The organism is Mycoplana rhizolycopersici (genome assembly GCF_013378445.1).
Taxonomy (GTDB): Bacteria; Pseudomonadota; Alphaproteobacteria; order Rhizobiales; family Rhizobiaceae; genus Mycoplana; species Mycoplana rhizolycopersici.
In genome coordinates this window covers 1-115,343 of the sequence record NZ_JABXYK010000012.1, presented here as the reverse complement: position 1 = coordinate 115,343, position 115,343 = coordinate 1, and the positions used below count along the sequence as shown (strand labels likewise).

Annotated in this window: 100 protein-coding genes; 54 read left to right on the top strand and 46 right to left on the bottom strand. The window is 64.4% G+C overall.

Going from position 1 to position 115,343, the window contains the following annotated elements:
- Nucleotides 1-122: 122 nt before the first annotated feature.
- The gene (locus HV823_RS18855) at nt 123-806 is read right to left on the bottom strand and encodes a hypothetical protein (RefSeq protein WP_176951288.1); all 684 of its coding nucleotides are present in this window, start codon (nt 804-806) and stop codon (nt 123-125) included.
- Nucleotides 807-1,077: 271 nt separating this feature from the next.
- On the opposite strand from HV823_RS18855, the gene HV823_RS18850 reads away from it, so the two are divergent.
- The 6 genes from HV823_RS18850 to HV823_RS18825 all read left to right on the top strand — a co-directional run bounded on the left by HV823_RS18850 (nt 1,078) and on the right by HV823_RS18825 (nt 6,957).
- Nucleotides 1,078-1,974 (top strand): metal ABC transporter substrate-binding protein, encoded by an 897-nt coding sequence (locus HV823_RS18850; protein ID WP_176951287.1) that lies wholly within the window; start codon nt 1,078-1,080, stop codon nt 1,972-1,974.
- Complete coding sequence (locus HV823_RS18845; RefSeq protein WP_425487680.1) at nt 1,974-2,858, top strand: manganese/iron ABC transporter ATP-binding protein; 885 nt, start codon at nt 1,974-1,976, stop codon at nt 2,856-2,858. The genes HV823_RS18850 and HV823_RS18845 overlap by 1 nt, the downstream gene beginning before the upstream one ends.
- A gap of 32 nt (nt 2,859-2,890) precedes the next feature.
- On the top strand, nt 2,891-3,721 hold the full coding sequence (locus HV823_RS18840; RefSeq protein WP_210270861.1) for a metal ABC transporter permease: 831 nt from the start codon (nt 2,891-2,893) through the stop codon (nt 3,719-3,721).
- A complete protein-coding gene (locus HV823_RS18835) occupies nt 3,718-4,581 on the top strand; it encodes a metal ABC transporter permease (protein WP_176951285.1) in 864 nt (287 codons plus the stop codon). Before HV823_RS18840 ends, HV823_RS18835 begins: the two co-directional genes overlap by 4 nt.
- 164 nt (nt 4,582-4,745) lie before the next feature.
- Nucleotides 4,746-5,984, top strand: coding sequence for an NAD(P)/FAD-dependent oxidoreductase (locus HV823_RS18830; protein WP_176951284.1), 1,239 nt, complete (start codon nt 4,746-4,748; stop codon nt 5,982-5,984).
- Between the two features lie 19 nt (nt 5,985-6,003).
- Complete coding sequence (locus tag HV823_RS18825) at nt 6,004-6,957, top strand: nucleoside hydrolase (RefSeq protein WP_176951283.1); 954 nt, start codon at nt 6,004-6,006, stop codon at nt 6,955-6,957.
- 54 nt (nt 6,958-7,011) lie between these two features.
- Here the strand turns inward: HV823_RS18825 and ung are convergent, their stop codons facing one another.
- Nucleotides 7,012-7,707: a uracil-DNA glycosylase gene (ung, locus tag HV823_RS18820; RefSeq protein ID WP_176951282.1), complete on the bottom strand. Its 696-nt coding sequence runs from the start codon at nt 7,705-7,707 to the stop codon at nt 7,012-7,014.
- Nucleotides 7,708-7,878: 171 nt separating this feature from the next.
- Nucleotides 7,879-9,045, bottom strand: coding sequence for a dihydrodipicolinate synthase family protein (locus HV823_RS18815; RefSeq protein WP_176951281.1), 1,167 nt, complete (start codon nt 9,043-9,045; stop codon nt 7,879-7,881).
- A 538-nt stretch (nt 9,046-9,583) separates the two neighbouring features.
- On the opposite strand from HV823_RS18815, the gene HV823_RS18810 reads away from it, so the two are divergent.
- From HV823_RS18810 to HV823_RS18790, 5 genes are all read left to right on the top strand, one after another.
- Entirely contained in the window at nt 9,584-10,684 is a 1,101-nt protein-coding gene (locus HV823_RS18810) for a substrate-binding domain-containing protein (RefSeq protein ID WP_176951280.1), read from the top strand.
- Nucleotides 10,626-11,642, top strand: a complete 1,017-nt coding sequence (locus HV823_RS18805) for a Gfo/Idh/MocA family protein (protein WP_176951279.1) — start codon at nt 10,626-10,628, stop codon at nt 11,640-11,642. Before HV823_RS18810 ends, HV823_RS18805 begins: the two co-directional genes overlap by 59 nt.
- 230 nt (nt 11,643-11,872) lie before the next feature.
- Nucleotides 11,873-13,486, top strand: coding sequence for an acyl CoA:acetate/3-ketoacid CoA transferase (locus HV823_RS18800; protein WP_176951278.1), 1,614 nt, complete (start codon nt 11,873-11,875; stop codon nt 13,484-13,486).
- Nucleotides 13,479-14,258, top strand: coding sequence for an enoyl-CoA hydratase/isomerase family protein (locus tag HV823_RS18795; protein WP_176951277.1), 780 nt, complete (start codon nt 13,479-13,481; stop codon nt 14,256-14,258). Before HV823_RS18800 ends, HV823_RS18795 begins: the two co-directional genes overlap by 8 nt.
- A complete protein-coding gene (locus HV823_RS18790; protein WP_176951276.1) occupies nt 14,258-15,766 on the top strand; it encodes an aldehyde dehydrogenase family protein in 1,509 nt (502 codons plus the stop codon). Before HV823_RS18795 ends, HV823_RS18790 begins: the two co-directional genes overlap by 1 nt.
- 44 nt (nt 15,767-15,810) lie before the next feature.
- Here the strand turns inward: HV823_RS18790 and HV823_RS18785 are convergent, their stop codons facing one another.
- On the bottom strand, nt 15,811-16,830 hold the full coding sequence (locus tag HV823_RS18785; RefSeq protein ID WP_176951324.1) for a LacI family transcriptional regulator: 1,020 nt from the start codon (nt 16,828-16,830) through the stop codon (nt 15,811-15,813).
- Nucleotides 16,831-17,239: 409 nt separating this feature from the next.
- Between HV823_RS18785 and HV823_RS18780 the strand changes: the two genes are divergently transcribed.
- The 9 genes from HV823_RS18780 to HV823_RS18745 all read left to right on the top strand — a co-directional run bounded on the left by HV823_RS18780 (nt 17,240) and on the right by HV823_RS18745 (nt 27,311).
- A complete protein-coding gene (locus HV823_RS18780) occupies nt 17,240-18,454 on the top strand; it encodes an ABC transporter substrate-binding protein (RefSeq protein WP_246301773.1) in 1,215 nt (404 codons plus the stop codon).
- Between the two features lie 199 nt (nt 18,455-18,653).
- Entirely contained in the window at nt 18,654-19,535 is an 882-nt protein-coding gene (locus tag HV823_RS18775) for a carbohydrate ABC transporter permease (protein ID WP_176951274.1), read from the top strand.
- Entirely contained in the window at nt 19,532-20,413 is an 882-nt protein-coding gene (locus HV823_RS18770) for a carbohydrate ABC transporter permease (protein WP_176951273.1), read from the top strand. Before HV823_RS18775 ends, HV823_RS18770 begins: the two co-directional genes overlap by 4 nt.
- A 5-nt stretch (nt 20,414-20,418) precedes the next feature.
- Complete coding sequence (locus HV823_RS18765) at nt 20,419-21,534, top strand: ABC transporter ATP-binding protein (protein ID WP_176951272.1); 1,116 nt, start codon at nt 20,419-20,421, stop codon at nt 21,532-21,534.
- A gap of 9 nt (nt 21,535-21,543) precedes the next feature.
- A complete protein-coding gene (locus HV823_RS18760; RefSeq protein WP_176951271.1) occupies nt 21,544-23,052 on the top strand; it encodes a GMC oxidoreductase in 1,509 nt (502 codons plus the stop codon).
- Nucleotides 23,052-23,849 carry a 3-ketoacyl-ACP reductase gene (locus HV823_RS18755; protein WP_176951270.1) on the top strand — a complete coding sequence of 266 codons (798 nt, stop codon included), beginning with the start codon at nt 23,052-23,054 and terminating at the stop codon, nt 23,847-23,849. The genes HV823_RS18760 and HV823_RS18755 overlap by 1 nt, the downstream gene beginning before the upstream one ends.
- A gap of 204 nt (nt 23,850-24,053) precedes the next feature.
- Entirely contained in the window at nt 24,054-25,709 is a 1,656-nt protein-coding gene (locus tag HV823_RS18750; protein WP_176951269.1) for a GMC family oxidoreductase, read from the top strand.
- Nucleotides 25,710-25,718: 9 nt separating this feature from the next.
- Entirely contained in the window at nt 25,719-26,036 is a 318-nt protein-coding gene (locus tag HV823_RS26775; protein WP_246301707.1) for a Dabb family protein, read from the top strand.
- 6 nt (nt 26,037-26,042) lie between these two features.
- Nucleotides 26,043-27,311 (top strand): glycerate kinase type-2 family protein, encoded by a 1,269-nt coding sequence (locus HV823_RS18745; protein WP_246301696.1) that lies wholly within the window; start codon nt 26,043-26,045, stop codon nt 27,309-27,311.
- Nucleotides 27,312-27,349: 38 nt separating this feature from the next.
- On the opposite strand, the gene HV823_RS18740 is transcribed toward HV823_RS18745, so the two are convergent.
- The 6 genes from HV823_RS18740 to HV823_RS18715 all read right to left on the bottom strand — a co-directional run bounded on the left by HV823_RS18740 (nt 27,350) and on the right by HV823_RS18715 (nt 33,533).
- Complete coding sequence (locus HV823_RS18740) at nt 27,350-28,417, bottom strand: sn-glycerol-3-phosphate ABC transporter ATP-binding protein UgpC (protein WP_176951268.1); 1,068 nt, start codon at nt 28,415-28,417, stop codon at nt 27,350-27,352.
- Nucleotides 28,414-29,343, bottom strand: a complete 930-nt coding sequence (locus HV823_RS18735; protein WP_176951267.1) for a PfkB family carbohydrate kinase — start codon at nt 29,341-29,343, stop codon at nt 28,414-28,416. Before HV823_RS18735 ends, HV823_RS18740 begins: the two co-directional genes overlap by 4 nt.
- Nucleotides 29,343-30,365: an SIS domain-containing protein gene (locus HV823_RS18730; protein WP_176951266.1), complete on the bottom strand. Its 1,023-nt coding sequence runs from the start codon at nt 30,363-30,365 to the stop codon at nt 29,343-29,345. Before HV823_RS18730 ends, HV823_RS18735 begins: the two co-directional genes overlap by 1 nt.
- 19 nt (nt 30,366-30,384) lie before the next feature.
- Nucleotides 30,385-31,230, bottom strand: coding sequence for a carbohydrate ABC transporter permease (locus tag HV823_RS18725; protein ID WP_176951265.1), 846 nt, complete (start codon nt 31,228-31,230; stop codon nt 30,385-30,387).
- Nucleotides 31,230-32,114: a carbohydrate ABC transporter permease gene (locus HV823_RS18720; RefSeq protein WP_176951264.1), complete on the bottom strand. Its 885-nt coding sequence runs from the start codon at nt 32,112-32,114 to the stop codon at nt 31,230-31,232. The genes HV823_RS18725 and HV823_RS18720 overlap by 1 nt, the downstream gene beginning before the upstream one ends.
- A gap of 180 nt (nt 32,115-32,294) precedes the next feature.
- Nucleotides 32,295-33,533 (bottom strand): extracellular solute-binding protein, encoded by a 1,239-nt coding sequence (locus HV823_RS18715; protein WP_176951263.1) that lies wholly within the window; start codon nt 33,531-33,533, stop codon nt 32,295-32,297.
- A gap of 221 nt (nt 33,534-33,754) precedes the next feature.
- Between HV823_RS18715 and HV823_RS18710 the strand changes: the two genes are divergently transcribed.
- Nucleotides 33,755-34,981 (top strand): ROK family transcriptional regulator, encoded by a 1,227-nt coding sequence (locus HV823_RS18710; protein WP_176951262.1) that lies wholly within the window; start codon nt 33,755-33,757, stop codon nt 34,979-34,981.
- Between the two features lie 33 nt (nt 34,982-35,014).
- On the opposite strand, the gene HV823_RS18705 is transcribed toward HV823_RS18710, so the two are convergent.
- Entirely contained in the window at nt 35,015-35,806 is a 792-nt protein-coding gene (locus tag HV823_RS18705; protein WP_176951261.1) for a pseudouridine synthase, read from the bottom strand.
- A gap of 500 nt (nt 35,807-36,306) precedes the next feature.
- Between HV823_RS18705 and HV823_RS18700 the strand changes: the two genes are divergently transcribed.
- The 3 genes from HV823_RS18700 (at nt 36,307) to HV823_RS18690 (ending at nt 39,342) form a co-directional block, all read left to right on the top strand.
- On the top strand, nt 36,307-37,404 hold the full coding sequence (locus HV823_RS18700; RefSeq protein WP_176951260.1) for a carboxynorspermidine decarboxylase: 1,098 nt from the start codon (nt 36,307-36,309) through the stop codon (nt 37,402-37,404).
- Nucleotides 37,405-37,457: 53 nt separating this feature from the next.
- Nucleotides 37,458-38,696: a saccharopine dehydrogenase family protein gene (locus HV823_RS18695; RefSeq protein ID WP_176951259.1), complete on the top strand. Its 1,239-nt coding sequence runs from the start codon at nt 37,458-37,460 to the stop codon at nt 38,694-38,696.
- Between the two features lie 187 nt (nt 38,697-38,883).
- A complete protein-coding gene (locus HV823_RS18690; RefSeq protein ID WP_176951258.1) occupies nt 38,884-39,342 on the top strand; it encodes a hypothetical protein in 459 nt (152 codons plus the stop codon).
- Between the two features lie 297 nt (nt 39,343-39,639).
- On the opposite strand, the gene HV823_RS18685 is transcribed toward HV823_RS18690, so the two are convergent.
- The 3 genes from HV823_RS18685 to HV823_RS18675 form a co-directional block, all read right to left on the bottom strand.
- On the bottom strand, nt 39,640-39,864 hold the full coding sequence (locus tag HV823_RS18685) for an FAD-dependent monooxygenase (RefSeq protein ID WP_176951257.1): 225 nt from the start codon (nt 39,862-39,864) through the stop codon (nt 39,640-39,642).
- An 86-nt stretch (nt 39,865-39,950) separates the two neighbouring features.
- Entirely contained in the window at nt 39,951-41,066 is a 1,116-nt protein-coding gene (locus HV823_RS18680; RefSeq protein ID WP_176951256.1) for an NADH:flavin oxidoreductase/NADH oxidase, read from the bottom strand.
- Between the two features lie 182 nt (nt 41,067-41,248).
- Complete coding sequence (locus tag HV823_RS18675; protein WP_176951255.1) at nt 41,249-41,839, bottom strand: helix-turn-helix domain-containing protein; 591 nt, start codon at nt 41,837-41,839, stop codon at nt 41,249-41,251.
- Nucleotides 41,840-42,062: 223 nt separating this feature from the next.
- Here HV823_RS18675 and HV823_RS18670 point away from each other — a divergent pair, with 223 nt between their 5' ends.
- From HV823_RS18670 to HV823_RS18640, 7 genes are all read left to right on the top strand, one after another.
- Nucleotides 42,063-42,686: a response regulator transcription factor gene (locus HV823_RS18670; RefSeq protein ID WP_176951254.1), complete on the top strand. Its 624-nt coding sequence runs from the start codon at nt 42,063-42,065 to the stop codon at nt 42,684-42,686.
- A gap of 221 nt (nt 42,687-42,907) precedes the next feature.
- Entirely contained in the window at nt 42,908-43,273 is a 366-nt protein-coding gene (locus tag HV823_RS18665; RefSeq protein ID WP_176951253.1) for a response regulator, read from the top strand.
- A gap of 11 nt (nt 43,274-43,284) precedes the next feature.
- On the top strand, nt 43,285-43,587 hold the full coding sequence (locus HV823_RS18660) for a UBP-type zinc finger domain-containing protein (RefSeq protein WP_176951252.1): 303 nt from the start codon (nt 43,285-43,287) through the stop codon (nt 43,585-43,587).
- Nucleotides 43,588-43,718: 131 nt separating this feature from the next.
- On the top strand, nt 43,719-45,452 hold the full coding sequence (gene poxB, locus HV823_RS18655; protein ID WP_176951251.1) for a ubiquinone-dependent pyruvate dehydrogenase: 1,734 nt from the start codon (nt 43,719-43,721) through the stop codon (nt 45,450-45,452).
- A gap of 9 nt (nt 45,453-45,461) precedes the next feature.
- A complete protein-coding gene (locus HV823_RS18650) occupies nt 45,462-46,868 on the top strand; it encodes a cytochrome ubiquinol oxidase subunit I (protein WP_176951250.1) in 1,407 nt (468 codons plus the stop codon).
- A gap of 5 nt (nt 46,869-46,873) precedes the next feature.
- Nucleotides 46,874-47,857 (top strand): cytochrome d ubiquinol oxidase subunit II, encoded by a 984-nt coding sequence (cydB, locus tag HV823_RS18645; protein WP_176951249.1) that lies wholly within the window; start codon nt 46,874-46,876, stop codon nt 47,855-47,857.
- A 97-nt stretch (nt 47,858-47,954) separates the two neighbouring features.
- Nucleotides 47,955-48,860 carry a helix-turn-helix domain-containing protein gene (locus HV823_RS18640; protein WP_176951248.1) on the top strand — a complete coding sequence of 302 codons (906 nt, stop codon included), beginning with the start codon at nt 47,955-47,957 and terminating at the stop codon, nt 48,858-48,860.
- 9 nt (nt 48,861-48,869) lie between these two features.
- Here the strand turns inward: HV823_RS18640 and HV823_RS18635 are convergent, their stop codons facing one another.
- The 11 genes from HV823_RS18635 to HV823_RS18585 all read right to left on the bottom strand — a co-directional run bounded on the left by HV823_RS18635 (nt 48,870) and on the right by HV823_RS18585 (nt 60,760).
- On the bottom strand, nt 48,870-50,528 hold the full coding sequence (locus HV823_RS18635) for an FAD-dependent oxidoreductase (RefSeq protein ID WP_176951247.1): 1,659 nt from the start codon (nt 50,526-50,528) through the stop codon (nt 48,870-48,872).
- A 10-nt stretch (nt 50,529-50,538) separates the two neighbouring features.
- Nucleotides 50,539-51,660, bottom strand: a complete 1,122-nt coding sequence (locus HV823_RS18630; RefSeq protein WP_176951246.1) for an HlyD family secretion protein — start codon at nt 51,658-51,660, stop codon at nt 50,539-50,541.
- Nucleotides 51,657-53,363, bottom strand: a complete 1,707-nt coding sequence (locus HV823_RS18625; RefSeq protein WP_176951245.1) for an MFS transporter — start codon at nt 53,361-53,363, stop codon at nt 51,657-51,659. Before HV823_RS18625 ends, HV823_RS18630 begins: the two co-directional genes overlap by 4 nt.
- A gap of 66 nt (nt 53,364-53,429) precedes the next feature.
- Entirely contained in the window at nt 53,430-53,948 is a 519-nt protein-coding gene (locus HV823_RS18620; protein ID WP_176951244.1) for a Dps family protein, read from the bottom strand.
- 75 nt (nt 53,949-54,023) lie between these two features.
- On the bottom strand, nt 54,024-54,323 hold the full coding sequence (locus HV823_RS18615; protein ID WP_176951243.1) for a hypothetical protein: 300 nt from the start codon (nt 54,321-54,323) through the stop codon (nt 54,024-54,026).
- A gap of 95 nt (nt 54,324-54,418) precedes the next feature.
- Nucleotides 54,419-56,050 carry an MFS transporter gene (locus HV823_RS18610; protein ID WP_176951242.1) on the bottom strand — a complete coding sequence of 544 codons (1,632 nt, stop codon included), beginning with the start codon at nt 56,048-56,050 and terminating at the stop codon, nt 54,419-54,421.
- A 144-nt stretch (nt 56,051-56,194) separates the two neighbouring features.
- Nucleotides 56,195-57,184 carry an alpha/beta fold hydrolase gene (locus HV823_RS18605; RefSeq protein WP_176951241.1) on the bottom strand — a complete coding sequence of 330 codons (990 nt, stop codon included), beginning with the start codon at nt 57,182-57,184 and terminating at the stop codon, nt 56,195-56,197.
- Nucleotides 57,185-57,307: 123 nt separating this feature from the next.
- On the bottom strand, nt 57,308-57,748 hold the full coding sequence (locus HV823_RS18600) for a DoxX family protein (protein WP_176951240.1): 441 nt from the start codon (nt 57,746-57,748) through the stop codon (nt 57,308-57,310).
- Between the two features lie 11 nt (nt 57,749-57,759).
- Nucleotides 57,760-59,742, bottom strand: a complete 1,983-nt coding sequence (locus tag HV823_RS18595) for an amidohydrolase (RefSeq protein WP_176951239.1) — start codon at nt 59,740-59,742, stop codon at nt 57,760-57,762.
- Nucleotides 59,742-60,029: a XapX domain-containing protein gene (locus HV823_RS18590; RefSeq protein WP_176951238.1), complete on the bottom strand. Its 288-nt coding sequence runs from the start codon at nt 60,027-60,029 to the stop codon at nt 59,742-59,744. The genes HV823_RS18595 and HV823_RS18590 overlap by 1 nt, the downstream gene beginning before the upstream one ends.
- A gap of 74 nt (nt 60,030-60,103) precedes the next feature.
- A complete protein-coding gene (locus HV823_RS18585) occupies nt 60,104-60,760 on the bottom strand; it encodes a hydrolase (RefSeq protein WP_176951237.1) in 657 nt (218 codons plus the stop codon).
- A 298-nt stretch (nt 60,761-61,058) separates the two neighbouring features.
- Here HV823_RS18585 and HV823_RS27090 point away from each other — a divergent pair, with 298 nt between their 5' ends.
- Complete coding sequence (locus tag HV823_RS27090; protein ID WP_176951236.1) at nt 61,059-61,967, top strand: helix-turn-helix domain-containing protein; 909 nt, start codon at nt 61,059-61,061, stop codon at nt 61,965-61,967.
- Nucleotides 61,968-62,012: 45 nt separating this feature from the next.
- Here the strand turns inward: HV823_RS27090 and HV823_RS27085 are convergent, their stop codons facing one another.
- The 3 genes from HV823_RS27085 to HV823_RS18565 all read right to left on the bottom strand — a co-directional run bounded on the left by HV823_RS27085 (nt 62,013) and on the right by HV823_RS18565 (nt 65,720).
- On the bottom strand, nt 62,013-63,686 hold the full coding sequence (locus HV823_RS27085) for a calcium-binding protein (protein WP_176951235.1): 1,674 nt from the start codon (nt 63,684-63,686) through the stop codon (nt 62,013-62,015).
- A 183-nt stretch (nt 63,687-63,869) separates the two neighbouring features.
- Nucleotides 63,870-64,718 carry a helix-turn-helix domain-containing protein gene (locus HV823_RS18570; protein ID WP_176951234.1) on the bottom strand — a complete coding sequence of 283 codons (849 nt, stop codon included), beginning with the start codon at nt 64,716-64,718 and terminating at the stop codon, nt 63,870-63,872.
- 87 nt (nt 64,719-64,805) lie between these two features.
- Nucleotides 64,806-65,720, bottom strand: a complete 915-nt coding sequence (locus HV823_RS18565; RefSeq protein ID WP_176951233.1) for a helix-turn-helix transcriptional regulator — start codon at nt 65,718-65,720, stop codon at nt 64,806-64,808.
- Nucleotides 65,721-65,975: 255 nt separating this feature from the next.
- Here HV823_RS18565 and HV823_RS18560 point away from each other — a divergent pair, with 255 nt between their 5' ends.
- Both HV823_RS18560 and HV823_RS18555 read left to right on the top strand, forming a co-directional pair.
- The gene (locus HV823_RS18560; protein ID WP_176951232.1) at nt 65,976-67,952 is read left to right on the top strand and encodes a PAS domain-containing sensor histidine kinase; all 1,977 of its coding nucleotides are present in this window, start codon (nt 65,976-65,978) and stop codon (nt 67,950-67,952) included.
- Between the two features lie 93 nt (nt 67,953-68,045).
- Entirely contained in the window at nt 68,046-70,343 is a 2,298-nt protein-coding gene (locus tag HV823_RS18555) for an FdhF/YdeP family oxidoreductase (RefSeq protein ID WP_176951231.1), read from the top strand.
- 95 nt (nt 70,344-70,438) lie between these two features.
- Here HV823_RS18555 and HV823_RS18550 read toward each other — a convergent pair whose 3' ends face one another.
- The 3 genes from HV823_RS18550 to HV823_RS18540 form a co-directional block, all read right to left on the bottom strand.
- On the bottom strand, nt 70,439-70,735 hold the full coding sequence (locus HV823_RS18550) for a DUF1127 domain-containing protein (RefSeq protein WP_176951230.1): 297 nt from the start codon (nt 70,733-70,735) through the stop codon (nt 70,439-70,441).
- Nucleotides 70,736-70,832: 97 nt separating this feature from the next.
- The gene (locus HV823_RS18545) at nt 70,833-71,552 is read right to left on the bottom strand and encodes a response regulator (RefSeq protein WP_176951229.1); all 720 of its coding nucleotides are present in this window, start codon (nt 71,550-71,552) and stop codon (nt 70,833-70,835) included.
- A complete protein-coding gene (locus HV823_RS18540; protein WP_176951228.1) occupies nt 71,552-75,043 on the bottom strand; it encodes a PAS domain S-box protein in 3,492 nt (1,163 codons plus the stop codon). The genes HV823_RS18545 and HV823_RS18540 overlap by 1 nt, the downstream gene beginning before the upstream one ends.
- A 268-nt stretch (nt 75,044-75,311) precedes the next feature.
- On the opposite strand from HV823_RS18540, the gene HV823_RS18535 reads away from it, so the two are divergent.
- The 8 genes from HV823_RS18535 to HV823_RS18500 all read left to right on the top strand — a co-directional run bounded on the left by HV823_RS18535 (nt 75,312) and on the right by HV823_RS18500 (nt 82,576).
- Nucleotides 75,312-76,004, top strand: a complete 693-nt coding sequence (locus HV823_RS18535; protein ID WP_176951227.1) for a response regulator — start codon at nt 75,312-75,314, stop codon at nt 76,002-76,004.
- 93 nt (nt 76,005-76,097) lie between these two features.
- Entirely contained in the window at nt 76,098-76,748 is a 651-nt protein-coding gene (locus tag HV823_RS18530; RefSeq protein WP_425487678.1) for a helix-turn-helix domain-containing protein, read from the top strand.
- A 32-nt stretch (nt 76,749-76,780) separates the two neighbouring features.
- Nucleotides 76,781-77,851, top strand: coding sequence for an extracellular solute-binding protein (locus tag HV823_RS18525; protein WP_176951225.1), 1,071 nt, complete (start codon nt 76,781-76,783; stop codon nt 77,849-77,851).
- Between the two features lie 94 nt (nt 77,852-77,945).
- A complete protein-coding gene (locus tag HV823_RS18520; protein ID WP_210270858.1) occupies nt 77,946-78,833 on the top strand; it encodes an ABC transporter permease in 888 nt (295 codons plus the stop codon).
- The gene (locus tag HV823_RS18515; protein WP_176951224.1) at nt 78,830-79,621 is read left to right on the top strand and encodes an ABC transporter permease; all 792 of its coding nucleotides are present in this window, start codon (nt 78,830-78,832) and stop codon (nt 79,619-79,621) included. The genes HV823_RS18520 and HV823_RS18515 overlap by 4 nt, the downstream gene beginning before the upstream one ends.
- Nucleotide 79,622: 1 nt before the next feature.
- Complete coding sequence (locus HV823_RS18510; RefSeq protein WP_176951223.1) at nt 79,623-80,738, top strand: ABC transporter ATP-binding protein; 1,116 nt, start codon at nt 79,623-79,625, stop codon at nt 80,736-80,738.
- 16 nt (nt 80,739-80,754) lie between these two features.
- Nucleotides 80,755-82,140 carry an NAD(P)/FAD-dependent oxidoreductase gene (locus tag HV823_RS18505; protein WP_176951222.1) on the top strand — a complete coding sequence of 462 codons (1,386 nt, stop codon included), beginning with the start codon at nt 80,755-80,757 and terminating at the stop codon, nt 82,138-82,140.
- Nucleotides 82,141-82,216: 76 nt separating this feature from the next.
- Nucleotides 82,217-82,576 (top strand): cupin domain-containing protein, encoded by a 360-nt coding sequence (locus tag HV823_RS18500; RefSeq protein WP_176951221.1) that lies wholly within the window; start codon nt 82,217-82,219, stop codon nt 82,574-82,576.
- A 49-nt stretch (nt 82,577-82,625) separates the two neighbouring features.
- Here HV823_RS18500 and HV823_RS18495 read toward each other — a convergent pair whose 3' ends face one another.
- The 8 genes from HV823_RS18495 to HV823_RS18460 all read right to left on the bottom strand — a co-directional run bounded on the left by HV823_RS18495 (nt 82,626) and on the right by HV823_RS18460 (nt 92,074).
- Nucleotides 82,626-83,258: a cytochrome b gene (locus HV823_RS18495; protein ID WP_210270857.1), complete on the bottom strand. Its 633-nt coding sequence runs from the start codon at nt 83,256-83,258 to the stop codon at nt 82,626-82,628.
- Nucleotides 83,259-83,514: 256 nt separating this feature from the next.
- On the bottom strand, nt 83,515-85,188 hold the full coding sequence (locus HV823_RS18490; protein ID WP_246301694.1) for a glycerol-3-phosphate dehydrogenase/oxidase: 1,674 nt from the start codon (nt 85,186-85,188) through the stop codon (nt 83,515-83,517).
- Nucleotides 85,189-85,201: 13 nt separating this feature from the next.
- Nucleotides 85,202-86,725, bottom strand: a complete 1,524-nt coding sequence (locus HV823_RS18485) for an FGGY-family carbohydrate kinase (protein WP_176951219.1) — start codon at nt 86,723-86,725, stop codon at nt 85,202-85,204.
- A gap of 68 nt (nt 86,726-86,793) precedes the next feature.
- Nucleotides 86,794-87,648: a DeoR/GlpR family DNA-binding transcription regulator gene (locus HV823_RS18480; RefSeq protein ID WP_176951218.1), complete on the bottom strand. Its 855-nt coding sequence runs from the start codon at nt 87,646-87,648 to the stop codon at nt 86,794-86,796.
- Between the two features lie 118 nt (nt 87,649-87,766).
- On the bottom strand, nt 87,767-88,714 hold the full coding sequence (locus HV823_RS18475) for a D-ribose ABC transporter substrate-binding protein (protein ID WP_176951217.1): 948 nt from the start codon (nt 88,712-88,714) through the stop codon (nt 87,767-87,769).
- Nucleotides 88,715-88,832: 118 nt separating this feature from the next.
- The gene (locus HV823_RS18470) at nt 88,833-89,873 is read right to left on the bottom strand and encodes an ABC transporter permease (RefSeq protein ID WP_176951216.1); all 1,041 of its coding nucleotides are present in this window, start codon (nt 89,871-89,873) and stop codon (nt 88,833-88,835) included.
- A 12-nt stretch (nt 89,874-89,885) separates the two neighbouring features.
- Nucleotides 89,886-91,427 carry a sugar ABC transporter ATP-binding protein gene (locus tag HV823_RS18465; RefSeq protein WP_176951215.1) on the bottom strand — a complete coding sequence of 514 codons (1,542 nt, stop codon included), beginning with the start codon at nt 91,425-91,427 and terminating at the stop codon, nt 89,886-89,888.
- Nucleotides 91,424-92,074 carry a DUF2291 family protein gene (locus HV823_RS18460; RefSeq protein WP_176951214.1) on the bottom strand — a complete coding sequence of 217 codons (651 nt, stop codon included), beginning with the start codon at nt 92,072-92,074 and terminating at the stop codon, nt 91,424-91,426. Before HV823_RS18460 ends, HV823_RS18465 begins: the two co-directional genes overlap by 4 nt.
- Before the next feature lie 780 nt (nt 92,075-92,854).
- Here HV823_RS18460 and HV823_RS18455 point away from each other — a divergent pair.
- From HV823_RS18455 to derI, 7 genes are all read left to right on the top strand, one after another.
- Entirely contained in the window at nt 92,855-94,405 is a 1,551-nt protein-coding gene (locus HV823_RS18455; protein ID WP_176951213.1) for an FGGY-family carbohydrate kinase, read from the top strand.
- 46 nt (nt 94,406-94,451) lie between these two features.
- The gene (locus HV823_RS18450) at nt 94,452-95,963 is read left to right on the top strand and encodes a glycerol-3-phosphate dehydrogenase (protein ID WP_176951212.1); all 1,512 of its coding nucleotides are present in this window, start codon (nt 94,452-94,454) and stop codon (nt 95,961-95,963) included.
- Nucleotides 95,964-95,971: 8 nt separating this feature from the next.
- The gene (locus HV823_RS18445; RefSeq protein ID WP_176951211.1) at nt 95,972-96,907 is read left to right on the top strand and encodes a sugar phosphate isomerase/epimerase family protein; all 936 of its coding nucleotides are present in this window, start codon (nt 95,972-95,974) and stop codon (nt 96,905-96,907) included.
- A 168-nt stretch (nt 96,908-97,075) separates the two neighbouring features.
- Nucleotides 97,076-98,020, top strand: a complete 945-nt coding sequence (locus tag HV823_RS18440; protein WP_176951210.1) for a sugar-binding transcriptional regulator — start codon at nt 97,076-97,078, stop codon at nt 98,018-98,020.
- 84 nt (nt 98,021-98,104) lie between these two features.
- A complete protein-coding gene (locus tag HV823_RS18435; protein WP_176951209.1) occupies nt 98,105-98,878 on the top strand; it encodes a DeoR family transcriptional regulator in 774 nt (257 codons plus the stop codon).
- A complete protein-coding gene (locus HV823_RS18430; RefSeq protein WP_176951208.1) occupies nt 98,875-99,645 on the top strand; it encodes a triose-phosphate isomerase in 771 nt (256 codons plus the stop codon). The genes HV823_RS18435 and HV823_RS18430 overlap by 4 nt, the downstream gene beginning before the upstream one ends.
- A 13-nt stretch (nt 99,646-99,658) precedes the next feature.
- Nucleotides 99,659-100,120, top strand: a complete 462-nt coding sequence (derI, locus tag HV823_RS18425) for a D-erythrulose-4-phosphate isomerase (protein ID WP_176951207.1) — start codon at nt 99,659-99,661, stop codon at nt 100,118-100,120.
- 76 nt (nt 100,121-100,196) lie between these two features.
- Here the strand turns inward: derI and HV823_RS18420 are convergent, their stop codons facing one another.
- The 5 genes from HV823_RS18420 to HV823_RS18400 all read right to left on the bottom strand — a co-directional run bounded on the left by HV823_RS18420 (nt 100,197) and on the right by HV823_RS18400 (nt 107,608).
- Nucleotides 100,197-101,849 (bottom strand): OFA family MFS transporter, encoded by a 1,653-nt coding sequence (locus HV823_RS18420; RefSeq protein ID WP_176951206.1) that lies wholly within the window; start codon nt 101,847-101,849, stop codon nt 100,197-100,199.
- Nucleotides 101,850-102,086: 237 nt separating this feature from the next.
- A complete protein-coding gene (locus HV823_RS18415) occupies nt 102,087-104,102 on the bottom strand; it encodes a sensor histidine kinase (RefSeq protein WP_176951205.1) in 2,016 nt (671 codons plus the stop codon).
- On the bottom strand, nt 104,095-105,486 hold the full coding sequence (locus HV823_RS18410) for a sigma 54-interacting transcriptional regulator (protein ID WP_176951204.1): 1,392 nt from the start codon (nt 105,484-105,486) through the stop codon (nt 104,095-104,097). The genes HV823_RS18415 and HV823_RS18410 overlap by 8 nt, the downstream gene beginning before the upstream one ends.
- A 752-nt stretch (nt 105,487-106,238) precedes the next feature.
- A complete protein-coding gene (locus HV823_RS18405; RefSeq protein ID WP_176951203.1) occupies nt 106,239-106,451 on the bottom strand; it encodes a hypothetical protein in 213 nt (70 codons plus the stop codon).
- Nucleotides 106,448-107,608: a DUF2092 domain-containing protein gene (locus HV823_RS18400; RefSeq protein ID WP_425487679.1), complete on the bottom strand. Its 1,161-nt coding sequence runs from the start codon at nt 107,606-107,608 to the stop codon at nt 106,448-106,450. The genes HV823_RS18405 and HV823_RS18400 overlap by 4 nt, the downstream gene beginning before the upstream one ends.
- Before the next feature lie 480 nt (nt 107,609-108,088).
- Here HV823_RS18400 and HV823_RS18395 point away from each other — a divergent pair, with 480 nt between their 5' ends.
- The 4 genes from HV823_RS18395 to HV823_RS18380 all read left to right on the top strand — a co-directional run bounded on the left by HV823_RS18395 (nt 108,089) and on the right by HV823_RS18380 (nt 112,668).
- On the top strand, nt 108,089-109,528 hold the full coding sequence (locus HV823_RS18395) for a Ppx/GppA phosphatase family protein (RefSeq protein ID WP_210270855.1): 1,440 nt from the start codon (nt 108,089-108,091) through the stop codon (nt 109,526-109,528).
- 49 nt (nt 109,529-109,577) lie between these two features.
- Nucleotides 109,578-110,384 carry a CYTH domain-containing protein gene (locus tag HV823_RS18390; RefSeq protein ID WP_176951201.1) on the top strand — a complete coding sequence of 269 codons (807 nt, stop codon included), beginning with the start codon at nt 109,578-109,580 and terminating at the stop codon, nt 110,382-110,384.
- 162 nt (nt 110,385-110,546) lie between these two features.
- The gene (locus tag HV823_RS18385; protein ID WP_176951200.1) at nt 110,547-111,650 is read left to right on the top strand and encodes an HlyD family secretion protein; all 1,104 of its coding nucleotides are present in this window, start codon (nt 110,547-110,549) and stop codon (nt 111,648-111,650) included.
- Nucleotides 111,640-112,668 carry a DUF2955 domain-containing protein gene (locus tag HV823_RS18380; RefSeq protein ID WP_176951199.1) on the top strand — a complete coding sequence of 343 codons (1,029 nt, stop codon included), beginning with the start codon at nt 111,640-111,642 and terminating at the stop codon, nt 112,666-112,668. The genes HV823_RS18385 and HV823_RS18380 overlap by 11 nt, the downstream gene beginning before the upstream one ends.
- 55 nt (nt 112,669-112,723) lie before the next feature.
- Here HV823_RS18380 and HV823_RS18375 read toward each other — a convergent pair whose 3' ends face one another.
- Both HV823_RS18375 and HV823_RS18370 read right to left on the bottom strand, forming a co-directional pair.
- On the bottom strand, nt 112,724-113,812 hold the full coding sequence (locus HV823_RS18375) for an AI-2E family transporter (RefSeq protein WP_176951198.1): 1,089 nt from the start codon (nt 113,810-113,812) through the stop codon (nt 112,724-112,726).
- 123 nt (nt 113,813-113,935) lie between these two features.
- Nucleotides 113,936-114,379, bottom strand: coding sequence for a potassium channel family protein (locus HV823_RS18370; RefSeq protein WP_176951197.1), 444 nt, complete (start codon nt 114,377-114,379; stop codon nt 113,936-113,938).
- A gap of 693 nt (nt 114,380-115,072) precedes the next feature.
- On the opposite strand from HV823_RS18370, the gene HV823_RS18365 reads away from it, so the two are divergent.
- On the top strand, nt 115,073-115,222 hold the full coding sequence (locus tag HV823_RS18365) for a hypothetical protein (protein WP_176951196.1): 150 nt from the start codon (nt 115,073-115,075) through the stop codon (nt 115,220-115,222).
- Nucleotides 115,223-115,343 lie beyond the last annotated feature (121 nt).

The window sequence follows — 115,343 nt, the reverse complement described above, 5'->3', positions numbered from 1 at the left end:
CCTCGTGCGGGGCTTTTCGTTCGTGCTTGGTGGGGCTCTGGTTCAATGCCGCACGCAACCGTTCACGACGCGGCAAGCGGCGCCTGATCCGGCAGAATTGCTTCATCTGAAAGCAAAAGACGTCAGTGGCCCGTGGCGGCCGCGTGTTCCTGCGGTGCGGTTTCGCTTTCCGCCTGCGTTGCTGCCGTAGCATGGCCGCCACCGCCTTCGCCATGGTTTTCGGCGACCGCGGTTCCGTCGGGATCGTTCGGATCGAGACAGTCGGCCTTGTCCGTCATCGCTGTGACGATGGTCTTGATCTCCGCGAGGCTCAAGGCCTTTCGCTCGCCGTAGAATTCACCGTTTTCGGCGGCCGCTCCATCGACGACGCTTGCCTCGAACGGTGCAGTCATGCCCGAAATCTTGCCCGGCTCGCGGCTGAACAGCACTTCCGCGCCGATCGCCCGACCGCGCATGTCGGCCCTGAGCGAGGGACCGGCCTCGTCGAGGAGCACCACCTGATAGAGATCCGCCTCTTCCTTGTTGGAGAGCGCGGCTGCCACACGAAGCGCGGTCTTGATGCGCACGTCTCCGTCCTCGGCTGTCGAGCGGATATAGTGGCGGATCCATGCCTGCCCGTCGCGCTTCTGCCGCAGGGTCATCACCGTGGTGCAGGCCACGCCGGAAACACGCTCTTCCGACGGCCCCAGGATCGCTTCGCGCCCGACGAAAACCGCCACAGCACCCGATGCGCCTGTCAGGACGACGACGCCCGCGACAAGGACCAGCACCTTCTTCGGCAATTGCAGCTTGGAGAGAAATTTCACCGGGACGCACTACTCTTGGACGTGAAAGTTGCCGCCCCGAACGTACGTGCGGGAACTGCAGTCACCGTATTTCTGCGGCCGTTTCCGAAAACTTAAGAGACGGCAGAACGCGCGGGCCGAGCAGGATTCCCTCTGGCGATGGTTAATAAAGTCCCTCCGCGCGGATAGGTGAGGCGACAAATTTGCGAATGATTTGCAATTGCATTGACACTTCAATTTTGCCGCCTATATTTTATTGCAACTCATTTGCAAAAACGTATGGTCTCAATCAATGATCTCAGGAATTTTGAAATCCGCCCTCCTCGCAGCATTTGTCACGCTCGGCGGGGCGTCGTCTGCAGCGGCCCAGGAAAAGCCGAAGGTCATCACCACCTTCACCGTCATCGCCGACATCGCCCGCAATGTCGCCGGCGACGCCGCTGTCGTGGACTCGATTGCCAAGCCCGGAGCCGAGATCCACAACTACCAGCCGACGCCGCGCGACATCCTCAAGGCGCAGGACGCTTCGCTGGTGCTCTGGAACGGGCTGAACCTCGAGCGCTGGTTCGAAAAGTTCCTTGCCAATCTCAACGACGTCCCGAGCGCCGTCGTCTCCGATGGCGTCGAGCCGATGGGGATTAGCGAAGGTCCCTACAGCGGCAAGCCCAATCCGCATGCCTGGATGTCGCCGGACAACGCGCTGATCTATGTCGAGAACATCCGCAAGGCCCTGACGCAGATCGATCCGCAAAACGCCGCCGTCTACGAGGCGAACGCCAAGGCCTATGGCGAGAAGATCAAGGCGCTGTCGGAAGAGATCAAGGCCGAGCTCGGCAAACTGCCGGAAGATAAGCGCTGGCTCGTCACAAGCGAAGGCGCCTTCTCCTACCTCGCCCGGGATTTCGGGCTGAAGGAGCTGTTCCTCTGGCCGATCAATGCCGACCAGCAGGGCACGCCCAAGCAGGTCAAGGCGGTGATCGATGCCGTGCGCGAGCACAATATTCATGTCGTCTTCTCCGAAAGCACCGTCTCCGACAAGCCTGCCAGACAGGTCGCCGCCGAGACGGGAGCCGCCTATGGCGGCGTTCTCTACGTCGACAGCCTCAGCGAGGCCGACGGCCCGGTGCCCACCTACCTCGACCTGCTCCGCGTCACGTCGGAGACCATCGTGAAGGGACTTTCGCAATGATGATGGGGGGCCGCGGCAAGCCTGTCGACGGGATCGCGGCGGAGGACGTCACCGTCACCTATCGGACCGGGGTGACCGCGCTGAAGCATGCCAGTTTTTCGGTACCACGCGGCACAATCACCGCGCTCGTCGGCGTCAACGGCAGCGGCAAGTCCACCCTTTTCAAGGCGATCATGGGTTTCGTGCCGCTGGCCGGCGGCAAAGTCACCATCCTCGGCATGCCGGTGCGCGAGGCCCTGAAGAAAAACCTCGTCGCCTACGTCCCGCAGGCCGAAGAGGTGGACTGGACCTTCCCCGTCCTCGTCGAGGACGTGGTGATGATGGGACGCTACGGCCACATGAACTGGCTGCGCGTCCCTTCCCGGCACGACCACGAGATGGTCGCCGAGGCGCTGGCCCGCGTCAACATGAGCGATTTCCGCAAACGCCAGATCGGCGAACTCTCGGGCGGCCAGCGCAAACGCGTCTTCCTCGCAAGGGCGCTGGCGCAGGAAGGCCAGGTGATCCTGCTCGACGAGCCCTTCACCGGCGTCGACGTCACTACGGAGGAACAGATCATCGAGCTCCTCGGGACGCTGCGTGATGAAGGCCGGGTGATGCTGGTCTCGACGCACAATCTCGGCAGCGTGCCTGACTTCTGCGACCGCACCGTCTTCGTCAAGGGCACCGTGATCGCGTCCGGCCCGACCGCCGAGACGTTCAACGAGGCGAACCTGGAGCGCGCCTTCGGCGGCGTGCTGCGCCATTTCATCCTTTCCGGCCAGGACCTGCACGAGGATGCCGATCCCCGCCAGGTCAAGGTCATCAGCGACGACGAGCGCCCCTTCGTCATCTATGGCGCCAAGGGCAACCCCGCTGTGGAACCGGAGAAGACGGACCAGTGAGCACGCTCCTCGAACCCTTCGGCTACGACTACATGGTCAACGCCATGTGGGTCAGTGCTCTCGTCGGCTGCGTCTGCGGCTTTCTCTCCGCCTATCTCATGCTCAAGGGCTGGTCGCTGATCGGCGATGCGCTTTCCCACGCGATCGTTCCGGGCGTGGCCGGCGCCTACATGCTGGGCCTGCCCTTCGCCGCCGGCGCCTTCCTGTCCGGGGGTCTCGCCGCCGGCGCCATGCTCTTCCTCAATCACCGAACCAAGCTGAAGGAAGATGCGATCATCGGCATGATCTTCACGTCCTTCTTCGGCGTCGGCCTGTTCATGGTGTCGCTCTCGCCCACCTCCGTGAACATCCAGACGATCGTGCTCGGCAATATCCTGGCGATCACGCCGGCCGACACGCTGCAGCTCGCCATCATCGGCGGCGTGACGCTGGTCGTCCTGCTTTTGAAATGGAAGGACCTGATGGTCACCTTCTTCGACGAGAACCACGCCCGCTCGATCGGGCTGAAGCCGCTGGCACTGAAGCTCCTGTTCTTCACCCTGCTTGCGGCCTCCACCGTCGCAGCGCTGCAGACGGTCGGCGCGTTCCTGGTCATCGCCATGGTCGTCACACCCGGCGCCACCGCCTATCTGCTGACGGACCGCTTCCAGCGCCTCATCCTGATCGCAGCCCTGCTCGGTGCCGGCACCAGCTTTGTCGGCGCCTATGTCTCCTATTTTCTCGACGGCGCCACCGGCGGCATCATCGTCGTCCTGCAAACACTGATCTTCCTGGCAGCCTTCGTTTTCGCGCCCAAGCACGGGATGATTGCCATCCGCCGCAAGGGACGCCTGGCGCTGGAGCAGAAAGGCGGGGCGGCATGAGCGAATTCCTCGAACTGGCGCTCATGCCCTTCCGGCTGGGCTTCATGCAATACGCCTTCGCAGTCACGCTGATGATCGCCGTGCCGATGGCGCTGCTGTCCTGCTACCTCGTGCTCAAGGGCTGGTCGCTGATGGGCGATGCGGTTTCCCACGCGGTGCTGCCCGGCGTCGTCATCGCCTATGTGGTGGGCCTTCCCTTTGCGATCGGCGCCTTCGTCGCCGGGCTGTTCTGCGCACTGGCCGCCGGCTACGTGCGCAACAACAGCCGCGTGAAGGAGGACACGGTGCTCGGCATCGTCTTCTCCGGCATGTTCGGCCTCGGCATCGTCCTCTACGTCGCCGTCGAATCCGACGTCCATCTCGACCACATCCTGTTTGGCGACATGCTCGGCATCGCGCTTTCCGATCTCGTGGAAACGGGCCTGATCGCGCTCGCCTGCACCGCCTTCATCCTGTTCTTCCGCAAGGATCTTCTCGTCCAGGCGTTCGACCGGCAGCATGCCGCGGCCATTGGCCTGCCCGTCCGCCTGCTGCACTACGGCCTGCTCGCGGTGATCTCGCTGGTGGTCGTCGGCGCGCTCAAGGCGGTCGGCATCATCCTGTCGGTGTCGCTGATGGTCGCACCGGGCGCGATTGCCGCCCTGCTGACGCGGCAGTTCGGATCGATGCTGGTCACGGCGGTTGCGATTGCCGTTGGCGCATCGCTCGTCGGCATCTATGTCAGCTTCTTCCTCGACAGCGCCCCGGCTCCGACGATCGTCGTGACATTGACCGTCCTCTTCGTCGCAGCCTTCCTCCGCCAGACGGTCGCAAGCCGCTCTGCCGCCAACAGGTCTGTCCGCCCGCCCGCGGGCGGCTGACACCGGTCGCAGCCGGCGCCTCGACCGAGCGCCCGGCATCCGCCGCGCGTTGTCCCCGGCGCGTCCCCGCACGCGGTCGACAGCATTTTCTTTTCCGTCTATCGTCCGCCGCGGTCAGAAGGGCCGCTTCGCGTCGGACCACGCATTTACCGAGCAGGACAGGCATGGCACATATCGGCATCGTCGGCGGCGGCATCATCGGCTGCGCCACAGCGCTCCATCTCCTCGACCGAGGCCATCAGGTGACGATCATCGAGCGCGATGCGGGCGGCCTGCCGGCTTCGGTCGGCAATGCGGGCATCCTCGCCATTCCCGAGATCGACCCGATCGCAAGCCCCGGCATGCTGATGTCCGTTCCGCGCTGGCTGCTCGATCCCCTCGGCCCGCTGGCGCTGCGTTGGGGAGATCTGCCCGCGATGCTGCCCTGGCTGATGAAGCTTCTGCGCTCCTCCAGCCCGGCAACGGTCGAGCGCTCCCGGGCCGCGCTGGCTTTCCTGATGAAAACCGCCGCCGCCGACCATTCCGCCATGGCGCAAATGGCCGGCATCAGCGGTCATCTGCGCAAGACGGGCGCGCTGACCGTTTTCGACACGGAAGCGGCCCGCGACAAAGCCTTCGCGCATGCGACTGAAAACGCCCGTCTTCTCGGTGGCTTCGGCATCGACAAGCTCGATGCGGCCGAGGCGCGCCGGCGGGTGCCGGCATTGTCCGGCGCGTTCGCCGGCGCGATCTACAACGACGGATACCAGACCTTCGAGTATCCGCTGACGTTGCTGCGCCGCCTGCAGGCGGTCCTGCGCGAGCGGGCCACCTTCCTCGACGCGGCCGCCTCCATGCTGACCTGGGGCGAGCAGGGTATCACGGTGCGAACCGAGGCGCAGAACAACCATCTCTTCGACAAGGCGGTGGTCGCAGCCGGCATCTGGTCCAGGCCGCTGGTGGAGCGCATGGGTCTCCACGTCCTGCTCGAAACCGAGCGCGGCTACAACACCACCTTCGTCAATCCCGCCGTGACGCTGGAAATGCCGGTGTTCTTCTCCGAGCACGGCTTTGTCGCAACCCCCTTCGAAAACATGCTGCGCGTCGGCGGCGCCGTCGAACTGGCGCGTCCGGAAACGGCTGCCAACTACGCACGCGCCGCCGCCATGCGCCGGAAGATGCGCCGCTACGTGCCCGATCTGCCCGACGAGGGCGGCACCGAATGGATGGGCCGCCGCCCTTCCACGCCGGATTCGATCCCCGTGATCGGCCTGCACCCCGGCGACGCCCGCATCGCCTTTGCCTTCGGCCACGGCCATCTCGGCCTGACGCTTGCAGCCACCACCGGGCGGCATGTCGCCGACCTATTTTCAGGCGCGGCAAGGGCCGAACTCGAACCCTTCTCCATCCGGCGCTTCCAGTAACACCGAAAGTCCCCTACCCATGCACAAGGTCATATTCGACACCGATCCCGGCATCGACGACGCGATGGCGCTTCTGTTCCTGCATCATCATCCCGATATCGACCTAATCGGCATCACCACCGTCTTCGGCAATGCTTCCGTCGAGACGACGACGCGCAACGCGCTGTTTCTCAAGCGCGAATGGGATATCGCAGCCCCGGTCGCCAGGGGCGACGGCAAGGCGTTCAATCCCATGCGCAATCCGGTCGACTGGCCCGTCATGATCCATGGCCAGGACGGGCTCGGCAATATCGACGTTCCCGAAACGATCGACCTGCCGGTCGATCCGATGCCGGCGCACCGCTTCATCATCGACACCGTCAGGAAAAATCCGGGAGAAGTGACGCTGATCGCGGTCGGGCGCATGTCGAACCTCGCCTTCGCGCTCAAGGAGGACCCGGAGATTGCCACGCTCGTCAAGCAGGTCATCATCATGGGCGGCGCCTTCGATGTTCCCGGCAACATCACGCCTGCCGCCGAGGCCAACATCCATGGTGATCCGGAAGCCGCAGACGTGGTGATGACCGCGCCCTGGAAGGTGACCGTCGTCGGCCTCGACGTGACGATGAAGACCGTGATGACGCGCACGCTCTTGAACGAGATCGTCGCGAAGGGCGGCGTGCGTGCGCAACTCCTCTCCGACATCTCGCAGCTCTACATCGATTTCTACGGCCGCCACGTGAAGGACGGCATGGTCGTCCATGACAGCTGCGCCTGTGTCTATCTCGTGGCACCCGAATTCTTCACCACGCGCTCGGGCCCGATCCGTGTCGTCTCAGGCGGTATTGCCGAGGGGCAGACGATCCAGAAACCGGACGGTCGCGCCTTCCCGCCCGGCAATTGGGATGACTTCCCCAGCCAGCATGCCTGCACCGGGATCGATGCGGATGCCGTTCTGGACCTGATCGCAAGGACGCTTGCCCGGGCCGCATGAGGCCGGACGGCAGCGGATCGTGAGGGGCCTTGCCGCCCCTGAAGCGTGCCGAGCCTATTCCACCCGTTCCGGCAGTTGCCAGTCGATCGGGTTCCGGCCGCGGGTCTCAAGGAAGGCATTCGCCTTGGAGAAATGCCGACAGCCGAGGAAGCCGCTATGCGCTGACAACGGCGAAGGATGCGGCGCGCGCAGCACGAGATGCTTCGTCTGGTCCACGAAGGCCGCCTTCTTCTGGGCGTAGGAGCCCCAGAGCATGAAGACGACCGGCTGGTCGTTTTCGTTGACCGCCCGTATGACCGCGTCGGTGAAGCGTTCCCAGCCCCGCCCCTGATGCGAGGCCGCGCGCCCCATTTCCACCGTCAGCACGCTGTTGAGCAACAGGACGCCCTGCCGCGCCCAGTGCTCGAGAAAGCCGTGGCGTGCCGGGGGGATGCCGAGGTCGGCTGAGATTTCCTTGTAGATGTTGACGAGCGAAGGCGGGACGCGCACGCCCGGCCGCACGCTGAAGCAGAGCCCGTGCGCCTGCCCCTCGCCGTGATAGGGATCCTGCCCGAGGATCACCACCTTGACGTCTTCGAGTGGCGTCAGGTCCAGCGCGCGGAAGTACTCCGCCCCCTTGGGAAAGATGCGCTTTCCCTGCTCCTTCTCGCGGACCAGAAAGCCTCTCAGCGCCGCCATGTACGGGCTTTCGAACTCCGCCGCGAGCGGTCCCCTCCAGCTTTCCCCGATCCGGGCGTCCGCAGCCGTCATCCTCGCTCTCCTACCGTTTGCCGTGGGCTCTGGATAGCGCACCGGCCGGAAAAGCAAAATGCCCAGATTGCGACGAACCGCAACATGGCGGACGGCGATCGAGACGACCGCCCGCCCGATCGTGCGCAGGCCGGGCGAACGGCCAAAGGACCTGCGATGGTCGTGCTGCGCCTATTCGCCTACGCCCATCACCGCCATCAGGCTCTTCATCCGCACAGCCGCCAGCTCCGGCTTGTCCAGCACATCGGCGCGGTCGGCAAGCCGGAAGACGTCGGCATAGTGCAGCATCCCGCGCGCGGACTGCATGCCGGCCGGCATGGTGAAATGCGACTGGTGCCCGTTCAGCCAGGCGAGAAAGACGACGCCGGCCTTGTAATACTGCGTCGGCGCCTCGAAGATCTTCCGTGACAGCGGCACGGTCGGCTCGATCACGGCGCGGAACGTGCCGACATCGCCCGCCGCAAGCGAGGCGAGCGCCTTCGACGCCTGCGGTGCGACCGCGTCGAAGATGCCCAGCAGCGCATGGCTGTACTTCCGGCCGTCTCCCTCGATCAGCTCGGCATAATTGAAATCGTCGCCGGTAAAGCAGAGCACGCCGTCGGGCAGCCGCTCCCGCAGCGCCACCTCCTTGGCATTGTCGAGCAACGAGATCTTGATGCCCTCGACCTTGGCGCCGTTTTCCTCGATGATGGAAATCACCGTCGAAAGCGCGTCTTCGAAGTGGTCGCCGCCCCAGTAGCCTTTCAGCTGCGGATCGAACATGTCACCCAGCCAGTGCAGCACGACCTTCTCCTTGGCCTGACCGAGGATGCGGCCGTAGACCTTGCGGTAGTCGTCGGGCGAGCGCGCGACGCGCGCCAGCGCCCGGCTCGCCATCATGATGGCGCGGCCGCCATGCTTTTCGACGAAACCGACCTGTTCCTCATAGGCGGCGATCACGTCGTCCAGAGAGCGCGTGTCGGCCGGCGAGAGGTGGTCCGTGCCCGCACCGCAGGCAAGGTCGGCGCCGGGCAGCGTCCGGGCTTCCGCAAGCGAGCGGCGGATCAGCTCCTGCGCGCCGGCCCAGTCGAGCCCCATGCCGCGCTGGGCCGTGTCCATCGCCTCGGCGATGCGAAAGCCGAGCGACCAAAGGTGATGCCGGAATGCCAGCGTCGCCTCCCAGTCGATCGCAGGCGCCTCCCAGGGACGGGTCTCGCGCAACGGGTCCGAGACCACGTGGGCGGCCGCATACGCGATGCGATTGAAAGCAGGCGGGGCCTTCGGCCTCTCTGTCGGCGTTCCGGTCAGCGTGTACGGCGCGATGCTGCCATCCGCGCCCGGCAGGTTGACTGTCGGCATGGGAAACCTCCTCCTCGGTTTGGGGAGACGGCATAATTTAGATCGTTCCAAATTGCAAGAGGTGAGATGGCGAGACCGAGTTGCCAAGATGCGCGGCAAGCCGGCTGCGCCGATCCAATCGCAGCAACGCCCGACTTCAGGCAGTGAACCCGGCAGCAAAACAAAGGCATCCTCTCGGCATTGTAGCGGCCGCCTCCCCCACGTCATCCTTTGGCTTGCTCCGAGGATCTCGGTATTTTACCAATTCACATTACTTATCAAAAAGATAGTATGAGATGGACTGCGGAGAACCGAATGCTCCGGACAAGCCCGAGCATGATCTAGGGACGACAAAGGACGGACAGGCAGGGAAGATTGAGCCGTCGGTCATGGCCGGATCGATACCCACTCGACCACCAAGCACGCGGTGAAGGAAAGCAGCCAACCGGCGCGGCTTCCCCTTCCCAGCGCACACACAAATGGCCTTGACTTATTTGGAACGATCCAATAATCCTGCCCACCGAAAGCGGACGAGGAGGTCCGTAAGGGAGCATTTGCCGTGACGAAGAGCCGGGTGACCGTTGTCGATATTGCGCGAGCCGCCGGCGTGTCGAAGTCGACCGTCTCGCTCGTGCTGCAGGCAAGCCCGCTGGTCAACGAACAGACCCGCGCCCGGGTGAATGCCGCCATTCGCGATCTCGGCTATGTCTACAATCGCGGCGCTGCGAACCTGCGCCAGACGGCCTCTTCGAAGATCGTCGGCATCGTCGTCAACGATCTCACCAACTCCTTCTTCGCCGAACTCGCCGTCGGCATGGACATCGTCATGCAGTCGGCGGGCTTCGTCCAGTTCCTCGCCAACACCGGCGAAAGCCTGGACCGGCAGCGCGAGGTGATCGCCTCGATGCGCGAGCACGGCATTTCCGGCCTGATCATCTCGCCGGCCCGCGGCACGGATGCGAGCGATTTCAAACCGCTGATCGCAGCCGGTGTGCCCGTCGTGATCGTTGTCCGCAATATCGCCGGCGCCAAGGTATCGTCCCTGCTTTCGGACAACTATGCCGGCGCGCGCGCGGCAACCGAGCACCTGATCGCGCTCGGCCATCGCCGCATTGCCTTTCTCGGCGGCTTTTCCGACACCGCCGTTTCCGCCGACCGCATCGACGGCTACCGCGATGCCCTCGTGGCAGCCGGGCTGAGCGCCGACGCAGCGCTTGTCGTCAACTCCGCGCCCTCGCGCGCCGGCGGCGTGGCTGCGATCGAACGCGCCATGCTGATTGCAGACCGGCCGACGGCGGCGCTGTGCTTCAACGACGCGGTCGCCTTCGGCGTCTGCGACGGCCTGCGCACCCGCAGCCTGGAGCCGGGCCGCGATTTCGGCGTCGTCGGCTTCGACGACGTGATCGAGGCGCAGACGGCCGTGCCCGCCCTGACGACGGTTTCCGTCGATCCGCAGGGCATGGGCCGGCGCGCCGCGCAAATGCTTCTGAAACAGATCAATTCCGGCCGGGTGGAGGCCGAGGCGCAGGTTGCCTCGGTTCGGCTGGTGGTGCGCCAGAGCTGCGGCACTGGCGCGGGACAATGGGGTGGAGGAGCCTCGCATGACACAGTCGCAAAAGACACGATGGGGACTGATCGGCGCCAGCACGATCGCGCATGAGTGGGTCATCGGCGCGATCCGCGCCACCGGCGGCGAGATTGTCTCCGTGATGAGCACGAACGCCGAGCGCGGCCGCGCCTATGCCGCCGATCACGGCATCGCGAAGGCCGTCACGCGCCTGGAGGATCTCGTCGGCGATCCTGAGATCGACGCCGTCTACATTTCCACGACCAACGAACTGCACCGCGACCAGGCGATCGCAGCCGCCCGCGCCGGCAAGCATATCCTGTGCGAGAAGCCGCTGGCGACCTCGCTCGAAGATGCGCTCGCCATGGTGAGGGCTGCGAAGGAGGCGGGCGTCGTGATGGCGACGAACCATCACCTGCGCAATGCCGCCACCCATCGCGCCATGCGCGAAGCGATCGCTTCGGGCCGGATCGGTACGCCGCTTGCGGCGCGCGTCTTCCATGCCGTCTACCTTCCGCCGCATCTGCAGGGCTGGCGGCTGGAACGGCCGGAAGCAGGCGGCGGCGTCATCCTCGACATCACCGTCCACGACGCCGACACGCTGCGCTTCGTCCTCGACGACGATCCGGTCGAAGCCATCGCCATCAGCCATCAGGGCGGGATGGCCAAGGCAGGACTGGAGGACGCCGTGATGGGCGTGCTGCGTTTCCGCTCCGGCGTGATCGCCCAGTTCCACGACGGCTTCACCACGAAATACGCCGAGACGGGCCTGGAGGTGCATGGCAGCGAGGGCTCGCTGATCGGCCGCAACGTCATGAGCCAGCGCGCGGTCGGCACGGTGACGCTGCGCAATGCCGATGGCGAGCACGAACTGCCGCTCGATCACGCCAACCTCTATGAGACGGCACTTGCCGCCTTTCACGCAGCCATCGCCGGAAAGGGCCAGCCGTCCGCGAGCGGGCTGGACGGCATCTGGTCGCTGGCGACGGGGCTTGCCGTCGTCGAGGCCGCCCGCAGCGGTGCGGCCGTCAAGATCGAACCGCAACTGTGAGAGGCTGGTGATCTGATGCGAACTCTCTCTCGGACTGTGGCCATAGCGGAAGCGGCCTCGTCTCCAAATCGCGGAGAAGCGCCGCGCGCATGCGAGGCAACGGCGGGACTTGCCCCGCAATCGAACCAGGAAAGCGCCCATCGGCCGCCCCTGGCGCAGCCTCTCCCCGCCGACGAGAAGGCACAGCAAGCATCGACCTCGCCGGATCAATTCCAACTTCGGGCCGCATCATGACCAAGCACATTTCTCTTGCTGAAGCAGCCAGCCTGATCCCGGACGGCGCCGTCGTCTCGGTGTCGTCTTCCTCCGGCCTCGGCTGCCCCGACCTGATGCTAAAGGCGATCGGGGAGCGCTTCGAGGCGACCGGGCATCCGCAAAACATCACCACCCTGCATCCGATCGCGGCCGGCGACATGAGCGGCATCAAGGGCGTCGACCACATCGCCCGGAAAGGATTGCTGGCCAGGATCATCGGCGGCTCCTACCCTTCCGGCCCGTCCTCTTCCGAGCCGCCGCTGATCTGGCAGATGGTGACCGGCAACGAGATCCCCGCCTACAACATCCCCTCCGGCATCCTCTTCGACATGCACCGCGAAGCGGCCGCAAAGCGCCCGGGCGTGCTGACCAAGGTCGGTCTCGACACCTTCGTCGACCCGTCCCGCCAGGGCTGCGCGATGAACGACAAGGCTGCGGCCGAGCCGGTCGTGAAGAAGGTGGCGTTCGAGGGTGAAGACTGGCTCTACTTCCCGGCGATCGTGCCGCAGGTGGCGATCATCCGCGCCACCACCGCCGACGAGCGCGGCAATCTTACCTACGAGCACGAGGGCGCCTATCTCGGCGGTCTCGACCAGGCGCTGGCAGCCCGCAACAACGGCGGCATCGTCATCGCCCAGGTCAAGCGGATCACCAAGGACGGGTCGCTGCGGCCGCACGACGTGCGCGTGCCGGGCATGCTGGTTGACTACGTGATCGTCGATCCCGACCAGAAGCAGACAACGCAGACGCTCTACGATCCGGCAATCTCCGGCGAGATCATGCGCCCGCTCGACACGTTCCGCGTGCCGGGATTCAACATCCAGAAGGTGATCGCCCGCCGGGTTGCGCTGGAGCTTCAGGCCGGCAGTTGCGTTAATCTCGGCTTCGGCATCTCCGCCAACGTGCCGCGCATCCTGCTGGAGGAAGGTCTTCACGGCGACGTCACCTGGGTGATCGAGCAGGGAGCCGTCGGCGGGGTGCCGCTGCTCGACTTCGCCTTCGGCTGCGCCTCCAATGCCGACGCCTACATGCCCTCGCCCTACCAGTTCACCTATTTCCAGGGTGGCGGCTTCGATGCGTCGCTGCTGTCGTTCCTCGAGATCGGCCGCGACGGCTCGGTGAACGTCTCCAAGCTCTCCTTCCGGCCGCATGTGACGGCCGGCGCCGGCGGCTTCGTCGACATCACGGCGCGTGCCAGGAAGATCGTCTTCTCCGGCATGTTCAACGCGGGCGCGAAGCTCGGGATCGAGGACGGCAGGCTTGTGATCGAGAAGGAAGGCAAGCTGAAGAAGCTGGTCAACGCGGTCGAGCACGTCACCTTCTCCGGCAGCCGCGCCATCGAGCAGGGCCAGGACATCACCTACGTCACCGAACGCTGCGTGATGAAGCTGACGCCGAGGGGGGTAATGCTGACCGAGATCGCGCCGGGCGTCGACCTTGAGGCGCATATTCTCGACCAGTCGGAATTTCCGCTGATCGTTGCCGACGACCTGAAGGTGATGGATCCAGCCCTCTTCGCCGACGCGCCGCTTGGACTGGTGCTGCCGCGCAAGCCGCAACGAACCCTCGAGGGGGCGAGCCATGTCTGAGCCGCGCATCCGGGTGACCGTCGACGGTCCCATCGCCACCCTTACGATCGCGCGGCCGGAAAAGCTGAACGCCTTCGACATCGACATGCTCAAGGAACTTGCCGCCGCCTGCGAGGTGATCGAGGCAGATGCGACCGTCCGGGTCGCGATCCTGACCGGCGAAGGCAAGGCCTTTTCGGCCGGCGGCGACATCAAGGCCTGGGGCGGCATGGAGCCCAACGAGTTCGGCCACGCCTGGGTGCGCTTCGGCCACCGGGTGTTCGAGCGGCTGGCGACGCTGCGCATGCCGCTGGTCGCTGCCGTCAACGGCCACGCGCTGGGAGGCGGGCTGGAACTGGCCGCCGCAGCCGACATCCGCATCGCCGAGCGCCAGGTCAAGATCGGCCTGCCGGAAGCGGGCCTCGGCATGGTGCCCGGCTGGTCGGGCACGCAGCGGCTGGTGAAACGCTTCGGCGCGCAGGCAGTGCGGCGCATGCTGCTCGGCGGCGAGGTGCTGACGGCAGAAGCGGCCGAAACGCTGGGCATCGTCGACCATGTGGTGGATAGCGGCGTTTCGGTGCAGGCCGCACAGGACTATGCTGCGCGCATCGCCGCGCGCGGGCCGGCCGCGACCGAGATTTCGAAACTGATGATCGCCGTCGCCAACGGCGAGGACAACGGCAGCGCGGTGGAAGCCCTCGGCTCCATCCTCGTCGCCAAGACGGGCGACCTGAAGGAAGGCGTCGCCGCCTTCAGCGAAAAGCGCCCCGCAATCTTCAAGGGAGAATGGTGATGACGGTCACAGTGCAGCCGAAGGCACTTCAAAATCACAAGGCACGCGATTTCCGCATGCTGATCGACGGCGCATGGGTCGCCTCCGATAGCGGCGCGTCTCTCGAGCGTGTCGCCCCCGGCCATGGCGTTACCGTCAGCCGCTATCAGGCCGGCACGGCGAAGGATGCCGAGCGGGCGATCGCCGCCGCCCGCCGCGCCTTCGACGAAGGCCACTGGCCGAGGATGACGGCCGCGGAACGCTCCAACATCCTGCTCAAGGCGGCCGACCTGATCGCGGCGCGCGCCGACGAGCTTGCGTTTCTCGACGCGATCGAGAGCGGTAAGCCTATCAGCCAGGCGAAGGGCGAGCTCGGCGGCGCCGTCGACATCTGGCGCTATGCCGCAGCGCTTGCCCGCGACCTGCACGGCGAGAGCTACAACACGCTTGGCGACGGCACGCTCGGCGTCGTGCTCCGCGAGGCGATCGGTGTCGTCTCGATCATCACGCCGTGGAACTTCCCCTTCCTGATCGTCAGCCAGAAGCTGCCCTTTGCACTGGCCGCCGGCTGCACCGCCGTCGTCAAGCCGTCGGAGCTCACCTCGGGCTCGACGCTGGTGCTGGGCGAGATCCTGATCGAGGCCGGCGTGCCTGCCGGTGTGGTCAACATCGTCACCGGCACCGGGCCTGCAGTCGGCGCCCCGATGACGACGCATCCGGACGTCGACATGGTCTCCTTCACCGGTTCGACCGGCGTCGGCCGGCTGACGATGGCGAATGCGGCCCAGACGCTGAAGAAGGTGTCCCTCGAACTCGGCGGCAAGAACCCGCAGATAGTCTTCCCGGACGCTGACCTCGACGCGTTCGTCGATGCCGCCGTCTTCGGCGCCTATTTCAATGCCGGTGAATGCTGCAATGCCGGCTCGCGGCTGATCCTGCATCGCGACGTCGCCGACGAGGTGACGGCGCGTATCGCGGAGCTTTCGCAGAAGGTGCGCGTCGGTGATCCGCTCGATCCCTCGACCCAGGTCGGCGCGATCATCACGCCGCAGCACCTCGAAAAGATCGCGGGCTACGTCGCAGGCGCGCAGGACGCGGGCGCCGGCATCGCGCTGGGCGGCAGCCCGCTCGACCTCGGGCTCGGCCAGTTCATGGCGCCGACCATCCTCTCCGGGGTGAAGCCGGACATGGCGGTCGCCCGCGAAGAGGTGTTCGGCCCGGTTCTCTCCGTATTGACGTTCGAGTCGACCGAGGAGGCGATCCGCATCGCCAACGCCATCGACTACGGCCTGTCGGCCGGCGTCTGGAGCCGCGATTTCGACACCTGCCTGACGATCGGCCGTCGTGTCCGCGCCGGCACGGTCTGGATGAACACCTTCATGGACGGCGCCGCCGAATTGCCCTTCGGCGGCTATCGCCAGTCGGGGCTCGGGCGCGAACTCGGCCGCCATGCGGTCGAGGACTACACCGAGACGAAGACCCTCAACATGCACATCGGCGCACGTACGAACTGGTGGATGCCGCGATGAACGCAGCCGCTCCCTCCCCTATCGCAGGAGGCGCCTGCGCCCCCTCAGGGCGTCGGGAAGTTCAAATGCGGCGCCAGCAGCACGTGCAGGTCCGCCGCATCCTCGCCGGCGATGCGCCTCAGGAGAATGTCGCCCATTGCCTCGCCCGTCGCGGTCAGGTCCTCGTAGATCGTCTCCACCTTGGGCTGGATCTGCGTCAGAAGCTGGGACGTCTGCTTGGCGACGATGTCATATTCGATGCCCAGGGTGAGGCCGCAGTCACTCATGCCGGTGATCGAGGCCAGCGCCGAGACTTCGCCGGGACAGACGATCCCGTCCGGCGCATCCGCCTGCGCCATCCGCCGGCGCATGTGATCGCGGATCTGGTCGGGCGGGCAATCGAGGTCAACGGTCTCCGGCACCTCGAACGAGATGCCCGCCTCGCGCACCGCGGTCATGAAGCCGTGCAGCATGTGCTGGCAGAAGGTCAGCCGCTTCGGCGGGGGGATGAGCAGCAACTGGTGGCGGCCCTTGGTAATCAGGCGTCGCACCGCCTCATAGGCGAAGGTGTAGTTGTCGAAGTCGACATAGGCGTGCGGGGTGGTGAACTCCGTCCGACCATGCGTGACGAAGGGAAAGCCGTTCTCCAGCAGCAGGCGCACGCGCGGATCGAAGGGCTCGGTCCGCGAGAAGATCAGGCCGTCGGCCATGCCGTTGCGGATGATGTAGTTGACGGCGTCGACGTTGCTGCCGCTGATGAAATTCGGCGAGACGATCAGGTGATAGGACGTCGATTGCAGCGCCCGCGCCAGGCCGTGCATCAGCGACGTGCCGTAGCCGAGGATTTCCTCGTGCGGGTCGAGCAGCACGGATATGACATTGGTGCGGCCGGTTTTCAGGCGCTGAGCGGCGCGATCGGGCAGATAGCCGATCTCACTTGCCACCTCGTGCACCCGTTTGCGCGTGGCTTTCGAAATCTGCGGTGCGTTGCCGAGCGCACGGGACACGGTGGTAACCGCAAGCCCGGTCATGTCGGCAATGGTCCTCAGGGTCGGCTTGCCGGCGCGCGTGCCGGTCTTCGTCATCTCGGTTTCGGAAGGCGTTTGGCGGCGTGGCACGTCGATTTTCTTCAGCTTGGGGGCACAATTTCGGCGGCACCTTACAAACAGGCCGGGCCGGAGGCAATCCTGCGCTGCAAACGTTTTAAACGGGTTTGCACGCACTGCACAACTTCGCGACAACATCGACAGATGGCGATTAACCTTGGCAATTCACAGTGTTTTGAAGGATCGGTAGCAGTTGCGTGGCGCGCTTGACTTGACGGAACTTATAACGTTTTAAATTGTGCCGGCGGCTTGATGCCGTAGCTCCAAAGTCATCGTCGGAGGGCCGGCGGCGACTGGAACAGGCGGGAGGAGGATCCCGCCTTTGAAACTTGCAAACGGGAGGAAATCGATGCGCAAGTTTGTAACGACGACCGCGATCGCCGCGGTGATGATGAGCCTTGGCGGCGGCGTCTCCGCGCGCGCTGCGGAGAACGTGGAAGTGCTGCACTGGTGGACGTCCGGCGGCGAGGCTGCTGCGCTCGACGTCCTGAAGAAGGATCTCGAATCCAAGGGCATCACCTGGACCGACATGCCGGTGGCAGGCGGCGGCGGCACCGAGGCGATGACCGTGCTTCGCGCCCGCGTCACCGCCGGCAACGCACCGACCGCCGTGCAGATGCTCGGCTTCGACATTCTCGACTGGGCCAAGGAAGGCGCGCTCGGCAATCTTGACGAAGTCGCCGCCAAGGAAGGCTGGGACAAGGTCGTCCCCGGCGCCCTGCAGCAGTTCTCGAAGTATGACGGCCACTGGATCGCAGCCCCTGTGAATGTCCACTCCACCAACTGGATGTGGATCAACAAGGCGGCGCTCGACAAGGCCGGCGGCAAGGAGCCGCAGAACTGGGACGAACTGATCGCGCTGCTCGACAACTTCAAGGCGCAGGGCATCACGCCCGTCGCCCATGGCGGTCAGCCGTGGCAGGATGCGACGATCTTCGACGCCGTCGTGCTCTCGCTCGGAAACGATTTCTACAAGAAGGCCTTCATCGATCTCGATCCGGAAACGCTGGGCAGCGACCAGATGAAGGAAGCCTTCGACCGCATGACGAAGCTGCGCTCCTATGTGGACGACAACTTCTCCGGCCGCGACTGGAACCTCGCTTCCGCTATGGTCATCGAGGACAAGGCCGGCCTGCAGTTCATGGGCGACTGGGCCAAGGGTGAATTCCTGAAGGCCGGCAAGAAGCCGGGCACGGACTTCGTCTGCATGCGCTTCCCCGGCACTCAGGGGTCCGTCACCTTCAACTCCGACCAATTCGCAATGTTCAAGGTCGCCGCCGACAAGGTTCCCGCCCAGCTCGCCATGGCGTCTGCCATCGAAAGCCCGACCTTCCAGTCGGCCTTCAACGTGGTCAAGGGCTCGGTTCCGGCCCGTACCGACGTTCCGGACACAGACTTCGACGATTGCGGCAAGAAGGGCATCAAGGACTTGGCGGAAGCCAATGCCAGCGGCTCGCTCTACGGCTCCATGGCGCACGGCCATGCCAACCCGGCCGCAGTCAAGAACGCGATCTATGACGTGGTGACCCGCCAGTTCAACGGCGAGCTTTCCTCCGAGGAAGCCACCAAGGAACTGGTCGCCGCGGTCGAGGGCGCGAAGTAGGCGGATGAAGAGGGGCTGCTGGCCCCTCACCCTGACCCTCTCCCCGCAGGCGGGGAGAGGCAACGGAGACGCCGCGCCGTCGGCCTTTTCCCCGGCTGCGGGGAGAAGGTGCCGGCAGGCGGATGAGGGGGCATTCTTCCTCGAAGACGAGGCACTCGCCCCTTGACCAGAAGACCGCACAACAACGGTGGTAACGATCATGGATAGCCGCTCGCGGCTGCAGGAGCTTCTTCCCAAGCTCGTGCTCGCCCCCAGCTTCCTCATAGTCCTGGTATTCGTCTACGGCTTCATTGCCTATACGGGGATCCTGTCGCTGACGGACAGCAAGATGCTGCCGTCCTACAACTTCGTCGGCCTGCAGAACTATGTGCGGCTGTGGTCACTGCCGCACTGGTGGCGGGCGATCTCGAACCTTGCGATCTTCGCATCCCTCTACATCGTCATCTGCAGCGTGCTGGGCCTCGGGCTTGCGATCCTGCTTGACCAGCGCATCCGCATCGAGGGCCTGCTGCGGCCGATCTACCTCTACCCGATGGCGCTGTCCTTCATCGTCACCGGCACGGCGTGGAAATGGTTCCTCGACCCCGGCATCGGCCTTGAGAACACCATGCATCTCTGGGGCTGGGAGAGCTTCTCCTTCAACTGGATCAAGGACCGCAACTACGCGATCTACTGCGTCGTGATCGCCGCCGTCTGGCAGTCGTCCGGCTTCGTCATGGCGATGTTCCTGGCCGGCCTGCGCGGCGTCGACAACGAGATCATCAAGGCCGCCCAGATCGACGGTGCCTCCACGATGACCGTCTATCGCCGCATCATCATCCCGCTGATGCGCCCGATCTTCCTCTCCGCCTTCGTCGTGCTCGCGCACCTTGCGATCAAGGCCTACGACCTGGTCATCGCGCTCACCGGCGGCGGCCCGGGACAGGCGACCGAGCTGCCGGCGACCTTCATGTACTCCTACACGTTTACCCGAAACCAGATGGGCATCGGCGCGTCCTCGGCGATCATCATGCTGATCATGATCTTCTCGATCATCGTTCCCTATCTCTATTCCGAAATCCGTGGAGGCAAGGGCCGATGAGCGCTGCAACTTCCGACAACGTCATCAGCCACGGCCGCCTGACGCGCGCGCTGATCTACACGGCGCTGATCATCTTTGCCTTCTACTACCTGCTGCCGCTCTACGTGATGGTGGTCAATTCGCTGAAGCCCCTGGACGAGATCCGCCAGGGCGGCATGCTGAACCTGCCGCAAACCTGGACGATCGAGCCCTGGCTGTCGGCCTGGTCGACCGCGCAGATCGGCGTGCAGCCGACCGGCCTTCGTCCGTTCTTCATCAATTCGATCCTGATGGTGGTGCCGGCCGTGGCGATCTCCACCATCATCGGCGCGCTCAACGGCTATGTCCTGACGAAATGGCCGTTCCGCGGTTCGAACGTCTTCTTCGGGCTGCTGCTTCTGTCCTGCTTCATCCCCTTCCAGATCGTTCTGATCCCGATGGCGCGCATGCTCGGCATCTTCGGCATCGCCGGTTCGATCTGGGGCCTGATCATGGTGCACGTGATCTACGGCATCGGCTTCACCACGCTCTATTTCCGCAACTACTACGAAAACTTCCCGACCGAACTGGTCCGTGCCGCCCAGATCGACGGGGCGAGCTTCTTCCAGATCTTCCGCCGCATCCTCCTGCCGTCGTCGGGTCCGATCATCGTCGTCTCCGTCATCTGGCAGTTCACCAACATCTGGAACGACTTCCTGTTCGGCGCGTCCTTCTCCGGCCCCTATTCGACGCCGATGACGGTGGCACTGAACAACCTCGTCTCCTCGTCGACGGGCGTAAAGGAATACAACGTCCACTTCGCGGGCGCGATCCTCGCAGCCCTTCCCACCCTCATCGTCTACATCGTCTCCGGCCGCTACTTCGTGCGCGGCCTGATGTCCGGCGCCGTGAAAGGATGACCGCCATGTCGTTTCTCAAGATCAGCAATCTACGCAAGTCCTACGGCGCGCTGGAAATCCTGAAAGACATCAACCTGGAAATCGAACAGGGCGGCTTCCTCGTCCTCGTCGGTCCCTCCGGCTGCGGCAAGTCCACGCTGCTCAACACCATCGCCGGTCTGGAGCCGATCACCTCCGGCGACATCGCCATCGACGGCCGCTCCGTCGCAGGCCTGCATCCCTCCAAACGCGACATCGCCATGGTGTTCCAGTCCTATGCGCTCTATCCGAACATGACGGTGGCCGGAAACATCGCCTTCGGCATGGAAATCCGTGGCGTGCCGAAGGTTGAGCGCGACAAGGCGATCAAGCAGGTCGCCGACATGCTGCAGATCGGCCATCTGCTCGACCGCAAGCCCGGCCAGCTCTCCGGCGGCCAGCGCCAGCGCGTCGCCATGGGTCGGGCGCTCGTGCGCGATCCCAAGCTGTTCCTGTTCGACGAGCCGCTCTCCAACCTCGACGCCAAGCTGCGCGTCGACATGCGCACCGAGATCAAGCGCCTGCACCAGCGCATGAAGACGACCATCGTCTACGTCACCCACGACCAGATCGAGGCAATGACACTGGCAACGAAAATCGCCGTGCTGAAGGACGGCGTGCTGCAGCAGTTCGGAACCCCTGCCGAGATCTACAACAATCCCGCCAACATCTTCGTCGCCGACTTCATGGGCTCGCCGGCGATGAACCTTTTGAAAGCGAAAGTCGAAGGCGACGGCGGCGCGCTTTCGGTGTCGCTCGCCCGCCCCGAAACCGAGCCGCTGAAGCTCGTCGTCGACAACGCGCCGCAGGGCCTCGGCGCCTATCGCGGCAAGGAGGTGATCTTCGGCATCCGCCCCGAGGCGCTGACCGATCCGGAGGGCGCCGACCACAATGCCCGTGCGATCGCGGAGGGCGATTGCCTGATCGAGGTGGTGGAGCCCGCCGGTGCCGACACCTTCGCCGTGACCCATCTCGGCGGCAAGGAGATCGTGGCCCGGCTGCGCGCCGACGCGCGCATCTCCGCCGGACAGAAAGCGCGGCTTGCCTTCAATCTCGACAAGGCCGTGTTCTTCGACCCCGACAGCCAGCGGCGCATCGCCTGAGACGAGACGATGAGCGAGCAGCCAGACATCGTCATCATCGGCTCCGGCATCGGCGGAGCAACCGTCGCCGCCGGCCTTGCGTCGAGCGGTGCCCGCATCCTGATCCTCGAGGCCGGAGAACGGATCGCGGACCGGCCGGAGAACCGCGACCAGCGGGCGATCTTCCAGCGCGGCCACTTCCGCCCGAAGGAGACCTGGTACGAGGCCGGCGGCGCGGGCTTCAACCCCGGCAACTACTACAATGTCGGCGGCAACTCGAAGTTCTTCGGCGCGGTCCTCGTGCGCTATCGCCGGGAGGACTTTCTGGAAATGCGCCACCGCGAGGGCGTCTCGCCCGCATGGCCGTTCCCTTATGAGGAACTGGAGCCGTGGTATTCGGCTGCGGAAAAGCTCTACCAGGTCCGCGGAGCGCTGGACGAGGATCCGACCGAGCCTCCGCATTCGGCGGCCTATCCCTTTCCGCCGGTCCCGGACGAACCGGCGATCGCGCTGGTGCGCAAGCGGCTCAAGGCGGCCGGCATGCACCCCTATTCGCTGCCGCTGGGCATCGACATCGAACGTTGGCTGAAGAAGGCGAAAACGCCGTGGGACGCCCATCCGAACGCCGACGACGGCAAGATGGATGCGGAAACCGCAGCACTCGCGCAAGCCCTGCGGCACCCTCATGTGACGCTGCAAACAGGCAGCCGGGTGACGCGGCTTGTGACCGGCCCGGACGGACGTTCGATCGCCGAGATCCGCTACGTCAGGGGCGGGAGGGAAGAGAGCCTTTCGCCGAAACTCGTCATCCTCTCCGCCGGTGCCGTGCAGTCGGCGGCGCTTTTGCTGCGTTCCGCCAACGACGCCAACCCGCGCGGGCTCGCCAATTCGTCCGATCAGGTCGGGCGCAACTTCATGAACCACAATTCGAGTGCGGTGATCGCGCTCTCGCCGTCCTTCCGCAACACCTCGATCTACCAGAAGACCTTCGGCTTCAACGATTTCTATCTCTCCGACGGAGAAGGCGGGCCACCGCTCGGCAATGTCCAGCTTCTCGGCCGTGTCTCGGGCAAGATCCTCAAGGCCAACATGCCGCAGGTACCGGAATGGCTGCTGGAGCGGATCTCACGGCATGCGGTCGACTTCTATGCCATGAGCGAAGACCTGCCCCACCCCGAAAGCCGGATCACCGTCGACGGCGACCGGATCGTGCTGAAATGGACCCGCACCAACTGGGACGCCCATCTCGAGCTGGTGGCGAAGCTGAAGGCGGTATTGAAGAAGGCGGGCTTCCCGATCGTCCTGTCGCGCGCCTTCGACAAGCGTACCCCCTCCCATCAGTGCGGCACGGTCCGCCTCGGCAGCGACCCGGCAAGCGCACCGCTCGACGTCTACTGCCGCTCGTTCGACCATCCGAACCTCTTCGTCGTCGATGCGTCCTTCCTGCCGACCTCGGCGGCGGTCAACCCGGCACTGACGATTGCCGCGCAGGCGCTGCGCGTGGCCGAACACATCCGAGCCAGGGAGGCTGTCGCGTGATGACATCGTTTCGCTCGCTCCGCCATCGGAAAGCCCGCCCGCTCGCCATCGTCACCGGCGGCCGTCGCGGCATCGGGCTCGGCATTGCCCGGGCTCTTGCGGTGGACGGCTTCGACATCGCCATCACCGGCATCGGCGCCTCGGACGAGGGCACCGACACTGTGCTCGCAAAGCTCGGTGAAGCCGGAGCCAAGGCGGCCTATTTCCAGGCCGATCTCGCCGCAGTCGAGAGCCATCAGGAGACGGTCGAGGCCATTGTCGACGCTTTCGGCCACATCGATTGCCTGGTCAACAACGCTGGCATCGCCTCGGTGGTGCGTGGCGACTTTCTCGACCTCCAGCCTGAGAATTTCGACACGATCGTCGCCACCAACCTGCGCGGCACGGTGTTCTTCACGCAGGCCGTCCTGCGCGCGATGCTCGCGGCGCCCGCCACCGGTCCGCGGTCGATCGTCAACGTCACATCCGTCTCGGCCTCGCTGTCTTCGCCCGAGCGGCTCGACTATTGCATGACGAAGGCCGGGCTTGCAGCCTTCAGCCAGGGGCTGGCACTGCGGCTGGCCGAAACCGGTATCGCCGTCTTCGAGATCCGCCCCGGCATCATCCGCTCGGAAATGACCGCAGGCGTATCGGCCAAGTACGACGCGCTGATCGCGGGCGGACTGGTGCCGATGAAGCGATGGGGCGAACCGGAGGATATCGGCTCGGCCGTCGCTGCCCTTGCCACCGGCCGCTTCGCCTTCGCCACGGGCTCGGTGATCGATCTGGACGGAGGGCTCTCGATCGGGCGGCTGTAAGGATTGGCGGCGGCCGCAGCTCCGCGGTGCCCGCAGGCCCGTCCCGCCCAAGTGGTGAGTTCGCCGCTCACCCAGTCCCCTCTCCCCCGCCTGCGGGGAGAAGATGGCGGCAGCCGGGGTGCTCGGCGGATGAGTGCCAGACAGCATCGGCCGGCACATAAAATATTGAACACGCGAACAGCTTGAATCCTCGAGGAAACGTGCATGGCTTACGACTACATCATCACCGGCGCCGGGCCTGCGGGTTGCGTTCTCGCCAACCGCCTCTCGGAAGACCCCACGGTGCGTGTCCTGCTGCTGGAGGCCGGCGGCGGCGACTGGAACCCGCTGTTCCATATGCCGGCAGGCTTTGCCAAGATGACCAAGGGCGTCGCCAGCTGGGGCTGGGAGACGGTACCGCAGAAGCACATGAAGGGCCGCGTGCTGCGCTATACGCAGGCCAAGGTGATCGGCGGAGGCTCGTCGATCAACGCCCAGCTCTATACCCGCGGCAACGCCGCCGACTACGACCTCTGGGCCACCGAAGACGGTTGCGAGGGCTGGGACTACCGCTCGGTTCTGCCCTATTTCAAGCGTGCAGAGGACAACCAGCGCTTCGCCGACGACTACCATGCCTATGGCGGCCCGCTCGGCGTGTCGATGCCGGTTTCCGGCCTGCCGATCTGCGACGCCTACATCCGCGCCGGCCAGGAGCTCGGCATTCCGTATAACCACGACTTCAACGGCCGCCAGCAGGCCGGCGTCGGCTTCTACCAGCTGACGCAGCGCAACCGCCGCCGTTCCTCGGCCTCGCTGGCCTATCTCTCGCCGATCAAGGATCGGAAGAACCTGACCATCCGCACCGGCGCCCGCGTCACCCGGATCGTCCTTGAGGGCGCGCGCGCCGTCGGCGTCGAGATCGCAACCTCGCGCGGGCCGGAGACGTTGCGGGCGGAGCGCGAGGTTCTCGTCTCCTCCGGTGCCATCGGCTCGCCGAAGCTCCTGCTGCAGTCGGGAATCGGCCCGGCCGACCATCTCAAATCGGCCGGGGTGCCGGTGAAGCACGACCTGCCCGGCGTCGGCTCCAACCTGCAGGACCATCTCGACCTGTTCGTCATCTGCGAATGCACCGGCGACCACACTTACGACAATGTGGCCAAGCTCCACCGAACGCTCTGGGCAGGCTTGCAATACGTGCTGTTCCGTTCCGGCCCGGTCGCCTCCTCGCTCTTCGAGACTGGCGGCTTCTGGTATGCCGATCCGGACGCCCGCTCGCCCGACATCCAGTTCCACCTCGGACTCGGCTCGGGCATCGAGGCGGGCGTGGAGCGGCTGAAGAACGCCGGCGTGACGCTGAACTCCGCCTATCTGCATCCCCGTTCGCGCGGCACGGTACGGCTCGCCTCGGCCGATCCGGCAGCCGCGCCGCTGATTGATCCGAACTACTGGGCGGATCCGCACGATCGCAAGATGTCGATCGAAGGGCTGAAGATCGCCCGCGAGATCATGCAGCAGCCGGCGCTGAAGCCGTTCGTTCTTGCCGAGCGGCTGCCCGGCCCCAAATATCTCACCGACGAGGATCTGTTCGACTACGGCTGCGCCAATGCCAAGACCGACCACCATCCCGTCGGCACCTGCAAGATGGGCACGGGCGCGGATGCCGTCGTCGGGCTAGATCTCAGGGTGCACGGACTGGAAGGATTGCGCGTCTGCGATTCGTCCGTGATGCCGCGCGTGCCCTCGTGCAACACCAATGCGCCGACGATCATGGTGGGCGAGAAGGGCGCAGACATCATCCGTGACCTGCAGCCGCTGCCGCCGCAGATCTTCGCCCACGAGCGCAACGATACCCGGGCACGCGCCCGCACCGACATTCGATAGGAGCACCGCATGATCCGCCACTGCGTCTTCATCCGCTTCAAGCCGACGATCTCGGCGGCCGCCAAAAGCGAGATCTTCGAGGAGATCACAGCCCTGAAAGACCGCATTCCCGGCTTGCTGGCCGTCCATGTCGGCATCAATGTCAGCCCGGAAGCGGGCATGGACAAGGGCTTCTCCGACGGCTTCATCGTCGATTTCGACGACAGCTTCGCACGCGACAGCTATCTTGCCGACGAGGAACACAGAAAGACCGGGGCGAAAATCGTCGCCGCCGCCCTCGACGGTGTCGCCGGGGTACTTGTGTACGACCTCGAAACGATCGATTGATAAGGCATGATTGAAAATCCACGCGCCTTTCTCGCCTCGCTGTTCCATGAAGCCGTCAAGGCGGCCGATCCGCTGGCCGCGATCCTTGCCCACCTGCCAAAGCGACCGAAAGGACGCACGATCGTCGTCGGCGCGGGCAAGGCGGCGAGCCAGATGGCTGCAGCGCTCGAAAGCCTCTGGGAAGCACCGCTCGAAGGCGCAGTCGTCGCCCAGCACGGGCCGGTCGCCACCTGCCGGCAGATCAAGGTGCTTCAGGCTGCCCATCCCGTCCCCGACGCGGCCGGGCTTGCCGCCGCCAAGAGATTGCTCGGACTGGTGAACGGCCTCACCGCAGACGATCTCGTCATCGCGCTGGTATCGGGCGGAGGCTCGTCGCTGCTGCCGGCGCCAGCGGGCGATCTCACGCTCGAAGACGAGATCGCCGTCAATCGCGCCCTGCTTGCCTCCGGCGCGCCCATCTCCGCCATGAACGTGGTGCGCAAGCACGTCTCGTCCATCAAGGGCGGGCGGCTTGCCTATGCCGCTTATCCGGCGAAGGTGGTGAGCCTGATCGTTTCCGACATTCCCGGCGACAATCCCGCGCATGTCGCCTCGGGGCCTACCGTCCCGGACGCCTCGACGCCGTCGGACGCAATCGAGATCGTCCGCCAGTACCGCATGCAGCTGCCACAGCGCGTAATGTCGCATCTGGCCTCCGACGCAGCTGCCGCACCAGGCCCGGACCATCCGGCCTTCGCCAACCAGCAACATCACGTGATCGCTTCGGCGCGCGTCTCGCTGGAGGCGGCCGCATCCAAGGCGCGCGCGGCCGGCATCGACACCTTCATCCTCTCCGACGCGATAGAGGGAGAAGCGCGCGATATCGGTCTGATGCATGCGGCTATCGCGCGGGAGGTGCGCACGCGCAACCGCCCCTTCCCTGCCCCCTCCCTGATCCTCTCGGGCGGTGAAACGACCGTCTCGATCCGGGGCGAAAGCTTCGGCAAGGGCGGCCGCAACAGCGAACTTCTGCTCTCCTTCGCGATTGCCATTGACGGCCTCGCCGGCATCCATGCGCTTGCCGCCGATACCGATGGCCGCGATGGTTCGGAGCACAATGCCGGCGCCTTCGCCGACGGCGCATCCATCGCCCGCATGCGCGCCGCCGGACAGGATCCGCAGGCCCGCCTTCTCGGCCACGACGCCTATACCGCCTTCCAGGCTGCCGGCGATATCTTCGAGACGGGCCCGACCGGCACCAATGTCAACGACTTCCGCGCGATCCTGATCGGATAGAGGCCGATTTCGGCGCAAGCGGCGTGCGGGCAGCCTGTTCAGCCGATCCGCCGGCCGCTGTCCGCGTCGAAAAGGTGCATGGCGTCCGCATCAAAGGAAAGTTCGACCACCTGCCCCACCTCCACTCGGGTCCGCGGCGGCAGGCAGGCGGTCAGCCGCTGGGTGCCGACGCTTGCGGAGACGACCAGTTCCGGGCCGGTGAGCTCGACGACATCGACCTTGGCTGCGATTAAATGGTCGCCCCTCCCGCCGAAATGCAACGCCTCCGGCCGGATGCCGAGCACGAGGCGCTGGCCTTCGCGCACCGCGTCTTCCCACAGCCGAGGCACCGGCGCCACCAGCTCCCCGAAAGCGAGGGCGCCTCCATCCACGGCGACGTCCACCAGGTTCATCGGCGGCGCACCGACGAATGTGGCAACGTAGAGCGTCGCCGGCCGGTCATAGATCTCTTCCGGCGTGCCGAGCTGCTCGATCCGCCCATCGCGCATGACAGCGATCCGCGTCGCGAGCGTCATCGCCTCGATCTGGTCGTGGGTGACGTAGACCATCGTCGTTTTCAGCATCTGATGCAGGCGCTTCAGCTCGGTGCGCATCTCCATGCGCAGCTTGGCATCCAGGTTGGAGAGCGGCTCGTCGAACAGGAAAACCTGCGGCTTGCGCACCAGCGCACGGCCGATCGCCACGCGCTGGCGCTGGCCGCCCGAGAGCTGTGAAGGCTTGCGATCGAGCAGGTTTTCGATCTGCAGGAGCTTCGCCACCTCGCGCACGGCGCGGTCGCGTTCAGCCGCCGGCACCTTGCGCATCTCCAGCCCGAAGCCGATGTTGCGACGAACAGACAGGTTCGGATAGAGCGCGTAGGACTGGAACACCATGGCGATGTCGCGGTCCTTGGGGTGGACGCCGAGCACCGATCGTTTCCCAATGCGCACGTCGCCGCCGCTTGCCTCGGCCAGTCCGGCGATGATGTTGAGCAGCGTGGACTTGCCGCAGCCCGAAGAGCCGAGCAGCACGAGGAATTCCCCGCTCAGAAGCGCGATGTCGATGCCCTTCAGCGTCTCGACCTCGCCATAGGTCTTGCGGACCCCGATGATCTCAAGCGCGCTCACGCCATGCTCTCCCCGAAATGGACCGGCCCGCCATAACTGCGGGGAAGGGTTGAAATGGCCTTTGAGGCGAGATGTGTTCCGGCCCGCAGGCAGCTGGAAAGCGTCTCGCCGCCGGCAAGTGCTGCGAGGAACCCGGCGTTGAACACGTCGCCGGCGCCGATCGTGTCGATGACCGTCACCGCGGGCGCCGCCCGCAAGACGAGGACACCGTCGGCACCGATCGCGATCGCACCCTCCGGGCCACGCTTGACGACGACGATCGCATCCTCCCGCATCGACGCACGCACCGTCGCGGCCGCGGCCGCGGGGTCCGTGATGCCGGCAAGCGTCGTCGTCTCGACCTCGTTCAGCAAGGCGATGCGCGAGCGCGACAGCCAGCCGCGCGCGGCAGTGCAGTTCGCCTCCGTCCAGCCCGCGAGCGGCCAGCCCGTGTCGAGGGCCACGGCGATGCCGTGCCGGTCCGCCCAGTCGAAGAACTCCGGATAATCGGCGGACAGGTCGTCGGTGAGAAACGAACCGCACAGAAGCAGGTATCCGCCAGCAAGCGAGGGACCGTCCAGCGCTGAAAGCACATCGGCAAGACCGAGGCGGGCGAGATGGCCGCGGGTGGTGAAGAATGTGCGCTCGCCGTCGGGATGGGTGATGCCGACCGAAAGCGTCGTTCCTTCCGGGCAAACCTGCCAGCGATCCGCGCGTGCGCCGAATTCCTCGCGCAGCCAGCCCCCGAACCGGTCGGAGCCGACATTGGCGGCGATCGAGAAATCCACGCCGATGCCGATCCAGGCGAGCGCGGCATTGCCGGCCGCCCCGCCGACACGAAGCTCGTCATGGTCGACGATCACCTCCGTCCCGGCCTTCGGCCAGGGCGCGGCAGGCCCGAGGATCAGATCGACATTGACGTTGCCGACGACTGCAAGCGGCCGCATCATTCGCTCCGGGTGATCTTGGTGGTGCGCACCGGCGTGCCGACGTCGTCCACCCGCTCCCAGGCAAACGCGATCATCAGCCGCTGCGCCACAGACAGCATCCGGAAGATCGCCGCAACGCCGGTCGAGGGCGGGAAGGCGAGCGTGACGGCTCCCTTGACCGGCGGCTCACCGGAGGAGTCGAAGACGACGACCGGCGCGCCGGTCTCCACCGTCGACACCGCCATCGCCGTGACCAGCTGCCCCGTCGGGTCATCCCCGCGGAAGAGTACGACGCCCATGTCCGGCTGCAGCATTTCCATCGGCCCATGTCTAAGCTGCCCGCCTTCCAGCGAAAAACAGGGCCGGCGCGACAGTTCGGTGAGGCCGAGCGCCAGTGCCTCGGCGACCCCCTGCAGCCTGCGCCCCGACGTCACCACGGCTGAGACGCCGGAAAGGGCCGTGACGGCTGAACCTATGTCCGGTTCCTGCCTATCCTCGAGCGCGGCGAGCGCCGAAGCGGGGTCGTCGCCCAGCTCCGCCAGCACCGCCAGGTGCAGGGCGAGGCTGATCGTCAGGCTGCGGGTGGCGGCGAAGGCCAGTTCGGTTCCGCCCGCGCCGACGAGGCACGGCGCATTGCGGGCGAGGAAGGAGCCGTCCTCAAGTGTGAGCCCGAAGGTGTCCGGCGTGCCGCCGGTCTCGGCGAACCAGCGCAGCACCTCGGCGCTCTCGCCGGACTGCGACGTGACGAGAATGGTCCTGCCCTCGATTTTCAGCGGCTGCCCGAGCTGCTCGGAGAGCGGAACCGCGATCGCATCGATGCCAAGCGCCCGGTAGAGCGGCTCGACCGCCCGGCCGACAGCATGCGAGCCGCCCATGCCGAGCAGAAGCAACTGTCCGGTCCTGCGCAGCGAGGCCGCGACCTCTGCGGCGACGCCACCGGCCCCATGGAAGGAGGCGATCGCATCGGCGCGCTGGCGGGCCATCTCGCGGTCGATCGCGACGAGCCCGGGCGGGCGTGTTCTCTGTTCGCTCATGGTCATTCCTCTCGTCTCTTGCCCGTCATCCCTTGACGCCGCCGCTGGTCAGCCCGGAGATCAGGGCCCGTTGCATGATGAAACCGATCAGCACCGGCGGCAGGGCGGCGAGCACGCCGGCGGTCGCAATCAGTCCGTAGTCGGAAACACGGCCGCCGGCGAGATCGGCGATGGCGACCGTCAGGGTCTTGGCGCGCTGGTCGGAGGTGAACAGCAGCGCATAGAAAAATTCGTCCCAGGCGAGCAGGAAGGCGAACAGGGCAGCCGTGCCCATCACCGGGGCTGCGAGCGGCAGGGTGATGATGCGCAGCGTCTGCCACAGCCCGGCCCCGTCCATCATGGCAGCCGACTCGATCTCGCGCGGGATCGTGTCGAAGCCGGATTTCATCAGCCAGGTGGTGAAGGGCGCAAGGATGGTCAGATAGACGAGCGCCAGCCCGAACACGGTGTTCAGCAGGCCGAGTGCTGCAAGCCCCATGTAGAGCGGCACGGCGAGCGCCACCGGCGGCAGCATGTAGGTGGCGATGACGAGCGACAGCGACCAGCCCGTCGAAGGCGTGCGCGACACGGCCCATCCGGCGGGGATGGCAAGGGCGATCGCCGCCACGGTCGCCATGCCGGAAACCACGAGGCTGTTTCTGAGGGAGGCGGTGAAGGCTGCCCCGGCGCTGTTTGCCACGGTCGAGAGCAGGAGACCATACCGCGAGAAATCCACCGTCTGCGGCCACCAGCGCAACGGTTTTGCGGAGAGATCTGCCGCCGGCGAGATGCTCATGACGAACAACCAGACGAGCGGCGCCAGAATGACGACGGCGAGCAGCAGCGCGCACAGATGGATGAAGATCGAGAAGGCGGGGCTCCTGCGTTCCATCAGGCCGTCCTCCCGGCTGTCTTGCGCACCAGCGCCGCATAGGCGAGCGCCAGCAGCGTCACCAGCAGCGTCACGATCAGCGCCAGTGAGGCGCCGGAACCGGCACGCTGGAACGAGAACGCTTCCTGATAGACGAGGATCGACAGCGTACGGGTGCTGTTGGCCGGCCCGCCGCGGGTCATCACCCAGATGATGTCGAACACCTTGAAGGCCTCGATCGTGCGCAGCACCAGCGCCACCATGAGGGGACCTGCGAGATAAGGCAGGATGACGAAGCGGAAGCGATTGAGCGGACCGGCGCCGTCCACCAGCGAGGCGGCAGTGATGTCGCGCGGCACCGCCTGCAGGGCCGCGAGCGCGATCAGCGCCACCAGCGGAAAATTCTTCCAGCAGTCGGCGACGATCAGCGCGGTCAGCGCCGAGCCCGGCTCGCCAAGCCACGATCGATAGCCATCAATCAGGCCGATCTGCGTCAGCGCCGCGTTCAGGGCGCCGTATTCGGGATTGTAGATCAGCCGCCAGAGCGTGGCGTTGACAACGGTGGGCAACGCCCAGGGCAGGATCATCAGCGCCCGCAATGCGGTACGCCCGCGGAATTGCTGGTTGAGCAGCAACGCCGCGAGCACGCCGAGCACCATTTCGGCGGCCACCGAGACGATCGCGAACCACGCCGTCGTCACGAGCGTGCGCTGGAAGTTCGCGCTCGACAGCATCCGCACATAGTTGTCGATGCCGACGAAGGTGCCGGCGGTACCGACCAGCTTGGCATCCGTAAACGACAGGCCGACGGTATGGACGAGCGGCCAGCCGATCACGGCGATCATCACCGCAAGCAGCGGGGTCATCAAAAGCCAGGCTCTGGTCGTCATCCAGGTGCCGGACATCGGGCAGCCCTTCCATCTCTTCGATACAGCCCATCGCAGTCCGTCGGAACCATCGGCCCCGAAAGAGGAACACGCGCCGCACCTGTCTGTCAAAATCGCCTGCCGCTCCATTGAAGGGGAAGGCTCGGTTCGGATCGTCCGGGCGGCTGAAGGCGCCGCCCGGCGAAGCGCATATTCGGCTCAGAGACCGCTGTTTTCGGCCGCCGACTTCAGTGCATCCTCGGCGGAGGACTGCCCGAGCAGCGCCTCCTGGATCGCCTGCTGCAGCGCGGTCGACATTTCCTGATACTTCGGGGTCGTGGGACGCGGATACATGGCGGCCAGTCCGAGCTTGGCAGCGCCGATCAGCTCTTCCTGCCCGGTGGTCACAGCCGGGTCCTCGTAGGAAGACGCCCAGATCGGCAGGCTTAGCTTGGCATACTGGTTCTGCGTCTGCTGCGACGTCATAAACGCGATGTACTTCCAGGCCTCGTCCGGGTGCTGGCTGACGCTGGTGATGCCGAGCCCCATCGAGCCGTTCACGGCGGACACCTCGCTCTTGCCGGCAACACCGGGAGCAGGCACGACGCCGACCTTGCCGGCGACCTTGCTGTCGGCACCGGCGTTGGCGAGATTGTACATGTAGGTCCAGTTCAGCGCGAAGGCGGCCTCGCCGTTTTCGAACACCTTGCGCACATCCTCTTCCAGGAACTCCTTGGAGTTGGGGTTGGTCAGGCCGGAGGTGTAGCTCGTCACCATGTAGTTCAGCGCATCCAGCCCGCCGCCGCTCTGGAAGTCTGGCTTGCCATCCTTCAGGAAATCGCCGCCATAGGCGCTGACGAGCGTGGTGTAGTCGCAGATTGCCGCTTCCGCCTGCGCCCAGCTCCAGGCGATCGGCGTTGCCAAAAGCCCCTTGTCCTTGATGGTCTTCGCCTGTTCGGCCAATTCGTCCCAGGTCTTCGGCGGCGCGGTGATACCGGCCTTCTCCAGGATCTCCTTGTTGTAGAACAGGTACTTGGTGTCGAGGATCCACGGCATGCCATAGGACTTGCCGTCATACTGCACCGTGGTCCAGGCACCGGGCAGCACGCCCTTCTTCATCTCGTCGGTGATGCGCGAGGAGACGTCGACAAGCACGTTGTTGCTCGCATATTCGGCCGGCCAGATCACGTCGAACAGCACCACGTCGTAGCCGCCGCCCGAGCCCTGCGCCAGCACCGTCTTGTCGTGCAGGCCCTCGTAGGGGACGAATTCGAGATTGACCTTGATTTCCGGATTGGCCTTTGAGAAGGCTTCGGCCATGGCCCGCACGTCCGCCTCGCTATAGGCGGCCTGCGCCATGAAGAGCGCGTTCAGCGTGGTTTCGGCAAGCGCCTGGTGGGCGAAGGATGCGCTGAGAAGCGCTGCCCCGATCAGGGCTCTCGTAATGGAATTCGACATCTTTGCCTCCTGTTTTTCGGTCGCGATCGGCATGAAACGCCGCCGGCCGCATGTTCGGCCGCGACGCCCGTGGCACTCCCGGGAAGGAATGCCGGCATCCGCACTTTCACCAGCCGGTTCGACCGGCCCATGTTCCCTGGGTTCTTTCAGACCCTTATTAAGTCAATTGACTTGACTTAAGTCTTTCCCAGACTTCTATTGCTGTCAAGGGGGATTGCAGGATGAACCGTCCACAGCCGATCCGCGCGAAAAGCGGGACCAATCACGAAGGCACGAGCGCCCACAATCGGCGCGTCATCATCGAGGCGCTGCGGCTGAACGGCGCGCTGTCGCGGGCCGATCTGGCGCGTGCAACGCGGCTGACCAAGCAGACGGTTTCCAACATCATCGACGAACTCGAACGCGACGGTCTGGTCGTGCCGCAGGAGACCGTGAAGAAGGGGCGCGGCCAGCCGTCCACGCCCTATGCGCTCGTCCCCGGCGGAGCCTTTGCGATCGGGCTGCAGATCGACCGCCACGTGACGCGAGCGGTTGCCGTCGATCTCGTCGGCACCGTCCTGTTGCGGGCGGAAGCCGATCTGCCGGCCGACGGTCCCGCCACCGGCGTCAGGGTCGTGCTCGATCTGGTATCGGGCGTGCGCGAGAGGCTTATAGCCATGGCGTCAGACGCCGAGGCGCGGCTAGTCGGGCTGGGCGTCGCTATGCCCGGCCCCTTCGGCATCGATGGTGACGACAACGACCAGTGGATGATGGAGGCATGGCAGAAGTTTCCGCTGGTGGAAACGCTGGCAGCGGGAACGGGACTGGAAGTCGGCCTGCAGAACGACGCAGCCGCCTGCGCGACAGCCGAGCGCCTGGTCGGAGCGGCACATGGCCTCGAACACGCCGTCTGCCTCTATCTCGGTTACGGCATCGGCGCCGGGTTGATCCTCAATTCCGAACTCTACAGCGGCGCCAACGGCAATGGCGGCGAGATCGGCATGGCCCTGCTCTCCCCGCAGGATCCGAAGCGGACCTCGCTGGAGCACCGCGCCTCCCTTGCATCCCTCTACCAGCACCTGGAAATCGATCCCGCCGCGCACGGGGTCTATGACGATATCGGACGCCGGGCCGAAGCCGAAGATCCCCGCATCCTCGACTGGATCGGCTCGGCCGCCGCCGACCTGCGCTGGGGCGTCCACCTTGTCGAGACGATCTTCGATCCGCAGACCGTCATCCTCTGCGGCGGTGCGCCCGAACCGCTGGCACGCCGCTTGATGGCGGCGATGGAGCCCTTGATGCCCTCCATTGCCGACCGCCCGGGACGCACCCTGCCGCGGCTTCAGCTGGGCATGACAGACCCATGGTCGGTGGCGCTGGGTGCGGCGGCCGAACCGATCGGCCGCGCCTTCGATCCGCGCTTTTCGGCGATCCTCAAGGCCGCTGGCGAAGAGGCTGCCGGCGGCTGAACTGCGCAAGCGTGACTGCGTCAGGCATCCGCCTCAGCGCCGCTTTCGCCGCGCCACGGTGCCGGCGGATTTCGCTCCCGCCGCCGCATCCAGTCCCGCACCCCGCTGCAGGGAGCGAACTTCGGCATCGGTGAGGAAACGGGTCACGCCCTTGGCGAGGTCGCCAAGCGTGATGTCGCCGATGGCGACGCGGACGAGCCGGAGGCACTCGAGCCCCATGGCCTCCAGCATACGACGGATCTGGCGGTTCTTGCCCTCGGTGAGCTCCACTTCCAGCCAGGCGTTCTTTTCCCCCGCGCGCAGCAGCCGCACCGCCGCAGCCGTCAGCGTCTGGCCGTCCACCTCCATGCCTGTCGTCATGCGCGCGATCTCCGCCTCGCCCGGCTGGCCGGAGACCTGCACGTGATAGATCTTGCGAACGTCCTTGTCCGGGTCGAGCAGCCGCTGCGCCAGTTGCGTGTCGTTGGTGAAGAGCAAAAGCCCCTCGCTTGCCTTGTCGAGGCGGCCGACCGGCGCGACGAAGGGGAGGTTCAGCCCCTCGAGGCAATCGAAAACGGTGTTGCGCCCCTCGGGATCGTCCCGCGTCGTCACGAGACCGCGCGGCTTGTTCAGCGCCAGATAGACCTTGGCATGCGCCTTCAGCGGCTGGCCGTCGAGCTCGATCCGGTCGGACGCCATGTCCACCCAGGCCTCGACGTCGTTTACGACCCGCTTGTTGACCCGCACCCGCCCCTCGACGATCAGCGCTTCGGCCTGCTTGCGCGAACAGATGCCGAGCTTGGAAAAGGCCCGCGGCAGCGTGACCCTGTTGGCTTGGTTCTGCATGGGCTTTCTGGGCAAGGGAACGCTCCGATGGCGATGGGTGCGCCGGCCATGTCGAACTTGCAATGCCGCAAAGACCCGCAGGCGCGTCTCCGTCAGATACCATCCTGCCCTGTTTTCGCAAGAGCCGGACCAAGGGGCCGGATAGCGGCAAGATGCGGCTTGCCTTGACTTCCCCGGCCGTACGGCTAGATAGGCGCCATGCTGTCTTTGCTCTCTCAAACAGGTCAGGAGTTGTCGCGCTTCGGCGCGCGATTGTAGCCCGACCGTCACATTCGCGCTGTAAACGGTCGGGGTGACCCGCATGCCGGCACGCGAACGCCAAGAGAGACAGAACCGCCGCTGCCGGTGCCTTGCGCGAAATGGCAGGCCCTTGCGGATTGAAGATGACAGTTCCCTGAGCTGAAGACCGCGATGCCTGCGCGCATCAAGTAGACATGGGACTACCGGCTCCGAGCGCTCACATAAAGCTGCAATATCGGCTCCACGAAAGACCAGAATTGATGATCCAGACGCCCTACTACCTGATCGACAAGTCGAAGCTGCTTCTGAACATGGAAAAGATCGCCAGGCTCCGCGAGCTTTCCGGCGCGAAGGCCCTGTTGGCGCTGAAATGCTTCGCGACCTGGGGCGTGTTCGACTTCATGCGCGACTACATGGACGGCACGACGTCCTCGTCGCTGAACGAAGTGCGTCTCGGCCACGAGCGCTTCGGCAAGGAGACGCATGCCTATTCGGTCGCCTATGCCGACTACGAGATCGACGAGGTCGTCAGCCACGCCGACAAGATCATCTTCAACTCGATCGGCCAGTTGCAGCGCTTCGACAGGCAGTCCTCGGGCATCGTCCGCGGCCTCCGCCTCAACCCCGGCGTCTCCTCCTCAAGCTTCGATCTCGCCGATCCCGCCCGCCCCTTCTCCAGGCTCGGCGAGTGGGACGTGAAGAAGGTCGAGCCGGTCATGGACATGATCTCCGGCTTCATGATCCACAACAACTGCGAGAACGGCGACTTCGACCTTTTCGACCGCATGCTCGGCGCGATCGAGGAGAAGTTCGCACCACTCTTGCGCAGGGCGGAATGGGTCAGCCTCGGCGGCGGCATCCATTTCACCGGCGAGAGCTACCCGCTGGAGAAATTCGCCGAGCGTCTCAAGCGCTTTTCCGGCGAATACGACGTGCAGGTCTATCTGGAGCCCGGCGAGGCCTCGATCACCAAGTCCACGACGCTGGAGGTGACGGTGCTCGACACGCTCTACAACGGCAAGAACCTCGCGATCGTCGATTCATCGATCGAAGCCCACATGCTTGATCTTCTGATCTACCGCGAGAGCGCCAAGCTCGCCCCGAACAAGGGCCCGCACCGCTGGATGATCTGCGGCAAGTCGTGCCTGGCCGGCGACATCTTCGGCGAGTTCGACTTCGAAAACGAGATCAGCGTCGGCGACCGCATCTCGATCCAGGACGCCGCCGGTTATACAATGGTCAAGAAGAACTGGTTCAACGGCGTCAAGATGCCGGCCATCGCCATCCGCGAACTGGATGGCTCGATCAGGACGGTCCGCGACTTCACCTATGCGGACTACGAACAGAGCCTCTCCTGAGGCCAAAAATTCACAGCTACGACAGCTAAGGGTACAAGGAGATTTACCCCGAAATGAAAAAGAACGTTCTCATCATCGGCGCGGGTGGCGTTGCCCAGGTGGTGGCGCACAAGTGCGCTCAGAACAATGACGTCCTCGGCGACATTCACATCGCTTCGCGCACGAAGTCCAAGTGCGATGCGATCATCGCCTCCGTCCATGAAAAGAAGGCGATGAAGCAGCCGGGCGCCCTCGAAGCCCATGCCCTGGATGCCCTCGATATCGAAGCCACGAAGGCGCTCATCAAGAAGACGGGCTGCGAGATCGTCATCAATGTCGGCACCGCCTTCCTCAACATGTCGGTGCTGCGCGCCTGCATGGATACCGGCGTCGCCTATATCGACACGGCTATCCACGAAGAGCCGAACAAGATCTGCGAGACCCCGCCGTGGTACGGAAACTACGAATGGAAGCGCGCTGACGAATGCCGGGAGAAGGGCATCACCGCCATCCTCGGCGCCGGCTTCGACCCGGGCGTCGTCAACGCCTACGCCAGGCTCGCCAAGGACGAGTACCTCGACAAGGTGACGGACGTCGACATCGTCGACATCAACGCCGGCAGCCATGGCAAGTACTTCGCCACCAACTTCGACCCGGAAATCAACTTCCGCGAATTCACCGGCGTGGTCTATTCGTGGCAGAACGGCGAATGGAACGTCAACAAGATGTTCGAGATCGGCAAGGACTACGACCTGCCGGTCGTCGGCACCCGCCGCGCCTATCTCTGCGGCCATGACGAAGTGCATTCGCTGGCCAAGAACATGGACGGCGCCGACGTGCGCTTCTGGATGGGCTTCGGCGACCACTACATCAACGTCTTCACCGTCCTGAAGTCGATCGGCCTTCTCTCCGAGCAGCCGGTCAAGCTCGCCGACGGTTCCGAAGTCGTGCCGCTCAAGGTCGTCAAGGCCTGCCTGCCCGACCCGGCCTCGCTCGCACCGGAATATACCGGCAAGACCTGCATCGGCGACTTCGTCAAGGGCACCAAGGACGGCAAGGAACGCGAGGTCTTCATCTACAACGTGGCGGACCACAAGGAAGCCTACGAAGAGGTCGGCTCCCAGGGCATCTCCTACACTGCCGGCGTTCCCCCGGTCGCCGCCGCCATGCTGGTCGCGACCGGCGAGTGGGACGTCAAGCATATGGCGAACGTCGAGGAACTGGCGCCCAAGCCCTTCCTCTCCGTGCTCGCCAAGATCGGCCTGTCGACCTGGATCCGCGAGAATGGCCAGGAGCGCCCGCTGTTCGAATAGGCAACGGCTCCGAAACGAACGATCAAACCCGCGGCAGTCGCCGCGGGTTCTTTTTTTGCCGGCATGGCGGCAATGCTACACCAGCGATCCACCGAATGGACGAACCCCGGCGCGCGCCGCCGCCCATTGGCTTCGCCGACGCGGCAATCTAGGATGGAAACCGCTGTCCCTGACGCGGAGTTTTCCGATGTATTTCGTCGCTGTCGCCGCATTGATGTTCGTTCTTCCGGTCCTGTCCATCCTTGCGGAATGGATCGCGGGATCGGACGCCGGCCTGCTGTTTCTGGTGGGCAAGTGGTTCGTGTTCTGGGCCGCGGGCATCAGGCTGCTGCTTGCCGGCTTCAAGCAGGTGCTTCAGCCGTCCTTCACCGCCAAGAGCATTTTCGGGATCGACGACCCGGACGCCGAAAAGCTGGTCACCGAGATCGGCTGCGGCAACCTGGCGATGGGGCTGATCGGCACGCTGAGCCTGCTGATGCCCGGCTGGGTGGCTCCGGCGGGGCTGGCCGGCGGTCTCTATCTGGCGCTGGCAGGGGTCAAGCACGCCATGAATCGCGACCGGAGCGCAAAGGAAAGCTTCGCCATGGTGACGGATTTCGCCGGGGCTGCGATCCTCGCGGTTGGCGTGATAGCCCGGCTTGCATGATCCGCCCCATCACCCCATCCGCATGTATGATGCCGGGCAAACCCCGGTATAATTTCAAAGCCGCGCGCGCCATAGTAATCTCGTTTCAGCCTCAAAAGAGGCGGTAGCGCACTCCCCTCCCCGCTACCGAGCTTCGGATCCCCCCCTCGTCCAAAGCTCGCGGACCCAAACTCCGCCAGACCGCCCGGCTCCGCCGCCGGGCGGTCTTTCGCGTCGGCATCCGGTCTCAAGTGGCAGTTTCCATGCCATCGAACGCGAACGGGAGGAGAGCACGTGTCTTCCCTCCCGAAGCAGGCGTCAGAGCGCGGATGCGCCCAGTCGGCGACCGTAGCTTGAAATGTCTTCCCCGACGGGCATGCGCAACGCAGCATAACGCCGCAAGGCTTCGTCGACCGATTGCGAACGGGAGAGGCTGTCACCAAGCGCCATTGCGTCACCCGCAGCCTTCGAGGCGCCCATCGCCGTGTGGGGCCGCACGACGAACGCTGCGTCCCCGACGAGGGCAACGGTATTGCCTGCCATCCTGTCGGCACTGCCCTGCACAGCACGGCGCGCCCTTTCGACTCATGGATCGAAAGGGATGCGCCCCGCAAACGCGGCCGGGGCGGTCAGACGGCCGAAACGTGTTCGAACAGGTGCTTGAACTGGCGGGGCTGGCAGCGAAGATACTGGTCGGCAGCCCGCACCGTCTCGCCGAAATGCGCGGCCGCATGCCAGGGCCAGCGGGGATCGTAGAGGATCGCGCGTGCGATGGCGATCATGTCCGCATCGCCTGTGACGAGGATCGCCTCGGCCTGCTCGAATTCGGTGATAAGGCCGACGGCGATAACCGGAAGGCTGGTCGCCGCCTTGATCGCGCGGGCGAACGGCACCTGATAGTTCGGCCCGAGCGCGATCTTCTGGTGCTCGGAGAGCCCTCCGCTCGACACGTGGATAGCGCTGCAACCCCGGCGTTCGAGCTCCTGGGCAAACGCGATGGACTGATCGACGTCCCAGCCTCCGGCAACCCAGTCGGTGGCCGAAAGCCGCATCGTGACGGGACGCTCCGCCGGAAAGGCTTCGCGCACGGCCTCGAAAACCTCCAGCGGAAAACGCATGCGGTTTTCGAGCGAGCCGCCATAGGCGTCGGCCCGCGTGTTCGACAGCGGCGAAAGAAACTGGTGCAGCAGGTATCCGTGTGCGCCGTGAATCTGCACCGCGTCGATCCCCAGTTTCGCCGCGCGTCGGGCGGCGTCGGCGAACGCCTTGCGTATGCGGTTCATACCGCTGTCGTCGAGCGCGACGGGCGGGTCGTAGATCGTGCGGAACGGAACCCCGGCGGGCGCGACCGTTTTCCATCCGTTGGTCGATGACGGCGCGATCTGCCCGCCGCCAAGCCATGGCACCTCGCTCGAGGCCTTGCGCCCGGCATGGCCAAGCTGGATCGCGATCGGCATGTTCGACCACCGGCGGACGCCGGCAAGGACGCGCTCCATCGCCGCTTCGCATGCGTCGGAGTAGAGCCCGACGTCGCCATAGGAGATGCGGCCCTCAGGGGAGACCGCCGTCGCCTCGATCGTGAGCACGCCCGCACCGGAATTTGCCAGCATGCCGAGGTGCATCAGGTGCCAGTCGGTCATCCTGCCATCTTCCGCCGAATACTGGCACATGGGGGCGATGACGATGCGGTTGTCGAGCCGCAGGTTTCCCATCTGGATGGGCGAAAAAAGCTTCGTTCCGGTCATTCCTTCCCTCCTTGCCCTGATCAGGCCTGCGATGTCAGATCGCGCTCGATAGCGGATGGCTGGCAGGATAACCGCCGCGGGCGGACTATACAGCAGTTCCGTTTCGGATGAGTTTCGATAGGCAGGCCGGCATCTTCCGGCATCGCAGATGCGGACGGCCTCAAGCTCGCATGAACCGGCGATTACCGATCGCCAAGGGAAGCGGCCGCGACAAGGGGGCGGGCGCTGAAGCGGCGCCAGGCGCTGGGTGTCATGCCGGTTACCTTGCGAAAGACGCGGGAGAGGTGCGCCTGGTCTGACAGGCCGCAATCGAGCGCGATTTCGCAGAGCGGCGCCTCGCTGCTGGTCATCAGGTGCTTGGCGAAGGCGACCCGCTGGTGCACAATATAGGCGTGCGGCGGCATGCCGAAGGTCGCCTTGAAGGCGGCGGAGAAATAGCTCGTGCTCAGCTTTGCGACGCTGGCAAGCTCGGGAAGCGAGATCGAATGGGAGATGCGCTCGGCAATATAGGCCGTGGTACGCTTTGCCTGCCAGGGTGCGAGCCCCCCGACGACGATGCCCTGGTCAGCAGCCGGTGACGTCTTGGCACCGCTCGGCCTCAGGAGGCTGGACGCCTTCTTCATCAGGTCGATGGCAACGACCTCGTCCCGCTCGACGAGGCTGATCGCCCGCAGGAGCAGATCCGAGACCTCGCTCGAGGTCCTGTTGCTCAGGTCGCGAATATCGTTTCGGCGTTCAGAGCGCTCAAGGACTGCATCGGCATTGACAGACATCTTCGATCTCCTTGAAAAGATGGCAGTGCGATTTTGTGCCTCCATAATGAAATCGGTCCGCATGATGCGAAATCGTACTGTGATCGACTTCCGCTACACATGAGTGTTAGCGGAGCATACCCGGGTATAATTGCCCTCGCGCGGGCGCGTGTTTAGGTGTTCTTGGCGTCCGCCTTGCGAATGCGCAGGAACGAGGAACTGCAATCTGGAAGAAGCGCCTGCCATGTCGGAAAGCCCCCTTGTCCTGGTCGTTGATGACGAGCCGCTCATTCGCCATTCCTTGGACACCCTGCTCCGGTCCGTCGGATACAGCGTCAAGACGTTCGCAACGGCGCAGGAACTCTATGACGATGCTCGCCTGCCGGATGCGAACTGCCTGATCCTGGACGTGCGGCTGCCCTTCACCAGCGGGCTGGACTTTCACCAGAAGCTCGCCGAGCGGGGCGTGAACACGCCCGTGATATTCGTGACCGGCCATGGCGACATTCCGATGACGGTCAGGGCGATGAAGGCGGGCGCTGCCGACTTTCTGGCCAAGCCCTTCCGCGATCAGGACATCCTGGACGCCGTCGCAGCCGCAGTGGAGAAGGACAGGCTCGTCCGCGGCTCGGACCGGACGGAGATTGAGCTGCGCACCCGCTACCAGACGCTTTCCCCGCGCGAGCAGCAGATCATGGCCATGGCGACAGCCGGCCTGATGAACAAGCAGATCGCCGGGGAGCTCGGCCTGAGCGAGATCACCGTCAAGATTCACCGTGGCAAAATCAGCCGCAAGATGATGGCCAAAACATTTGCCGACCTGGTGCGGATGGCGGAAGTGCTGGGCCTGTCCAGATCGACCGCGTGAGGCCCCGGCCTGCCAGATTTTAATAGCGCTACGCCCCGCATCGATTTTCGCAGTATTCGTATCAAGACTTGTATTTTTTAACTTTGGCGGAACCAAAACCGGCCAATTCTCTCGAGATGTCTACCGAATAAACCCCTGTATAATTCAAATGGCGATGGTTCGGGGCCATACTGCCACCAATGACAGAAACCGGCTCCGGCCGGAGATTGGTATAATTCCCGGTGGAAACTCCCCACATCGTTTCGGTGATCGACGACGAAGAAGCCGTTCGTCGGGCGACCAGCAGCCTTCTCAGATCGCTTGGCTTTTCGGTAAGGGCCTTCGTTTCGGCGGAGGAGTTCCTGGACTCCGAATGCGTGTCTACCTGTTCCTGCATCGTCTCCGATGTTCAGATGGACGGCATGAGCGGCATCGACCTGTTCACCATGCTGCGCGAGCGGCAATGCACGACGCCGTTCGTCTTCATCACCGCGTCATCGGGAAAGGCGGTGCGCGCGCAGGTCGGACCGGAGGTCTGCGTCCTGCAGAAGCCCTTCCAGGCCGAGGCGCTCGCCACCTGCGTCGAAGACGCAATCGCAAGCAAATGACGGATCAGGCCATGGCCAATTGCTCTCATATCAGGCTGGTCCGGCGCGTCGGGCCGAAGACGCTCGGATGTGAGGAATGCCTGGGAGAAGGACTCGAGTGGTTTCATTTGAGGCTCTGCCGCATCTGCGGGCATGTCGGATGCTGCGACCAGTCGATCGGCCGGCACGCGACCGCGCATTTCCGCGAAACCGGCCATCAGATCATCGAGGGCTACGATCCGCCGGAAGGCTGGGGCTGGTGCTACGTCGACGAGGCGTTCGTCGACCTGCCTGACCAGACGCCGCAGAACGGTCCGATTCCCCGGTACTACTGAAAGCGCCGGCTACCAGCCGAAAACCTGCGGTTGTTCCGTCCAAACGCCCGCCGGATCTGTCTATCCGGAACGCTTTTCCCAAGGCACCATCTGTCCCGTACAGGTTCCCCCGCCCGACAAGGAGAAGCATCATGGCCGAAACCGTTGCCGATCAATTCGCCGCCACCCTCGCCGCCGCCGGCGTGAAGAGAATCTACGGGGTCGTCGGCGACAGCCTCAACGGCATAACCGATGCCATCCGCCGCCAGGGCAAGATCGAGTGGATCCATGTCCGCCACGAGGAAGCGGGAGCCTTCGCCGCAAGCGCCGAGGCGCATCTCACCGGCTCGCTCGCCGTTTGTGCAGGCAGTTGCGGCCCCGGCAACCTCCACCTGATCAACGGTCTCTTCGATGCGCATCGCTCGCGCGTGCCGGTGCTGGCAATTGCCGCCCACATCCCCTCCCAGGAAATCGGCAGCGGCTATTTTCAGGAGACCCGGCCGCAGGAGCTGTTTCGCGAATGCTCGGCCTATTGCGAGTTGGTCTCCGGCGCCAACCAGATGCCGCGCACACTCGAGATCGCGATCCGCGAAGCGGTCGGCCAGCGCGGCGTTTCCGTCGTCGTCATCCCCGGTGACATCGCTTTGCAGCAGGCCGCGGTGCCGACCGATCCGAAGCCGGCCGCCCTCCTTCCGCGCGCGCCCAGCGTCACCCCGCCGGCCGACGACCTGAAATCGCTGGCGGACATGCTCAATGACGGCGGCAAGGTGACGATCCTGTGCGGGTCGGGCTGCGCCGGTGCCCACGAAGAGATCGTGTCCCTCGCCGAAAAGCTGAAGGCCCCCGTCGTCCACGCGCTCAAGGGCAAGGAGCACGTCGAATATGACAACCCCTTCGACGTCGGCATGACCGGCCTGATCGGCTTTTCCTCCGGCTACTACGCCATGCTCGATTGCGACACGCTCCTGATGCTCGGCACCGACTTCCCCTATCGCCAGTTCTATCCGCAGGGCCGCGGCGTGCGGATCGCGCAGGTCGACCTTCGCCCGGGGCAGATCGGCAAGCGGGCCAAGGTCGATCTCGGCCTCGTCGGCGATGTGCGCACGACGGTCGGAGCGCTCCTGCCGCTGCTCGACACGCGCGATGACGATGCGCACCTGACCCAGGCGCTGGAACACTATCGGCGCACGCGGAAGGAACTGGACGGCCTGGCGGAAGCGCACCATGACACGGTGATTCATCCCCAGCAGGTGGCAAAGGCCCTCAGCGATCTTGCTGATGACGACGCCATCTTCACCTGCGACGTCGGGTTGCCGACGGTCTGGGCGGCCCGCTATCTCGCCATGAACGGCGTGCGCCGGCTCGTGGGCTCGTTCTGGCACGGCTCGATGGCCAACGCGATGGCCCAGTCGATCGGCGCGCAGGCGACCTATCCGGGCCGGCAGGTGATTTCGCTTTCCGGCGACGGCGGTTTCGCGATGCTGATGGGCGACTTCCTAAGCCTTGCCCAGCTGAAGCTGCCGGCGAAGATCATCGTCTTCAACAACGGCACGCTCGGCTTCGTCGAGGTGGAGCAGAAGTCGACCGGCTTCCTGCCCATGGGCACCGACCTCGCAAACCCCAACTTCGCCGCCATGGCGCAGGCGCTGGGCATCAAGGGCATCCGCCTGGAAAAACCTGGAGACGTCGAGGCCGGCATTCGCGAAGCGCTTGCCCACGACGGCCCGGTTCTGGTCGATGCCGTCGTCGCCCGCACGGAACTGCCGATCCCGCCGGCGATAACCGCCGAGATGGCGAAGGGCTTCACGCTCTATTCGCTGAAGGCGGTGTTCTCGGGGCGCGGCGACGAACTGCTGGACCTCGCCCGCGTCAACCTCTGGCACTAGGAGCCGGCCATGGACGTCAGCGCCCTGCTCCTGTCGCGAATCCAGTTCGCCTTCACGGTATCCTTTCACATCATCTTTCCGGCCTTCACGGTTGGACTGGCCGCGTGGCTGACGTTTCTGGAAGCGCTGCGGCTTGCGACCGGCAGGCCGCTCTATCGCCGTCTGTTCGATTTCTGGCTGCACATCTTCGCCATCGCCTTCGGGCTCGGCGTCGTCACCGGCATCGTGATGGCCTTCCAGTTCGGCACCAACTGGAGCGAGCTTTCGCTGCGCACCGGCCCGGTCCAGGGGCCGCTGCTCGGATACGAGAGCTTCACCGCCTTCGCGCTGGAAGCGAGCTTCTTCGGCGTGATGATGTTCGGGCGCAGGCGCGTGCCCACTTGGTTCTACCTGTTCGCCTGCGCGATGGTGACGCTCGGCACCAGCCTCTCGTCCTTCTGGATCATGGTGAACAACTCCTGGATGCAGTGGCCCGTAGGCTACGAAATGGATGCGAACGGCATCTTCGTACCGACCGACTGGTTCGCCATCATCTTCAGTCCCGTCGTCTGGGTACGCTTCCCGCACATGGTGCTCGCCGCCTATGTGACCACGGCTTTCTGCGTGGCAGCGACCGGTGCCTGGTACCTGATCGAAAAGCGCCTTCATGCCGAAGGCGTCGAGATGATCCGGATGGGTCTTGGGCTGGCCGCCGTTCTCGTCCCGCTGCAGATCCTGTTCGGCCACCTGACCGGCGACTACGTGCACGACAGGCAGCCGGCGAAATTCGCAGCGATCGAGGGCCGCTGGGAAAACGAGAAGCCGGCCGCCGAGGTGCTCTTTGCCATCCCCGACGAGGCGACGGAGGCGAACCGCTACGCCATTTCCATCCCCTATCTGGGCAGCGTCATCGGCTCGATGAGCCTGACCTCGGAGGAAGTGGGCCTCAAGAGCTTTCCGCCGGACCAGCGCCCGCCGGTCGCCATCCCGTTCTTCGCCTTCCGCATCATGGTCGGCTGCGGCCTCGTGATGCTGGCGCTCGCCTGGTTCGGCACATGGACAACGCACCGGCGCCTCCTGCCGCAGCGGCGCTGGTTGATCTGGTGCATCTTCCTCAGCTTCCCGCTCGGCTTAATCGCCACCCTCACCGGCTGGTTCACCGCCGAGGTCGGCCGGCAGCCCTGGGCCGTCTATGGCGTGCTCAGAACGGCGGAGGCGGCAACGCCTTCGCTGACAGCGCGTGAAGTCGGCGTCAGCCTCGTGATCTTCGCACTGATCTACGGGACGATCGCGGTCGCCGGGATCGCCTACGTCCACCGCCTTCTCCGCCGCGGTCCCGAACCGGACCCGCAGACGATGGATCCGCAACTCAATCCGAAACGCCCTCTCGGCTTGGCCGCAGGCGGTCCGGCCGCATCAAGCAACCCAGCGGAGTAACGATCATGATCGCGTTCTGGACTGCCGCTCTTTCCCTGACGCTCGCCCTCTACGTCGTTCTCGACGGCTTCGACCTGGGCGTCGGCATCCTTTTCGGCCTGAACCGCAACGAGGCGGACAGGAGGCAGATGCTACGGTCCATCTCCCCTGTATGGGACGGCAACGAAACCTGGCTCGTGCTGACGGGGACGATCCTCTTTGGCGCCTTTCCGCTCGTCTATTCGCTGCTGCTCAGCGCGTTCTACATTCCGATCGTGGTGATGCTTTCGGCGCTGATCTTTCGCGGCGTCGCCTTCGAGTTCCGGGAAAAAAGCATCTCCCGGAAGTGGTTCTGGGATGCGGGCTTCACGCTCGGCTCGCTTGTGGCGACGTTCGTCCAGGGCGCAGCGGTTGGCGCGATGGTCGGCGGCGTGCCGAACGAGGCGGGCCGTTTCACCGGCACGCCATTCGGCTGGCTGACGCCGTTCTCCGTCCTCTGCGGCGTGGGGCTGTGTCTCGGCTACAGCCTGCTCGGCGCAGGCTGGCTGGTGCGCAAGACCGAAGGCGAGGTGCGCGACCGCGCCTATCGCCAGCTGCCCCGCCTGCTGGCAGGCGTGCTCGCCTTTCTCGCCGCAGCCTTCGTCGCCTCCCTGGCAATGAACCTCCCCGTCATGGCGCGCTGGCTCGAGCGTCCCTTCCTGGTGCTCTTCCCGCTTGTCGGCGTCTCCGGATGTTTGCTGGTCTGGGCAGGCTGTAGGCGCCGCGACGACCGCCTCCCCTTCGCCGGCGCCGTCATTCTCTTCCTCTCCGCGTTCGGAACGCTCGCCGCATCCTTCCTGCCGTACATGGTTCCCTTCTCGGTCACGATCGCCGAAGCCGCGGCCCCGATGTCCAGCCTGTCCTTCATGCTGTGGGCGGGCCTGTTCGTGCTGCCGCTCAACGTCGCCTACACCGTGATCGTCTATCTTCTGTTCAAGGGGAAGGTCGAACTCGGGGAAGGCTACAGGTGACGGCACACCGTGGCGTTTTGACAAACCGGCTGCGAGAAGGCTTAATGCGGCCGATTCCCAAGATCGTCTTGCCGCTCAGAACGGGACTTCCCGCACGATGTCCAATGCTTTTGATCCGCGCCCAGCTCAGAAGACCGACAGCTTCGGCTGCTCCCTTCACAAGCTCGACTGCGACCAGCGCATCCAGGGCGCCAGCATCGACTTCTTCCGCAAGCATTCGCGCGCCGGTTCGCCCGGCCACGTCACGATGCCGGAAAGCGGTCGCGGTTTTCTCGTCGGCCTGTCGGCAGCGGGCGGGCACAGGCGGCGCATTTTCAAGGGCCCCGGTTCCTCGGTACACGATTTCGCGGAGAACACCGTCTATGTCCGCGACCTGTCCGATCCCTATGCCGCCTATCTGGAAGGCAGCTTCGACTTCATCCTCCTGGAGATTTCGAAGACGACGCTCAGCCAGCTGGCAGACGGCTCCGGCACCGCGGCCGTGACCCGGCTTTGCGAGACGGCCGGTCAGCACGATCCCGTGCTCGCCGGGCTATCGAAAGCGCTGTTTTCTTCGCTAGCCCCGGACCGCCAGCCGAGCGCCCTCTTCGTGGATCAGATGTCTGTCGCGATCGGCGTCCACCTGATCCGCCAATACGGCGATGGCCGGGAAACAGGATCGGACAGAAGACGAACCCTGTCGCGCAGGGCCGAAATCCGCGCCAAGGAACTTCTGCGCAGCCGCCCGCGGGCGGATATCTCGATGGCCGACATCGCAGCACAGTGCAACATGTCTCCGAGCGCGTTCCTGCGCGCCTTTCGCGAAACGGCGGGCGTGACCCCGCACCAGTGGCTGATGCAGCAGCGCCTCGATCAGGCGCGAACGCTGCTTTTGAACTCGGCTCTGTCGATATCGGAAATCTCGGCGGCGTGCGGTTTTGCCGACCAGGCCCATTTCACCCGGGCCTTCTCCGCCTCCATCGGGACGCCGCCCGCCACCTGGCGCAGGACGATGCGCAGCTGAGGGGATGCGTCATCTCAACGGGCGATGCCCCGCGAGATACCGGTGGATCGCAGCGACGACGACGGCGCCCTCCCCCACCGCCGAAGCGACGCGCTTGACCGACTCCGACCGGACATCGCCGACCGCAAAGATGCCGGCGCGGCTCGTCGCATGCGGGCTCGTCTCCTCCGCCGGGGCAAAGCCGGGTCCGGTCTGCACGAAGCCGCTGCGGTCCAGCGCGACGCAGCCTTTCAGCCACCCCGTGTTCGGCGACGCGCCGATCATGACGAAGAGGTGGGACGCAGGCGTCAGATTTTCCACGCCCGCCTTTCGGTCGATCCAGCTGACGCGTTCAAGTCTGTTTTCGCCTTGAAGCGCGGTCACCTCGCTATGTTCGTGCAGCGTGATGTGATGCGAGTTCCTGATCCGCTGGACGAGATAGTCCGACATGGTGGCGGCGATATCGCCGCGCACCAGCATGTGGACGTGCTGCGCGCTCTGCGCGAGGAACACTGCGGCCTGGCCTGCGGAATTGCCGCCGCCGACCACGAAGACCGGCTGTTGAACGCAAAGATCGGCCTCGAGCGCCGTTGCCGCGTAGTGGATCCCGTGCCCTTCGAAGCGATCGTACTCCGGCAGGTCGAGCTTGCGATAACGGGCGCCGCTGGAAATCACCACCGACCACGCCCTGATCGTTCGCCCGTCGCTGAGCGCAAGTCCGTAAGGTGCTATATCGCAGTCGAGCGCCTCGACGCTCCGCGACACGCAGATCCTGGCGCCGAACTTCTGCGCCTGCATGTGCGCCCGCCCGGCGAGCGCCTGGCCCGAAATGCCAGTGGGAAATCCCAGGTAGTTCTCGATCCGGGAGGAGGTCCCCGCCTGACCGCCCGGCGCCATGGTCTCGATGACGACCGTCTTCAATCCTTCCGAGGCGGCATAGACCGCTGCCGCCAGCCCGGCCGGTCCACCGCCGACGATGGCGACATCGTGAACCGTATCCGCCTGCGGCGGCTCGAACAGGCCCAGCCGATCGGCGAGAACCGCATTGGTGGCGCCCTTGATCGCCTCACGATCCTGCGTGACTGCGACCGGCAGATCCTCTTCAGTAATGTCCAGTGGCCCAAGAACCGCGGTAGCGCGCTCCCGATCCGTGGCATCGAGGACTTCCGCCGGATAGAGATTGCGGATGAGGAACCGTTCCAGGCCCAGCAACTCCGCGCTGTCGCGATGGCCGATCAGCAACACGCCGCCGCTCTGATGCCTGAGCAGACCGGCCCGGCGCAGCACGAAAGCACGCATGATCGTCTCGCCGATATCGCTTTCGCCTGTCAGCATCGCCCGGAAACGGCGGTGGGGGACGCGGATGAAGCGCGTACCCGCACTGCACTCCCCCGACAGAAGCGCCGGTCGATCGGTGAACAGGATCTGTTCGCCGCTGAACTGGCCCGCGCCGTAGTTGAAGAGATGCCGGCGCCCGACGAGCGGATGGTCGGCATAGACCCTCACCTCCCCCTCGATCACCACGAAGAAGTCGACGGCGCGGTCTCCACGCCGGAAGAGAAGCTGCCGCTCCGGGGCCGTCTCCTCGGTGCCGTAGGCGGCGAGGCGCGCGATCATGTCCTCGTTGAGGCGCGGAAAGGTCTGCGCCTTGCGCAGCCAGGGATCGGTCGGGTCGGCCGTCGAGATCATGGCGATTCCTTCAGCTGTCCGTATCGACATAGGCTTCCACCGACATGCCCGGCCGCAACCGGTCGATCGAAGGCTGGCCGGGATCGATGACGATCTTCACCGGAATGCGCTGGGGGATCTTGGTGAAGTTTCCGATGGCGTTGTCGGTCCGCAATACGGAGAACTCCGAGCCGGCGGCAGGCGATATCCTGTCGACACGCCCCTCGAAGCGCGCGCCGGCCAGTGCGTCCACGGTGAACCAGGCCCGCTGGCCCGGCCGCACGTCTGCCGCATCCGCTTCCTTCAGATTGGCGATGACCCAGTGCGCATCCGGAACAAGGAACATCAGCTCGGTGCCGTTGCTGACGTACTGTCCGGTTCTGGCGCCGACGTCGCTGAGCGTGCCGCCTTCCGGCGCCTTCACCTCGGTATAGCCGAGGTCGATCCTGGCAAGCTCCAGCTGGGCCGCGGCGTTCTCGACCTGCGAACGAAGCGCGGCATCGTTGACCTCTGCGGATTTCAGCGCCTGATCGGCGCTGTCGCGGTTTGCAAGAGCCTCACGAACCGCCGCCTTCATCGTATCGAGCGCGGCGGTCGCGGTGTCCACCTGACTTTGGGACATCGAGCCTTGCCGTACAAGCTCGTCGGCACGCTGCTTGTCGGCCGTGGCCTTGACCAGTTGCGCGTCGGCGCTGGCGATCTTGGCCTCTGCGGCGGCAATGTCGAGCCGGCGCTGCGCGATCGTCTGCTTGTTGTTTTCCAGGTTGGCGCGCGCGAGGTCGAGGCTTGCCTGCGCGGCGGCGACCTGCTGGCGATAGGTGCGGTCGTCGATGCGGACGAGAGTCTCGCCACCGGCAACCGCCTGGTAGTCATGAACCGGAATTTCAGCGACGTAGCCGCTGACCTGCGGGCTGACGATCGTCGTCCGGCCGCGAACATAGGCGTTGTCGGTACCGACCACCGCCGTTGCGAAGGGTGGCAGCCGCCACGCCGACAACACCGCCAGCATGCCGCCGCCGGCAAGTGCCGCAGCAAGGAAAATCGTGGCGAGCGTGGCTCCGGGCGGACGCCACTCGGTGGGTTTGGGCGGTGTTTCGACAGGCTTGACCGGTGTTGCGGTATCGGCCCGCGCGGTTTGATCGATACTGTTCATGACGCTTTCGCCTCGGCAGTGAATGGGCGCAACCAGGACCAGGCGAAGAAAAGCAGCATCGCAGCCGTGGTGGCGAGCGCCAGGAGAGCGACGGCGAGGAACACGTCGTCGTAGGCAGCGATGCGAGCATCCATCAGGATCTGCTGGGAGAATTGCGCAACGCCTTCCGCCGAGCGCAGCAGCGGATCCTGCAGCGTGGGCTGGTACCGTGCCGCGAGCGCGCGGGTCGTATCCGGCACCATCGGCGCGATTTTCTCCGCCTGTGCGGCTAGATCGGCCAGATGCCATTGCTGCGCAAAGTAGAGATAGGTCTGAATCAAGGCGGTGCCGATCAGCGAGCCGATAGATTGCGTCATGCCGAAGAGCGCGATGAAGCTGGTCATCCGCTTGCCCCCACCCGCAATCACCTCGTTGAGCCCGAACACGAAGGACGGCCCGATGAACATCGTGGTCGAAAATGCGATCATCGCCTGGGTGAGATAGAGCTGCGGCGCGCGCGTCGACAGGCTGGAGAAGGAATCGAGGAAGGCGGCGACGGCGACCAGCGAAATTGCCAGCATGACAAGACCTGCAAGGCGGTTGGGACCGACGGAGAGCGCGCCGACCACGAGCCCGGCGACCGCAGCCAGAAAGATCACCCACGACAGGGAACTGAAGTCCTCGTTGACCAGGCCGGCATCGCGCAGCATGCCGACGACGGCGATCGACTGCTCGGACAGAACGATGCGAGCCGCAATCGTTACGATCGTCCAGCGGACGATCGTGCCGGCGCTGAGCCATCGCACGTCGATGAGCGGATCGGCGCGGAAGTATTCAATGAGAAAGGCGACCCCAAGACAGGCGATCGACGCAGCAAGCGCCCAGCCGATCCAGCTTTCGTTCGTCCACCACAGATAGCCGCCAAGGCCGATTGCCGAGCCGAGAAGCCCTATGCCGGACGCATAGAAGACGAAGCTGAGCGCGTCCCAGCGGCTGAAGGCCTTGACGCGCTGGTTCGGCGGCAGCCGGACGAGCATGACAGCGGCGAGCGTCAGCAGCGAAAGCCCGAGCTCGAACAGATAGAGGCCGACCCAGTTTCCGAATGCCAGTGCATCGGTCGGCAGCAGGCGCGCCAGCAGCAGCGCCAGCGGCTGCAGCCCGATGCCGAGAGTGACTGCCTTCTGGCGGTGCGATGCGGGTAGTGCCTGGATCATGTAGAGCACGCCCAGCGACGTCAGCGCCGAACCGGAGATGCCGCTCGCCGCGCGCACGGCGATGGCGCTGTCGAGGCCCCGAACTGCAAGATGCGCTGCGATGAGCAGGACCTGAAGGGAGAGGAAGATCATGCAGAACGAGCGGATGCCGAACTGCTGGCGATACTTGACCAGCACGCAGCCCGTCACCGCATTGGTGACCAGATAGACGACGGGAAGCCAGGCGATCTCGCTCAAGTCGAGCCCCAGCGATCCCTCGAGATAGGGGAGGTTGGCAAGGACCACCGCATTCCCAAGCCCGCCTGTCAGCCCGGCGAGAAGCGAGGTGGCGGCATAGACGATCCGCCTTGCAGGAGGGTGCGCCGGTGTCGGCGGCGCCCCGGGAATGACACTGCGGACCGCGGGCGGGAAGTCGAAAGCCTCGTCCTCATAGAAATGCAGGCGCTTGCGCAGCGCCTGCGGCCCCGATGGCGTCCGGCCTGCAACGTCCGCTCGGGCAGGTTCAGCCATCTGCGTCATCGTCGGAAGCCTCGGGCTAATGGGGTTTGGCCTAACGCTGCAACAGCCTCGCGGGGCTCAGCCGTTGGTGCCGCGCGTTGTCTCGAAGAGGAACCACACGCGGCGCTCGCTCTCGTCGATCCAGTTCTCGATCAGGCTCGCGGTGGCGACGTCGCCAAAATCGTCGCAAAGCGTATGCAGCGCCCGCAGGCTCGCGATCAGCGCGCCGTTGTCCTCGCGAAGTTCCGCCAGCATTTCGTGCGGATGGACGAAATCGGCGTCGTTGTCCTGGATGCGCTGGCGCCGGGCGATGTCGCCGATCGACTTCAGCGTACCGCCGCCAAGCTTGCGCACGCGTTCGGCCAGCGGATCGGTCATCGCAAAGAGCTGGTCGCCATGCTCGTCGAGCAGGAGGTGATAGTCCCGGAAATTCGCGCCCGACATATGCCAGTGGAAGTTCTTGGTCTTGAGGTAGAGCGAAAAGACATCGGCGAGCACGCCGGTGGCCGCAGCCGAGATATCTGTGACGGCGTCCGCCGAAAGGCCGCTCGGCGTCCTGAGCGCCGCTGTGCGGCGCGATTTCACTTGCTGATCCATGTCAGTCTCCATTGGTCGTTGCGTTTGCATGACTGGATGAGAACGGCCCCCGGGAAGAAGCGGCCGTTCGCGCGGTCATCGTGTGGCAGGGCCCTCACAAGCGCCGTGCCGGCGCCCGCGCTCATCCTCATGCGCTCCCTTTTGGGGTTCGGCGTTCGGCAACTCGACCGGTTCGGGAAGCGTTTCCAGGCCATCACGCAGGGGAACGTCTTCGTCTCCCGTTTGCATCATCCCCGCCTCCTGAACGGTATCTTGTCGGACGCCCTGATGATGCGATGGATCGGCCACGGCTTCTTGCACGTTCGCGCTTCCGTTTGGACGAATGCCGGCTCGTTCGAAGGAGAAACCGGAATCGACGCCGGCATTGCTGCCCATGCGTCATCAAGGGCATGGCAGCACCAGGGGCCGATGATCCCTTCCATGCAAGAGCGCGCCCAAACGGGCTGGTGTTTGCGCGCGCTTGCCCGTTTTCAGAGCGCCGGCTGGATGGCGGCCTTGCCTCGCTTTGGATCGAGGCCCAGGAAATGCCGGACGACTGGCCGCTCCGGCCCGCGGTGATACTGCAGCAACTGCAACTGGATGTCGGCATCGGTGTTGGAAACCCGGGCATGCTGGCGCATGTGCTCGGCCCAGGATTCGGCGAAGAACCATTCGACGATCAGTTCGGGATTGGCGGCGTCTTCCGTCACCCCCCAGCTATAGGCGCCATCGCGCTGCCGCTCCCGCGACAGGTTGTCGAGGAGGTGCAGGAAGGCGGAGCGGTTGACCTTGTCCACGCGATACTCGATCAGGATCATCACCGGCCCCCTGTCATGAGCGACAGGCGTTGCGATCAGCGGCTCGGGCCAGTGGTTGGAGGGCACCAGATCCGCCTCGCCGAGCGGCAGCTTGACGCGATGCATGACGAGGCCGGCGACGACCAGCGCGATCGCGGAGACGACGAGCGTCTGCGGCACGCCGATCGCTTCTGCGACGAAGCCCCATCCGAGGCTTCCCGCTGCCATCGCGCCGTTGAACACGGTAAGATAGATCGCAAGCGCCCGGCCGCGCACCCAGTTTGGCAGGATCGACTGGGCCACGCCATTGAGCGTCGTCAGCGCTGTGATCCAGGCAGCCCCCAGCACCAGCAGGATGATGACGGCCAGCCATTGCGGTGGCGCCAGCGAGAGCAGCAGCATGACGCCGGCGGTACCGCCGACCGACACCAGCAGCAGCGCATCGGAACTCAGCCGCGTGCGCAGTTTCGGCAGCAGGATTGCGCCCCCGATCGCGCCTGCCCCGACGGCGCCCAGAAGGACGCCGTAGAAGCCGGCCGTTCCGCCCAGAAGATTGCGGGCGACGAGCGGAAGCAGCGCCCAGACCGAGCTGGCGAAGGCAAAGAAGATCGCTGCACGCAGCAGCACGACATGCAGTTCGCGGCTGGCGCGCGCATAGCGTAGCCCGGCCCGGAAGGCGCCCGCGAAATGCTCCGAGAGTTCACCCGGATCCTCCTTCGGACGCTTCCACCACAAAAGCGCGGCGATGACGAAGAGGTAGCTCGCAACGTCCGCGCCATAGGTCATGGCGGCTCCGAACGAGGCGAGGATCAGCCCGCCTGCCGCCGGCCCGATCGATCGGGCGATGTTGATGCCCAGCGAATTCAACGCGATCGCGCTCTTTAGGTCGCGCCGCGGCACCAGTTCCGGAACGATCGCCTGCCAGGCGGGCGCGACAAGTGCGGCACCGACGCCGCCGAGGAACGTCAGCCCGACAAGTGCCTCGACCGTCAGCATGCGGAAATAGGAAAGCCCCATCAGCGTGATGCTGACGCAGGCCAGCAGCACCTGCACGCCGATCAGAAGCTTGCGCCGGTCGACGATGTCGGAGAGGACGCCGGCGGGGATCGCGAGGAGAAATATCGGCAGGGTCCCCGCCGCCTGGATCATCGCGACCGCGGCAGGCGCCGACGAAAGATCGGTGACCAGCCAGGAGCTTGCCACGTCGCGCATGAAACTGCCCGTGTTGCCGAGGACGGTCGCGCCCCAGAGGACGGCGAAGACGGTTTGCCGCAGCGGCGCGAACCCTCCGCCCTGCGTTGGGGATTTAGCCTCGTTCTCGTTCATCGGTCCCTCCGGTCACAGGCAGGTCGGTTGCTGACATCACCGGCGGGCCGGTATCTGACGTGTCGTTCCGGCTTCGCCGACGACGGAATGCGGCGTGCCTTCCGGCGCGCCGCATCGGTTTTCGCAATGGTACGCCCCGTGCAATCAGCCCTTGATGAAGGCGAGCAGGTCGGGGTTGATCACGTCGGCATGGGTGGTCAGCATGCCGTGCGGGAAGCCCGGATAGATCTTGAGCGTGCTGCCCTTGATGAGCTTGTGCTGCAGGACGCTGGCGTCCTTGTAGGGCACGATCTGGTCGTCGTCGCCCTGCAGGATCAGCGTCGGCACGGTGATCGCCTTGAGATCTTCGGTCTGGTCGGTCTCGGAGAAGGCCTTGATGCCGTCATAGTGCGCCTTGGCGCTGCCTTCCATGCCCTGCCGCCACCAGTTCTGGATGATGCCCTGCGAGACCTTCGCGTCGGGCCGGTTGAAGCCGTAGAACGGGCCTGCGGCGACGTCGAGGAAGAACTGGGTGCGATTGGCGGCAAGCGCCTCGCGGAAACCGTCGAACACTTCGATCGGCGTGCCCTCGGGATTGGAAGCCGTCTTCAGCATCAGCGGCGGGACGGCGGCGACGAGCACGGCCTTGGCGACCCGGCCCTGCGGCTGGCCGAACTTGGCGACGTAACGGGCAACTTCACCGCCGCCGGTCGAGTGGCCGATATGAACGGCGTTGCGCAGGTCGAGATGCTCGAAGACCGCCGCAGCATCGGCTGCATAGTGATCCATGTCGTGGCCGTCGCTGACCTGGGCGGAACGACCATGGCCGCGCCGGTCATGGGCGACGACGCGATAGCCCTGGTTGACGAAGAACAACATCTGGGCGTCCCAATCGTCCGCGGATAGCGGCCAGCCATGATGGAACACAATCGGCTGGGCATCCTTCGGCCCCCAGTCCTTGTAGAAGATTTCGACGCCGTCTTTCGTCTTGACGAATTCTTGAGCCATGGGGGCTGCTCCTTTGGGTGCGTTTAGTTGCTTCTTTTCCGCCGCGAAGGCCGGCACGGCCATTGCGAACGAAGCCGTTGCTCCGGCGATCAGGGTTTGCCGCCGGGAAAGCGGAAACGAAAACTCGGTCGTCACGAATTGCTCCATCTCGATTGCATTCCGGCTTGCCGGATCGCGATCACCCTAGACAGAGGCGGACGCCGGTTATTGTCGTTTTCGCCCGTCCTTGAACAATCTGCGCGAGACCTGCCGGGCAACCGGCAGCTCTCTTCAATAAAAGGCGCGGCGGCGCAGTTCGTGCAGCGCAACGAGCACGAACGCGCCCGCCAGCCCGACATGCTCGAAGAAGGCATTCGTTGCCATGTTTCGCTCCATGCCGGGCGGAAGCTCCCAGAAGCGCAGCGCGATAAAGGTCGCCGCCAGCGTGAACAACGAAAGCGCGATCGCGGCCGGGGCGCGAAATCGCCCGACCAGGATCAGCGCGGACATTGCAAGCTCGAAGACGACGACCGCCACGGCAAACAACGGCGCCGGCAGAAGGCCGAAATGCGTCATTTCGGCCAGCGCGCCTTGAAAATCGAGGATCTTCGTCAGCGCCCCCTGGATGTAGGCGGCGCAAAGCGCAAGCAGTGCCAGAAAATGCGCGCCCCGCCACAAGCGGCCACCTTCCCCAGCAGCACCGGCGTCGAGGTTGCTGTTCAGAGAGGTCATCGTCCGCCTCCTCACACGGCCCAGCACGAGCAGCCGAGCGCGCCGAAAAAGCCCTTCAGGTCCGAGATCGGCAGCTTCGACGTCCAGGCGCTGGCATGGTCATGTCCGTGCATGCCGCAATTGCTGGTGCAGCCGCATGTGGTGATCGCAGCGCGACGCAGCGAGTTCTTGCCCGCTCCCTGCGGGTCGCCCCAGGCGGCATAGCCGCCGAAGACGCGCACCGGCGACCAGTCGGGCATCGCGGGCGGCACGGCGTTCTCGTCCAGCGAGGCGAAATCACCGGCCCCATAGACGACCTTGCCGCCGACCACGGTCAGCTCCGATGTCAGGAAGGAGATCTCATCTTCCGCGCAGGCGAAGAAATCCTTGTCCGGAACGATCAGATCGGCGAACTGCCCCTTCTCGATGCGGCCCTTCTTGCCCTCCTCGTTGGAGAACCAGGTGACGTTTTCGGTCCACATGCGCAGCGCCGTCTCGCGGTCGAGGCAGTTGTGGCGCGGATAGATCTGCATGCCGCCGACCGTCTTGCCGGTGATCATCCAGGCAAGCGAGACCCAGGGATTGTAGGAGGCGACGCGCGTGGCATCCGTGCCGGCAGAAACCTTGACGCCCTTGTCCAGCATCTTGGCGATCGGCGGTGTCGCTTCCGCAGCGCCATGACCATAGCGCTCGACGAAATATTCCCCCTGATAGGCCATCCGGTGCTGCACGGCGATACCGCCGCCTAGGGCCGCGATCCGGTCGATCGACTGGTCGGAGATCGTCTCGGCGTGGTCGAAGAACCAGTTCAGCCCTTCGAGCGGAATATCCTGGTTGACCCGTTCGAAGACGTCGAGCGCACGGCTGATCGTCTCGTCATAGGTCGCATGCAGGCGCCACGGCCAGCGGTTCTCGGCCAGGATCCGCACGACGCCCTCAAGCTCGCCTTCCATTTCCGGCGGCATGTCCGGGCGCGGCTGGCGGAAGTCCTCGAAGTCCGCGGCGGAAAACACCAGCATCTCGCCCGCACCATTATGGCGGAAGTAGTCGTCGCCCTGCTTGTATTTCACCGAAGCAGTCCAGTTGAGGAAGTCTTCCTTCTCTTCCTTGGGCTTCTGGGTGAAGAGGTTGTAGGCCAGCCGGACGGTCATCAGGTTCTCGTCGGCAAGCTTCTGGATGACGGCATAGTCGTCGGGATAGTTCTGGAAGCCGCCCCCGGCATCGATGACGCCGGTGACCCCGAGGCGATTGAGTTCGCGCATGAAATGACGCGTGGAATTGACCTGGTAGTCGAAGGGCAGTTTCGGCCCCTTCGCCAGCGTCGAATAGAGGATGCCTGCATTCGGCTTGGCAAGCAGGAGGCCGCTGGGATTGCCGTTCTCATCGCGCAGGATCTCGCCGCCGGGCGGATTCGGCGTGTCCTTCGTGTAGCCGACAGCCCTGAGCGCGGCCCCGTTCAGGAGCGCGCGATCGTAGAGATGCAGCAGGAAGACCGGCGTGTCCGGGGCGATCGCATTGATCTCATCCAGCGTCGGCAACCGCTTCTCGGCGAACTGGTGCTCGGTGAAACCGCCGACGACCCGGACCCATTGCGGAGCCGGCGTGCGTGCAACCTGGTCCTTCAGCATCGCGAGCGCATCCGCGAGCGAACGCACGCCGTCCCAGCGAAGTTCCATGTTGAAGTTGAGTCCGCCGCGCACGACGTGGGTGTGGTTGTCGATCAGCCCGGGCAGCGCCCGCCGCCCCTTCAGGTCGACGACCTTCGTATCCGGGCCAGCCAGCGCCATGATCTCCTGGTCGTGGCCGACGGCAAGGAATTTTCCGTCCCTGATGGCCACAGCACTTGCCGTCGGGTTGGACCGGTCGAGGGTGGTGAACAGACCATGGTGAAAAATGAGGTCGGCTTTCATGGAAGCGTCTCCGGTCGATGCGGGATCGCCGGCGCGCGCCGGCGAAAGAAGGGATGGCAGCGCGAGGCTGGAGGCCGCGCTCAGAAATGTCCGGCGCGTCGGCATTATACCGTACTGCCCTGGCGTCGGTCGGGCGAGCCCTCGACCTGTTGCGGCTTTCCGCCCTTCGGCATGTGGCCGAACACATGCGGCTTGACCTGGTGGAGCCAGGAAACCGCCGCCGGTTCACGGCTCCACAGGCTCCTTGCCAGCGGCAGGATCTGCTCGCCGACGAGGATGCCGAGCAACCCGATCAGCGCGACCACGGGCGGCGCCGGCGACCGGACGTTCAAGAGGCTGTAGACGATGCCCACCAGCACGCCGGCACCGAGCGAAAATAGATAGACCTTCAAGACAGCCTCCATCCTGTTCAAGAGATGCCTTCCGCCAGCCCCGGGACCGTCGGAAGGCAAAGTCAGGTGCGGGATCAGTGCCCTTCGGCAGCGTTGAACATAGTCTTCGCGTAGATGATGCCAAGCCCGTAGGCGCCGCCATACTGCTTGGCGATCCCTGTCGTCATGTCGTAGGTCTCTGTCCGCGCCCAATCGCGCTGAAGCTCCAGCATGTATTGCAGCGAGGTCATCGGCTGCGCGCCGGCCTGAACCATGCGGTCCATGGCGCGGTTGTGGGCCTCCTCGCTCACATCGCCGCAGGCGTCCGCGAGCACGTAGACCTCAAACCCCTGATCGATCGCTGACAGCGCCGGCCCAACGATGCACACGCTGGTCCACAGGCCGCTCAGAACGATGCGCCCCTTGCCGATCCGGTTGATCTCGTCGATCACCCCGGCATCCTCCCAGGTGTTCATCGAGGTGCGGTCGAGAAGCTTCTGCCCCGGGAAGGCATCGGTGATCTCGCTGAACATCGGACCGGAGAAGCTTTTTTCGGCAACCGTGGTCAGGATGGTCGAGACGCCGAAACCCTTCGCGGCATGCGCCACGAGCGCCGCATTGTTGCGCAGGTTGACGGCATCGATATTCTTGGTGGCGAAGGACATCTGCGACTGGAAGTCGATCATGATGAGCGTGTGGTCCCGCGGCGTCAGAAGCCTGGAGCCAGGGGTCGGCGTCGCTTGAACGGCCATGTCTTGTCCTCGATTGTTTTGAGTTGGAACGCGAATTGCGCATGAAACAATGGCAACGCGGCGCAGGCGGCTCTTGCGCAAATCGCTCGCAATTTGGACAAATCGACTGCCGTCTTGGCCAAATCACCTTTCAATGCGTGCATAGCGTTCAAACCCGTACAACGCATGCCAACCTAAGCGTGAATTCGGGTTCGAGAAGGTGTTCGCCCTGCGAACTCGCAACGTGGCAGGCAGATCGCACCCGTGATATCGGCGTCATTCGGGTCTGCTGGCCGGTAGTCTTATTGGAAAGGAACCCATGCAAAGGCGATCTGCCGGCAACAACCAGTACATGGAGTATCTCCGCGTCAGGCAGGCAACGACGCTACAGGCTTCCGTGCTCGACAGGAGCGTGGTCACCACCACGCGACTGACGCGAAATTCGCCCAACCACGGCTTTGTGGACCAGCATGTCGCCGAGGACGCCTTCCTGTTGTCGGTGCAGCTGCGCGACTATCGCGGCGACCTCTGGGTGGACGGGCGCAAGGTGGATTTTCCGTTCGCGCGGAAGGGCAATTTCACGCTCTACGACTACAACCGCCTCTGGCAGGCGGACATGAAGTCTGAATTCGACTGCGTGAATTTCCACCTGCCGCGCGCCGCGCTGACGTCGCTGGAGGAGGATATTGGACCGCGCCGCATCGAGACGCTGAACGTCAGACCGGGTGCGGATGTCGACGATCCGACGGTGCGGGGGCTGGTCGCGGCACTGCTGCCGGCGCTCGATGAGCCGAAGGCCGCCAGCCGCCTGTTTCTCGACCACATGGCGCTTGCCCTCGCGGCACACGTGGCCGTCACCTACGGCGAGGCGAAGGAGCCCGCAACCGTGCACGCCGGTGGACTTGCGCCCTGGCAACTGCAGCGCGCGACGGCGATGATCGAGGCAAATCTTGACGGCGACCTGCCGCTTGCGGCGATCGCAGCCGCGTGCGGCCTGACCCCGCTCTATTTCGTCAAGGCCTTTCGGATCACCGCCGGCATGACACCCAACCGCTGGATGCTGCAAAGGCGCATAGAGCGCTCCAAGGTGCTGATGCGGACGACGACGCTATCGCTGGCCGAAATCGCCACCGCCTGCGGCTTCGCCGGCCAGAGCCACTTCACGCGCAGCTTTTCAAGATCGGTGGGAGCGACGCCGGGGGAATGGCGGCGATTGATCCTGTCGTAGACGACGGTTATCGCCTGCGACCGCTGGGGGTCACAGGATTACTGATCACAAGACGAAGTCGCCCTTGTCCAGCGTTGCGATCTTGACGTCCGTCAAAAGGATCGTGTCGCCGTTATGCCCATCGATCAGGACATCCGCGCCCACCTGCTTCATGTGGTTCTTCGTCAGGTCCGCATAGCTCGTGATGCTGGCGAGGCTTGAGAGGTCCAGCACGTCATGCCTGGAGCCGGTTGCCGTAAAGTCGGTGATGGTGTCCTTGCCGTCGCCGCTCGCAAAAACGAAATGGTCGGAGCCCCCTCCCCCGGTCAGGATGTCGTTGCCGCCGTGGCCCCAGATCGTGTCGTTGCCGCCGCCGCCCTTGATGACGTTGTTGCCGGAATTGCCGTGCAACTGGTTGGCCAGCGAGTTGCCGGTGGCCTTGATGTTGGCCGAGCCGGTCAGCGTCAGGTTTTCGAAGTTGGCGCCAAGCGCAAGGCTGACGCTCGACTTGACGAGATCGGTGCCCTCGCCGGCGCGTTCGACGAGCTTCGTTGCGGCGTCGCTGATGACATAGACGTCGTTGCCCTTGCCGCCCTGCACGCTGCCCGTCACCTTGCCGCCGGTGCCGTCGAAATAGTCGTTGCCGACGCCGAGGATCACTGATCCCTTGATCGTTCCGCTGTTGAACACCGACTGCACACCGCTGCCGCCGAGGAAAGCGGTGCCGGTGCTCTGGACGAGGCCGTAATTGTGGAAGGTCGAGGCCGCTGCGTCGGTGAAATCGACCGCGGCCGTCTTTGCCTTCGTCGCATGGATCGTGCCGTAGTTGCTGACCGTCGCGGCACCGCCATCGATCTCGATGCCGCCCGCAGCCTTGATCGTCTTGTTGTTGGTCACAGTCGCCTTGTCCGCATCGACCGAGATGGCATAGGCGGACGAGGAGATGGAGCCGTTGTTCGTCACCTTCGAGCCGTCGCCGCTCACCACGACGGCATTCTTTGCGGCTTTCAGCGTGCCGTCGTTGTTCGTCACGATGGCCTTGGCGCCGGAGGCGATAATCGCCGACCCCTTCGTCGAGGCCACGAGCCCGTCGCTTGTGATCGTCACCGCCTTGCCGGTCGAGACGATCGCATCGGTGTGCCCCTTGAGCGTGCCGTGATTGGTGAGGACGGCGGAGGACGCCGACGACACGACCGCATGCGCTTTGGTCGAGACGACCTCGCCATTGTTGGTGAGGCTGGCGGAAGAACCCGACAGCATCAGCGCATCGCCAACCGCCTTCATCGAGCCATTGTTGATGACCATCTCACTCTTGCCGAGAGCCTTCAAGACGCTTCCTGCAAACGATGAGACAAGGCCGTTGTTGACGAGCTTGGTCGCAGCGCCCGAAATCGAAAGGGTCGTCTGCGCCGCCTCGATCGTGCCGTGATTGACAAGCTCCAGTCCGCCGCTGCGGATGTCCATGCCATTGGCCTTGCCGGAGACCTTGCCCGTCTTTCCGATGACGAACAGACTTTCACTGTCGTCCACGCCCTTTGCCCCGAACTCCACCGCATAGCCGGAGGCGGAGACAAGTGTGCCGTTGATGTAGAAGGCGCGATCGGTCGCCTTGCCGGTGGCAATCAGCGCCGTCGCGGCCGCATCAACGGTCACCTTCGCGTTGACCACCAATTCCGTGCCGCTGCCGGGCACCGACACGGCGGTCGTGCGATTGGCGGTGATCACAATCTTTTTCGTCATCTGCTCATCATGTGCAGGCGTCTATGGCAGCTTCCATAGACCAGTCTGCCGAAGAAAAGGGAAAACACTCCAACGAGCGCCGGAGATTAGCGGGCGATGGTAAACATATGCTTCGATCCTGCCGGTTTCGCAAGTCGATCGGACTGCCAGGTGTCTGCCGCCAGCCGGATAGCCCACGCACCGTCAGCCGGCACGCCCCCTGCGCCGCCAGTTGCCCGGCGTCTCCCCGGTCATCTCGGAAAAGACCCGCGTGAGATGGCTCTGGTCGGCAAAGCCGCATGCGGCCGCCACTTCGGCGATCGGCATGTCGGACTTCAAAAGGTCGCGGGCGCGCGCGACGCGATATTCCGTCAGCCACCGGTAGGGCGTCTTTCCGAACGTCTCGCGGAAGGCCTTGATGAAATAGCTGCGCGACAGCTCGCACGCCTGCGCAAGTTCGGCGATCGAGATCTGGCTGTTCGCCCGGCCGGCAAGCAGCTCCGTCGCCCGTTTCTCCTGCCAAGAAGCCAGCGTTCCCCTCTTGCGCGGCGGGAAATGCACGCCGCCATATCTCTGCGTGAGATGGGTCAGCAGAGCCATGCCGATGTGCTCCAGAAACAGCTGTCCGGCGTCCTGCGGGCTTTCCAGCGCCGGCAGCAATGCCTGCGCTATGCCGAGAACCACACCGTCCTTCTTCCCGGCGACGCTTTCCAGCCCGGAGTATTCCAGCCGTCCGGCCTCGGCGGCAAATTCACGCAATTGCGCAAATGGCAGGTGGAAGCGGATGTTGTCGAACGGAGAGAGGTGATGGCATTGCCAGCTTTCCCGCAGGTCCGTGACGGCAAGCGCGCCGCGCTCGTGCCCGCCGTCATGGACAAGCACCCCCTCCCGCCACAGCCGGTGCCGCCTGAAGTCGGCGAGCTGGATGATGGCGCTGAAGGCCTCCTGCCGGGCAGACGCAGGCATCGGCGCGAGATCGTCGCCGCCGTAGCGCAGACGCGTGATCTCGATTCCGGAAACCGTGATGCTCGATCTGGATAGTGAGTCCGGCATTTCATGCCCTTGTCGAATTTCGAAACCTGTGCCGCCAGGGCCCGTCCGGGCGTCACGCTGCGATCGGATCATAGCGGGATACGGCTGCTATTGCAGCCGCGTCATCCGCCAGACGGCCGGCGGCATGCCCGTCGCTTTGGCAAAAACCCTGTTGAACTGCGCCTGGTCGGAAAAACCGCATTCGCCGGCAATCGTCTTCAGCGACAGCGTGCGCTGCGCAAGAAGCTCTTTCGCGCGCGCCACCCGCGATCCGTTCACCCATTGCGCGAGCGTGCACCCGACCGCCTTCTGGAAGCTCTGCGCAAAGCAACTGGCCGGCAGCCCGGCCGCCGCTGCAATGGCCGACACCGGGATGGCCGAACGGCTCAGGTTTCTGGCGATATACGTCTTCGCAGCGACTTCCTGCCCCGCCGACAGAGAAGCGGCGAATGTTCCATCGCGTGACGTCCGGCCTGCGCCATAGCGGTGCAGGAGATGCCCGCAAAGCGCGATGGCCATGTGCTTGAACGTCACCGGCAGTGGCGCTTGCCCCCTGTCGAACATGGCGAGAAAGGCGGTTCCCAGATTTGCGATCACCGCGTCGCTCTCGCCGCGCCGGCATTCGAGCCTGCCGTCGCTCGTACCGGGCGCGATCTGGTCGAGCTCCTCGAACAGCGCCTTTGGAACAATGAAACCCAGCGAATCCAGAGTGCTGGAGAGACGGATGACGGCCCCATCCGCGAGATGCACGAGACAGATCGAGCCTTGAGGATAGCGCCTCGTTCCGGTGGACGAGCCGTCATGCAGGACGTCGCAATGCGCCACGTCTTCGAGGTACAACATCACGAAATAGGCGTCCTGGGGGGGGATGGTCAGTACCCTCGCCTCGCCCGGCGCGACCTCGCAATGCAGGCGGCTGACCGAGAAGCGGGCCTTCCCGATCGGGGCGGTCACGCAACGCGGCGCTTCGGCAAAGCCGAAATACGGCCCGTGACGTGCGGTATCGTGCAGGAATGAGGTCAACGCTTCCGCTTCTCCCGGCCGGCGCCTTGCTTGCAGATCACCGATCCGACTTTGTTGACGCGAACATAGTTCGACGATTTCGGGCTGGCAACGCATCAGGGGGTCGCAAGGACCCGAACTGCGGCCATCCGCGCAAGTTCGTGTCCATATCGTGCAAAACAGGCTCCCATCGTACAAGATGGGCGGAGCCGGTTGGACCAGTATCCAGACCCAATGCCCGAGATCGAGACCCGGGATGCATGAAGAGGTGATCGGATGGATCAGCAGGTCGTTGATCGCACACGGGACAGGATCGGCTTCGTCGGCTCGGGCTGGGGCGCCCACCGGTACCGCACGGCTGCGGCCATTGCGCTGGCCACAGTCATTTTCGCCATCGACAGTTTCACCTCGCTCGGCAGCGCTGTGGCAGTGCTCTACGTGCTGGTCATCGTCATTGCCGGCGACGTCGGCGACAGGCGCGCGATCAGGTTTTGCTCCGCCGTTTGCATCCTGCTGACGGTCATCAGCTTCATCGCCGTTCACGGCTTTCATTCCGACACCCAGGCGCTGCTGCGTCTTCTGTTCAGCTTGTCGGCCAACCTCGTGACGACAGCACTGCTTCTTCGCCGCCGCAACGATCTCATCGCCCTGAAGGGCCAGGCGCGCCTGCTCGAATTGACCAGCGATGCGATCTTTCTCAGGGATGCTGCCGGAAAGGTCATTTACTGGAACCGCGGCGCGGAAGCGCTCTATGGCTGGTCGGAGAAGGAAGCGATCGGCAGGGATGCCGACCAATTGCTTCCCGCAACCTTCCCCATCTCGCGCAACGAGGCGGAATTTTCGCTCCTTGCCAATGGCAGCTGGCAGGGCGAACTCGTCGTTCGCACAAAGAGCGGCCGCACCGTCGACATCTTCACGCGCTGGCAACTCGAGCGCAACACCAGCCGCGGCATCGAGACCGTGCTGGAAACGGCGATAGACATCTCCGAGAGGAAGGCGTCCGAAGCGGCCTTGAAGGCCAGTGAGCACAGGTACCGCACGATCTTCGAAACGCTGGCGGTGGCGGTCTGGGAGCACGACCTGCGGGACGTCAAGGCTGAACTGTCGGCCCTGCGCGCACGCGGCGTTACCGACGTCCGCAAATACCTCGCCGAGCACCCGGAATTCGTGAGGCGGATGCGAAGGCTTGTCCGCGTCACCGACGTCAACGAGACCGCCCTGAAACTGATGGATATCGAGCGCAAGCAGGATTTCTTTTCCCGTCTCGATGAGTTCCTGCCGGACAGCGACACGACCTTTGCGCAATGCCTCGTTGCGATCGACGAGGGGCATCCGACGTTTCAGGCCGAAACCACCGTCGTCAACCGCTCGGGCCGCATCATCCCCGTCATCGTCATGCTCAGCTTCCCGCCGGACGGCACGCCGCTGGACCGGATTCAGGCCAGCGTCATCGACATCACCGAGCGGCTCGACTTCCAGGAAGCACTGGAAACTTCGCGGCGGGAACTCGAGAGTGCGTCACGGGCGGCGATGATCGGCGAGATCTCGGCCTCGATCGCCCACGAGGTCAACCAGCCGCTGGCCGCCATCATGGCCTTCGTCCAGGCGGCGCAACGCTGGCTCAAGCGCGACCAGCCCGATCTGGAGGAAGCCCGCCTGGCGCTCAACGAGGCGATCGTCTCGACGGAGCACGCCTCCGAGGTCGTCAAGCGTGTGCGGATGCTGCTGGGCAAGGCCAAGCCGGACACGGGCGAAGTGGCGGTCGATGCCGCGGTTTTCGAGGCAATCAGCCTCAAGCGCAAGGAACTTGCAGCCCACGACGTCGACCTCGAGGTGGATCTGCGCGCCGGACCCGCGCTGATCCAGGCAGACCGGGTGCTGCTGCAGCAGACGTTCCTGAACGTCATCACCAATGCCATGCAGGCGATGGAAATGGCGGGGTCGCCGGAACGCAAGCTGACGATCCGCACGCAGGTCGACGACGAGGGCCTGCTGATCGGCTTTGCCGACACCGGCAGCGGAATCGATGCCGAGACCGGGGAAGCGCTGTTCAAGGCCTTCAACACGACGAAACCCAACGGCATGGGACTGGGCCTTGCCATGTGCCGCTCGATCGTCACCGCCCATGGCGGCACGATTTCGCTCTCCAACCGGGGCGACAGGAAGGGTGCGGTGGTGGAGATCCGTATTCCCGGCGGCATCTATTATCCCGCGGCGGAAGGTCCCGTTCACGCGGCAGCGCCCTCGGTCTGAACTATACCCGGGTTTGCCCCGGCAAACCCGGGTATGATTGAATGCCTGCCCTCTGCTTGCGATCCTGCCCGAAATGGCGATGGAGTGAGAGAGATGACAAACAAGCGTCCCGAAGGCATCGAACAGTATGACGCGCCGGCCGGTGGCTGGGGGGCGTTGAAGGCGGTCGCCAGCACCCTGGCACATCAGCAGATCGTGGCCCAGGGAACAGCCACGCTTCTCAAGGCCAACCAGCCGGAGGGGTTCGACTGCCCCGGCTGCGCCTGGCCCGACCCGAAGCACACCTCCTCCTTCGAATTCTGCGAGAACGGCGCGAAGGCGATCACATGGGAATCGACGGCCAAGCGTGTGCTGCCCGAATTCTTTGCGGAGAACACCGTCAGCTCGCTCTGGCACTGGACCGACCATCAACTGGAAGACCAGGGACGCCTGACACATCCGATGATCTTCGACCATGACAGCGATCGTTACCTGCCGATTTCCTGGGAGGATGCGTTTGCGATCATCGGGGCAGAGCTGGGCAAGCTGGAAAGCCCGAACGAGGCCGAGTTCTATACTTCCGGCCGCGCGTCAAACGAGGCCGCGTTCCTCTACCAGCTGTTCGTGCGCGCCTTCGGCACCAACAACTTCCCCGACTGTTCCAACATGTGTCACGAGGCAACCAGCGTCGGGCTGCCGCAGTCCATCGGCGTCGGCAAAGGCACCGTGACGCTGGAGGATTTCGATTCCGCCGATGCGATCTTCAGCTTCGGCCACAATCCCGGCACCAACCACCCCCGCATGATGACGACGCTGCACAATGCGTCCCGACGCGGCGTTCCCATCATCGTCTTCAATCCGCTGAAGGAACGCGCGCTGGAAAAGTTTGCAGCCCCGCAGAACCCGGTCGAAATGGCCACGCTGTCATCGACGCCCATCGCCTCGGCCTACCATCAGGTCCGGGCCGGCGGCGATCTCGCGGCATTGAAAGGCATCATGAAGATCGTCCTCGAAAAGGATGCGGCAGCGCTTGCTGCCGGCCGGCACGGCATCATCGACCGGGCCTTCATCGAAGAGCACACGCAAGGGTTCGAGGCGTTCCGCAAGGACATGGAGCAAGCGCCATGGGACCGGATTCTCGCCGTCTCCGGCCTGACCTATGAAGCACTGGAGAGTGCCGCCGATGTCTACATCAACGCGGAGAACGTGATCCTCTGCTATGGCATGGGCATCACCCAGCATCGCCACGGCACCGCCAACGTGCAGCAGATCGCCAACTTCCTGATGCTCCGAGGCAATATCGGCCGGACCGGCGCCGGCATCTGCCCCCTGCGCGGCCATTCAAACGTCCAGGGCAACCGCACCGTCGGCATCACCGAGATTCCCGGGCCGTCGCTTGCGGACGGCATCGAGCGCGCCTTCGGTTTCCGCCCCTCGATCACCAAGGGCCACAATGCCGTCGAGACGGCCGAAGCCATCATCGACGGAAGGTCCAGGGCGCTCGTCTGTCTCGGCGGCAACCTCGCCGTTGCGATGCCAGATCCGGGCGCGATCTTCGCGGGCATGCGCAAGCTCGACTTGGCCGTCCACATCGCCACCAAGCTCAACCGGTCGCACCTTCTGACCGCGAAGGTCTCGATCGTGCTGCCGTGCTTCGGCCGCACCGACCTCGATACGCAGGCCTCGGGCCCGCAGTCGGTGACGGTCGAGGATTCGATGTCGATGGTGCATGCCTCCAGGGGCTTTCTCAACCCCCCAAGCGAGATGCTGAGATCGGAGCCGGCGATCATCGCCGGCATCGCCAAGGCGACGCTCGGCGACCGTCACGGCATCGACTGGGACGTCCTGATTGCCGACTATGACCGCATCCGGGAAAAGATCGAAGTCGTCTTCCCCGACTTCAACGACTTCAACAAACGCATCCGCGTGCCCGGTGGCTTTCGCCTTGACGTCGCCGCTTCGGACCGGCGCTGGAAGACGCCGTCCGGCAAGGCGGTCTTCCTGCTTGCCCCGGGGCTGGACGAAGATCCGCGACAGGGCGACCCGGACGCCCTCGTGCTCACGACGTTGCGCAGCCACGACCAGTACAACACGACGGTCTACGGCCTCAACGACCGTTACCGCGGCGTCTTCGGGCGCAGGGACGTCGTTTTCATGAACCGGCACGACCTTGCGGCGCGAGGCCTGTCGGAAGGCGACCTGATCGACGTCAGCTCCCTCGTCGCATCGGATGGCGCCCCCCGCACCGTCAGCGGCTACACGGCCGTGGCCTACGACATTCCGAGAGGATCGATTGCCGGCTACTATCCGGAGATGAACACCGTGGTTGCGCTCAGCGACTATGATCCGGCATCGGGCACGCCGGCCTACAAGGGCGTCCCCGTGAAGGTCGTGCGATCCGGCCTTGCATGAGGCGTATCGTACTTACCGCAAAGCGTAGGTCTGGCAGCGCATCGCCAGTCCAGCCGGCCGACAAATTACGGATCACGCAACGCCTTCACATAGCGCTACGCATGGGCCGCGCAGCCGGAAACGAACACGAATACGCCCGACAGCAGCGCCAGGGAGACTGCGGTCTGCACGCGGCGCGACTTGGCCGGAACGAGCGTCGACAGCAGCACCAAGAGCATCGCGCCGGTCGCATTCGTCTGACGCAGCATCCTGCTCACCTCGTCGCGGCCGATGCCGATGTCGCGCAGCCGCCAGTCGTCGAGACGCGAAAGTGCCCTCAACTCGCGCTCCCGATGACGCTCGTGGCGCAGGGTAGTGACCGCATCCTCGATGAAAGCGAAAAAGTTAAACATGTCGTGTCTCCCCAAACCGTTGTCGATTGCGGGGACTTATCGATGAAAGGCGTTTCAAGCGGTTGTCGTTCGGCAGGCGTTTTGTTGCAACGGCGCGTCAGGGATCGAAGACATAGCCCTCGCCGCGTACCGTGCGCAGAAGCGGGGCGTGCCCGGCCGCTTCTGCGAGCTTACGGCGCAGGCGGGCGATGCGGATGTCGACGCTTCGGTCGGCCTCCCCGAGCGGCCGGCCATGCGCCAGTTCGCACAGGCGGTCGCGCGACAGCACCTGCCGCGGATGCCGCGCAAAGGTCTCGAGCAGGTCGAATTCCATGGAACTGATGACGATTTCCACCCCGGCGCCATCGAACAGCCGCCGCCCGTCCGGATCCAGTCGAAACGCGCCGAAGGCAAGCCCGACCGGCTGACGGATCGACGGCGGCGCAGGCGCCGGCAATCGCCGCAGGACGCTGCGCAGCCGTGCCAGCAGTTCCCGCAGTTCGAAGGGCTTGACGATATAGTCGTCCGCCCCGTAGCTCAGCCCGGCAACCTTGCTCGTCTCGTCCGCATTGGCCGTCAGCATCACGATCCCCATGCGTTCCGCTCGCCCGCGCAGGCGCCGCACGATCGACAGGCCGTCCTCGCCGGGCATGTTGACGTCGAGAACGATCGCCGCCGGCCGCCGCGCCGCCAGGAGCCGGTCCAGCGCCACCCCGCTTTCCGCAGCGCTCACCGCAAACCCCTGCAGGGACAGGTAGTCCTCGATCATGCCGCGCAGCCCGGGCTCGTCGTCGACCACGAAGATTTCCGGCAGTGGGGAGGCAACCGCTAACGACATCACGAGACCCGCGTGGCTGGAGGAATATTGTCAGTGGCCGACATCAGCGGGCGCAGGGCCTCGCGCAACGTCGGCAGATCGATCGGCTTTTCCACGATGGTGATGCCGGCAGCACCAAGATTGACGTCCGCAGACAAGGCATCCCCGGTCATGATGAGCACGCGCCCGGCAAGCGACGAGCGGTGTTCACCGACGAAGGCCAAAAGGCGCTCGCCGCTCATGTCGGGCATGCGAAGGTCCGTCAGTATCGCATCGAATGCCCCGGTCAGGATCGCCCGTCGCGCCGCCGGACCGTCGGGCGCCACGGTTACATCGACCCCTTCGGCGGAAAGCGCCTCGGAAATGTAGTGGGCAATCGCCGGCTCGTCGTCGACCACCAATATGCGCCCGGACAGGCGGAACGCCCCGGCTTCGGTCGCGTTGGCCGTGTGCGGCGTCATCTCGGTCCTGGGCAGCGACACCCGGCACAGCGTGCCGCCCCCGTCCGCGGGTTCGAGCGACATCGCCCCGCCATGGGCCTTGACGATGCCGAGGCACACCGAGAGGCCGATACCGGTGCCGACGCCCTGCGGTTTGGTCGTGAAGAAGGGTTCGAAAGCCCGCTGGCGGACGGTCTCGTCGATGCCGGGACCGCTGTCGCGCAGGTCGATAACGATTTCGTTGCCGGCCACATCCGTTTTCAGCAACAGCCGGCGTGGGCCGTCCTGATCCATCATCGCCTGCTGCGCATTCAGGAGAACGTTCATGAACACCTGATGCAACTGGTCGGCATCGGCCAGCACCGGCGGCAGCGCCGGCCGGAAGCGCTCGCGCTCGATGACGATACCGTTGCTGCGCAGCCCGTAGGCGGCAAGCTCCGTCACGTCGTCGAGGACCTTCTCGATATCGACGCACCGCTTCTCCACCGGCTTGGAGCGGGCCATGGCGAGGAAGGTGCGCACGATGCGCGCGCAACGCTCCGCGGCAAGCTGGACCTCCTTCGTCCGTCGCTTCGTCGGCTCGTCGGCTGCCAGCTCGTGAAGCATGCCGGCATAGCCGACCACGATCGAGAGCGGGTTGTTCAGTTCATGGGCGACGCCTGCGAGGAGCGAGCCGAGTGCTGCCAGCTTTTCGTTCTGATGCAGGGCCTCCTTCTGCCGGTCCAGTTCTTCCTCCGCCAGCTTCTGTGGCGTCTGGTCGACGACGAAGACCCCGACCCCCTCCACGCCGCCGTCCTGCGCCCTCAGCGGGAAGCGGATGAACAGGCTGTGCAGAAAGGGAGCAAGCGAGGGATGGTATTGCTCCTCCACCTGGACCTCGCCAGTCACAAGGACCTCCCTGACGGAGCGATCCATCATTTCCGCCTCGGCGACTGGAATGATTTCCGCGGTCGTGCGCCCGATCAGCTCCGCTTCGCTGTGCTTCAGCCGCTTGACCGTCTCCGGATTGGCCATGGTGAACCGGCCGTTTCGGTCCTTCGACAGAATGGCGACGGGCGCATGTTTCATGAAGGCGGCCATGCGGGCCTCGCTTGCCCGCAGCCCCTCTTCGGCCAGCTTTCGCTCGGTGATGTCGCGGCCGATGGACTGCATTTCCACCAGATTGCCCGCCTCGTCGAAAATGCCCGTATCGGTCCATTCCTCCCACCTAATGGAACCACCGGTCGGCGCCAGGCTTCGGAAGACGATGGTGCTCGAAGGATGCTCCGGCGTGAGCGACAGGACATGTTCCCGGTGCCTGCCGCGATCCTCGGGGATGATGAGATCGAAGTCGCTGCTTTCCCGCTTGAGAAGCCGCTCCTTCGACGTGCCCATGTATCGGCAATAGGCGTCGTTGACGAAGGTCGTGGTTCCGTCGGGCGTATAGCGGGCGACGAATTCCGTCTGCGTATCGACCACGGTGCGATAGCGCTCCTCGCTCTCGCGCAGCCGGATTTCCGCCTGCTTGGCGGCGGTGACGTCGCGCAGCAGCACCACTTCGCCGCCCATGGGCATCCCGTGCCGGCGACCGGTGATCCACTGCCCTTTGAAGAGCACCGGCTCCGCCTCCTTGTCGCCGTGTCGTCCGATCAGCGCCGACAGGCATGCAGATATGCCCGCCGCGTCGGTTTCCTGCAGAAGCTCGGTGAAGGCCCTGTTGACGACGACAGGGCGGCCGTCGCCGTCGAAGATGGCAAAGCCGTCCACGAGGCTGGAGGTCGCCGCCAGCAGTCGCGCCTCGCTCTCCTCCAGCCGCGCGCGATACTTGCGGCTGTTGGTGAAAGCGATCGCGATCGCGTCGAAATGCTCGCGCCATGTCTCGGGGACCCTCGGCCGTTCGCACGTGCCGCCCGCCATATGATCGGCAACGTAACGGGCAAGCTTGATGCTGGGCCCGATGAAGGCACGGTGGAGAAAGAAGAGCGTCATCGCCAGCGCGCCGGCAAGACCGAGAAGGATCAGGCCGTAGGACACCATTTGCGGCGCCAGGTGTGCACGCATGTCGGCGGCGGGAACGACATAGGCGAGCCGAAACGGAGATCCTTCCAGTGACCGCGTGAGCAGCCAGTTGTCGCCGACGAGCGAGAAATTCGGCCTCTGCCCCTCGGGGATGGCGAGTGCTGCGACATGCTCGCGCATCAACTGCGGATCCCCACCGAACGCAACGCCATTGAGGCCGATGATCTCGCCGTTCTGGTCGAGAATGGCAAGCATCCCGATCGGCTGCTCCATGTGCCGGAGAATACCGTCGAACACAGACAGCAGTATATCCGTGCCGACAATGCCGCGAAAGCTATCACCCTCATAGATGGGGGCAGCATGGCTGATCATGCGGCCCGCCCCGCCCGCCTCCGCATAGATGCTCGTCCAATAAGCGCTACGGTGCGGATTGCGTCCGGGCACCCCCCGCTGGAAGACATCGTATGCAAGCCAGTTCCGCAGGAATCCGGCGGTATCCGCGCGCAGCCCCGGCGTCGCATCCAGCAACGCTTGCAGGGACGCTCCCGGAAGAAAGACGGCGAAGTCGCCGGCAGCCGAGATAAAGTAGCTCCAATGCGAACTCGAACCGAGCCGCCGCTCCAGCGAAAGCGTCGAAAGAAGCTCGAGCCCCGCCTGCACCGTGTCGGTCGCAGTATCCGGATTGTCCAGCAGGTCCGGCACCGCGACGAGATTGCCTCCCTCCGTCCCCGCCGCCGGCGAGGCCCATTCCAGCCCTTCGACCACCCTGCCATCCACCGTTGCCGAACTCTTGCGGATCTGCCCGGAAAGCGCGCCGACCGGACTTGCACCGGGATCGCCCAGCCGGTCCTCCATTGTCAGCCGCATGCGCGACAGCTCGCGGCTCGCCTCGGCCAGCATCGTCTCCAGCGCGTGCTGCTGCTCGCCGACAAGTGTTTCAAGCTCCGAGAGCAGGGCGGAGCGCTGGCGATCGAAATGGTCGCCAGCGAGGCCGACGATCAGGGCGAAAAGCGGCAGGGAACAGGCCAGCAGCAGCCAGGAGGAAGGACCGAAACCGGACACCCGTTGAGCCATGTTCGTCAGCAGCTCCCTTCCGGGCGATTCGTGTCGGAAAGCCGCCCCTCTGGATAACGATCAACGCGCATTGTTTCATCGAAATGTCGCGGCTGGCAAAGTGAAATCAGAGGCATGGCGAGAAAAACAGCCAACTACGATCCGAAATTTCAAAAAACAGCGGCCGAAAGTGTGCTTTCTGCAAGGAACATCTTCAGCAATGCTTTACATTCTCCGCCAAAGACGCTGGCATGCAAAGTCGAGCTGCCGGTAACTCTGGTGAAGAATAATGGCGGACCTGATCATCGTCGATGACGACCAGGCATTGCGGGACATGCTGGCCGACAGTCTTTCCATGGCGGGCCACGACATTCGTCTTGCCGGCGATGCCCGCGAGTTGGCAACGCACCTCGCCGGCCGCACGCCCGAACTCGTGCTCCTCGACGTCAGCCTGCCGGGAGAGGACGGCCTCAGCATCGCCAGGCGACTGCAGGCGCAAGGCGGCATCGGCATCGGCATCATCATGCTGACCGCGGCTGACGACGTCATCGATCGGATCGTCGGCCTTGAGATCGGCGCCGACGACTACGTCGTCAAGCCCTTCTCGATCGCCGAGCTGAAGGCCAGGATCGAGGCCGTCCTGCGCCGACGGCGGGCGCGAGGCGACAAGACCGTGCCGTTCGGCTCCTTCACGCTCGACCTTCGCAGCTGGCGCCTCCTGACGGCCGGCGGCAGTGACGTCGGCCTATTCCCGACCGAGATCGACCTCGTCGCCGCCTTCGCCACCAATCCCGGCAAGCTTCTGAGCCGCGACGAGATCCTGAAGCTCGCGCCGGCGCACGGTTCCGACCCCACTGACCGCAGCATCGACACCCGGATCGCCAGGCTTCGGCGCAAGCTGGAAGACAATGGAGCGGACGCGGACCTGATCGAGACCGCGCGCGGCAACGGCTACATCTACAAGGGCGCCCTCAGTCGTTGACAACGACGCTCCTCAACGCGGCAAGACGCCGTGCGTCATAATTTTCCGGCGAATTGAAAACGCCTCTTGCCAAACTTCAAGTCACTTAATACCGTGTTAAGTGAGGCATCGGGAGTAGGCGACATCGACGACGTCAGCTGCAAAAAGGAGATCTCCGTCGGCGGGAAAGTCAAGGCCTTTCGCACGGCGCGGCGCATGTCGCTTCGCGCGCTCGGCGAGGCGACCGGGACGACGGCCAGCTTCATCAGCCAGTTCGAACGCGGCCTGAGCGGGGCGAATACCAGCACGATGATGCGCATGGCCAGCGCGCTCGGCATCGGCATTTCGGACCTGTTCGACGAGAGCGAGGCACCGGTGCGCCAGGTGCTCCGCAAGGCCGACCGGCCCGCGCTGCCGGAAGCTGAGGGATATCGCAAGATGCTTCTGTCGCGGCGGCCGATCCGCGACGTGGAAGTCTATATCGGCGAGTTCGACATCGGCGGCTCGACGGGCGAACGGCCCTACAGCCATGGCGATACGCATGAAATGTTTTTTGTCATCAGGGGACATGTGGAACTGACGCTCGGCGACGAGCGGCATGAACTGTTTGCAGGCGACTGCATCGAGTATCCGACGTCAATACCGCACAAGACGGTGAATGTTGGGAACGAGGTGGCGGAAGTCGTCTGGATCATCGCTCCGCCCACCAGCGTGGCGGCAGAGCTTGATCAGTACCAGCCCCGGAAAAGCTCGCTACCGGGGTAGTAAAATGGCGGGCATAACTGGGAGACTTGAGCATGAAAACGATCAATTTCGGCCTCGCCATCATGATGGCATGCGCCGTTTCCGTTCCCGCGCTGGCACAGGACAAGCCTGTCGCCGGTGAAGTTGCCGAAGGTTCGCTGAAGGGCAAGACGCTGACCTTCGTCTCCTATGGCGGCATCTACCAGGACGGCCAGGTCGCCGCCCTTCAGGATTTCGTCCAGAAATCGGGTGTTACGCTTCTCAACGACGGCCCGACTGAGACGGCCAAGCTGCAGGCCCAGGTCGAATCCGGCAACGTCAGCTGGGATGTCGTCGATACCGCCGACCTGCCACCCTACGTCCATTGCGGCACGCTGTTCCAGAAGCTCGACTTCTCCAAGCTCGACATCTCGAAGATCCCCGAAGGCCAGGTGGGCGAATGCTCGGTGCCGGCCATGAACTACGGTGTCGTGCTGATGTACAAGAACGAGACCTACAAGGATAACCCGCCGACCAGCTGGAAGGATTTCTTCGACACCGAGAAGTTTCCGGGCGTACGCGCCATCGACGGCAGCGGCGATCCCGTCGGCGGCCTTATCGAACAGGGCTTCATCGCAGCCGGCGGCGACGTCAAGGCGATGACGGCCGACGATATCGAGAAGGGCATCGAGAAGATCCGCGCCCTCGGTCCCGACACCATCTACTGGAAGACCGGCGCGGAATCGCAGCAGCTGGCAGAATCCGGCGAAGCCGACATGGTCATGATGTGGACCGGCCGCGCCATGACGGCGGTGAAGAACGGCGCCCAGTACACGCCGGTATGGCAGGACTGGCTGGTGGTGATGGATCAGATGACGATTCCGGTCGGCGTCAAGGATCCGGACGCCTCCTATGCCCTGATCAATGCCTACCTCGGCAAGGCCGCGCAGGAGATCCTGACGGAGAAGACCTCCTATACGCCGATCAACCTCGACTCCAAGCCGAAGGTGGACGACGCGACGGCCGCCTTCCTCACCAACACGCCCGAGCGGATCAAGCAGGGCTTCCAGCAGAACATCCCGTTCTGGGTGAAGAACTTCGATCTCGCCAGCGAGAAATGGTCGGCTCTCCTCTCCGGGAACTGATCGGTCGCCGCAACTGAAAGCAAGATCCGGGCGAGCGCCTTAGTCGCCCGGATCCGCGAGCGTCAGGTAACACCGCGTCGACAGGAGAACGGCTTTGAGCGCCTTGCCCCAGACCGACAACCAGACCGCAGGCGAACGCGCGGCGGCGCGGCGGCTGAACCTGCGCGACGCAGGCTGGCTGGCAGCGCCGGCAGTGCTGCTGCTGGCCGCCGTGCTCGTCTATCCGCTGGCGATCATCGTTCTGCGCAGCTTCACCGAACCCGAACCGGGATTGCAGAACTACATCTGGTTCTTCGGCTCCTCCGTCAACATGGCGGTGCTCCAGCGCACCTTCGTCCTGTCAGGCTGGGTCACGCTAGCCTCCCTGATTTGCGCCTATCCCTATGCCTACGCCATGACCGTCGTCGGCAAGAACCTGCGCCTGATCCTGATCCTGTGCGTGCTCGTCCCGTTCTGGCTGAGCGGCGTGGTCAGGACGCTTGCTTGGGTCATCCTCCTGCAGGACTCCGGCGTCATAAACTCCTTTCTGCGCGGGCTCGGGCTGTCACCCGTCAAGCTCATCCGCACGCAGCTCGGCGTCGTCATCGGCATGACGCAGGTGCTGCTGCCCTTCATGATCCTGCCCATCTATTCGGTGATGAAGGGCATCGATACGAGGCTTCTGCAGGCTGCCCGCAGTCTCGGCGCGAAGCCCTGGCGGGCCTTCCTGCAGATCTATGTCCCGCTGTCCCTCCCCGGCATCTATGCCGGCGCGATCATCGTCTTCATCCTGTCGCTCGGCTTCTACATCACGCCAGCCCTCCTCGGCGGCCCGCGGAGCACCATGCTGTCCTCGCTCGTCCAGAACCAGGTACTCAGCCTGCTGAACTGGGGACGCGGCGGCGCAATGGGCGTCGTGCTGCTCGTCGCCACCTTCATCCTTCTGGCGATCGCGGCCCCGCTGATGCGCCAGAAGCACACGCAGACGCGGCGGGAGAAATGACCATGCAGCTCTCCTCCCGCATCTTCCTCGGCCTCTTCTGCCTGCTCGTGGCAATCCTGTTGCTCGCGCCGACGCTGGTCGTCATTCCGATGTCGTTCAATTCGAACAAGTCGCTGGCGTTTCCTCCCGCCGGCTTTTCCTGGCAGTGGTACGACAATTTCTTCACCAATCCGGAATGGCTGCTGAGCCTGCGCAACTCTTTCATGATCGCGACCGTCGTCGCGATCCTCGCAACAACGCTCGGCACGCTTGCAGCCTTCGGCGTCACCCGTGCGGCCGCCCGCACCGGCGGCCTCCTGAGGGCGATCCTGATCACCCCGATGGTGGTGCCGGGCGTGGTGCTGGCGATCGGCATCTACGCCGTCTACCTCGATACCGGGCTGGTGGGCACCATGGCCGGTTTCGTTTTCGCCCACACCATGCTGGCGATCCCCTTCGTCCTGATCGCCGTTTCCGCCAGCCTCGAGGTGTTCGACCGCAGGCTGGAGACGGCTGCCGCCAGCCTCGGCGCTGGAAAGCTGACGGTCTTCCGCACCGTCACCCTGCCGCTCATCCTGCCCGGCGTGCTCTCCGGCGCCCTGTTCGCCTTCATCACCTCCTTCGACGAAATCATCGTCGCGCTCTTCATCACGAGCCCCTACCTCAAGACGTTGCCGGTTCAGATCTACAGCAGCATCACCCGCGACGCGGACCCGACCGTGGCCGCCGTCGGAACTCTGCTTTTCCTTGCGACCTCGTTCATCATCGTTGCCGGCCTGCTGATCGGCATGCGCCGTGGAAGGACCTGACATGAATGCCACCAACAAATCCGCCGGGGCCTCCATCGACATCCGAAAGGCCTCCAAGCGGTACGGCAAGTTCGTCGCCTTGCGCGACCTCGATCTCAGCATCCGGCCCGGCGAGTTCATGACGCTGCTGGGCCCCAGCGGATCGGGCAAGACCACGACCTTGAACCTGATTGCCGGCTTCACCGAGGTCAGCTCCGGCAGCCTGGAGATCGGCGGCAAGAGCGTGCTCGGCCTGCCTTCGCACAAGCGCAACATCGGCGTTGTCTTCCAGCACTATGCCCTGTTCCCGCATATGAGCGTCGGCCGGAACGTCGCCTACCCGCTGACGCTGCGCGGCATCAGCGGGGCCGAGCGCGAGGGCAAGGTTCGTCACGCGCTGGACATGGTGAAGATGGCCGACTTCGCCCACCGCTATCCGAACGAACTCTCCGGCGGCCAGCAGCAACGCGTCGCGCTTGCCCGCGCGCTGGTATTCGACCCGCCGCTGCTATTGATGGACGAACCGCTCGGCGCGCTCGACAAGAAGCTGCGCGAATGGCTGCAGCTGGAGATCAAGCGCATCCATCGCGAGCTCGGCACCACCTTCGTCTACGTCACGCACGATCAGGAAGAGGCGCTCGTGCTGTCCGACCGCATCGCCGTGTTCAACGGCGGCCAGGTGGAGCAGATTGGAACCGGACGCGAGCTGTACGACAACCCGGCCACCCTTTTCGTCGGACGGTTCATCGGGGAATCGACCGTATTGCGCGGCAAGGCCGATATCGTCGGCGGCGACACGGTGGTGTCGATCGCCGGGACCAAAATCGTCGCAAGCGGGAAGATTTCCGGGCAGGCGGCACCGGTGATCCTGCTGCGGCCGGAGCGTGCCGTGCTGCATCGACCCGGCACCGGGGTCGTCGACGGCGAGAACCGCCTGAGCGGGATTGTCGAGGAGGCGATCTATGTCGGTTCGGGCTCGAAGTACGACATTCGCCTGAAGGACGGCACGACCGCCGTCGTGCGTAGCCCCCTCGGCGCGCCCGAATTTGCCATCGGCGATACCGCCGAGATCGTATTCCGGCCCGGCGACGTCACGCTCCTTGCCGACGACGCCAGCGCCGACATCACTCTGACCTGATACACGGATCCTTTCCATGCAAGCCAAGACCAACGGCAACATCTCGTTCTGGTATGCCGACATCGGCGGCCTGCCGGCCAGGCGCCCCTCCCTGCCCGGAGACCGCGAAGCGGACGTCTGCATCATCGGGGCCGGCTACACCGGCCTGTGGACCGCCTACTACCTGAAGCAGGCCGACCCGCGGCTGAACATCGTCGTGGTCGAGCGGGAATTCGCCGGCTTCGGCGGCTCCGGGCGCAACGGCGGCTGGTTGTCCGGCGGCTTCAGCTGGTCTCGCGAGAAGTACCTCAAGACGTCCAGCCGCGGCGCCGTGGTCGACATGCAGAGCGCCATGGCGGGAACGGTGGACGAGGTGATCCGCGTCGCAACGGCAGAGGGCATCGACGCCGACATCCTGCGCACCGACAACCTCACGGTCGCGACCAATGCGGCACAGCTGGAGCGCGCCCGCGAGGAATACCAGTTCTATCTCGATTGGCAGATGCCGCGCGAAAGGATCGACATGCTGTCGGCGGCGGAAGCTTCGCGGCGGATCCGGATCGCCGACGTCAAGGGCGCCTTCGTCATTCGCGACATGGCCCGCGTCCAGCCGGCCAAGCTGGTGCGTGGCCTTGCCGATGCGGTTGAGCGCCTGGGCGTGACGATCTACGAGGGCACCGAGGTGACCGCCTTCGAAAAGGGACGCGTCACGACGGCATCCGGCACGGTTCGTGCTCCCGTCGTCATCCGTGCCACCGAGGGTTTCACCGCCAGCCTGCCCGGACATGAGCGGACGTGGCTGCCGCTCAACAGCGCCCAGATCGTCACCGAGCCGGTGCCGGAAGAACTATGGAAGGACATCGGCTGGGAGGGGCACGAGCTGCTCGGCAACGCCGCCCATGCCTACTGCTACGCGCAGCGCACCCGCGAAGGCCGCATCACCATGGGCGGTCGCGGCGTGCCCTATCGCTACGGCTCGGCAACGGACGTCAACGGCCAGACGCAGCAGGCGACGATCGACCAGCTCCACCGGATCCTGACCCGCCTCCTGCCGCAGACGAAAAAGCTGCGGATCGAACATGCCTGGTGCGGCGTCCTCGGCGTGCCGCGCGACTGGTGCACGACGGCCGGCTTCGATCCCGCGACCGGCATCGGCTGGGCCGGCGGCTATGTCGGCCTCGGCGTTTCGAGCTCGAACCTGGCCGGTCGCACCCTTGCCGATCTCGTGCTGAAGCGCGACACGGAACTGGTCCGCCTGCCCTGGGTCAACCGCACGGTGCGCAAATGGGAACCTGAGCCGCTGCGCTGGCTCGGCGTGCACTCCATGTACCAGCTCTACCGGATCGCCGACGAACGCGAGGAGGCCGGCCTGCCGACGACGTCGAAGCTTGCCGTCCTGGCCGACAGGATCACGGGACACTGATGTTCACGACACTGATGCTCACACTGGCACGTGCGGCCGCGCCGCACCACAGCCTTGCAAGACGGGACAAATTGCAATGATCAGCTTAGAAAACTTCGGCGAACTTGTAAGCCTTGACCTCGGCCCCTTCGCGCCCAAGCCGACCTCGATCGAAGGGGAGCAGAAGGAAGCTGCAAAGGCGCTTTGGACGAGCGCCGAGGGCAAGTTGGAAACCGGCGTCTGGGAATGCACGCCCGGCCGGTTCACCGCCGACCGCAGCGAGAACGCGGAGATCTGCCACTTGCTGACGGGCCGCGTCACGCTGCACAATGCCGATGGCACGAGCCGGGAAATCCGCGCCGGCGAGATGTTCTTGCTGCCGCTCGGCTGGCGCGGCGAGTGGACGATCCACGAGCAGACGCGAAAGATCTACACGATGGTCGCAAAGGGGACCTGAGGCCAGGTTCTCCCGCACCCGCGATATGGCCGAGCGCTCGGCGCCATTCTCATGCCTTGCCGGGCGCGGCAGCCGAATTTCCCGACGATTGCGGGCGCTGCATCAATCGCCCCGCCATCCTGGCAAGGGTATCGTCTCGCCCGATGAAATGATGAACGAGCGCCACAGCGACGTGGCCGGCGATCAGGCAGAGAAGTAGCCAGGCCAGCGTTCCGTGCAGGGCGTTGGCCGGTGCCGTCAGCCAGTCGACCCTCACGCCGGTGGAGGGAACGATCTGCACGCCCCAGAGGCTCCAGCCCTTGCCGTTGCCATAGTTCCTGAGCAGCGCCAGTGCCGGGACGGCAAACATCAGCAGATAGAGCCCGGCGTGCCCCGCAAGCGCCGCCCGGCCAGCCCATCCCGCCGCGTGCACCGGCCGCCGGTGGCGGTTGGCGAATGCCCAGAGGGCGCGGATGCTAACGAAAACGATCGTCAGTGCACCGGCCGTGCCGTGTCCCGGTCCATAGGACGAGATCGTCTTCAACAGATCGGAGCCGTCGAAGACACGCCAGGACAGGATCATGGCAAACTGCCAGATCAGCAGGTAGGCCATTCCCCAATGCAACACGCGGCTGACAAGACCATAGCGGGCAGGACAATCCATCCAGATATTGGACGAGCGCGTCACTTCCTGCTTTTTCATGCGACTTTCCTGAACAGTTTCGACATCGCCTGTCCCGCCGTTCAGTGCTGGTTCCGGCCATCAATGCAAAATCAGCGGCGCCGTCCAGCCGCCATGTTCGGGCTGCCTAACCTGCGTCGAGACATTTGTCGAGACCCGGCGCGACAAGGCCTCACACCGGTTCTCGACCGGAACGGCACGACGAAGCGGCATCCGGTCCGAAGCGCCGCGCGATGCTAGTAACGGCATGATCGCGCGGCAAATACGTGGCGAAACCTCAAAGGCCGACGCGGTTGATCGCAGTCAGCTGCATCGTGACCGCCGCAACTTCTTCTCCCTTCCGGCCCTCGTCCCAGCCGAGCGCCGCTGCGGCAACGGATGCGATTTCGTCGAGGCCCGCAGCCGTCAGCCTGCCTTCGATCGCAAGCGTGGTCCGGCGCATGACGATGTCTGCCAGATGCTCGACCATCTCGTTGCGCGCGATCCAGTCGATCTCGGCGCGGCCATAGCCTTCGACATGCGCGAGCGCCACGTCTCCCGTTGCCGCGATATGGGCGAGGACGGCATCAGCCGTTGTCCCGTAGCGGCCGAGAAGCGCATCGACGCGGGCTGTGGACAAGCCGCTTTTCGCCGACCGTTGCGAGACCCATGCACGCCGGGCCGCTTCATCCACCGGAAAGCCGCGTCCGCCGCCGATCGGCAGCATCTGCGTGCTTTTTCTGCGGTTTCTTCCCATGCGGGACAGGATCGTGTCGGCCACTTCCTCGGCAAAGCCGCGGAACGTCGTCCACTTGCCGCCGACGAGCGAGATGACGGAAAACGGCCGTCCCTCGACCGGCTCCGCCACCGGCGCCGAGTGGTCGCGGCTGATCAGGCCCGGCTGGCTGGCATCCGAGGCAGGGAGCGGACGGATGCCGCTATAGGCATAGACGATCTGGTTGCGATCGAAATCCAGCTTCGGCAGAAGCGAGCGCAGGCTTGCGATGAAATAATCGATCTCGTCCTCCTCGCAGCGCACCGTGTCCGGATTGTCCGCCTTGATGTCGGTCGAACCGACGAGCGCGAGGCCGAGAAAGTCGTAGACGAGGCAGATGCGCCCGTCGTCGGCCTCGAAATAGATCATGCGGCCCTTGAGGCTTTTGACCAGTTCCGGGTGCTTCAGCAGGATGTGCGAGCCCTTCGTGCCGCCGATCAGCTTGCCGGGGACGCCGAGCGTCGCGTTGACATGGTCGATCCATGGGCCGGCCCCGTTGACCACGATGCCGGCACGCACCTGTCGCTCGCCGCCGCGCGGGTCACGCAAACGGAGCACGCCGTCTTCCTGCCCGAGCAAAGTCGTGCCGTTCGTGGCGCCGGAGGCCGGGCTGGCGTCGAGACCGTCGCGCACCAGTTCCCAGACGAGCCGTTCCGGCCGGCTGATCTTGGCGTCGTAGTAGATGCCGCCCGCGACGATGCGCGGCGTGATTTCCGGCATTTCTTCGAGCGCCTTGCGGCGGAAGAAGAACTGATGCTTCGGCATCACGCGGTGACGCGCCCCATAGAGATCGTAGAGGGCGAGCCCGATCTTGATCAGCACCGCCCCGCGGCTGCGTGGCGCCGTCGTCGAGCCGAGCAGCGTGCGCAACGCCGCCCATGCGCCCTTCGCCAGCGAAAAGGAGGGAATGAAGGTCGGCAGCGGTTCGACGCAATGCGGCGCGTTGCGCAGCAGCAGGTTGCGTTCCAGCGTCGATTGCGCGACGAGGCCCAGTTCGCCGGTTTCCAGGTACTTGATGCCGCCGTGGATGAGGCGCGACGGCGCGGCACTGGTGCCGGAACCGAAATCGGCCTTGTCGACGATCAGGCATTTCAGGCCTTGCAGGCAGAGGTCCCGAAAAAGGCCCGCCCCGTTGATCCCCGCGCCAAGGATGATGACGTCGAAGGTCTCGACCGCATCGGCTGTCATGTCCGTCATGTGGGTATTCCTGTTACATCTCGGCATCGCCGAGACGTCGCAGCCTCGGCCAGAGCGGTTTCATGGCCTCGGCGAGGTCGAGGAAGACCCGGTATTTCTCGTCATAGGCGCGCTGCCGGTCGGGATCCGGCTGATGAGTGGTCTCGATCGACGCAAGATCGCGGGGATCGTCGGTGGGGGAGGCAAAGAGACCGGCGCCCGCCCCGGCGCATAGCGCAGCCCCCCAGGCGGCCGCTTCCTCCGTCCGTGTCGCGGTGACCGGCAGGCCGAGGATATCGGCGAAGAGGCCGGCCATGGCGGGGTTGCGCGACACGCCGCCGGTCAGGCGTGCAGATGTCGGCGCAAAGCCGTCGCGCAGGGCATCGACATGGACGCGGTGGTTGAAGGCGATCCCTTCCAGCACCGCGCGAACCATATCGCCCCGGTCGTGCCAGGCATTGAGCCCGTAGAAACCGGCGCTCGATGCGCCGGCAAACGGAGAACCGAAGAGATAGGGATGGAAGAAGACGCTCGACGGGCGCTGACGTGCGGCCTCGAACTCCCTGCCGACGATCGCATGGATGCTCTCGCCGGACGTCTCCGCCTGCTGCGCAGCGCCCGCACAGAACTGTTCGATGAACCAGTCGTAGTTGGCGGTCGAGGCTGGCGAGATGGACATGTTGTTCCACTCGCCGGGCAGGATGCCGTTGCGGCAGAACCAGCGGCCATCGACCTTCGGCGCCGGCGAAACCGTCTCGTTGATCGAGTAGGTACCCGCTATGACGGCGACGACGCCCTCGCCGTAGCCGCCCATTCCGAGCGCAGACGCCGTGACGTCATGAAGGCCGGCCATGACCGGCGTGCCCTCGACGAGCCCGGTCAGGCGCGCGGTCTCCGCCGTCACCCCGCCGACGACGTCGGTCGAGGCGGACATCGGCGGCTGCCGTCCGGCGAGCCGGTCCAGTCCGAAGAGACGGAACGCTTCTTCGGCATAGTCCTGCGTGCGGACATCGGTGAAGGAGGTGCTGGCTTCCGTCCGGTCCGTGCCCACCGTGCCGCAGAGGCAGAAGCGCAGCCAGTCCTTTGACGCGATGAAATGGGCGATGCGTTCATAGCGCTCCGGCTGGTTATCGCGGATCCAGCGGAGAATGGCGGACGGTGCCGAGGCGTGCGGCCGCTGGCCGGTCAACTCCAGCGAGCGGGCGCCGACCTCGCCCTCGTTCCAGGCATCGGCAATGGCGCCGGCGCGCGTGTCGAGCGAGACGATGGCGGGGCCGAGCGGCCTCTTGTCTTCGTCAAGGAGATAGATGCCGTCGCCATGGGCCGTGGCGGCGATCGCAACGATATCGGAGGCCGGACGGCCGCAGGCGGCAACCGCCTCCCGGATGGCGTCCGCCGTGGCGGCCCACAGGTCGTCCATGTCGCGCTCGACGTGCTGCGGTGCTGGTATCAACTGGGGGACGCGCCGCCGCGCAATGGAAAGGACCGTGCCGTCCGCGTCGAAGATGACGGCCTTTGTCACCGTCAGGCCGCTGTCTATACCCATGATGCAGGGCATCGTTGTCTCCATTCTCAAGCGAAGGAGAAATGGCACCCGACATCAGGATATCCGCAGCAGCGGGCTCCTCAGCCGGACCGTTCTCCGTCCGCCACAATGACGTTGATCCCCTTCGAGCGCATGCGCGACAGGTGGGAGATCGGGATATCCTCGTCGACGATTACAGCGTCGAATTCCTGGAGCGTCGCGAAGTGGTGCAGCGCGCGCCGCTCGAATTTGGTGTGGTCCGCCAGAAGCACGCGCCTTGCGGCGCTTTCGAACATCGCCCGCTTGGTTTCGACGGTGTCCGGCGACTGGTGATAGACGACGTCGTCCACGATCGCCGAGAGGGACATGAAGACCGTGTCGGCGCGCAGGCGGCGGATCTCGTTGGTGGTGATGTGCCCCATGAAGGCATTGCACCAGTGGTGGAACTGCCCGCCGAGGCCGATCAGGTTGAGATCGCTCACCTCCTTCAGCTCGTTGATGAGGACGAGCGAATTGGTGATGACCGTCAAGGGCACCTTTACCGGCAGAAACCGGGTCATCTCGTGGACGGTCGTGGCATCGTCCATGAAGATCGCCTGCCCCGGCTCCACGAACTGCATCGCCGCTTCGGCGATCGCCTTTTTCTCCTTGGCCTGCTTCGTCGCCCGATAGACGTCGGAGGATTCGATGAGGCTCGTGGGTGCTGCGGAAACGATGCCCCGCGTCTTGCGGAAGAGACCGCGACTGACGAGCTCGTCGACATCCCGGTGCGCCGTCATCAGGCTGATGCCGAAACGCTCGGTCAGGTCCTCGATACGGATCGAGCCCTCGGCGATAACCGTTTCGGCGATCATCTGGCGACGCGCAAGCTGGCGCGCGTGCCGGCTGTCGCTCGGCAGCCCTTCCGAAAGCAAATCCTTGACGTCGACTTTCCTGTTCACGGGAGACCCTGCCATGCTTCGAGGTGAGAGTTTTCGTATCTCGTATCGGGCGGCAAGGAAAATGCCAAGCTGGCCCGGGGGTTAGCCCAAGGCCCGCGAATCGGGAGCGCCCGGAGGGCGCTCCCGGACTTGATTACTCGCTCAGGACGAACGGAGCGGTATACTTGTCGACATTGTCCTTGGTGATCAGCAGGCAATCGAAGAGCTGCTTTTCGGTTTCGACACCGGTGCTGCCCGTCTTGATCACGTTGTCGGCCTGCTTCACGGCCGCTTCCGAGAAGACGGCGACCGGCTGCAGAACGGTGTATTGCAGTTCACCGGCCTTGATGGCGGCGACAGCGTCCGGAGAACCATCGAAACCGCCGACCTTCACCTGTTCGAGCTTGCCGGCTTCCTTGAGCGCGGCAATGGCACCCAGCGCCATTTCGTCGTTGCCGCTGATGACGCCGATGATGTCGGGGTTGGCCTGCAGCAGGGACTGCATCTTGGCGTGGCCCTTGGTGCGATCCCAGTCGGCCACTTCGCGGCCAACCTTCTCGAGGTCCGGATACTGGGTCAGGACGGTCTCATAGCCGTTCGAGCGGGTTGCCGCGTTGTTGTCGGCCGGCGCACCAAAAAGCTCGACATACTTGCCCTTGTCGCCGACTGCCTCGACCCACTGCTGTGCGCCGATTGCGGCACCCTGGGCGTTGTTCGAGACCAGCTGCGCCTTGGCGAGGCCTTCCTGGTTGATCTCGGCGTTGACGAGAAGCACCGGAATGCCTGCAGCGACGGCCTTCTTGACGGCGCCGACCGAACCATCGGCGTTTGCCGGGTCGAGGATGATCGCGACCGACTTGTTGGTGATCGCGGTGTCGATCAGGTTGCTCTCGGTGTTGGTGTCACCCTTGTGGGCGGCAACATTGGCGGTGTAGCCGAGCTTTTCGGCGGTTGCCTTGGCCACTTCGCCTTCCGTGTACCAGTAGGGGTTGGACGGATCGTTGACGATGATCGTCATCAGACCTTCCGCCCAGGCGGTGCTGAACAGCAGCGGCACGACGGCGGTTGCAGCGAAGAGTACACGCATTCCTTTTTTGATCATGGTCTCACTCCCATTGTTGAGTTCGGTTGCGCCGGCTTTCGGCGATACTTTCCGCTGCCGGGCCAATCGGTGGTCCGCCTCTCCCGGTCGCGGTCAGTTCCAGTCGGTCGCCGCTTGGTTAGCGGCGAGCGTATTTGATGCTGTTCAGGAGAACGGCGGTGACGATCACGGCGCCGGTGAAAACCGTCTGCCAGTAGGCGGAGACGCCGATGATCACGAGGCCGTCCGAAAGGAAGCCGATCACGAAGGCGCCAAGCATGGTTCCGATCACCGTGCCGCGGCCGCCCGTCAAAGCGGCGCCACCGATGACCACGGCGGCAATCGCCGTCAGTTCGTAGGTCGTGCCGGCCGTCGGTCCCGCGGACGTCAGCTGCGAGGACAGCACCAGGCCGGCGACGGCCGCGCAGATGCCGGAAAGCACGTATACGGCAATCTTCACGCGCCGGACCGGCACGCCCGAGAGTTCCGCCGCACGCTCGTTGCCGCCCGATGCGTAGAGCCAGCGGCCGAAAGCCGTGCGCGTCAGAAGGATGTGGCAGACGACCGCGAAGGCGAGAAGCACGATGACGCCGATCGGAACGCCGCCGAGGCGGTTGAAGCCGAGCCAGTCGAAGCCGGTGTTGCCGAGCTCCGGACGGCCGCCGAGATTGTTGTAGGTCAGGCCGTTGGTCATCAGGAGCGCGATGCCGCGGGCGACATAGAGCACGCCGAGCGTGGCAACGAAGGCGGGCACGCGCAGATAGGCGATCAGCACGCCGTTGACCGCGCCGACAACGGCACCGAGCAGGCAGGTCAGGATCACCACGACCCAGACGGACGGATAGAGGATCACGCCCAGTTGCGGCAGCACCACGCCCTGCATGAGGAAGCCCGCGACCACGCCGGCAAGGCCGAGCGTCGATCCGACGGAAAGGTCGATGCCGCCGTTGAGGATGACGAGCAGCATGCCGATGGCGAGCAGGCCGAAGATCGCGACATGCGAGGCCATGATCAGGAAGTTGCTGACCGTGAAATAGTTCGGCGACATCAAGGAGAAGACGACGACGATGGCGATCAGCGCGAAGAAGGCGCGCCCTTCGAACAGAAGCTCGACAAGGCTCTTCTTGCGCTTGCTGCCGTTCGCCGCTGCCTTGGTGTCGATTGCGGGTGTGACTGACATTGCTCGGCGCTCCTAATGGGCATGCACGGCTTCGCCGGAGGCGGCCATGATCTGTTCCTTGGTCACGTCGGGACCGAATTCTGCGGAGATGCGGCCGCGCCGCATGACGATGATGCGGTGGGCGATGCTGATGCACTCGCCGACCTCGGATGTGGTGTAGACGACGGCCAGCCCCTGCTTCGCCCGTTCGGCAAGCAGCTTGAAGACTTCCGCCTTGGCGCCGATGTCGATGCCGCGGCTCGGCTCGTCGAGCAGGATGACCTCGGGATTGGTCGCCAGCATCTTGCCGATGACCACCTTCTGCTGGTTGCCGCCGGAGAGCGAACCGATCGCGGCATCGCCGCCGTCGGTCTTGATGTGAACCTTGCGGATCGCATCGCCCACCAGATCGAGTTCGCGTGCGGCAGACGTGAACAGCCCGCGCGTGAAGGCGCCGAGGCTGGCGAGCGAGAGGTTGCGACCGACCGTCATGGTCTGGACGAGGCCGTCACGCTGGCGGTCTTCCGGCACGAGCACGAGACCGTCGCGAATGCAGCCGGCGATCGACTGGCCGGTGACGTCCCTGCCCTTCAGCTTGACGCTGCCGGACGATGGCTTCAGGCGGCCTGCGACAGTCTCGAGCAGTTCCGTGCGGCCCGCCCCCATGAGGCCGTAGATGCAGACGATTTCGCCAGCGCGCACCGAAAGCGAAAGCCCGTCGACGACCGAGTAGTCGGCTCCACCGGGATCCGGCACAGTCAGGCCCTCGATCGAAAGCGCGACATCGCCCTTGTCGTAGCCGGACGGCGGCGAGCCGAGGTCGAAGTTTTCGCCGACCATGTGGCGGACGATCCATTCGAGGTCGATGTCCTTGCGCTCGGCATAGGCCGTCATGGTGCCGTCGCGCAGGACGACGGCATGATTGGTGATCTGCAAGGCCTCTTCGAGGTGGTGGGAGATGTAGACGATCGACACGCCGCGGTTGGTGAGGTCACGGATGACCTTGAACAGCACGTCGACTTCCGAGGCTGACAGCGCCGAGGTCGGCTCGTCCATGATCAGGATGCGCGAATTGACCGAGAGGGCCCGGGCGATCTCCACGATCTGCTGCTGGCCGAGGCGCAGGTCCTCGACGGGTGTAAGAGGATCGATGTCCTCTTCCAGCTCCTCCATCAGCAGGCGCGTCTGGCGCTCTTCCTCGGCGAAGTCCACGCCCGTGGCCGTCATGATCTCTCGCCCCATGAAGATGTTGTCGCGAACGTTCATGTTCGGCGCGAGACTGAGTTCCTGATGGATGATGGAGATCCCGCGGTCGCGTGCTTGGGAGGATGACGCGAAAGCGATCGCTTCTCCATCGAGAACGATCTCGCCCGACGTGGGCTGCACCACGCCGGAGAGGATTTTCATCAGCGTCGACTTGCCGGCGCCGTTCTCGCCGAACAACGTCGTCACCTGGCCGCGATGAATGTCGAAATTGACGCCCTTGAGGGCATGGACGTTGCCGTAGGACTTCGCCACGTTGCGCGCGGCGAGTACGACTTCGCCCTTCTGAGCGGTTTCGGCGAGCGCGCTCATTGGACGTCGATCCTCACCGGCGTGACGATCCAGCTCTTCGGATTGACCAGCTTGAAGACACCGACGACGGAAACAGTCTTGCCTGTCAGCGCCGCCGGATCGATGCTGCCGAGAACGGCCTTCTTGACCTCGTTGTTGATGGCGGATCCGGCGTCCTGGTACTCGATCTGGTTCTTGAACTGGCCGAACTCGATCTGCCCGGTCGCATCGCGCAGATCGGTGCCGTTGAGGGCCGGGCCGGTCTGCACGCGCACGGTCAGTTCGGCCGGAAGGCCTTCGACGGCGACGACGTTGTAGTTCGCCTTGCGCTCGCCGACGACGCCGGTGAACTTGACCGGGAAGACGGGACCGGTGGAAGTGGCGACACCGTACTTCTCGCCCGCCGCCTTCTTGTCGGCGGCGATCGCCTGCGCCAGCTCGACCGCATCGGCAGCACGGTTTTCCACATCCTGCTTGATGACCGGGAACTGCTCGGAGCCGAAGGTTTCCGGTGAGAACTTCTGCACCTGGACGTCATCTTCGGAGCCGATACGCACGATTTTCGTGTCGAAGGCCATGGCACCGACGAGGATGACGGCGGCGGCGATGCCGATCCAGCGATAGCTGCGCGCGGACTGGGGCGATTTCGAGAGCGTGGCGTCAGTCATTTCGGTTGGCCTTGCGGTTGGATGATGGAAGCCTCAGCGGGAACGCGCGCGAAGAGGCGGCGACCGGAATTTGCCGAAAGAACTGCCTGCGGCGCATTCGCCGGGCATCGATGGCTTCCAAACAGAACATGTCATGATGTCCTCCCCATGAACGACGCCGGCCAGATCTCCTCACCTGCCTTGCGCTGCATTGCACACATCTTCGCGTTTGCGATATCTGCGTGTTATATGTCCCAGTATATATGTTATCTTAACACAGCCTGTCAATGGACCTTTTTTGCCATCTCGATTGCGCGACGCCCTCCTTCAATCACAATTTCGTAATGCCGGAGAGAAAAGGGAGCAACCGGATGGGCCACGCTTTTCTCAGCAGACGTCAACAGAGAAGCAGCATCGAGATTTCTTCAAGCCACTAATTAACATGGGAAAAATGCAAGAAGAGATACCCATCGACGCACCACCTCGCCCTCAAGATGGCCTGGAAGCGGCAGCAGCAAGACCCCGCGAACGCCGCACAATTCCCTCCCCGCATCGCCCGCTCTATAATCCATCTTACCTGAAAAAAAATTCTTGGTGCGAAAATTTTTTCGAGACACGCGATAACTTTGTGTTATGTTCTTGCGTGACGTACGGGAGGTTTATCGTGGCTTCTTCAGGCTGGCCGGGATGCCAGGCCCGAAAATCACCCGTATTGCCGAAGAGACCATCGGGAGGATCCAATGCCCTGTTTCGAGAAAGGCGAAGCGACGAAAGCCGCCGCGGGAGCTGCAGGTTCGCGCCATGGCTGAGGCCGCAGACCTGATCATCGGCATCGATGCCGGCACGTCCGTCATGAAGGCGGTCGCCTTCACGCTTTCCGGCCGCCAGATCGCCAGCGCCTCCGTGCGCAACACCTACCAATCCGGTGAAGACGGCTCCGTCACCCAATCGCTCGACCAGACCTGGCTCGACTGCACGCGCGCTCTGCGCGGGCTCGCCGAAAAGGTCGAGCGCCTCGCCGATCGCACCGCCGCCATTGCCGTCACCGGCCAGGGCGACGGCACCTGGCTCGTCGGCGCCGGCAATCGACCGGCCGGCGATGCCTGGCTCTGGCTCGATGCCCGGGCGGCGCCGACCGTCGAACGCCTTGCCGCGTCCGATGGCGATCGCGCCCGGTTCGCTGCGACCGGCACGGGCCTCAACACCTGCCAGCAGGGCACCCAGCTGGCCCATATGGATCGGTATTTCCCGGATCTGCTCGCCGGCGCTGAAACGGCGATGCACTGCAAGGACTGGCTCTACCTGAACCTGACCGGCGTCCGCGCCACCGATCCGTCCGAAGTGAGCTTCACCTTCGGCAATTTCCGCACCCGCGACTATGACAGCGACGTGCTGGCAGCGCTCGGCCTCAGCCATCGCCGCAACCTGCTGCCGGAGGTCATCGAGGGCACGCAGACCGTCCACCCGCTGACGACGGAGGCGGCTGCCGCCTCGGGCCTCAAACCCGGCACGCCCGTCTGCCTCGGCTATGTCGACATGTGCATGACGGCGCTCGGCGCAGGCGTGCGCAGCGAAGGCCGCAATGCCGCCTGCTCCGCCATCGGTTCGACGGGCGTGCATCTCCTGGCAAAGCCCGTCTCCGACGTCGTGCTGAACGCCGAGCGCACCGGCTATGTCATTGCGCTGCCGATCCCAGGCATCGTCACCCAGGTGCAGACGAACATGGGCGCAACGATCAACCTCGACTGGCTGCTCCAGCTTGGCGCCGACCTGCTCGGCGAGTTCGGCGTCACCGTCGGGCTCAACGACATGATCGGCCGCGTCGACCAGTGGTTTGCCATGAGCAAGCCGGGCAACATCCTCTACCACCCCTATATTTCCGAGGCTGGCGAGCGCGGCCCCTTCGTCAACGCCCGCGCCCGTGCCAACTTCACCGGCCTTGCCAGCCGCCACCGCTATCCGGACCTCGTGCGCGCCGTCGTCGAGGGCCTCGGCATGGCAACGCGCGATTGCTACGCCGCGATGGGCGCCCTGCCGTCGGAGCTGCGCGTCAGCGGCGGTGCTGCCCGCTCCGCCTCGCTGCGTGGTGCGCTTGGCGCCGCACTCGGCGCGCCGGTCCGCGTCAGCACGCGGGAGGAGGCGGGTGCTGCCGGCGCCTCGATGATGGCCGCGGTCGCCATCGGCGCCTACCGCACGATGGATGACTGCATCGCCGATTGGGTCACGCCTGAGCTTGGCGCAGCCGAGCAGCCGAAGCCCGCAGACACCGAACGCATGACGCGCCTGTTTTCGGCCTATTCGGAGGTGCGCCAGGGGATCGCGCCCGCCTGGGACATCCTGGCCGCACGCTGAAGAACACGTTTGCGCCGTCCCGCGGGTGGCGTCGAAGGAGATTGAAATGAACGAGCCCGAACCTATCGACCTCTTCGTGATCGGCGGCGGCATCAACGGCGCCGGCATTGCCCGCGACGCGGCGGGACGCGGACTGAAAGTCGTGCTCTGCGAAAAGGACGACCTTGCCGAGGGCACCTCGTCGCGCTCCGGCAAGCTGGTGCACGGCGGTCTGCGCTATCTCGAATATTACGAATTCCGCCTCGTGCGCGAGGCGCTGATCGAGCGCGAAGTGCTGCTCAACGCCGCCCCGCACATCATCTGGCCGATGCGTTTCGTGCTGCCGCATAGCCCTGAGGATCGCCCCGCCTGGCTCGTCCGGCTCGGGCTCTTCCTCTACGACCATCTCGGCGGACGCAAGAAGCTGCCGGGCACGCGCACGCTCGACCTCGCGCGCGACCCGGAAGGCACGCCGATCCTCGACCAGTACACCCGCGGCTTCGAATATTCCGACTGCTGGGTGGACGACGCCCGCCTCGTGACGCTGAACGCAATCGGCGCCGCCGAAAAGGGCGCCGTGGTGCTGACGCGCTCGCCCGCCGTCTCCGCCCGCCGCGAAAACGGCGCCTGGACCGTTACGACGAAAAGCAGCGTGACCGGCGAAACCCGCACCTTCCGCGCCAAATGCCTCGTCAACTGTGCCGGCCCGTGGGTGTCCGACGTCATCAACCGCGTTGCCGGCTCCAACTCCACGCGCAATGTCCGCCTCGTCAAGGGCAGCCACATCATCGTGCCGAAGTTCTGGGCGGGCTCGAATGCCTATCTCGTACAGAACCACGACAAGCGCGTCATCTTCATCAACCCCTATGAGGGCGACAAGGCGCTGATCGGCACCACCGACATCGCCTATGAAGGTCGTGCCGAGGATGTCTCCGCAGATGAGGGCGAAATCGACTACCTGCTGAAGGCGGTCAACCGCTACTTCAAGGAGAAGCTGCGCCGGCAGGATGTGCTGCACTCCTTCTCCGGCGTGCGCCCGCTCTTTGACGACGGCAAGGGCAATCCGTCCGCCGTCACCCGCGACTACGTCTTTGACCTAGACGAAACCGGCGGTGCCCCCCTGCTCAACGTCTTCGGCGGCAAGATCACCACCTTCCGCGAACTTGCCGAGCGCGGCATGCAGCGCCTCAAGCACGTCTTCCCGAACATGGGCGGCGACTGGACCGAAAAGGCCCCGCTTCCCGGCGGCGACATGCCGAACGCCGACTACGAGACCTTCGCCAACAGCCTGCGTGATACCTATCCCTGGATGCCGCGCAAGCTGGTGCACCACTATGGCCGTCTCTACGGCACGCGCACCAAGGCCATCGTTGCTGGCGCCACCAGCCTTGAAGGTCTTGGTCGGCATTTCGGCGGCCAGTTCTACGAGGCGGAAGCCCGTTATCTCGCAGCCCACGAATGGGCGCAGACGGCGGACGACATTCTTTTCCGCCGCACTAAGCATTACCTCCACCTGACGGAAGCCGAGCGCGCGGCCTTCGCCGACTGGTTCAATTCCGCCCGCCTTGCCGCTGCCTGAGGACGACCATGCCGCTGACGCTCTCGCTCAACACCAATCCGCTGGTCAACCGTTTCGCCGATCCCGACGACCTGATCGAGACCGTCGCCCGCGACCTGCGCTTGCGCGATCTGCAACTGACGCATGAGTTCATCAATCCGAGCTGGAACGCCGCGACGATCCGCCGGCTGACACGGCAGATGGACAAGGCGCTCGAACGCACCGGCGTCTGCGTCACTTCGGGCATGACCGGCCCCTATGGACGCCTCAACCATTTCGGCCATCCCGATGCCGACGTGCGCCGCTATTATGTCGACTGGTTCAAGACATTCGCAGACATTACCGGCGATCTCGGCGGCACTTCCGTCGGCACGCAGTTCGCGATCTTCACCTACAAGGATTACGACGACCCGGCCCGCCGCGAAGCGCTGATTCAGATCGCCATCGACTGTTGGGCGGAGGTCGCCGAGCATGCCAAGTCTGCCGGCCTCTCCTATGTCTTCTGGGAGCCGATGAGCATCGGCCGCGAATTCGGTGAGACGATTGAGGCCTGCCTCTCGCTCCAGGACCGGCTGACGGCTGCGAACATGGCGATCCCGATGTGGATGATGGCCGACATCGACCACGGCGATGTCACCTCTGAAAATCCCGACGATTACGAGCCCTATGCCTGGGCGCGCGCCGTGCCGAAGGTCTCCCCGATCATCCACATCAAGCAGAGCCTGATGGACAAGGGCGGCCACCGGCCGTTTACGGCGGAGTTCAACGCCAAGGGCCGCATCCAGCCCGAACCGTTGCTCAAGGCTTTTGCCGAGGGCGGCGCGGTCGACAACGAGATCTGCCTCGAACTTTCCTTCAAGGAGCGCGAACCGAACGACCGGCAGGTCATTGCGCAGATCGCCGAAAGCATTGCCTTCTGGGCGCCGCATATCGATACCGGCGCGTCCGATCTCAAGCTCGGTTGACCGTCAAGCGACCGTCTGCAAATGCGATTCGAGCCAGGACGCGCGGCGAGATTTGCGTGCCGATTCGCGTCGAAACAAAGAGATAGGACACTTTCGGGAACAAGCGGAAATGTCCCAGGACTTGGCCTGAAGACCGCCTCGGGCTACAGAACAGGACAGGACATCGCGATGACCGACAACGAAGAATCCCTCGCCGTCCGCGCCGCCTGGCTGCACTACATCGGCGGGTTCACCCAGTCCGCCGTCGCGAAAAGGCTCGGCATTCCCTCGGTCAAGGCACATCGGCTGATCGCACGCGCCGTTGCCGAGGGCGTCGTGAAGGTCAGCATCGACGGCGAGATCGCCGAATGTGCCAACCTGGAGGTCGACCTTTCGACCCGCTACGGGCTGGACTATTGCGAGGTGGCGCCGGATACCGACGACGATCCGCTGGCGCTGACGACGCTCGGTCATTCGGGGGCGGACTTCCTGCGGCGCGAAATCGAGCGCGGCGAAGCGTCCGTCATCGGCTTCGGCCACGGCCGCACACTTTCGGCCGCTGTTCATCATCTGCCGCGCATCGCCGCCGGCAGCACGCGCTTCGTCTCCCTGCTCGGCGGCCTCACCCGCAACTATGCCGCCAACCCCTACGACGTCATGCATCGCCTGGCGGAGAAGACCGGCACGCAGGCCTATGTGATGCCCGTGCCGTTCTTCGCCAACACCGAGGAAGACCGCGAAGTGCTGCTCTCCCAGCGCGGCGTGAGCGAAGTCTTCAACCTTGCCCGCAGCGCCGACCTCAAGATCGTCGGCATCGGCACCGTCGACAACCAGGCGCATCTCGTCAAATCGGGCATGCTGCAGCCGGACGAGCTGGAGGAGATCGCAGCTCTCGGCGGCATCGGCGAACTGCTTGGCCACTTCTTCGACAGCAAGGGCCGGATCCTGGAAACCTCCGTCACGGCGAGAACGCTCGCGGCCTCCTTCTCCGAGACCGGTGAGGACCGCATCGTCGCCATCGCCGGAGGCCCGGTGAAGACGGAAGCGATCCGGGCCGTGCTGCACAGCCACAAGCTCCACGGGCTGATCACCGACGAGCGCACGGCGCGTCAGCTGCTGCAAAGCTCGACGTGAGGAAAGTCACAAAATCACAAATTTCATGTTATAATTTGTCAGGAACAATGTTATAGCCGGCCGCGGCGTAGGATGGAGAACGCGGTGAAACGGGAAGAGCGCAGGCAGGAGATCATCAATCTTCTGGTCGAAAGCCGGGCCGTCGAACTCGACGACATCGCGGCGCGCTTCGGCGTTTCCAGGATGACCATCCATCGCGACCTCGACGATCTCGAACGTGCGGGTGTACTGCGCAAGGTGCGCGGGGGCGCCACGATCGATGCCGGCACACAATTCGAAAGCGATTTCCGGTTTCGCGAGTTGCAGGAATCCGACGTCAAGCGCGCACTGGCGGAGACGGCAGCAAGCCTGGTCGAACCCGGCATGACCGTGATGATCAACGACGGCTCGATGGCGTCTGTGCTCGGCGACGTGCTCTGCCAGAAGAAGCCGATCACCATCATCACCAACAATGCCGCGATCATGGAGCGTGCCAAGGCCATCGCCGGGGTGACGCTGATGGGCACAGGCGGGGTCTATTCCGCCAAGTTCAACGCCTATTTCGGCATCGTCACGGAAGAGGCCCTGTCGCGGCTGCGCGCCGACATCGCCTTTATCTCCGCGCCGGCCGCATCCGGCCGGCTCGCCTATCACATGGACGAGGCGGTGGTCCGCTCCAAGCAGGCGATGATGGCCGCAAGCGGCCAGAAGTGCCTTGTGATCAACAGCCGCCGTTTCGGCCACACGGCGCTGCATGTGCTTGCCGATCTCGCCGAATTCGACACGATCATATCCGACAAACCCCTGCCCCCCGACACCTCAGCCGAGCTCGGCAGCGGCGGAACGGCGGTCAGGATCGCAAAGGAGACAACAACATGAACCAAAGCCGGACGTTCTGGGTCGGTACGAGCTGGAAGATGAACAAGACGCTGGCGGAGGCGAAGGTCTTCGCCGAAGGCCTGAAAGCGGCCGACGGCGGCCGCGACACTCGCATTCAGCGCTTCGTCATCCCCCCGTTTACCGCCGTGCGCGAAGTCAAGGCGATGCTGTCGGCCACCTCTGTCAAGGTCGGCGCACAGAACATGCATTGGGCCGACGAAGGCGCCTGGACCGGCGAGGTCTCCCCGGTCATGCTGAAGGATTGCAATCTCGATCTCGTCGAGCTTGGCCATTCCGAACGCCGCGAGCATTTCGGCGAAACCGACGAGACGGTCGGGCTCAAGACGGAAGCGGCCGTGCGCCACGGCCTCGTGCCGCTGATCTGCATCGGCGAAACGCTTGCCGACCGCGAAAGCGGCAACGCAACCGAGGTGCTGGCCAGGCAGGTGCGCGGTGCGCTCGCCAAGCTTGAGGGCACCCAGAAGCAGGCAGAGATCCTGCTCGCCTACGAACCCGTCTGGGCGATCGGCGAAAAGGGCATCCCGGCGACTGCCGACTATGCGGACGCGCGCCATGCCGAGATCGCCAAGGTGGCGGAAGATGTGCTCGGCCGCCGCATTCCCTGCCTCTACGGCGGTTCGGTAAACCCGCAGAACTGCGAGGAACTGATCGCCTGCCCGAACATAGACGGGCTCTTCATCGGCCGCTCAGCCTGGAAGGTTGAAGGCTATCTCGACATTCTGGCGCGTTGCGCCGCAACGATCTGAAAGGAGATCTCTCATGAAACTCGCAATAGCCGGTGACAGCGCGGGCGAAGGCCTCGCAAAAGTTCTCGCCGATTACCTCAAGGACCGCCATGACGTGCACGAAGTCTCGCGCACCGATGCCGGCCCGGACGCATTCTATGCCAATATCTCCGACCGTGTCGGCTCCGCCGTCATCGCCGGCGAATACGACCGCGCCATCCTCGTCTGCGGCACCGGCATCGGCGTCTGCATCTCCGCCAACAAGGTGCCCGGCATCCGCGCCGCGCTGACGCACGACACCTATTCTGCCGAGCGCGCCGCCCTTTCCAACAACGCCCAGATCATCACCATGGGCTCCCGCGTCATCGGCCCCGAACTCGCCAAGGCCATTGCCGACGCCTACCTCGCGCAGACCTTCGACGAAAACGGCCGCTCTGCCGGCAACGTCAAGGCGATCAACGAGGTGGATGCCAAGTACAACGCTGCAGCAAAATAAGCAGCTCCCTCGCTTAGCGAAGCAAAGAGCCCCGGCCATTGGCCGGGGCTCCCGAAATGCCTTCGTCTCGATCGCGTCAGAACAACGCGGCCGTCTTCTGCAGCGTGATCCATACGCCCCAGAGGATCGGAATGCCGACGACGGCCCACGCAAGTGCAGCCTGACCGTCAAGCCCGCCCTTGCCGATGCCGAAGGAGCCCGTGGGGCCTGCCTGTGCGGCTGCGGACTTTGCCTGAAGGGCGGCGACTTCTTCCGGTTTCATGTACCATTTTTCCGAGAGCGGCCGTACCAGCGCGTTGGCCACAAGGCCCAGCGCCAGCATGCCGGCGAGAATGTACATGGTGAAGTCATACACCTGGTCGCGCGGAATGCCGGCGGAAATCTGGAACTCCCGGATATAGTTCACCACGACCGGGCCGATGATCCCGGCCGTCGCCCAGGCCGTCAGCAGCCGGCCGTGGATGGCGCCCACGAACTGCGTGCCGAAGATGTCGGCCAGATAGGCCGGGATTGTTGCAAAGCCCCCACCGTACATCGACAGGATGATGCAGAAAATGCCGACGAACAGAACCTGGCTGCCCAGGTGTGCCGCCGTCGGAGCCAGCGCATAGAGCACGATGCCGAGAACGAAGAAGGTATAGTAGGTGTTCTTGCGGCCGAGCCTGTCGGAGAGCGATGCCCAGAAGAAGCGCCCGCCAATGTTGAAGAGCGAAAGCAGGCCGGCAAAGCCCGCCGCGATCGCCGCAATCGCGGCCTTCTGGTCCGCGTTGAGCTCGGTGAAGGTCAATTCAGGCTGCCCGATGAGCCGGCCGCCGAAGATTTCCTGCAGCATGGGCGACGCCATGCCGATAACCCCGATACCTGCCGAAACGTTGAGGCAGAGCACCGCCCAGATCAACCAGAACTGCTTGGTCTTGTGAGCATCGCGCAGGTGGACATGGTGGGCGGTAATCATCGCCGATTTGGTATTCGACGGCGGTGTCCAGCCCTCCGGGCGCCAGCCGGCCGGCGGAATGCGGTAGCCGAAGGCACCGCCCATCATGAAGACGAAATAGATCGCCGCCATGACAAGGAAGGTCTGCCACACACCAACGGAATCCGGACCCTTGAAGCTGTTCATCAACATGTCGGCGAGCGGGGCGCCGATCATCGCGCCACCGCCGAAGCCCATGATCGCCATGCCGGTCGCCATGCCGCGGCGGTCCGGGAACCATTTGATCAGCGTCGAGACCGGCGAGATATAGCCGAGGCCAAGGCCCACGCCGCCGATAACGCCGGCACCGAGCCACATCAGCCAGAGCTGGTGGCTCAGGACGCCGAGTGCCGCAACCGCGATGCCGCCGCACCAACAGACGGCCGAGACGACGCCGGCCTTGCGGGGGCCGGCCCGCTCCAGCCAGCCGCCCCATATGGCGGCAGACGAGCCGAGCAGGACGAAGAACAGCGTGTATATCCAGCCGAGGTCCGAGACGCGCCAGTTGCAGTTCGTCGTAAACAGCGCGGACACGAGCGACATGTCGGCACAGGTCGCGGCCTGATCGGCTCCGAGCGCGTTGGAAAGCGGTAGCCAGAACACGCTGAAGCCGTAGGCCATGCCGATACAAAGATGGATGGCGAGCGCTGCCGGCGGAACCAGCCAGCGGTTGAAGCCGGGCTTGGCGATGATGCGCTCCCGGTCGAGGATGCCGCCGGATTGGGAACCGGCATAGGTCTCGGTTGATGCAGTCATTGGGTCTCCTCCGCCGCGCACCCCCTCGGATGCGAAGATTTCGTTATGGAAAGGCGGGCAGGATCGCCCTTAGGTGTCCGCATCGCCTGCATCCTCCGTGCAAGCAGCAGGCACCGCCCCCGCGACCTGCTTTGCAAGGTGCGTGCCAGGAAAAAACCTGCGAGGAATCATGGGTTTCCGCGAAAGATGCAGGTCAGTCCGGACATTTTGTCCGCATCCAGGGGACAAAATGTCCGGTCAGGCTGCTTCCGGCAGCCAGATAGTGAAGCTCGCGCCCCTGCCGGGCGAGCTTGTGGCGGAGATTGCGCCGCCCTGTCGCGTCACCAGGGTCTGGCTGATCGACAGGCCGAGGCCCGTCCCTTCCTGACGCTTGGTCGTGAAGAACGGGTCGAAGACCTTTGCGACCACGTCCGCAGCCATGCCCACGCCCGTATCGCTGACGACGATCTCGACCCCGCTCCGCCCGCTGCGCTCGCCATCCCGCGTCGCAATGGTCAGCCTGCCGCCGTCGGGCATGGCATGGATGGCGTTGACCACGAGATTGACGACGACCTGCTGGAGTTCGGTGCGGTTCATCAGCACCAGTCGTTCGGCCGTATTTTCCAGCTGCACGTCGATCGTGGCCTTGGCCAGCAAATGCTGGACCAGCGGCATGCAGTCCGCCACCGCCATGCCGGGCGCGTGGCGACCGGCGAAACCGGCAAATTCCTCCGGCTTTGCGAATTGCAGGAGCTTGGTCACGATCTGGCTGATGCGCTGGATCTGCTCGTCGAGAAGCCGGAATTCGACCTTCGCAAGCTCGGCCTTTTCGCCGACGATCGCCCGCACGACCTCCAGGTTGCCTTGCATGACAGCGATCGGATTGTTGATCTCGTGCGCGACGCCTGCGGTGATCTCGCCAATGGCAGCAAGCTTTTCGGACAGGATGAGCTGCTTGGTGGTCGCTTCGAGCTGCCGATTGGCAAGCTTCAATTCACGGGTACGCTCGTCGACACGCGCGTTCAGCTCCTCGTTCCAGCGACGCAGCTCCTGGTCGTTCTGTTCGAGCTGGCCGAGCAGGTCGTCGAGATGCACGGCGACGCGGCCGATCTCGTCCTGGCTGTCGACGGGACCGGTCCGCGCCGAAAGATCGCCGCCCTCGACCTTGGCAATGGTCGCGTCAACGCGCTCCAACGGTTCGAAAATGCCGCGCGCCCAGCGCAGGAAAATCGGTACGCTCGCCGCCGTGATCGCGAGGAAAACCACGGCAATGGTCAACGCCGTCCGGTATTTTGCCGCCGTAAACGGCGCCTCGAGAAAGCCCACATAGAGCATGCCCACGCGCCTGCCGAAACTGTCGATGATCGGCTCGTAGGCGGAAACATACCAGTCATTGACGACGAAGGCGCTGTCGAGCCAGGTGCGCCCCTCCCCCAGCACCGCCGAACGTACGGCCGAGGAGACACGGGTGCCGAGCGCGCGGCGCCCCTCGAACAGGCGCACATTCGTGCTGATGCGCACGTCATCGAGGAAGAGCGTTGCTGTGCCCTGGCTGCCTTCCGGCAGGCTCGCCTCGCGATAGACGAGGTCGTTGATCGTATCGATGAAGACGAGGTTCTGATTGAGCAGGATACCGCCGACGATCACTCCCGCCCGCCCCTCGCCAAGCGTGACGGGGCTGGCGCTCTGCACGACCATGCCGCGCGTCTCCTCCGTACGGTCGGTCGGCACCGCATTCGGCGTCTGAACGAGCGGCAGCCGCGCGCGGGCGGCAAGGTCCGGCGAGAGTCTCTCGAGATCGGCGTTGTCGAAGATGTCTATGCCCGTTGCGGCCTTGCCCGTAAGCACATCGCGGATGACGGGCCAGTCGGTGCGGAGCGCATCGGCGGTCTCGGAGGTGACGGACACAACGAGCCGGCCATCGGGCGCCATCACATAGAGGAAATCGAGTTCCAATCGCGCGCGTGCCTCTTTCAGGAGACCCCGTAGTGCTGCGACGTCGCCGGCCGCATCCCGGAAGCGGGCGGAAGCCCCGAGCGCGGTGACGTGCTCGCCCGTATTTTCGAGAATGTGGGCGAGATACTGATGGGCGATGGTGAGGTCGCCGTTGACCTTGGAAATCAGCGTCGCATCGAACTTTTCGTTCCAGCGATAGACCGTGACGCCGAGCAACAGCGGCAGCACCACGAGCATGGGCAGAAGGGCGATAGCGAGCAACCGGTAGCGCACGGAGCGCGCCGGCCGGAACGCGTCTTTGGATCTGCCTTCAACCATCCCAGGCGGCCAGCTTGCGGTCGATGGTCTTGCGCGAAATGCCAAGCCGCCGGGCCGCCTCCTCGCGCTGGCCGTTGCAATCGGCGAGCACGGAGAGAATGTGGCGCCGTTCCACATCGGCCAGCGCTCCGCCCTCGCCGGGCGCCGGCGCAGCCGTGCCCGATCCCAGCCCTTCGGGGAACCGGCCGAGGATCAGTGTACGCTCGATCAGGTTGCGCAGTTCCCGCACGTTGCCGGGCCAGTCGTAGGTGGCGAGTGCCTGCCTGGCCGACGCGTCGATCGGCACGGCGGGCATGCCGAGCTGGGCGGAGAGCTTTTTCATGAACAGCGTCGCAAGCTCGATTGCATCGCCATCGCGCGCCTTCAGCGGCGGAAGATGGATCTGCATGACATTGATGCGGAAGAAGAGGTCCGCGCGGAAGCGGCCCGCCTGAACCTCTTTTTCCAATTCCGCATTGGTGGCAAAGACGAAGCGCAGGTCGACCGGAACCTCGCGTTCCGAACCGACGGGACGCACTTTTCGGTCCTCCAGCACACGCAGCAGCTTGCTCTGCGTCGCAAGCGGCATTTCGCTTATCTCGTCCAGGAAAAGGGTGCCGCCCTGCGCATGCAGGAAAAGGCCTTCGCGTGCGCGCTCCGCGCCGGTGAAGGCGCCCTTCAGATGCCCGAAAAGCTCGCTTTCGATCATATCGGGCGGGATCGCTCCGCAATTGATTGGCACGAAAGGCTTTGCCGCCCGCTCGGACAGGGAATGCAGCGAACGCGCCGCCACCTCCTTGCCCGTGCCCGACTGGCCGGTGAGCAGGACCGACGTCGGCAGCGGCGCAACCCGGGCAATCGTCTCCCGCACCCCGGCAATGGCGGCTGATTCACCGATCAGCCGGTCGCGTAGCAGGATGTGGTCGGACGTCGCCTTCAACTCGTAGCGCAGCACATAGTTTTCGCGCTGCAGGCGGATTCGGTCGAGGCAACGTGCCACGGCATTCAGCAACTGATTGGAGCGGAAGGGCTTCAGGATGAAGTCGACGGCACCGGCCCGCAGCGCCTGGATGGCGGTTTCGAGGTCTGCATAGGCCGTCATCAGGATGGCGTCAGCAAAGAAACCGATGGCGCGCTGTTCGGCGAGCCACTCCACGCCGTTCTTCTTCGGCATGATATTGTCGAGGATCACCACGTCGAAATGATGCTGGTCGAGCTTGCGCGAGGCTTCTTCGGTATCGGCTGCCAATTCCAGGTGCTTGCAGCGCGGCCCGAGCGTGCGCAGCAGAAAGTTTCGCATCCCTGGCTCGTCATCGACGACGAGAATGGAGGCTTGAAGCAGCCAAGGGCCAAATTCCGGATCGGCAGACGTATCGCGCACAATGCGTGCGGCTTCACTTGGCACCTGATCTCCTCCTCAGCGGCAACGCCCGTAAGGCCACCACCATAGGAAGCACCTCACGGGAGCACAAGCCGGCCACCGGCCGGCCTGTGGCTTCCCGCCTTAAATGATCTCACGGCCAGCGCCCCAAGGCGTGCAGGCCCATCATCCCCAGAGAAGCGAGTTCTCGCGGTTCCCTTGTGGTCACCGAGAAGCGCGAAGGTCCCACCTCTCGGAAAAATTGTATAAAGATCTCCGATGAAGAGGCGGACGAACAGCGGTTTCGAACCTCCGTGCGAATCAAGGATCATGACGGAGGGTGGCGGCAATTCATCCAGGCTTGGTTTGCGGACGATGGCGTGGCCGTCCGTCGTCGCGCGACCGATCGGACGCATGTTGAGGATCGACATGCCAAAACTGGCGACGGTCGATTGGGATACGCATCACGGCCGTGGCAGCAGGAGGCCACTACGGCCGCTGCAGCGCTCATCAGCGCCATACGCTCTTAGCAAAAGGGGATGCGACGATCTTGCGGATCGTCGATCGCACTCGAAAACGGGACCCGAGACCAACGCAGACGGCGCACCGAATTGAGGTTGCCGCTGCCCCAACTCGTATCCGACGGCGAATTCAACGTGGGACAGCGACGGGTGGAAATCACACTACCCCTTGGTCTGGATCCGTTCGCGCCACTGCCCATTCACTGGTCATCGGCCCACCGGTGAAGGTCCACGGCTCGGACATGCGGCCGTTGGAGAGGTTACCGCTCGCATTGCCTAGCAATTGTAGACACCGGCGGCACAACGCCGTGTCGTCCGTCGGGCGACACCGGCCACGCTGACCGGCGTCAGCGGTCGGCCGACTTCGGCAACGGCAGGAGAGACGAAGCTGGGGATCGATATCCTTGGCGCGTCGCTCGCAAGGTCGCCGATGCAAAGCACAGCCGCCAAAGCAAGCGAGATGATTCCCGTGCGTTTGTAGAAGCTCATTTTTCATCTCCCAGGACGAAGTTCCCCGGCAGTTCGCCGAGGTTCTGCTTGAGGTCGTTCACATCGATCTTTTCGGCATTCGTCGGGTTCTTGAAGGCGAAATCACCCGGCATGACCGCGTCGCCGGACTTCCAGTCCCTGATCTGAACCGTGTACTCCGGAGCACCCTTGACCTCTCTGGAGGTAATGGCCAAGCGGCAGGGGAATGGTTGTTCTCCGTGGGCGACCCAGATCTGGAAATCCACATCGTCCTTGCGGAAGGCAAGAGAATCGCACTCATGACCGTTGATGACGCCGCTTCCCAGGTCCTTCGAATCGTACACACCCTGCATCAGCTCGTCATAAACGTTAGTCATCAGCAAATCTGCGGCCGGTAACGGTAGTCCATGCTTGTCCTTCAGTTCGTCTATCAGTTGATCGACCGTGCCGGCCATCTCGACCTGCGTGTACTTGTTGACGCTCTTTCCCAGAAGCGTGAGCGTCTTGCCGTCAAACAGGGCCTCGGTATCGACAAACCCGCCGGAACGGGTCGTGTGCACCTTGTCGGGCCGGCTGAGGATCACGGTGCCTGAACTTGCCAGCCCGAGCTTTTGTTCAGTATTGGTGACGACCTGGAGATTGGAATCATAACTGAACGATAGAGCCGTCTGGGCAGCCAGGTAATCGGACATGGCCTTCAGCAGTTTCTTGGCTTCGGGCGAGTTGGTCACCCGCACGAGTTCGACGCGACGATTGAGCGCTCTTCCTTCCTCTGTGTCGTTGCTGGCGATCGGCCGATCCTGCCCGGCACCCCCTGACATCAGCCTGTCAGGCTCGATCCCTCGCTCGGCCAGCGCTGCCTTGATCGTGTCGGCGCGCTCGAGTGAAAGACTTTCGTTGATCTCCGCGCTGCCGCTCGCATCCGTATGGCCGACAATTCTCAAGCTCCAATCCGGGAAGTTCTTGAGGGCGGTCGCGATGTCGTCGAGCAGTGGCTCGGCGCCCGGCTGCAATGTTGCCTTGCCGGTATCGAAGCGCAGTCCGTGAACATCGTACTGCTCCCTCGTTTGCAATGCCTGCTGCATCGCTTCCTTGCTGTACTGCATGGCCGGGTCGCTCACCCCTTGGGCCCAGGAAGCGTTACTTGCTATTGCAGAAAAGACAACTGCCGAAAAAATATTTCCAACAAACCGTCTACGAATTGACTTATGTCTAGTTGCCAACCTGCCGACGCTGATGATTTTTTCCCGCCCAGACATGTTCGTGGGTGCGTTTAACATCGCAACAATCCTTCTAATTTTACTTTAGGATTGAATTACAATGCACTTTCAATGCTATAATTAGAGAGAATATTAAGAGAAATAAATATATCAAAATTTAAAAAAACCGACACTTTAATTTGCGGGTCTATTTCGCACGATCCGCATGGCATCTGTCGGGTCGAGAACGACATCCTTGAAGCACTGAGCAGTCCCAAACGACAACGACCTTGAACTGGCGCAGCCGGAAATCATGATCCGGGGCGCTGCAAGGGCTCTACAGGCTGAACCAAGCGGAGTATGATATCGTTGTTTCCGGTCTACCCGCATCCGAGTTCTCTTTCCATGTCCAGGATCACACCGCGCTGGGAATGGCGGTCCTTCGGGAGCCGCTTCGGGTTGGCTGACGCGCAGCTTGCGCAAATGGAACCGACAGGCGTTCAGGAGAGCGATGAAATCTATCTGCTCGCTCCCGGCGGCGAGAACGTGAAAGTGCGCGACCGCCTGATGGACCTGAAGGTCCTGCGGGTGGTTAGCCCGGAAGGGCTGGAACAGTGGGAGCCAGTGCTCAAGACGGGATTTCCGCTGTCTTCGAGCGACACCGCGGCGGTTCTTGGCGCGCTTCATCAGCCTGTGCCTGGTTCCTTGCGCGAGGGTTACACGCTCGACGCGTTCCTCGAGACATTCGCAGGCCAGGACAGCGGGCTCCGGGTCGTAAAGGTCCACAAGCGGCGGGTACGATACGTGATCGGCGGCTGCACGTCCGAGCTCTCGGATGTCATTGGAAACGGAAAGGCCACCCGAACGATCGCGGTGGAATCGGAGGACGGCGGCGCTGTCGTCCGGGCCGTGGAGGGATTGGGGCTCGGCGGCTACACGAATGTCAGCTATCCCCGCGGCCTCGCAGCTCTGATCGACGGTGCGCCGGAGAGCTATGCCGTGGTCGACGTCGGGACCAACTCGGTGAAGTTCCATGCGGCCGCGCGCGATCCGGACGGCAGGTGGCGCACCCTTGCCGATCGCGCCGAGGTGACCCGCCTTGGCGAGGGGCTTGCGGAAACCGGCCGCATCGGCGATGCGCCGCTCGAGCGGACGGCGGCCGCGATTGCCAAGATGGCGGAGGAAGCCCGGCGAATGGGTGTGCGGGCCATCGCAGCAGTCGGTACCGCCGGACTGAGGATCGCTGCCAACACCGCCGACGTCGTCGCCGCGGTTCGCGCGCGCACCGGCCTTACGATCGAGGTCATTTCGGGTGAGGAAGAGGCCCGGCTGGCCTATCTGGCCACGACGGCCGCCTTGGGATCGACGGCGGGCTCGCTCGTCGTCTTCGACACCGGCGGCGGCAGTTCCCAGTTCACCTTCGGGCAAGGGGGCACGATCGACGAGCGCTTCAGCGTCGACGTCGGCGCCGCGCGCTACACCGACCGGTTCGGGCTGGACGGCGCCGTATCCGACGAGGTGCTGCGCGAGGCAATGTCGGCGATCTCGGCGGATCTCCACCGCCTCGACGGGCGCCCCTCTCCGGACAAGCTCGTGGGCATGGGCGGCGCGATAACCAACCTCACGGCGGTCAAGCATGGCCTTGCCACGTATGACCCAGACATCGTGCAGGGCACCGTCCTCGACAGTGCCGAGATCGACCGTCAGATCGAGCTCTACCGATCTCGCGATGCCAACGCCAGGCGAACCATCACCGGACTGCAGGCGAACCGCGCGGAGGTCATACTCGCGGGTGCCCTGATCGTTCGCACGATCATGCAGAAGCTTGGAAAGGCCGCGCTCACGGTCAGCGACCGCGGCCTGCGCCACGGCCTGATGGTGGAACGGTTCGGCACATAGGCGTCGGCAAGTCAGGTAATGGACACAACCGGATACCCAGGGGGACAAGATGGCTACCCTCAAGACAGTAGAATCGCCTCAAACCACTAAAGCGACGACCATGTCGGGCGAGGATGCGCTCAAGGTGCTGGAACTCCTGAAGGGGTCGACCAGCGTCGAGCTCAAGCTGATGGTTCCCGACATGGGTCATCGCGCAGCGGTCAAGGGACTCCGCTTCGACCCGGTCGAGGCGGAGCCACGGCAGGCCTATTTCTTCGATACCCCCGACCTCGCGCTGAACAAGGCTGGCGTGGTCGTGCGCGCCCGGAGAATCCAGGGCGGTGGTGGGGATACCGTTATCAAGCTGCGCCCCGTCGATCCGGAAACGATCGATCCCGAGCTGCGCCGTGTGCCGGGCTTCAAGATCGAACTCGACGCCATGCCGGGTGGATACGTCTGTTCGGCCTCCTACAAGGGCGTATGCACGGGCCAGGAGGTGCTCGATGTAACGGAAGGCCGATCGCCGCTCGAGCCGCTGTTTTCCCGAGAACAGCGCGCCTTCTACCAGGCACACGCTCCTGTGGGCATCACACTCGACTCCCTTGTGGCGCTGGGACCGACCTACCTTCTCCGCATCAAGTACCAGCCGAAGGACTTCAATCGACGCGTGACGGTCGAACTTTGGCTCTACCCGGACGGATCCCGCATCTTCGAGATCTCGACGAAGTGCAGACCCGACGAGGCCTTTCAGGTGGCTGTGGAATTCCGGGCCTTCCTGGGCAAGTGCGGCGTCGCGGCCGAGCCGAGCGACGAGACGAAAACGAGGAGCGCACTCGAGTTTTTCAGCAGGGAGATCCCGCCGGAAAAGAAAGGATGACATGCCGGCGCGTGAAGGCGTCTGCGCGACCCGAAAAGACAAGGCAGGCCGCGGTACCCGCCCCCCTATTCGCATCACCTCTCTTCTGGCAAGGTATAGTATGCGAACGCCGCGCCGAAGCGCCGCGGGCTCTAAGAACAGTGTCATTTGAAGGAAGCAGCCGTGGATTCGAAGCCGCTTTCAGATCAGGCCGATGCTGTCGCCGCCAATCGCAATCCGTTGCGCAGGACAGCACTCATCATCGTCCTCCTGGCACTCGTCCTCTTCGTGCTGTCCGTCTTCATGGAAAGACGGACGCCTTCCACGTCCCAGGCGCAGGCCCAGGCCTATGTCGTGGGCATCGCGGCTGAAGTGACGGGACAGGTAATCGAGGTCAACGTTTCCGACAATTCGTGGGTGGAAGCCAACCAGGTCCTTTTCCGCATCGATCCTGATCAATTCGAGCTCGCCGTTGCGGATGCAGAAGCCGCACTGGCGAGCGTCGGGCAAAGCATCGGTGCGTCGACTGCGGCTGTCGATTCCGCGCAGGCCAAGCTGGTGCAGGCACAGGCGGAACGCGACCATATGCGCGACGAGGTGGCCCGGGCGAGCGGACTGGTGAAGCAGGGCGTGTACCCCGAGGCCCGGTACGATGCGACCAAGACCGCCTACGATCAGGCCGAGGCGTCGGTTTCGGGGGCGGAGGCGGAACTTGCCAAAGCCAGGGAGGAGCTTGGTCCAGCCGGCCAGGACAATCCGCAGATTCGCGAGGCGCTCGCGGCACTGGAACTCGCCCGGCTCGATCTGTTGCGCACGACCGTCCGCGCGCCGTCAGCGGGCGCTATCACCAATCTGCAGCTCTCGATCGGCAAGGTCGTCACGGCGGGCCAGCCGGCGATGACGTTCATAGATATCGGAACAGTCTGGATCAACGCCGCCTTCAAGGAGAACAGCCTGGAGAATGTCGCCATAGGCAACCGGGCGGAGGTTCTTTTCGATGCGCTGCCAGGTCGGCTCTTTCCTGCCAGGGTCGAAAGCATCGGCGCCGGCGTATCGCAGGAGGGGACCGATCCGGGGACAGGACTGCCGACGATCCGAAACGACACCGGCTGGGTCAGGGAGGCGCAGCGCTTTCCCGTCAGGTTGGTTCTGGACGGGGAGCGTCCTCGAGGGATCCGCTATGGCTCACAGGCGAACGTCGTCATCTACACCGGGGATCATCCGATAACCAATACCTGGGGCTGGCTTTGGATCCGCATCGTGTCAGTGCTGACCTATGTCGGCTGATCGCGACAATCCTCTTGCCGAGCAGCGTCGAAAGGGACTGCGGGTGGCGTTTGCAGTCTCCGTGGGCTTCACCGCCGCCGTGGCAATGGGTGCGATCGTGCCGTTCCTCGTGCCCATGTTTGCCGCGCAGTTCCTGTTGGGCAGCACCGCCCCGATGCCGCTGGGCAAGACATTGGGGGCAGCCTTGCTGATCTTCTTTACGGGTGTCGGCATGATGGTGCTGACCAACCTGTTCGGCGATCGTCATGCGACCTTCCTGATCCTCTTGGGGCTGATCTACTTCTTCTGCTTCGTGGCGCAGTTGTCGGGCAAAGGTGGTCCCGCGATCTTTCTTGTACAGGTGGTCGCAATCATGGTTCCGCTGATCGGGATTCTGAACAAGGACCTTGCGAATTCGATCCTTTCGATCCTCGTGACCGGCATCCTCGGCGGCACGCTTCTGATGTGGCTGGCCCATGCGGTGATCCCGGAGCCGCCTTCGACGCGCGCCGTGGAGACTTCGGCTACCGTCCGGTCGCCTTCTTACCGGCGGGCACTGGCGAATACGGCAATCCTGCTGGTGGCGGTCGCGGCCTGCCTGATCAACGATCAACTGTCCGCAGCACTCGTGATCCCCATCACCGTCGCCTCGCTGCTCGGCCAGCTCGATCTCTCTGCGAGCGGCCGCGTGGCTATCGGGCTGGTGATCGTCAATCTGTCGGGCGGGATCCTGGCATCCGTCGCCTACTCCATCCTCATGCTGCGCCCCAACCTGTTTACGATCTTCCTGATCGTGCTGGCGGTAACGCTGATCCTTGGCGGGCGCGCCGCGGCCGCTTCGAAAGACGCCAAGATGTTCGCAGGCGCGCTGACGACGTTCCTGATCCTGTTCGGGCTCGGCGTGTCACCGGTGCCCGGCAGCGCTGCCGAATCTTTCGCGACCCGCATCGTCTTTGTCGGCACAGCCTTGATCTATGCGCTGCTGTTGGCTGTACTCCTTTGGCCAAGATCGGAGTTGCGGGAAGGCCAAGCCAGTTGACAAGCGCGGGTCTCGGAGGTTCCGTTTGCCCTCCCCGGAAACGTGCAGGACGTACTCAGGCGGCCGGGGCCGACCGTTTTCCTTTTGCGCCAAGCCAAAGCTGCAACACGGTCCAGAGCACGGCGAGCGTCGTCGCACCGATGAACATGCCGGTAAAACCCCAGGCAGCCAGTCCGCCGATGACGCCGATGAAGAGCACGAGCATCGGTAGTTCGCCGCTGCGCGCAATCAGCATGGGCTTGACGAAGGTGTCGGTCCCCATCAGCGCAACAATCCCCCATACGACCATGAAAATTGCCCAGCCGGTCTGACCCTCGGCACCCAGCCAGATTGCCACCGGCACCCAAACCAGCAACGGCCCGATTTGGATGACGGCCAGGAAAAACGTCGCTGCGGCCAAGGCAACGGCTCCTGGAACGCCGGCGACTGCGAAGCCGATCCAGGCCAGTACCCCCTCGAGCACGGCGGTTCCAACGACACCGACTGCAACGCCCTGTATGGCCTTCCCCGCAGCAGCCAGGTCTTCTCTTCCGCTCGGCCCGACGATGTGCTCGAGGATGGCGGTGATGTACCCCAATACGCGGTCGCGTGAGGCATGAAATATCGCGGCCACAATCACACCCGCGAAAATTTCAAGGACAGCGAACAAGAGGCCTGCCCCCAGAGCCAGGAGCCACTTTCCTATCGCCGCGAGTTGCGGCTGGTATCGCTCCAGCAACACCAGGCCATCGCGCTGCAGGTTCTGCCAGAACGCCGCCACGTCGTCGCCGACCAGCGGAAGTCCCGTAAGCCAACCGGGAAGGTTGGGGATACCGCGCGTACCGGCCTCCCTGAGCCAGGCCTCGGCGACACTCAGATAGCTGGCAATGGATGAGCAGAGATAGATCAGCGGCACGATGGTGATGGCCGCGGTGACGACGCCGAAAATCACGGCTGCGAGCTTTCGTCTCCCGTCCAGCAGTTCGACCAATCGATCAAACAGCCCCGCGGTGGCGATGGACAGGATCACCGCATAGGTCAGGATGCCGACAAAGGGCAACAACACCCGGAAAGACGCGGCTATCAGCAGGGACATCAGCAACAATGCCAGGGCGGTCTCCACGACATACTGGCGCTGTCCCCCGTCGCTACGCACTTCTTGCATGACAACACCTCCTGGATTGGATCGGAAGTCGAAGCCTGTCCCAGCGGGGGAGCAGGCGCACATGACTGCGTAACACTGGTCCTCGTTTCCCCCGCGGTGGGTCCCGCACCGCAATCGGCTGTCTCACGATCTGGCGTTCTCCCCATGCGCGTCCCGTCGCGAGAACCATATTTCCGAGACCTTGAACAGAAATGCCGTGGTCCAGCCGAACAACAGGATCCCGTTCACGCCTTCGATGGCACTGGCGAGCCGCCACTCGGGGGATAGCGTGATGTCGCCATAACCGATCGTGGCGAAGGTAATCGCCGAGAAATAGACGGCTTCCTCGAAGCTCGGCAGTTCGCCCGTCAGCCGGTACACAACCGCCCACACCATGATCTCGATAAGGTGTGCAATCACAAAACCGACGACAAAAAAGCAAGTGATGCCCAGTCGGGCGTACCCGGCAAGCTTCCTGGACCCGGTCAAGGGACCTCGTCCTATATGGAACAGCAGCATCACTGCCGTGCCGTGAATGAAGATCGTGGTCAGCAGCACAGCAATGGCCGTGATAACTTGAAGCAACATCTTGGCCCGCCCTCCCCGCAACTTGCCGTGTCCTTCAACCGCGCCGTCGCCCGGTCGTCGAACAAAGCTGCTTGTCCACTCCGGTGGCGCTGGACCAGCGCCGCTGTTCCAGCGGCGAGACTGAATTTGCGGTTCTTGGACACCAGCCTGCCTCAGAAACCCGCGAGGCAAAAGTAACTTACTGTAGCGGTGGGGTTGCGTCCGGTTTCCGGTCGCATGATCCCGTCACCCTTCGCCGCACCGGAGGTCCCCAGCCGCAGATCTCCGCAATCCCAAGAGCGCCTCACTCACACCGCCCCAAATTGAAGGGCGACGACATTGCATGTGAACCATGCTATCGTTTTCCCTGAACATAGGTGGGAGCAGCCATGTGACGCCGCTGTTCACGGCGCATTTTCCCTAGCGCTCAATTGGGCGCGCCGGTTTTCACTCGTTTCAACTCGACCGCACGACGGCGCAAACAGGATCGACAGGTCGGCAGTCGTTCGCGAGGGCGAAGTGGGCTACATCAAACAGATTCTCGCCTCCGAAGCCGACGACGTGACGATGAAAGCGCAGATCATAAGGCGTCTCGAAGAAGACTAATCGCCGCGTTGACGATCCCTATTGCAAGGCCAGCGATCAGGTCAAAGCCGCCCTCAACGCCCACCCCAACGTCGAGATCCGTCTGTTCAACCCGACGAGGAACCGGAGGTGGTCCAGGCGCTGGCGGCTCAAGGCGCCGAGCTGCGCGATAGTCTCGTGTGGGCGCCAGGCCGGATCATCGCCGACGACCCGGAAGCAATCGCCCGCGGCAAGGCAGCCGACGACGTGGTCGCCTTCATTCGCGGACGGGTCGGATGACGTCCCGAGAGGTGGTGTATCAGGCTAGCGGTGGTCATCGGCTTTTTCCGGTAGGGTTGGGTTGTTCAAGCACAACCTGATGGAAAGACCACCGATGACCAATGACATGATGGACCTGCGC

What these genes read in the sequence shown, in the direction of transcription:
- HV823_RS18850 (WP_176951287.1), top strand. Translation starts at nt 1,078, where the DNA reads ATGATCTCAGGAATTTTGAAATCCGCCCTCCTCGCAGCATTTGTCACG.
- HV823_RS18845 (WP_425487680.1), top strand. Translation starts at nt 1,974, where the DNA reads ATGATGGGGGGCCGCGGCAAGCCTGTCGACGGGATCGCGGCGGAGGAC.
- HV823_RS18840 (WP_210270861.1), top strand. Translation starts at nt 2,891, where the DNA reads ATGGTCAACGCCATGTGGGTCAGTGCTCTCGTCGGCTGCGTCTGCGGC.
- HV823_RS18835 (WP_176951285.1), top strand. Translation starts at nt 3,718, where the DNA reads ATGAGCGAATTCCTCGAACTGGCGCTCATGCCCTTCCGGCTGGGCTTC.
- HV823_RS18830 (WP_176951284.1), top strand. Translation starts at nt 4,746, where the DNA reads ATGGCACATATCGGCATCGTCGGCGGCGGCATCATCGGCTGCGCCACA.
- HV823_RS18825 (WP_176951283.1), top strand. Translation starts at nt 6,004, where the DNA reads ATGCACAAGGTCATATTCGACACCGATCCCGGCATCGACGACGCGATG.
- ung (WP_176951282.1), bottom strand. Translation starts at nt 7,707, where the DNA reads ATGACGGCTGCGGACGCCCGGATCGGGGAAAGCTGGAGGGGACCGCTC.
- HV823_RS18815 (WP_176951281.1), bottom strand. Translation starts at nt 9,045, where the DNA reads ATGCCGACAGTCAACCTGCCGGGCGCGGATGGCAGCATCGCGCCGTAC.
- HV823_RS18805 (WP_176951279.1), top strand. Translation starts at nt 10,626, where the DNA reads ATGACACAGTCGCAAAAGACACGATGGGGACTGATCGGCGCCAGCACG.
- HV823_RS18800 (WP_176951278.1), top strand. Translation starts at nt 11,873, where the DNA reads ATGACCAAGCACATTTCTCTTGCTGAAGCAGCCAGCCTGATCCCGGAC.
- HV823_RS18795 (WP_176951277.1), top strand. Translation starts at nt 13,479, where the DNA reads ATGTCTGAGCCGCGCATCCGGGTGACCGTCGACGGTCCCATCGCCACC.
- HV823_RS18790 (WP_176951276.1), top strand. Translation starts at nt 14,258, where the DNA reads ATGACGGTCACAGTGCAGCCGAAGGCACTTCAAAATCACAAGGCACGC.
- HV823_RS18785 (WP_176951324.1), bottom strand. Translation starts at nt 16,830, where the DNA reads ATGACGAAGACCGGCACGCGCGCCGGCAAGCCGACCCTGAGGACCATT.
- HV823_RS18780 (WP_246301773.1), top strand. Translation starts at nt 17,240, where the DNA reads ATGATGAGCCTTGGCGGCGGCGTCTCCGCGCGCGCTGCGGAGAACGTG.
- HV823_RS18775 (WP_176951274.1), top strand. Translation starts at nt 18,654, where the DNA reads ATGGATAGCCGCTCGCGGCTGCAGGAGCTTCTTCCCAAGCTCGTGCTC.
- HV823_RS18770 (WP_176951273.1), top strand. Translation starts at nt 19,532, where the DNA reads ATGAGCGCTGCAACTTCCGACAACGTCATCAGCCACGGCCGCCTGACG.
- HV823_RS18765 (WP_176951272.1), top strand. Translation starts at nt 20,419, where the DNA reads ATGTCGTTTCTCAAGATCAGCAATCTACGCAAGTCCTACGGCGCGCTG.
- HV823_RS18760 (WP_176951271.1), top strand. Translation starts at nt 21,544, where the DNA reads ATGAGCGAGCAGCCAGACATCGTCATCATCGGCTCCGGCATCGGCGGA.
- HV823_RS18755 (WP_176951270.1), top strand. Translation starts at nt 23,052, where the DNA reads ATGACATCGTTTCGCTCGCTCCGCCATCGGAAAGCCCGCCCGCTCGCC.
- HV823_RS18750 (WP_176951269.1), top strand. Translation starts at nt 24,054, where the DNA reads ATGGCTTACGACTACATCATCACCGGCGCCGGGCCTGCGGGTTGCGTT.
- HV823_RS26775 (WP_246301707.1), top strand. Translation starts at nt 25,719, where the DNA reads ATGATCCGCCACTGCGTCTTCATCCGCTTCAAGCCGACGATCTCGGCG.
- HV823_RS18745 (WP_246301696.1), top strand. Translation starts at nt 26,043, where the DNA reads ATGATTGAAAATCCACGCGCCTTTCTCGCCTCGCTGTTCCATGAAGCC.
- HV823_RS18735 (WP_176951267.1), bottom strand. Translation starts at nt 29,343, where the DNA reads ATGCGGCCGCTTGCAGTCGTCGGCAACGTCAATGTCGATCTGATCCTC.
- HV823_RS18730 (WP_176951266.1), bottom strand. Translation starts at nt 30,365, where the DNA reads ATGACCATGAGCGAACAGAGAACACGCCCGCCCGGGCTCGTCGCGATC.
- HV823_RS18725 (WP_176951265.1), bottom strand. Translation starts at nt 31,230, where the DNA reads ATGGAACGCAGGAGCCCCGCCTTCTCGATCTTCATCCATCTGTGCGCG.
- HV823_RS18720 (WP_176951264.1), bottom strand. Translation starts at nt 32,114, where the DNA reads ATGTCCGGCACCTGGATGACGACCAGAGCCTGGCTTTTGATGACCCCG.
- HV823_RS18715 (WP_176951263.1), bottom strand. Translation starts at nt 33,533, where the DNA reads ATGTCGAATTCCATTACGAGAGCCCTGATCGGGGCAGCGCTTCTCAGC.
- HV823_RS18710 (WP_176951262.1), top strand. Translation starts at nt 33,755, where the DNA reads ATGAACCGTCCACAGCCGATCCGCGCGAAAAGCGGGACCAATCACGAA.
- HV823_RS18705 (WP_176951261.1), bottom strand. Translation starts at nt 35,806, where the DNA reads ATGCAGAACCAAGCCAACAGGGTCACGCTGCCGCGGGCCTTTTCCAAG.
- HV823_RS18700 (WP_176951260.1), top strand. Translation starts at nt 36,307, where the DNA reads ATGATCCAGACGCCCTACTACCTGATCGACAAGTCGAAGCTGCTTCTG.
- HV823_RS18695 (WP_176951259.1), top strand. Translation starts at nt 37,458, where the DNA reads ATGAAAAAGAACGTTCTCATCATCGGCGCGGGTGGCGTTGCCCAGGTG.
- HV823_RS18690 (WP_176951258.1), top strand. Translation starts at nt 38,884, where the DNA reads ATGTATTTCGTCGCTGTCGCCGCATTGATGTTCGTTCTTCCGGTCCTG.
- HV823_RS18685 (WP_176951257.1), bottom strand. Translation starts at nt 39,864, where the DNA reads ATGGCAGGCAATACCGTTGCCCTCGTCGGGGACGCAGCGTTCGTCGTG.
- HV823_RS18680 (WP_176951256.1), bottom strand. Translation starts at nt 41,066, where the DNA reads ATGACCGGAACGAAGCTTTTTTCGCCCATCCAGATGGGAAACCTGCGG.
- HV823_RS18675 (WP_176951255.1), bottom strand. Translation starts at nt 41,839, where the DNA reads ATGTCTGTCAATGCCGATGCAGTCCTTGAGCGCTCTGAACGCCGAAAC.
- HV823_RS18670 (WP_176951254.1), top strand. Translation starts at nt 42,063, where the DNA reads ATGTCGGAAAGCCCCCTTGTCCTGGTCGTTGATGACGAGCCGCTCATT.
- HV823_RS18660 (WP_176951252.1), top strand. Translation starts at nt 43,285, where the DNA reads ATGGCCAATTGCTCTCATATCAGGCTGGTCCGGCGCGTCGGGCCGAAG.
- poxB (WP_176951251.1), top strand. Translation starts at nt 43,719, where the DNA reads ATGGCCGAAACCGTTGCCGATCAATTCGCCGCCACCCTCGCCGCCGCC.
- HV823_RS18650 (WP_176951250.1), top strand. Translation starts at nt 45,462, where the DNA reads ATGGACGTCAGCGCCCTGCTCCTGTCGCGAATCCAGTTCGCCTTCACG.
- cydB (WP_176951249.1), top strand. Translation starts at nt 46,874, where the DNA reads ATGATCGCGTTCTGGACTGCCGCTCTTTCCCTGACGCTCGCCCTCTAC.
- HV823_RS18640 (WP_176951248.1), top strand. Translation starts at nt 47,955, where the DNA reads ATGTCCAATGCTTTTGATCCGCGCCCAGCTCAGAAGACCGACAGCTTC.
- HV823_RS18635 (WP_176951247.1), bottom strand. Translation starts at nt 50,528, where the DNA reads ATGATCTCGACGGCCGACCCGACCGATCCCTGGCTGCGCAAGGCGCAG.
- HV823_RS18630 (WP_176951246.1), bottom strand. Translation starts at nt 51,660, where the DNA reads ATGAACAGTATCGATCAAACCGCGCGGGCCGATACCGCAACACCGGTC.
- HV823_RS18625 (WP_176951245.1), bottom strand. Translation starts at nt 53,363, where the DNA reads ATGGCTGAACCTGCCCGAGCGGACGTTGCAGGCCGGACGCCATCGGGG.
- HV823_RS18620 (WP_176951244.1), bottom strand. Translation starts at nt 53,948, where the DNA reads ATGGATCAGCAAGTGAAATCGCGCCGCACAGCGGCGCTCAGGACGCCG.
- HV823_RS18615 (WP_176951243.1), bottom strand. Translation starts at nt 54,323, where the DNA reads ATGGGCAGCAATGCCGGCGTCGATTCCGGTTTCTCCTTCGAACGAGCC.
- HV823_RS18610 (WP_176951242.1), bottom strand. Translation starts at nt 56,050, where the DNA reads ATGAACGAGAACGAGGCTAAATCCCCAACGCAGGGCGGAGGGTTCGCG.
- HV823_RS18605 (WP_176951241.1), bottom strand. Translation starts at nt 57,184, where the DNA reads ATGGAGCAATTCGTGACGACCGAGTTTTCGTTTCCGCTTTCCCGGCGG.
- HV823_RS18600 (WP_176951240.1), bottom strand. Translation starts at nt 57,748, where the DNA reads ATGACCTCTCTGAACAGCAACCTCGACGCCGGTGCTGCTGGGGAAGGT.
- HV823_RS18595 (WP_176951239.1), bottom strand. Translation starts at nt 59,742, where the DNA reads ATGCCGACGCGCCGGACATTTCTGAGCGCGGCCTCCAGCCTCGCGCTG.
- HV823_RS18585 (WP_176951237.1), bottom strand. Translation starts at nt 60,760, where the DNA reads ATGGCCGTTCAAGCGACGCCGACCCCTGGCTCCAGGCTTCTGACGCCG.
- HV823_RS27090 (WP_176951236.1), top strand. Translation starts at nt 61,059, where the DNA reads ATGCAAAGGCGATCTGCCGGCAACAACCAGTACATGGAGTATCTCCGC.
- HV823_RS27085 (WP_176951235.1), bottom strand. Translation starts at nt 63,686, where the DNA reads ATGACGAAAAAGATTGTGATCACCGCCAATCGCACGACCGCCGTGTCG.
- HV823_RS18570 (WP_176951234.1), bottom strand. Translation starts at nt 64,718, where the DNA reads ATGCCGGACTCACTATCCAGATCGAGCATCACGGTTTCCGGAATCGAG.
- HV823_RS18560 (WP_176951232.1), top strand. Translation starts at nt 65,976, where the DNA reads ATGGATCAGCAGGTCGTTGATCGCACACGGGACAGGATCGGCTTCGTC.
- HV823_RS18555 (WP_176951231.1), top strand. Translation starts at nt 68,046, where the DNA reads ATGACAAACAAGCGTCCCGAAGGCATCGAACAGTATGACGCGCCGGCC.
- HV823_RS18550 (WP_176951230.1), bottom strand. Translation starts at nt 70,735, where the DNA reads ATGTTTAACTTTTTCGCTTTCATCGAGGATGCGGTCACTACCCTGCGC.
- HV823_RS18545 (WP_176951229.1), bottom strand. Translation starts at nt 71,552, where the DNA reads ATGTCGTTAGCGGTTGCCTCCCCACTGCCGGAAATCTTCGTGGTCGAC.
- HV823_RS18540 (WP_176951228.1), bottom strand. Translation starts at nt 75,043, where the DNA reads ATGGCTCAACGGGTGTCCGGTTTCGGTCCTTCCTCCTGGCTGCTGCTG.
- HV823_RS18535 (WP_176951227.1), top strand. Translation starts at nt 75,312, where the DNA reads ATGGCGGACCTGATCATCGTCGATGACGACCAGGCATTGCGGGACATG.
- HV823_RS18525 (WP_176951225.1), top strand. Translation starts at nt 76,781, where the DNA reads ATGAAAACGATCAATTTCGGCCTCGCCATCATGATGGCATGCGCCGTT.
- HV823_RS18515 (WP_176951224.1), top strand. Translation starts at nt 78,830, where the DNA reads ATGACCATGCAGCTCTCCTCCCGCATCTTCCTCGGCCTCTTCTGCCTG.
- HV823_RS18510 (WP_176951223.1), top strand. Translation starts at nt 79,623, where the DNA reads ATGAATGCCACCAACAAATCCGCCGGGGCCTCCATCGACATCCGAAAG.
- HV823_RS18505 (WP_176951222.1), top strand. Translation starts at nt 80,755, where the DNA reads ATGCAAGCCAAGACCAACGGCAACATCTCGTTCTGGTATGCCGACATC.
- HV823_RS18500 (WP_176951221.1), top strand. Translation starts at nt 82,217, where the DNA reads ATGATCAGCTTAGAAAACTTCGGCGAACTTGTAAGCCTTGACCTCGGC.
- HV823_RS18495 (WP_210270857.1), bottom strand. Translation starts at nt 83,258, where the DNA reads ATGAAAAAGCAGGAAGTGACGCGCTCGTCCAATATCTGGATGGATTGT.
- HV823_RS18490 (WP_246301694.1), bottom strand. Translation starts at nt 85,188, where the DNA reads ATGACGGACATGACAGCCGATGCGGTCGAGACCTTCGACGTCATCATC.
- HV823_RS18485 (WP_176951219.1), bottom strand. Translation starts at nt 86,725, where the DNA reads ATGCCCTGCATCATGGGTATAGACAGCGGCCTGACGGTGACAAAGGCC.
- HV823_RS18480 (WP_176951218.1), bottom strand. Translation starts at nt 87,648, where the DNA reads ATGGCAGGGTCTCCCGTGAACAGGAAAGTCGACGTCAAGGATTTGCTT.
- HV823_RS18475 (WP_176951217.1), bottom strand. Translation starts at nt 88,714, where the DNA reads ATGATCAAAAAAGGAATGCGTGTACTCTTCGCTGCAACCGCCGTCGTG.
- HV823_RS18470 (WP_176951216.1), bottom strand. Translation starts at nt 89,873, where the DNA reads ATGTCAGTCACACCCGCAATCGACACCAAGGCAGCGGCGAACGGCAGC.
- HV823_RS18465 (WP_176951215.1), bottom strand. Translation starts at nt 91,427, where the DNA reads ATGAGCGCGCTCGCCGAAACCGCTCAGAAGGGCGAAGTCGTACTCGCC.
- HV823_RS18460 (WP_176951214.1), bottom strand. Translation starts at nt 92,074, where the DNA reads ATGACTGACGCCACGCTCTCGAAATCGCCCCAGTCCGCGCGCAGCTAT.
- HV823_RS18455 (WP_176951213.1), top strand. Translation starts at nt 92,855, where the DNA reads ATGGCTGAGGCCGCAGACCTGATCATCGGCATCGATGCCGGCACGTCC.
- HV823_RS18450 (WP_176951212.1), top strand. Translation starts at nt 94,452, where the DNA reads ATGAACGAGCCCGAACCTATCGACCTCTTCGTGATCGGCGGCGGCATC.
- HV823_RS18445 (WP_176951211.1), top strand. Translation starts at nt 95,972, where the DNA reads ATGCCGCTGACGCTCTCGCTCAACACCAATCCGCTGGTCAACCGTTTC.
- HV823_RS18440 (WP_176951210.1), top strand. Translation starts at nt 97,076, where the DNA reads ATGACCGACAACGAAGAATCCCTCGCCGTCCGCGCCGCCTGGCTGCAC.
- HV823_RS18430 (WP_176951208.1), top strand. Translation starts at nt 98,875, where the DNA reads ATGAACCAAAGCCGGACGTTCTGGGTCGGTACGAGCTGGAAGATGAAC.
- derI (WP_176951207.1), top strand. Translation starts at nt 99,659, where the DNA reads ATGAAACTCGCAATAGCCGGTGACAGCGCGGGCGAAGGCCTCGCAAAA.
- HV823_RS18420 (WP_176951206.1), bottom strand. Translation starts at nt 101,849, where the DNA reads ATGACTGCATCAACCGAGACCTATGCCGGTTCCCAATCCGGCGGCATC.
- HV823_RS18415 (WP_176951205.1), bottom strand. Translation starts at nt 104,102, where the DNA reads ATGGTTGAAGGCAGATCCAAAGACGCGTTCCGGCCGGCGCGCTCCGTG.
- HV823_RS18405 (WP_176951203.1), bottom strand. Translation starts at nt 106,451, where the DNA reads ATGAGCTTCTACAAACGCACGGGAATCATCTCGCTTGCTTTGGCGGCT.
- HV823_RS18390 (WP_176951201.1), top strand. Translation starts at nt 109,578, where the DNA reads ATGGCTACCCTCAAGACAGTAGAATCGCCTCAAACCACTAAAGCGACG.
- HV823_RS18380 (WP_176951199.1), top strand. Translation starts at nt 111,640, where the DNA reads ATGTCGGCTGATCGCGACAATCCTCTTGCCGAGCAGCGTCGAAAGGGA.
- HV823_RS18375 (WP_176951198.1), bottom strand. Translation starts at nt 113,812, where the DNA reads ATGCAAGAAGTGCGTAGCGACGGGGGACAGCGCCAGTATGTCGTGGAG.
- HV823_RS18370 (WP_176951197.1), bottom strand. Translation starts at nt 114,379, where the DNA reads ATGTTGCTTCAAGTTATCACGGCCATTGCTGTGCTGCTGACCACGATC.